Here is a 115,343-nt window from a genome sequence, read left to right on the forward strand (position 1 = left end):
ATATTTCGCCGCACCTCCAGTCCTCTGCTTGAATCTTGGCATAATGAATACCAGGATGCGGGCAGCGCATGCATAAAAATGATCGGCGCGTTCGGGAGGGTTTTTATGACGGACATGGTGCAGTCAACAGCGGCCCCAAGTGCCGCGCGCGTCAGCGATGCTTATCGCTGGGCGCAATTGGCCATCGGCGTAGGCGCGATGGTGATGATCGCCAACTATCAATACGGCTGGACGTTCTTCGTCCCCGACATCCAGAAGAAGTTCGGCTGGGATCGCGCCTCGATCCAATGGGCCTTCACCCTGTTCGTTTTGTTCGAGACCTGGCTCGTGCCGGTCGAAGGCTGGTTCGTCGATAAATACGGCCCGCGTATCGTGGTGCTGGTCGGCGGCCTGCTCTGTGCCATCGGCTGGGCGATCAACGCGCAGGCGACAACGCTCAACGGCTACTATCTCGGCATGATCATCGCGGGCATCGGCGCCGGCGGCGTCTACGGCACCTGCGTCGGCAACGCGCTGAAGTGGTTTCCGGACAAGCGCGGTCTTGCCGCGGGCATCACGGCCGCAGGCTTCGGTGCAGGCTCTGCGCTGACCGTCGCGCCGATCCAGGCCATGATCAAGGACAGTGGCTTCCAGACCACCTTCCTCTATTTCGGCCTCGGGCAAGGCATCATCATCTGCCTGCTCGCCTTCTTCCTGCTGGCGCCGAAATCGGGCCAGGTGCCGAACGTCGTGGTCAATGCCGCGCTGCTCCAGTCTCGGCGCAACTACCAGCCGACCGAGGTGCTGCGCCAGCCGATCTTCTGGCTGATGTACTTCATGTTCGTGATCGTCGGCGCCGGCGGCCTCATGGTGACGGCGAACCTGAAGCCGATCGCGGCCGACTGGAAGGTCGACAACGTGCCGGTCACGCTGATGGCGGTGACGATGACGGCGGTGACGTTCGCGGCGACAATCGACCGCGTGCTCAACGGCCTGACGCGTCCGTTCTTCGGCTGGATCTCCGACATGATCGGCCGCGAGAACACGATGTTCATCGCCTTCGGCATGGAAGGGATCGGCATCTGGTTTCTCTACCTCTGGGGCCACGATCCGATCTGGTTCGTGCTGCTCTCGGGCTTCGTGTTCTTCGCCTGGGGTGAGATCTACTCGCTGTTCCCCTCGACCTGCACCGACACGTTCGGCGCCAAGTTCGCGACCACCAATGCCGGCCTGCTCTACACCGCGAAGGGCACCGCCGCGCTGCTGGTGCCGATCGCCAACTACATGCAGCAGTCGTCGGGCACCTGGGACAGCGTGTTCATCATCGCGGCAGGCGCCAACATCCTGGCTTCGCTGCTGGCGATCGTGCTGCTCAAGCCCTGGCGCAAGGTCGTGGTCGCGAAATCGACCGTCTGACCCGCTCCACCACAGTTCACTGAGCATGACGCCCGGCCTCACGGCCGGGCGTTTTCGTTTGATGCGAAGACACTGCGATGCCGTGGAGAGCGGCTGGAACCCGCGCATTTTGTTGGACGGGGAGCCAAGATAAGGCTTGCAATCTGGAATATGGTATACCAAGCTCCGCGCCGCGCTTGCGACGATAAGCCACAACATTTGCGACACTGGGTCATCTTGCAATCCCACGTCGCAGTTAATCAGCGCGTTGGGAGGTTCTTGATGATTTCCAGCTTGGACGGCGCCGTCACGGCCGCGCCTCTTCGCACCGGTTTCCGCTGGCTCCAGCTCGTGATGGGCATCGTCTGCATGGCGATGATCGCCAATCTGCAATACGGCTGGACGCTCTTCGTCGATCCGATCGATGCGGCCCATCATTGGGGACGCGCCGCGATCCAGCTCGCTTTCACCATCTTCGTCGTCACCGAGACCTGGCTGGTGCCGGTCGAAGCCTGGTTCGTCGACAAATACGGCCCGCGCATCGTGGTCATGTTCGGCGGCGCGATGATCGCGCTCTCGTGGATTCTCAACTCCTACGCCGATAGCCTCACCCTGCTCTACGCCGCCGCGATCATTGGCGGCATGGGCGCGGGCGCGGTGTACGGCACCTGCGTCGGCAACGCGCTGAAATGGTTTCCCGACCGCCGCGGCCTCGCAGCGGGCGCGACCGCCGCCGGCTTCGGCGCCGGCGCCGCGCTCACCATCGTGCCGATCGCGAGCATGATCGTTTCGAGCGGCTATCAGCACGCGTTCCTCACCTTCGGCATCGGCCAGGGCCTGATCGTGTTCGTGCTCGCCTTCTTCATCCAGCCGCCGCGGATCTCGATTCCGCCGAAGAAGAAGCAGCTCAATTTGCCGCAGACCAAGATCGACTTCACCCCGCCACAGGTGCTGCGGACCCCTATTTTCTGGGTGATGTATCTCGTTTTCGTCATGGTCGCTTCCGGTGGCCTGATGACCGCGGCGCAGATCGCCCCGATCGCGCACGACTTCAAGATCGCCGACACGCCGGTCACCCTCGCCGGCTTCCAGATGGCGGCACTGACCTTCGCGATCTCGCTCGACCGCATCTTCGACGGTTTCGGACGTCCCTTCTTCGGCTGGGTCTCCGACACGATCGGCCGCGAGCCCACCATGTTCATCGCCTTCGGCACGGCGGCGGTGATGCTGCTGGCGCTGTCGGCCTATGGCCACGTGCCCGTCGTCTTCGTACTCGCTACCGCGATCTATTTCGGCGTGTTCGGCGAGATCTACTCGCTATTCCCCGCGACCTGCGGCGACACCTTCGGCTCGAAGTTCGCGACCACCAACAACGGCATGCTCTACACCGCCAAGGGCACAGCATCCCTGCTCGTTCCGCTCGCCAGCGTGATCTCGACCGCCTATGGCTGGAAGGCCGTGTTCGTAGTCGCAGTGGCGCTGAACGCGACGGCGGCGCTGATGGCGTTGTTCGTGATCAAGCCGCTGCGCCGCTCCTTCATCCTCGGCAAGGAAGCCGAGAGCGCTGACACCGCAACCGGCAACGCCAAGACCGAGACGGCGTAAGCCACCAACGCGTTTTGCAGGGCTTGAGAAGGGGCGCAGCGATGCGCCCCTTTCTTTTTTGCACGCGGCAAACGTCAGCATTGCTGCCGCAAGATTTTTCGGATCAGCCAAATCCAGCGCTTGACGATTGGCATTATGTATACCACACTTGCCCCTGTCATTCACCCAGGGAGGTTGCAATGCTGGTCGGAGACATTCTGCGCAAGAAGACGCCGCGCGTTGTCACGGTGCGAATGAACGAAACGGTGGGTATCGCCGCCAAGCTGATGCGCGCCAACAACATCAGCGCGCTGGTCGTGAAGGACGTGGTCCGCTCCGAAGGCAACACCGCGGTCGGCATGTTCACCGAGCGTGACGTGGTGCGCGCCGTCGCCGAGCACGGCGCGGCCGCCGTCAACGTCAAAGTCTCGCAGCTGGTCTCGGTGCAGCAGCTCGTGTCCTGCACCTCCTCGGACACGATCGAGCATGTCCGGCACCTGATGAACCGTCATCACATCCGCCATTTGCCCGTGATCGACGATTACAGCCTCGTCTCGGTCATCAGCATGCGCGACATCGCCGCTGCCGTTGACGAGGCCACCAACTCGACGCCGCAAGCAGCCTAAAGCGGCAAGCCTTCCCCTGCGACTACCGGCCCCGGCTCGGATCCTTCCGAGCCGGACCGGATCTTTCGTCCCAAATTCCGGCTTCTGCTCCTTCGAGGACTTCATGAAGATCTGCATCTACGGCGCCGGCGCGATCGGCGGTTATCTCGGGGTTCAGCTCGCGCGCGCGGGCGCCGATATCAGTCTGGTCGCACGCGGCGCTCACCTTGCCGCGATGCGCGAGCGCGGCCTCTCGCTGCTCGCAGGCGAGGAGAAGCACATCGTGCATCCGCGCTGCACCGACGATCCCGCCGAGCTCGGCGTGCAGGATTACATCATCATCACGCTGAAGGCGCATTCGATCACCGGCGTGATCGAGAAGATGCAGCCGCTGCTCGGGCCTCACACCCGCATCGTCACCGCGGTCAACGGCATCCCCTATTGGTACTTCTACAAGCACGGCGGCCAATACGAGAATTCGACGCTGGAGAGCATCGATCCCGGCGGCCGGCAGTGGCGCGAAATCGGCGCCGAGCGCGCCATCGGCTGCATCGTCTATCCCGCCACCGAGATCGAGGCGCCCGGCGTGATCCGCCACGTCTACGGCAACAATTTTCCGCTCGGCGAGCCCTCGGGCGAGATCACGCCGGACGTACAGCGCCTCGCCGATCTCTTCGTCGCAGCCGGGCTGAAAGCCCCGGTGCTCGACCGCATCCGCGACGAGATCTGGCTGAAGCTGTGGGGCAATGTCTGCTTCAATCCGATCAGCGCGCTGACCCATGCAACGCTCGACGTGATCTGCACCGATCCGGCGACGCGCGCGCTGTCGCGCGCGATCATGGTGGAGACGCAAGCCATCGCCGAAACGTTTGGCGTCAAATTCCGCGTCGATGTCGAGCGCCGCATCGAGGGCGCCCGCAAGGTCGGCGCACACAAGACCTCGATGCTGCAGGATCTCGAGCGCGGCCGCCCGATGGAGATCGACCCGCTCGTCACAGTGGTGCAGGAGATGGGCCGTCTCACCGGCATCGCCACGCCCGCGCTCGACTCGGTGCTCGCGATGGTGACCCAGCGCGCCCGCATCGCCGGCCTCTATGACGGCGTCTCGACACCATCAGATCCTCGCGCACTGGCGGTGGCGTGATGGCGGGCGAGATGAAACAGTGGCTGCGCTTCCGCCACGCCGGTGCGACCGGCTTCGGCATGCTGACGTCGTCAGGCATCAGCGTGCACGAGGGCGAGATGTTCGGCCACCATGCGGCCACCGGCAAGGCTCTGGCGCTGTCGGACGTCGAGCTGCTCGCGCCTTGCGTACCCAGCAAGATCGTCGCTCTCTGGAATAATTTCCACGCGCTCGCCGCCAAGCTGAACCAGCCCGAGCCGCCGGAGCCGCTCTATCTGCTGAAAGCCACCACCAGCATCACGACGCCCGGCGCGGTGATCCGCCGCCCCTCTTATTACGACGGCAAGACCACTTACGAGGGCGAGCTCGGCATCGTCATCAGCAGGACCTGCGCCCGCGTCTCCCCTGGTGAAGCGGACAGCTTCATCTTCGGCTACACCTGCGTCAACGACATCACCGCCAACAACATCCTGACCAGCGACCCCACCTTCCCGCAATGGGCCCGCGCCAAGGGCATCGACGATTACGGCCCGTTCGGACCCGTTATCGCCACCGGCCTCGATCCGGCCAAGCTCGTGGTCCGCACCATCCTCAATGGCGCGGAGCGGCAGAACTATCCGATCTCGGATATGATCTTCAGCGCGCAGGAGCTGGTCAGCAGAATCTCCCATGACATGACCCTGCTCCCCGGCGACCTCATCGCCGTCGGCACCTCGGTCGGCGTCGGCGTGATGAAGGAGCCGGTGAACATCGTGACCGTCGCGATCGACGGCATCGGCGAGCTGACCAACGAGTTTCGGCTATAGCGGCAGGCACCGTCCCGTAGCGTAGCCGGATGAGTGAAGCGCCATCCGGGATCACGCTCTTCCGCGAACGTTTCCCGCATATCGCTTCGCTCATGCGGGCTACAAATAAAGGGGCGGGCGTAAGATGGGTAGAGCATAGCGAAACCCATCATCTCTCCTCAGCGAAGCGGCTGATGGGTTTCGCTTCGCTCTACTACGGGCTACGGACAGCCATCACGCAGCTCCGAAACATCCGTACACATCACATCTCCGCGCGCCCGACATATGCCGCCAACATGTCCCGCGCTCGCCGCAACTTGGACGCATTCGGCCGCCCTTCTGTGAGGCGTGTCTGGGGGCACGGCATCGCCGTGTTTGGACCAAACCTGCTAGGGGTATGACTGTGAAGAAGATTGTAATTGCTCTGGGTGCCACGCTTGCTCTGGTGACGGCTGCGAACGCTGCGGATCTGCCGCGCCGCCAGCCCGTGCCGGTCTATCCGGCTGAGCAGGCTCCGATTGGCAAGATGCCGATTGGCAAGAGCCCGGTTGGAAAGGCCCCGATCGGCAAGGCGCCCGGCCCGGTCGCAGCGCGTTACTGACGCGCAATACGATACGCATCTCGCGTAAAGCGGCTGAGAGTCGAGGGGCAACAGCGTGACGTACAAACCTGATCGATCCGGATCCTGCATCCTCGCGGGCTTCGCGCTCGCGGCCATGATCGCATGCACGATGCCCTCGGCCTCGGCCCATGAAGCGAACAAGCGCGTTGCCGATGCGAACGCGCTTGCTACGAACGACACCGCATCACGACCGGCGCCGCAAGCGACGCGGCGTCCCGTCGCGCGTGCGGAGAAAGGTCCGTACTACGTCGACTTCCGGGCACGAACCGCCGCAAGCTGGGGCCACGCCTTCGTCTGGTACGGCAAGACCAGCGAGCGTGCCGTCGAGGTCGCGGGCCTCACGCCCGCGGGCGACACGCTTGCTTACGTGCTCGGCCACATCACCTTTGTGCCCTCCGAGACCGGCGCGAGCTACGGCGATCTCGATCCGGAATATCTGACCGCGAGCTATCGCGTGTACCTCAACGAAGCCGACGCCAAGCGCGTATTCGCCTATATCAAGAAATTGCAGGCGAACTCGCCGGTGTGGAACGCCGAGACCGCCAACTGCACCGGCTTCATCGGCGACATCGCCGAATTCATGGGATTGCAGGTCCCCAACCGCTGGCAGCGCCCGGAAAACTTCGTCAACCGCCTCAAGGAAATGAACGGCGGCCGCCAGATGGTGCGGCTGTCGGCGGAGTAGTTCTTCGGTCCATACTCGGTGTCATTGCCCGCGAAGGCGGGCAATCCAGTATTCCAGAGGCTGCGAAGCTAGAGCCGAAACGCCGCGGCGTACTGGATGCCCCGGTCAAGCCGGGGCATGACGACGGCGTATGAGGAAGGAGCTTGCGCCGTCAGGTAGCGACGCAATCCAATTATCCGCCCCGCGGAATCCCCCTCGTCCCCGCATGATCGCCCCACCCCAATCGCACGCCCCGCTGATAGACTTTTGCCGGCCCGGGCGGCATCCTGACGCCAACACGCGATAACGGAGCGCCACACCGGCGGGGAAACAGAGCATGTTGCAGACACGGTTCACCAAACTCGTCGGCGTCGAGCATCCGATCGTCCAGGGCGGCATGCAATGGGTCGGGCGGGCCGAGCTGGTCGCCGCGGTCGCGAACGCAGGGGCGCTCGGCTTCATCACCGCGCTGACCCAGCCGACGCCGGGGGATCTGACCAGGGAGATCGCGCGCTGCCGCGACCTCACCGACAAGCCCTTTGGCGTCAATCTCACCATCCTGCCCGCGATCAAGCCGCCGCCTTATGCCGAATACCGCGCCGCCATCATCGAGAGCGGGATCAAGGTGGTCGAGACCGCCGGCAACAAGCCGCAGGAGCATGTCGACGAGTTCAAAAGGCACGGCGTCAAGGTCGTGCACAAATGCACCAGCGTGCGGCACGCGCTCTCGGCCGAACGCATGGGCGTCGACGCCATCTCGATCGACGGCTTCGAATGCGCCGGCCACCCCGGCGAGGACGACACCCCCGGCCTGATCCTGATCCCGGCCGCCGCCAACAAGGTCAAGATCCCGATGATCGCCTCCGGCGGCTTTGCCGACGCCCGGGGCCTCGTCGCCGCGCTGGCGCTCGGTGCCGACGGCATCAACATGGGCACGCGCTTCATGGCCACCAAGGAAAGCCCGATCCACCAGCTCATCAAGGAGAAGATCGTCGCCAATGACGAGCGCGAGACCGAGCTGATCTTCCGCACCATGCGCAACACCTCGCGCGTCGCGAAAAACGAGATCTCGACCAAGGTCGTCGCGATGGAGAAGGAAGGCGCCAAGTTCGAGGACATCCGCGAGCTCGTTGCCGGTGCCCGCGGCAAGATGGTCTACGCGACGGGGAATTCGGACGAAGGGATCTGGTCGGCCGGCCAAGTGCAGGGCCTGATCCAGGACATCCCGAGCTGCGCCGAGCTGGTCTCCCGCATCGTGCGCGAGGCAGAGGCGATCATCCGCGGCCGGCTGGAGGGAATGATTGCGGGCGCAGCGGCGCAAGCGGCAGAGTGATCGCTGATGTGATTTGAACACGGCGCCCGCCACCGCGAAGGTATGCTCCCTCGCCCCGCTGCGGGGAGAGGCGAAGAGCACCGCCTCCGGTTAAACCGGTTCGTCAAATGCCAGAAAGCAACTTATGAAGGCTTACGTCTACGGCCCTGATGGCGCTACGATTTCCGACGTCGCTCAACCAAAACCTAAGGGCACGCAGGTGCTGGTCCGCGTCCGCGCCTGCGCCCTCAACCGCGCCGACACCGGCATGCGCAAGGGGCACGCCCACGGCGCGGCCGGCGGCGTCGGCACCGTGCTCGGCATGGAATGGGCCGGCGAAGTCGCCGAGCTCGGGCCGGATGCGAAGGGCGTGAGGGTCGGCGATCGCATCATGGGCTCGGGCAGCGCAGCGTTTGCCGAATATACGCTGGCCGATCACGGCCGGCTGTTTCACGCGCCCTCGAACATGAATTTCGAGGAGGCGGCCACCCTGCCCGTCGCGCTCGCGACCATGCACAACGCCGTCGTCACCGTCGGCGGCGTGCAGGCGGGCCAAACCGTGCTGATCCAGGGCGCGAGCTCCGGCGTCGGGTTGATGGCGATGCAGATCGCCAGGCTCAAGGGCGCAAAGCTCGTGATCGGCTCGTCGACCGACGCCACCCGCCGCGGCCGGCTGAAGGAGTACGGCGCCGATCTCGCCGTCGATAGCTCCGATCCGAAATGGGTCGACAACGTCCTGAAGGCAACGGACGGCGAAGGCGTCGATCTCATCGTCGACCAGGTCTCGGGCAAGGTCGCCAACCAGAACCTCGCTGCAGCGAAGGTCAAGGGCCGCATCGTCAATGTCGGCCGGCTCGGCGGCACCCATGCCGACTTCAATTTCGACCTGCACGCCGCCCGCCGCATCGACTATGTCGGCGTCACCTTCCGCACCCGCACCATCGAGGAAGTCCGCGAGATTTTTGAGGAGGTTCGGAAGGATATCTGGAGTGCGGTGGAAGCGCGAAAGCTGCAGTTGCCGATCGACAAGGTGTTCGCGTTCGACGACATCGACAAGGCGTTCGAGCACATGGAGGCGAACAAGCATTTGGGGAAGATCGTCGTGACGGTGTGAGGGTGTGCTGACCGAAGTAGAGCGACCGCCCCGCACTCTCCGCTCGTCATGGCCGGGCTTGACCCGGCCATCCACGTCTTTGCCACTCGGCACGAAGAACGTGGATGCCCGGGACAAGCCCGGGCATGACGGAGAGAGGTTGACTTCGCTCCTGCAACTCACTTGCGACTACAGCTGTGGATCGTGGCTTGATGTTCACCCACGCCCTGCTAAATCCCCGCCATGACCTCCCAGCCCAACAAGACCACGGTCGCCGCGATCTCGATCTTCGCCAGCGGCGGCATGGCGGCGGCCAAGTTCGTGGTCGGGATCGCGATCGGCTCGCTGGCGCTGATCTCCGAAGCCCTGCATTCCTCGATCGACCTGGTCGCGACCATCATCACCTGGGCGGTCGTGCGGGTGTCCGACAAGCCGGCGGACGAGGAGCACCATTATGGCCATGGCAAGCTGGAGAGCATCTCCGCGCTCGGCGTCACCGCCCTGCTCTACGTGCTCGCCGGCGGCATCCTGGTCGAGGCCTATAGCCGGCTGCGCGAGGGAACCCCGCCGCCGACCATTTCGGCCGTGCCCTTTGTCGTGCTGGTGATCGACATCGCCGTCAATCTCTGGCGCGCCCGCGCGCTGCACCGCGCCGCGCAGGAGACCAGGAGCCAGGCGCTGGCCGCCGACGCGCTGCATTTCGCCTCCGATGTCATGGGCTCGTCTGCCGTGATCGTGGGCCTGGTCCTCGCCGGGCTCGGCTTCTGGTGGGGCGACGCGGCCGCGGCCGCCGCCGTCGCCGTGCTGATCGCGGCTCTCGGCCTGCGCATGGCGGGCTCGACGGTGCAGACGCTGGTCGACCGCGCGCCGGAGGGCGCCCAGGAGAAGGCCACGGCCGCGATCCGCAGCGTGCCCGGCGTGATCGATGTCGAGCGGCTGCGCCTGCGCATGGTCGGGGCGACCATGTTCATCGACACCATCGCAAAGGTGCCGCGGACCTATCCGATCGACCGCGTCGAGGACATCAAGCACAACGCGCAGGCCGCCGTCACAAGAGCGTTCGGCGACGCCGACCTCACCTTCACCGCCGTCCCCGTCGCACGCAACAACGAGACCGTGCGCGACCGCATCATGGTGATCGCGCGCAATTCCGGCCTCGCCGTCCACCACGTCACGGTGCACGACCTCGGCACCAAGCTGATCGTCGGCATCGACGTCGAGGTCGACGGCGAGATGCAGCTCGAGGCCGCCCATGAGGTCGCCAACACGCTGGAACGCAACATCCAGGAGGAATTCGGCGAGGACGTCGAGGTCGACGTCCATATCGAGCCGCTGGAACCGGAGTTGCCGTTCGGCGTCGACGCCTCGCCGGAACGGGTGCAGACAATTGCCGCCGCGCTGGCCGAGTTTGCCGGCGAGGGCGAGATCCACGACATCCACAATGTGCGCGTCCGCAACACCGACGCCGGCGAGATCGTCAACTTCCACTGCCGCGCCGCGCCGTCGATGAGCGTGATCAGGGTGCACGAGCATGTCGACGCGATCGAGCGCGCATTGCGGCGCGCGTTCCCGAGCGTGAAGCGCGTCATCAGCCACGCCGAGCCGCCGCGCGCGTGACTTAGTGCGCCAGGAGTCACACGTTCTCGTTTCGGACTCCTCACGCACGTGAGTTTGCGGACTCTCGATGCGCAAACTGCGCGTTGGATAAGAATAATTTCGCGTTAACAATTCGTTGACTCTCGACAGCCCGCGAAAACTGGATTCAAATCGGTGTGATTCGAAAGCGACGTGGGGCTGCTTTCGAGCCTAGTTGCAAGCAGGTTTTCAGGGGGCCGAAGGCATGTCGCGTGCAGACGCCGCGAACGCGTGCGTCCAATCCGATTCGATCAAGGGATTGGCGCAATCGATCGCGAAACCTGCCTATCACCGGCTACTGATCGCGGAGCCAGCGCTGCGCCGCGCCGTGCCGACGCTCATCATCGCCTTCCTGATCACGATCTGCCTCGGCGCGTTCGTGCAGGTCGTCGACCAGACGCGCCAGAAGCGGCTGGTGATCCGTCACGACATCTCGGCGCTCGCCGATTTGCTCGCCGAACGCATCGACCGCCTCACCTCCGTGCGGCAGGAGCGGCTCAAGAACATCGAGAGCCTGCCGACGCTGCTGCCTGACCTCATTCCGTCCTGGGGCACGGCCTCGGGCCGCCATGTCATCGTCACCTCGGCCGGCATCGACCGCCGTATCCTCGCCCGCATCCCGATCGAGAGCGATCCCTCCGGCAACGACCGCCTGCTCGATGCGATCACGACGGCGCAACTTATCGCGGCGCCGCCGCGCGACGGCAACATCGCCGACATGACACTGCCGAACGGCAACGCCGCGATGGCGACCTCGCGGCAGATCAAGTCGCTGCCCGGCTTCGTCACCGTGATCCAGGAACGCAACGAGCCGATCTGGGGCTCGGACGCCGCGCTCTCGGTGACGCTGTCGGCGACCACCGGCTTCGTGGTCCTGATCCTCGGCTTTGCCTTCCACTGGCAGTCGACCCGCGCCCGCGAAGGCGACCTCATCAACGACGCCGTGCGCGGCCGCATCGACACCGCGCTCAACCGCGGCCGCTGCGGCCTGTGGGACTGGGACCTGTCGCGCGGCCGGATCTTCTGGTCGCAGTCGATGTTCTCGATGCTCGGCCTCGACGGCCGCAACGAGCTCCTCACCTTCGGCGAGGTCAACGCGCTGGTGAAGTCCGACGACATCGATCTGTTCGAGATCGCCGATCGGCTCATCTCCGAGAAGATCGACCACATCGACCAGACCTTCCGCATGCAGCATGTCGACGGCCACTGGATCTGGCTCCGCGTCCGCTGCGAAAAGACGCGCGGGGCGACCGATTCCAGCGTCCACCTAATCGGGATCGCCGTCGACATCACCGAGCAGAAGAGCCTCGCCGAGAAGACTGTGGAAGCCGATCTTCGCCTGCGCGACGCGATCGAGACCATTCCGGAAGCCTTCGTGCTGTGGGACGCGAGCAACCGCCTGGTGCTCTGCAATTCGCACTTCCAGCGCTTGCACAAGCTGCCCGACACCGCCGTGATCCCCGGCACCTCCTACGAGACCGTGCTCGAGGTCGGTCGCATGCCGGAGGTGCGCACCCGCCACAACGAGACCGCGGCCCAAGGCCCGGGCGCGCGTACCTTCGAGGCGCAGCTCGACGACGGCAGCTGGCTGCACATCAGCGAGCGCCGCACCAAGGACGGCGGCTATGTCTCGGTCGGCACCGACATCACCCGCATCAAGGAGCACGAGCAGAAGCTGGTCGACAACGATTTGCGCCTGCGCGCCACCGTCATCGACCTCAAGCGCTCGCAGGCCGCGCTCGAACGCCAGGCGGTCGAGCTCGCCGATCTCGCCGAAAAGTACCAGCGCGAGAAGACCCGCGCCGAGGAAGCCAACCAGACCAAGTCGAAATTCCTCGCCAATATGAGCCACGAGCTGCGCACGCCGCTCAACGCCATCATTGGCTTCTCCGAGATCATGGGCTCGGGCATGTTCGGTGAGCTCGGTTCGGAGAAGTACCAGGAATACTGCGAGGACATCCTGACCAGCGGCCACTATCTGCTCGAGGTCATCAACGACATTCTCGACATGTCCAAGATCGAGGCCGGCCGCATGAAGCTCGACATGGAAGAGCTGGACCTGTCGCGAACGCTGGCGGAATCCCTGCGGGTCGTCACCGGCCGGGCGCAGGACAAGCACCTGACGCTCGACGCCGACATCGCCAAATCCATCTCCGTCGTCGCCGACCGCCGCGCCACCAAGCAGATCATCGTCAACCTGCTGTCCAATGCGGTGAAGTTCACACCCGACGGCGGACGTGTCGTGGTGCGCAGCCGGCAGCTCGACGACCGGATCGTGCTGATGATCGCCGACACCGGCATCGGGATCGCGCCGCATTCGCTGGCGCGACTCGGCCGCCCGTTCGAGCAGGTCGAGAGCCAGCTCACCAAGACCTATCACGGCTCGGGACTGGGCCTCGCCATCGCCCGCTCGCTGGCGCAGCTCCACGGCGGCTCGATGCGGCTGCGCTCCAAGATCGATGTCGGCACGGTGGTGCGCGTGACGCTGCCGCGCGACGCGATCAAGGCCTCCGGGATATCGGCGGCGGCTTAGAGCTTCATGTAGATCCGGCTGGCTTTAGGTTGAATCGATTGCCGCGGCTCGTTCACCTCTCCCGCTTGCGGGAGAGGTCGGCGCGAAGCGCCGGGTGAGGGCTGTCTTCTCTAGGGGATTGTCCCATTGCGGAGACACCCTCTCCCCACCCCTCTCCCGCAAGCGGGAGAGGGAGTGCACCTCCGTTGTGGCAATCAAACGTGATCTCATTGCGCTCGAGATATCTACAATTGCAGCGTCGGCGCCACTTCGCGTGCGACATTGACCAATGCCGCGATCAGCGGCGTCATCGGATCGCGCTGCGGGATCACCATGCCGATGCTGTAATTGACGTCGGGATCGACGATCGGGATCGAGCGCACCGTGTCGGACAGGCCGAGCGTCTCGGCGAGCTTGGCCGGCATCACGCTCGCCCAGCGTCCCGTCTTGACGTGCGTGAACAGCACCAGCAGCGAGTTCGACGTCAGCGTCGGTGTCGCCTCGGCACCGACCGAGCGCAGCGCGCGGTCGATGATGCGGCGGTTCTGCATGTCGGGCGTGAGCAGGCATAGCGGCACCTGCCCGACCTCGGTCCAAGTCACCGTCTCGCGGTCACCGAACATCGCATCGGGCGCGGTCAACAGGCGATAGCTCTCGTTGTAGAGCGGAATGGTCCGCACCTTGCCGATCGGCTCATTCTCGATATAGGTCAGCCCCGCATCGACCTCGAGATTTTCGAGCAGTCCCAGCACCTCGGATGACGTGGTGGACTGGATGCGGAAGCGCACCTCGGGATGCTTGGCGCGGAACGGCGTCGTCAGCGCGGCGACCATGCCGAGCACGGTCGGGATAGCCGCGATGCGGATCTCGCCGGAGAGCTGATGTTTCAGCCCGTTGATCTCGTCGCGCATCGCGCGGGCATCGCCCACGATCCGCCGCGCCCAGTCCAACGCCCGCTCGCCTTCCGGCGTAAAGCCCTGGAAGCGCGACCCGCGCTGGACCAGCATCACGCCGAGGATCTCCTCGAGCTGCTTGAGCCCGGTCGACATCGTCGGTTGCGTCACGCCGCAGACCTCCGCCGCGCGTCCGAAATGCCGCTCCTTCGCCAGCGCCAGCAATAGTTCAAGCTTGTCGATCAACCGGTCGTCCCCTCGAGTTCTGTCGTGGCATGCAAGCTAGCACGCTCGCCCCCTCCCAACACGCAAAAACCGCCGGGCGGAACGGCTTTGATTGCAACCTCAAATCGATCGATAGCATCCGTCAATCGATCGGAATTCGCAATCGCAGCACGGGACAGCTTTATTGATCTTCGAATGATTCCAAATAGTTTGGGAGGAAGAAACGCTCTGGTTGAGAATGAAGAATGACAGCGGTTTATGATTGGGACGAGACGCGCGGCGCCGAGATCATCGCCGAACACGCTCAGCAGGAAGGCGCGACGCTCGTCATCCTGCATGCTCTTCAAGAGGCGTTCGGCTACGTGCCGGAGGCCGCCATCCCCATGGTGGCGCAGGCGCTGAACCTGTCACGCGCCGAAGTGCACGGCGTGTTCACGTTCTATCATGATTTCCGGCACAAGCCGGCCGGTCGCCATGTGCTGAAGCTCTGCCGCGCTGAAGCCTGCCAGGCCGCCGGCGGCGATGCGCTGGCGGCGCGCGCCGAGGCGAAGCTCGGCGTGGCGCTCGGCAACACCACGGCCGACGATCGCGTCACGCTGGAGCCGATCTACTGTCTCGGCCTGTGCGCGACCGCCCCGTCTGCGATGCTCGACGGCCGCCTCATTGGCCGGCTCGACCAGAAGCGCCTTGATGCGCTGGTTGCGGAGGCACAGCGATGAGCATGCGTCTCTACGTTTCACGTGATGCCGGTGCGGTTGCTGTCGGCGCTGACGAAGTCGCGCTGGCGCTGGAGCAGGCTGCAGCCAAGCGTGGCATTGCAATCGAGATTATCAGGACCGGCTCGCGCGGCCTGTACTGGCTGGAGCCGCTGGTCGAGGTCGCGACACCGCAGGGCCGCATCGCCTTCGGCCCGGTCAGCGAGACCGACGTGCCCTCCCTGCTCGATGCGCTGGCCAGCAACACGCCGCATCTGCTGCGGCTGGGGGCGACCGACGAGATCCCCTGGCTGAAGCGCCAGACCCGCCTTACCTTCGCCCGCTGCGGCGTGATCGATCCGCGCTCGCTCGACGACTACCGCGCCCATGGCGGCTACAAGGGCCTGGAGCACGCGCTGTCGCTCGGCACGGATGCTATCCTGAATGAAGTGACTGCGTCCGGCCTGCGCGGCCGCGGCGGCGCGGGCTTTCCGACCGGCATCAAATGGAAGACGGTGGCGCAGGCCAAGGCCGACCGCAAATTCATCGTCGGCAACGCCGACGAAGGCGACAGCGGCACCTTCGCCGACCGCATGATCATGGAAGGCGATCCGTTCCTGGTGATCGAGGGCATGACGATCGCCGGCATCACCGTCGGCGCGACCAAGGGCTACATCTACATCCGCAGCGAATATCCGCACGCGGTCGAGGCGATGAATGCCGCCATCGCGGCGGCGAAGCGCGGCGGCTATCTCGGCGCGAACATCGGCGGCTCGAAGCAAGCCTTCGATCTCGAGGTGCGTGTCGGCGCTGGCGCTTACGTTTGCGGCGAGGAGACCTCGCTGCTGGAAAGCCTCGAAGGCCGCCGCGGCATCGTGCGCGCCAAGCCGCCGCTGCCGGCGCATCACGGCCTGTTCGGCAAACCGACCGTCATCAACAACGTGCTGTCGTTCGCCGCCATCCCCTTCATCCTCGCCGAAGGCGCCAAGGCCTATGCGGATTTCGGCATGGGCCGCTCCCGCGGCACGATGCCGATCCAGCTCGCCGGCAACATCCGCTACGGCGGGCTGTTCGAGACCGCCTTCGGCGTGACGCTCGGCGAGCTCGTCGACGATATCGGCGGCGGCACGTTCACCGGACGGCCGGTGCGCGCGGTCCAGGTCGGCGGCCCGCTCGGCGCCTATTTTCCCCGCGCCCTATTCGACACGCCGTTCGACTACGAGGCCTTCGCCGCGCGCGACGGCCTGATCGGCCATGGCGGCATCGTCGTGTTCGACGACAGCATCGACATGCGCAGGCAGGCGCGCTTCGCCATGGAGTTCTGCGCCGTCGAATCCTGCGGCAAGTGCACGCCGTGCCGGATCGGCTCGACCCGGGGCGTCGAGACCATCGAGAAGATCATCAACGGCGAGCGCGTGAGCGAGAACCTCGCCCTCGTCGAAGACCTCTGCAACACCATGAAATTCGGCTCGCTCTGCGCGCTCGGCGGCTTCACGCCCTACCCCGTGCTCAGCGCATTGAAGCACTTCCGGGAGGACTTCGTCCCGGCGCCGACCACGCTTCAGGCCGCGGAATAGGAGAACGACAATGTCTCTGATCGAAGAAATCGACTTCGGCACGCCGCGCTCGAAATCGGAAACGATGGTGACGCTGACCATCGACGGCAACCAAGTCACGGTGCCCGAGGGCACTTCGATCATGCGCGCCGCGATGGACGCGGGCCACCAGATTCCCAAACTCTGCGCCACCGACATGGTCGACGCGTTTGGCTCCTGCCGTCTCTGCCTGGTCGAGATCGAGGGGCGCGCCGGCACGCCGGCCTCCTGCACCACCCCCGTGATGAACGGCCTCGTCGTGCACACCCAGACCGAGCGGCTGAAGCAGCTGCGCAAGGGCGTGATGGAGCTCTACATCTCCGACCATCCGCTCGACTGCCTCACCTGCGGCGCCAACGGCGATTGCGAATTGCAGGACATGGCCGGCGCGGTGGGCCTGCGCGACGTGCGCTACGGCTATGAGGGCGAGAACCACGTCTTCGCGAAGACGGATGGCTGCACCAACGACCACTGGATGCCGAAGGACGAGTCCAATCCCTACTTCACCTACGATCCCTCCAAGTGCATCGTCTGCTCGCGCTGCGTCCGCGCCTGCGAGGAGGTGCAAGGCACCTTCGCGCTGACGATCTCGGGGCGCGGCTTCGACAGCCGCGTCTCGCCGGGCATGAGCGAGAGCTTCCTCGGTTCCGAATGCGTCTCCTGCGGCGCCTGCGTGCAGGCCTGCCCGACCGCGACGCTGACCGAGAAGTCGGTGATCGAGATCGGCCAGCCCGAGCACTCCGTCGTCACCACCTGCGCCTATTGCGGCGTCGGCTGCGCCTTCAAGGCCGAGATGCGCGGCGAGGAAGTGGTGCGCATGGTGCCTTACAAGGACGGCAAGGCCAATCGCGGCCATTCCTGCGTCAAGGGCCGCTTCGCCTGGGGCTACACCAACCACAAGGAGCGCATCCTTAAACCGATGATCCGCGAACGGATCGAGGATCCCTGGCGCGAAGTGTCGTGGGACGAGGCGTTCTCGTTCGCCGCCACGAAGATGCGCGGCATCCAGAAGAAATACGGCCGCGACGCCATCGGCGGCATCACCTCGTCGCGCTGCACCAACGAGGAAACCTACCTGGTGCAGAAGCTGATCCGCGCCGGCTTCGGCAACAACAATGTCGACACCTGCGCCCGCGTCTGTCACTCCCCGACCGGCTACGGCCTCGCCACCACCTTCGGCACCTCCGCCGGCACGCAAGATTTCGACTCCGTGGAAGACACCGATGTCGTGCTCATCATCGGCGCCAACCCCGCCTCGGCGCACCCGGTGTTCGCCTCGCGGCTGAAGAAGCGGCTGCGCCAGGGCGCCAAGCTGATCGTGATCGATCCGCGCCGCACCGAGATGGTGGAGTCGCCGCATGTGAAGGCGCTGCACCTGCCCTTGATGCCCGGCACCAACGTCGCCGTCATGACCGCGCTGGCGCATGTCATCGTTACCGAAGGCCTCGTCAACGAAGCCTTCGTGCGCGAGCGCTGCGACTGGAGCGAGTTCGAGGAATGGGCCGCCTTCGTCGCGCAGCCCAAGAACAGCCCGGAAGCCACCGCGATCCTCACCGGTGTCGATCCCAAGACGCTGCGCGAGGCGGCCCGCATCTACGCCACCGGCGGCAACGGCGCGATCTATTACGGCCTCGGCGTCACCGAGCACAGCCAGGGCTCGACCACCGTGATCGCGATCGCCAACCTCGCGATGGCAACAGGCAATATCGGCCGCCCCGGCGTCGGCGTGAACCCGCTGCGCGGCCAGAACAACGTGCAGGGCTCCTGCGACATGGGCTCGTTCCCGCACGAGCTGCCCGGCTACCGCCACATCTCGGGCGATGCCGTGCGCGACCAGTTCGAGGCGCTGTGGAACGTCAAGCTCAACCCGGAGCCGGGCCTGCGCATCCCCAACATGTTCGATGCCGCGGTCGAAGGCACGTTCATGGGAATCTACGTGCAGGGCGAGGACATCCTGCAGTCCGATCCCAACACCTCGCACGTGGTGGCGGCGCTGTCGGCGATGGAATGCGTCATCGTCCACGATCTTTTCCTCAACGAGACCGCGAACTACGCCCACGTCTTCCTGCCCGGCTCGAGCTTCCTCGAGAAGGACGGCACCTTCACCAACGCCGAACGCCGCATCCAGCGCGTGCGCAAGGTGATAACGCCGAAGAACGGCATTGCCGATTGGGAGGTCACTATCGGCCTCGCCAAGGCCATGGGCTTCGAGATGAACTACAGCCATCCCTCCGAGATCATGGACGAGATCGCGGCGCTGACCCCGACCTTCGCCGGCGTCTCCTATGCCAAGCTCGACGAGCTCGGCTCAGTGCAGTGGCCGTGCAACGAGAAGGCGCCGGAGGGCACGCCGGTGATGCATATTGATGGCTTCGTCCGCGGCAAGGGCAAGTTCGTCGTCACCGAATATGTCGCGACCGACGAGCGCACCGGCCCGCGCTATCCGCTACTGCTCACCACGGGCCGTATCCTCAGCCAGTACAATGTCGGCGCCCAGACCCGGCGCACCGACAACGTGGTCTGGCATGCCGAGGACCGGCTGGAGATCCATCCGCACGATGCCGAGCAGCGCGGCGTGCGTGACGGCGACTGGGTACGCCTAAAAAGCCGCGCCGGCGAGACCACGTTGCGCGCGGAGATCACCGACCGCGTCGCGCCCGGTGTCGTCTACACCACGTTCCACCACCCGGACACGCAGGCCAACGTCATCACCACCGACTATTCGGACTGGGCCACCAACTGCCCTGAATACAAGGTCACGGCGGTGCAGGTCTCGCCCTCGAACGGCCCGTCGGACTGGCAGAAGGCTTATGACGCGCAGGCGCGGCAGTCCCGCCGCATCGTGCCGGCCGAGGCTGCGGAGTAACCGCATGCACGTTCCGGTTCAGGCCATCGACCGCGAGATCTGGCGCGACGGTGCGGCCTCAGAGGGCGCGCGGCTGATCCCGGAGGAGACGCCGCTGGCGCTGACCTACAACGGCGGCACCTACGCCGTCATGATGGGGACACCGCAGAATCTGGAAGATTTTGCCGTCGGCTTCAGCGTGAGCGAAGGCATCGTCGGATCGGTCGACGACATCCGGTCGCTCGAAGTGGTCCGCCTCGACGACGGCATCGAGCTGCGCATGTGGCTGGCATCGGAAGACGCCGCGCGCATCAGCGAGCGTCGGCGCCACATCGCAGGTCCAACAGGCTGCGGCATCTGCGGCATCGAGTCCATTGCCGAGGCGGTACGGCCGGCGGCCGTGGTGCCGCAGGGGCAGAGCTTCGTGCCGGATGAAATCATGGCGGCGATGCAGGCCATCGCGCCGTTGCAATCGATCAATCTGCAAACCCGTGCCGTTCACGCCGCCGCGTTCTGGTCCCCCGCCGGGGGCATCATCGCGCTGCGCGAGGATGTCGGCCGCCACAACGCGCTGGACAAGCTCGCCGGGGCGCTAGCGCGCAGCCGCACGGATGCGCGCGGCGGCATGGTGCTGCTGACGAGCCGCGTCTCGGTGGAGATGGTGCAGAAGACGGCCGCGATCGGCGCCCCCGTGATGGTCGCCGTGTCCGCGCCGACCGCGCTCGCGGTACGCACGGCGGAAGCCGCCGGCATCACACTGATTGCCATTGCCCGCCAGGACGGGTTCGAAGTGTTTTCGCATGGTGACCGGGTCGTCGCCCGCCATGCCACGGAGGTTGCCGATGTCGCCTGACCGCCTGATCTACATGGCCAACCAGATCGGCAAGTTCTTCCAGAGCCAGGGCCATGACAAGGCCGTGCCTGGCATTGCCGAACACATCAAGAAGTTCTGGGATCCCCGCATGAAGCGCGCGATCTTCGTCCATCTCGATGCGGGTGGAGTGGGGCTCGAGCCAAACGTGCGCGAGGCCCTCACCTCGCTGAAGCAAACTACAACCCTTCCAGCAGCGCCCTGAACACGCGCCGCACCTCGCTCTGCGTTTCCTTCACACGCGCCTCCAGCGACGAGAAGTCCGGCGCATCGCCAGCGCGCGCCATCACCCGCAGGAGGTCGGTGCCGGCGGTTTCCGGCTTGAAGCGCTCGCTGACGCAAAGCCGCAAGATCTGCGTCAGGTCGTGATAGAGCCGCGCTGCGGCACGCAATATCTCGGTCTCCGATTGCGCGAGCACGCCAAGCCTGCATGCATTTTCCAGCACCTGCAGGGTGCTGACGTCGAGGATCTCCGGCTTGTCGTGGGCATGCACGAGCTGGAGGTATTGTGCAATGAAATCGATATCGACCATGCCGCCAGCAGCATGTTTGAGATCCCAGCAATCGGCCTCGCCCTTCTCCTGAGCGATCGCGCGCCGCATGTCGGCAACATCGTGGGTGGTGATTGCGGGATCGCGGCGGCGGGTCAGAACATCGCGGATGACGCGCTCGATCCGTTCGCGGAATTCAGGCGACGCCGAGACCACGCGGGCGCGCGTCAGCGCCATGTGCTCCCAGGTCCAGGCCTCGTTGGCCTGGTAGTCCGCGAACGAAGTGAGGCTCGAGGCCACGGGACCGGCGCGTCCCGACGGACGCAGCCGCATGTCGATCTCGTAGAGCACGCCGTAATTGGTGCGGGTCGTGAAGGCGCTGATCAGGCGCTGAGTGAAGCGGGCAAAGTAATGCGCACCCTGCAGCGATTTCGCACCGTCGGAATCCGGATTGTCGCTGTCGAAATCGTAGAGCAGGATCAGATCGAGATCGGACGAGGCGGTCATCTCGCGGCTGCCGAGCCGACCCATCGCGATGATCGCGGTCTGCTGATCCCTGATGCGGCCGTGCTGGGCGGCAAAGCGATCGGCGACGAGGCCATGCACGGTGTGGACGATGCCTTCGGCGACGTCGGCAAAAGCGGTGCTCGCCTGCTGCGCCGAGACCGTGCCGGACAGGATGCGCGTGCCGATCAGGAACAGGCTCTCCTGCCCGAACAGGCGCAGGCGATCGAGAAACTCCTCGTATGAGCCCGCGTCCTGCACGGTCGTCGCGAGCCGTCCCGACAATTCCTGCCTGTCGGGCATGGCGCCGAAGAAGCGCGGATCGATCAGACCGTCCATGAGCTGCGGCTGCCGCGCCAGCATCTCGCCGAGCCGGGGCGCCGCGCCCAGCACCAGCGCCACCAGCGCGACGAGCTCACGGTTCTGGCCGAGCAGCGTGATCAGCCGGCCGCCGCGCTGGAGCGCCCCCAGGAACTGATCGAACGCCACCACCGCGCGATCCGGTTCCTCGGCATGGGCAAGACCGTCGATCAGGGCCGGCACGAACTCGATGAAGGCGCTGCGCGTCGCCTCATTGCGAAACACGCGATAATCGCCGGTGATCCAGTCGCGCACCGTCTGCGCGACGGCAGCCGGCTTCTTGAAGCCGAGCGTCACCAGGTGCTGAAGCAGGCGCGGATCGTCGGGACCGGCACTGTAGTCGAGCGTCGGCAGCAGTTTGTCTGTCCCGGTCGGATCGTCGCCCTCGAACAGTTTTTCGTAGTGTCCCTGAACGATTTCGAGCTGCCGCAACAGGTCGCGTGCAAAGGCCTCCCGATCCGGATAGCCGAAGAACCAGGCGAAGCGCTCGACGGCTTCCTTGTCCTCGGGCAGCGTATGGGTCTGCTCGTCGGCGATCATCTGCAGACGGTGCTCGACCCGGCGCAGGAATTCGTAGGCCGTGGTGAGCTCGTCGCGCGCCGCAAAGGTGATCCAGTTGCTGGAGGCGAGCACGTCGAGCGCTTTGAGCGTCGGCCGCACGCGCAATTCCGGATGGCGGCCGCCCGCGATCAATTGCTGGGTCTGGGCGAAAAACTCGATCTCGCGGATGCCGCCGCGCCCGACCTTGACGTTGTGTCCCTCGACGGCGACCTCGCTCTGGCCGCGATAGGTCTGCATCTGCCGCTTCATGTCGTGCACGTCGGCGAGCGCCGCGAAGTCGAGATGCTTGCGCCAGACGAAGGGCGCGATCTCCGCCAGAAGCGCTTCACCCGCGTTGGCATCGCCGGCGCAGGCGCGCGCCTTGATCATCGCAGCCCGCTCCCAGGTGCGCCCTTCCCGCTCGTAATAGTTCAGCGCGGCGTCGCGGGAGATCGCCACCTGGGTCGACGACGGATCGGGTCGCAAGCGCAGATCGACACGGAAGACATAGCCGTCATAGGTGCGCTGCTGGAGGATGCGCGCCATCCCCTGCGTCACGCGGACGAAGAACGGCTGCGGCTCGATATCTGGCGCGAGCGTCGTCGCATCGGGATCGAAGAACACGATGAGATCAATGTCGCTGGAATAGTTCAGCTCGCCCGCGCCCATCTTGCCCATCGCGAGTACGATCAGCCCGCAGCCTTGTTCGGGCGCCTCGGGATCGGCCGGTGAGAGCTTGCCGCGTGCGGCTTCCTGTCGCAGCAGGTACTGGAGCGCCGCCTGGACCGAGAACACCGCGACATCAGTCAGCGCCGCCGTCACCCGCATCACCGGCCAGACGCCGCCGATATCGCATAGCGCGGTCAGCAGCGCTGCCTCCGCCTTCATGCGGCGAAGCAGGCGCATCACCTTGGGCTCATCCGGCGCCGCGAGCACCGCGCCCCTTGCCTCCGCCATCAGCGCCGCCAGATGCACATCCGGATCGCATTCGAGCAACCGGATCAGGCGCAGGGGATCGGCGCGCACCAGATCGAACAGATAGGGCGAGAATTCCGCGATGCCGGTCAAAATATCCCGGGCGAAGGGTTGAACCAGCAGGGATTCGAGACGGGCCGATTGCGCCGGCTCGAGCTCGGCCAGCCAATTCCCAAAACGTCTTTCGTCGGTTGTGGAAGCGGCAACATAGGGAGCCTCCACGAAGCGTGCCGCGAGGCTCTCACCATGCTTGTCCGCGTTTCCCGGCGCGGAGTGGTTCATGCCACCTTCTGTGGCACATCCTGTATTGGCGGAGCAACCCTGTCGCCGGCGCCCGCGCGCGCCGGCAGCACCAGCGTGGCGACGAGACCGGGATGGGCATCGCCCAAGCGCAATTCGCCGCCGTGCAGTGTCGCAACCGCCGAGGCGAGGCTGAGGCCGAGGCCGGAGCCCGGCAGCGTGCGGCTGGCCTCCAGCCGCACGAATCGCTCGACGACGTGCTTGCGATCCGCTTCGGGGATCCCCGGACCACGGTCGGTGACGCTGAGCAGCACCTGGTCGCCATCGCGCCTCGCCTCGATCGTGATTTGCCTGGCATCCATGCTGACCACGGTTCCTGCAACCTGAGCCGCCGGCTTGCCGTATTTGATCGCGTTCTCGACGAGATTGGCGAGCGCCTGGCTGATCAGTTCGCGGTTGGCGTGAACCGGCGTCGGCTCGGCCTTGACCTTCAGGGTCATGCCGTCATCTTCGGCAAGCGGCTCATAGAGCTCATGGATGCCACCCGCGACCTCGGCGGCGTCGAAATCGTCCATGTTGCCGCGCGCCTGCCCGGACTCGGCACGCGCGATCATCAAGAGCGCGTTGAAGGTGCGGATCAGCCCGTTCGAACTCCTCGATGGTGCGCTCCAGCGCGGCGCGGTAATCCGCCTCGCAGCCCGATTTCGCCAGGGCTTCCTCAGCGCGGTTGCGCAAGCGCGTCAGCGGCGTCTTGAGGTCGTGTGCGATATTGTCGGAGACTTCCTTCAGTCCCGCCATCAGCGCCTCGATCCGCTCCAGCATGGCGTTGAGGTTTTCGGCGAGGCGGTCGAGCTCGTCGCCGCTGCGCCCTACCGGCAGGCGCTCACTGAGATCGCCGATCATGATGCGATGCGCCGTACCGCTCATCGCGTCGATGCGCGTCAAGACACGTCGCGCCACGAAGATGCCGCCGCCGAGGCCGAGCACCACGACGATCAGGATCGACCATTGTGCGGCCTTGGCGACGATGCCGAACAGGCGACGCCTCTCGTCGAGGTCGCGGCCGATCAGGAGACGGAAGCCGTTCTCCAATTCGGTGACGCGAACGAGCGCGCGATGGTCGCGCTCATCGGCATCCTCGATCCGCCGATAGGCGGTCTCCGACCAGCCGCGCGTCGCCATCACGCCGGGCGCGAGCGAGCCGACATTGCCGGCGATCGCCTGCCCGGTCGGCGTCGTCACGAGGTAGAGGTTGGCGCCCGGGCGCAGCGCCCGATATTCGATCGTCCGCACCAGGCGAAACATGCCGCCACGGCCGTAGATCTCGTTGATCTCCGAGGTCTCGGCATTCACCGTCTGCGTGATCTCCTCGGTGATCAGTCGCCGCGTATTCCAGGCGAAATAGCCGAGCAGCGAGGCCGCGAACATCGCGAACAGCAGCAGATAGACCAGCGTCAGCCGGAACGCCGTGGTGCGGACGAGTTTACCGAATGCCGTCACGGATCATGTACCCCGCGCCCCGGATCGTGTGCAGCAGCGGGCGCTCGAAACCCTTGTCGATCTTGGAGCGGAGCCGCGAAATGTGCACGTCGATCACGTTGGTCTGCGGATCGAAATGATAGTCCCAGACGTTCTCGAGCAGCATGGTGCGCGTCACCACCTGGCCGGCGTGCTTCATGAGGTATTCGAGCAGGCGGAATTCGCGCGGCTGGAGCGTCAGCTCGTCCTTGCCACGGGCGACGCGGTGGGACAGCCGATCAAGTTCGAGATCGCCGACGCGGTAGAGCGTGTCCTCGGCCGGGCCGCCGCGGCGGCGCGACAGCACCTCGACGCGGGCCAGCAGTTCGGCGAAGGAATAGGGCTTTGGCAGATAATCGTCGCCGCCGGCGCGCAGGCCCTTGATGCGGTCGTCGACCTGCCCCAGCGCGGAGAGAATCAGCACCGGCGTGGTGGTGCCCTTCTCGCGCAGCCCACCGATCAGCGACAGGCCGTCGCGCTTGGGCAGCATGCGGTCGACCACCAGCACGTCGTAATCGCCGTTCTCGGCCATGGCGAGGCCTTCGTCGCCGTCGGCGGCGTGATCGGCAATGTGTCCGACTTCGCGAAACGCCTTCACGAGATAGTCGGCGGATTCGCGGTCGTCTTCGATGATGAGGAGGCGCATCGTGCGTTCGGCGGCGGTCAAGGGAGTGAACCTTCTCTAAACATGGCGCGAGCGGCAATCGCATGCAAGCCGAGCGGAACGATCTCGGATCGGGAAAAAGGCGGGCGGTGAAGCTGGGGGGACTTCACCGCCCTAGGCCTTCCGACGGAGGGGGGCGTAATTCCACCGGAAGGTAGATGAGGGAAGCAAACGTTGCGCTGCTCCCCCGAAGGGCGCCGGCGGCGGGGGCGACTGATGCCGGCGACACCCTTCATCTCGTAGACCTCCTGAGGCTTCAGCCCTTGTTAGCCCTTGGCGATGGGCACGGCGACGAAGCGCGACTGGCCGCCGCTCTTCACGCGCATCAGGACGCTGTTCTTGTTGTCGGTCCGCGCCGTGTTGATGGCGTCGCGGACTTCGCCGGCGGTGCTCACGCTCTTGCCGCCAACTTCGAGAATCACGTCGCCTTCCTTGAAGCCGCGTTCGGCCGCGGCGCTCTTCGGATCGACTTCGGTTACCACGACGCCTTCCTTGCCGGCACCGGCCACGGAATTGGCGGGCGCAACCGTCATGCCGAGCTTGGGAACGTCGGTGCCGCGGCTCGCACCCTTGCCCTTGTCATTGTCGTTGTCGGCCTTGGCCTCGATCGTGTTCGGCAGCTGGCCGAGGGTGAGGTTCACCACCTTGTCCTGGCCCTTGTGCAGCACGTTGAGCTTCACGGTCGCGCCGGGTGCCATGCCGCCGATGGTGCGGGCGAGCTCGCGGGCGTCCTTGACGGATTCGCCGTTGACCGAGGTGATCACGTCGCCGGACTCGATACCGGCCTTCGCCGCCGGACCGTTCGCCTGCGGCTCCGCCACCAGCGCGCCTTCGGCCTTCTTCATGCCGAGGCTGTCGGCGATGTCAGACGTCACCGGCTGGATCTGCACGCCGATCCAACCGCGGCTGACCGAGCCCTTGTCCTTGAGCTGGGCCACCACGCTCTTGACGGTGTTGGCGGGAATCGAGAACGCGATGCCGACGCTGCCGCCCGAGGGCGAGTAGATCGCGGTGTTGACGCCCATCACCTCGCCGTTGGTGTCGAAAGCCGGACCGCCCGAATTGCCCTTGTTCACGGGCGCATCGATCTGGATGAAATCATCATAGGGACCGTTGCCGATGTCGCGGCCGCTGGCCGAGACGATGCCCGCAGTCACGGTGCCGCCGAGACCGAAGGGGTTGCCGACCGCGAGTACCCAGTCCCCGATCCGCGGCTTGCTATCCGCAAGCTTGGCGAACGGGAAGTTCGAGCTGCCCTCGACCTTGATCAGGGCGAGGTCGGTACGCTGGTCGGTGCCGATCACCTTGGCAGTGTAGGTCTTGCCGTCGTCGGTGGTGACCTCGACCTTGTCGGCGCCGTCGACCACGTGGTTGTTGGTCACGGCATAGCCGTCGGGCGAGATGAAGAAGCCGGAGCCCTGGCCCTGCACGACGCGGCCACGGCCGCCCTTGAGGCCCGGGAAACCATCGGGACCGCCGAAGCGGCGGAAGAAGCGCTCCATCGGCGAGCCCGGCTGGAACGGCGAGGAGGAATCATCGCCGTCATCGTTGCTCGCGGTCTTCTCCTTGATGTTGACCTTCACCGAGATCACCGACGGCTTCACGCGCTCGACGATGTCGGCGAAGCCGATTGGACGCTCGACCTTCCGAACCTCTTGGTTGACCTGCGCATGCGCCGGGCTGGAGAACAGGTCTGCCGGCGAGGTCGACGGGCTGAAGCCATAGACGGCCGCGCCGAGACCGGCGACGACCGAGGCCATCAGCGCGATCTTGCGCGCGGAGAACACCGACCGGCGCGGCTGCCGGTAGGACGGAAGATTCGAGAGGTCGGGACGGTCGGTCATGCAGAGATCTCCAGGGCCTTGAAATTCATTTGGCGCCGGATAGCGGCACCTTACGGTTCTGAAGATGGGGGCTCCCGCCTTACCGTGCGCTGGCGGCGGGGTTAAACTTTCGTAATGAAGCAGCGGCGCGGATGCGGCAGTTTAGCGCAGCCCGAAAATCGTGGTTCTACAGGAACTTAATCGAGTTCCCGCGATGAGCGTGGAACCCTGCTCGGACGATTTTAGCTTGCCCTGACACTGACGATGAACTCGTCGACCTCGCGTTTCAAGGTCTCGGCCTGCCGCGACAGATCGACCGCAGAATCACGCGCCTCGGCGGCCATGCGCCCGGTCTCGGCCGAGGTCGAGGTGATCTGGACGATGTGGTTGGAGACGTCGAGCGTGCCGTGCGCGGCATCCTGGGCGCTGCGCGTGATCTCCTGCGTGGCATTGCGCTGCTGGGCGGTGTCGATCTCGATGCCGGACATGATCGACGAGATCTCCGACAGCGTCTTGGAGATGCCGTCGATCGCGCCGCGCGTCTGTGCGGTGATGCCCTGGATGCTGGCGACATGCGAGGTGATCTCCTCCGTCGCCTTGCTGGTCTGGTGCGCCAAACTCTTCACCTCGGACGCGACCACCGCAAATCCCTTGCCGGCCTCCCCCGCCCGCGCCGCCTCGATGGTGGCATTGAGCGCCAGCAAATTGGTCTGCGAGGCGATTGCCTGCACGAGCTGCACGACCTCGCCGATCTTGTCGGCCGCATCGGACAGCGTGTGGATGGTGTCGCGGCTCTTCTCGGCCTGGGACGCTGCGCCCTCGGCGCGCTGGGTCGCGTCGGTGACGCGGCGGCTGATCGTGCCGATCGAATTGGTCATCTCCTCGGCCGAGCCCGCAACGGTCTGGACGCTGGCGCTGGCCTGGCTCGCGGCGCTTGCCACCGCATTGGCCTTGGTGCTGGTGTCGTTGGCGGTCCGCGACAGCGTCTCGGCGTTGCTCTTCAGGTGCACGGCAGAGGACGCCACGCTGTCGACGACGCTGGCGACGAGATCGTTGAAGCGCTTGATCCGTGCGTCCAAAAATGTCGACCGCTCGGCCTGGTGCTGCGCCTCATGCAACTGCCGCTCGGTGAGGCGGCGCCGCTCGAGGCCATTGGTCTTGAAGACCTCCAGCGCACCGGCGAGCAGGCCGATCTCGTTGGTGCAGCCGAGTCCCGGAACCGGCGTCTCGAATTTCTGATCGGCGACCTCGCGCATGGCATGCACGATCGCTGCCAAGGGATTGAGGATGCCGTTGCGCACCGCAAACCAGGTGGTGAGGCAGATCGCGACGGCGACGACCGCGATCACGCCGCAGGCGACCAGGAAATAGGAGAACGCGGTCTGCGCCTGCTGGTAGATCTGCATCGCATGGTCGCGCGCCGGACCGCTCAGCGCGGCGAAGTCCGACGATAGGCTGGTGATCTCGTTGTTGAGGTAGAGCACCGCGACGAATCCGGTGCCGCCGCCGATGCCAAGCAAGAACAATAATGCAGCGACGACGGCGCCGACCAGGAAGCGGATCGTCAGATTGCTATTCGCGAACATTGGGGACTCAGAGTTTGGAATCGAATCTCGCGACAAGTTTCCAGACAAAGGTCAACATAGCATGAAACACGGAGAGACCGGCGGCCTGCGCATCATGGCGCAGCCAGGACGCTAGGACGATTTGGCATCATCCGACATCAACGCGGCGAGCCGCGCCTCCTCGTCGGGCGAGAGCGGCGGTGCCGGTAGATCTGCACCGCTTCGCGCGCGGCGTCGAATTTGCAGCCAGAGCGCCAGGCCGCCGCCAACCAGCAGAAGCGGCGCGAGCAGCCATAGCAGCATGGTCTGCCGCTCGAAGCGCGGCTTCAGCAGCACGAACTCGCCATAGCGCGCGACCAGGAAGTCGAGCACCTGCGAATTGCTGTCTCCGGCGGCGATGCGCTCACGCACCAGCAGTCGCAAATCGCGCGCGAGCGGCGCGTCGGAATCATCGATCGACTGGTTCTGGCAGACCATGCAGCGCAGCTCGCGCGACAAGTCGCGCGCGCGCGCCTCCTTGGCGGGATCCGACATGATCTCGTCAGGCTGCACCGCGTGCGCCGCCGGCCAGGCCAGCAACATCAGCGCGACGATCACGAACCACATCCGGCGCATCGGATCACTCCGCCGGCTGGAGGCGCTGCTTGGCCCGCGCCGGCTTCGGCGCACCGACCCGCAAGCGGCGGTCGGACAGCGACAGCACGCCGCCGAATGCCATCAGCACCGGCCCCCACCAGATCAGCAGCACCAGCGGCTTGTGATAGATGCGCACCGCGATGGCGCCCTCGGCAGTGGCGTCACCGAGCGAGATGTAGAGCTGGCTCGCGCCGCGGGTCAGCAGCGCCGCCTCGGTGGTCGACGAGCCGCGGGTGGTGAAGCTGCGCTTGGACGGCGTCATGATGCTGAGCGTCTCGCCGTCGCGGCTGACGTTGAACTCGGCGATCATCTCGCGGTAGTTCGGGCCCTGGCGCTGAAACAGCCCGTCGAGCTTCACGTCATAGCCGGCGACGTGAGCGACCTCGTTCTGCTTCATCGTCGCGATATATTCACTGTTCCAGGTGGTCTCGCAGACGATCCCGATCAGCGCGACACCGAGGCCGGCATGCGCGAGCGCGGTGCCCCAGGCCGAGCGTGGCAGGCCGCGCGCCCGGTGCAGCACCGTTGCGAATGGCAGGCGAACCAGGCCCGTGCGCTCGACGATGTCGGTGACCGCGCCGGCGACGACGAAGACACCAAGCCCGATCGCGAGCGGCGCCAGCGCGCTGCCGCCCCGCGCCCAGGCCCAGGTGATGGCGATGACGACGAGGCTGGCAACGCCCGCCACGAGCAGGCGCTGCGTCACGCCGAGCAGATCACCACGCTTCCACGCCAGCATCGGGCCGAACGGCACGGCGAGCAGCAACAGGGCAAACAGCGGAGCGAAGGTGAGATTGTAGAAGGGCGCGCCGACCGACATCTTGAAGTCGGCGAGCATCTCCATCGCCAGCGGATAGAGCGTGCCGAACAGCACGACTGCGCAGGCGACCGTGAGCAGGAGGTTGTTCAGCACCAAGGCGCCCTCGCGCGAGATCGGCGCGAACAGGCCGCCCTGCTTCAACGAAGTGGCGCGGCCTGCGAACAGCGACAGGCTGCCGCCGATGAACAGGCAGAGGATCAGCAGGATGAACACGCCGCGGGTCGGATCGGTGGCGAAGGCGTGCACCGAGGTGATGACGCCCGAGCGCACCAGGAAGGTGCCGAGCAGCGACAGCGAGAAGGTCAGGATCGACAGCAGGACGGTCCAGACCTTCAGCGCGTTGCGCTTCTCCATCACCAGCGCCGAATGCAGCAGCGCGGTGCCGGCGAGCCACGGCATCAGCGAGGCGTTCTCGACCGGATCCCAGAACCACCAGCCGCCCCAGCCGAGCTCGTAATAGGCCCAGTACGAGCCCATGGCGATGCCGAGCGTCAGGAAGATCCAGGCGACCAGCGTCCACGGCCGCACCCAACGCGCCCAGGCCGCGTCGATCCGCCCCTCCATCAGCGCCGCGATGGCGAAGGAGAACGAGATCGAGAAGCCGACATAGCCGAGATAGAGCATCGGCGGATGCACGGCGAGACCGATGTCCTGGAGCACCGGATTGAGATCGCGCCCCTCGATCGGCGGATTGGCGATGCGCAGGAACGGGTTCGAAGTCACCAGGATGAAGAGATAGAAGGCGCTGGCGATCCAGGCCTGCACGGCCAGCACATGCGCACGCAGCGACAGCGGCAGATTGTTGCCGAAAGCCGCGACCAGCCCACCGAACAGCGCGAGAATCGACACCCACAGCAGCATCGAGCCTTCATGGTTTCCCCACACACCGGTGATCTTGTAGAGCAGCGGCTTCATCGAATGGGAATTCTCGTAGACGTTGGCGACGGAGAAATCCGAGTTCACGTGCAGCATCACCAGCGCCGTGAACGAGGCGCCGACGAACAGCAGCTGCGCCAGCGCGGTGGAGCGCGCTACGTTCATCAATGCAACGTCGCGCAGGCGGGCGCCGATCAACGGCACGACGGACTGGATCAATGCAAGCCCGAGCGCCAGCACCAGCGCGTAGTGTCCGGATTCTGCGATCACCGCACCGCTCCCTGCGGATTACCCTGCGCGGTCGTGGCCGCAGGTTTGCTGCCGCCCGAAGCCTTGCCGTCGTAATCGTCCTTCCAGTGCCCCTGCTTCTTCAGGGCATCGGCGACGTCCTTGGGCATGTAGGTTTCGTCGTGCTTGGCAAGCACGGTGTCGGCCTTGAATACGCCGTTGGCATCGAGCGCGCCTTCGGCGACGACGCCCTGCCCTTCACGGAACAGGTCGGGCAGGATGCCCTTGTAGGCGACCGGCAGCTTGGCGTTGCCGTCGGCGACCTCGAAGGTCACCGCGAGATTGTCGCCGCGCTGGAGCGAGCCGGGCTGCACCAGCCCGCCGAGGCGAAACCGCTTGCCGGGCCCGACGTGCTTCTCGGCGACCATGGTCGGGGTCGAGAAGAACACGATGGAGTCGCGCAACGCGTTGAGCACCAGCGCGGCCGCGAGGGCGAGCACGGCGAGCGAGCCGCCGATGATGGTCATACGTCGCTGCTTGCGCGTCATGGCGTATCCGTTCTCCGCTCGTCTCGTCTTAGAATCGTCATCCGTCGAGCCCGAGAGTCCTGAGCCCTTCGTTGAGCTGGCGCAGCCGCTCGGCGTCGCCGGCGACGGCCTGCCGGGCATCGGCCGATGCCCCCACCGCCTTGCCACGGTCGCCCATCACGAGATAGGCACGCACCAGGCGCAGCCACCCCTCGACGTCATCGCCGTTCTGTTTGAGGCGCGTGGCGAGGCGTTCGACCATGCCGCGCACCATCGCGTTGCGATCGCCCTCGGCCATATCCTTGGAAGCTGCGATCGTCTCATCCGACAGCGCCGGCATCGTGCCGCCGCCGACCCGCGCCAGCGAAGACTGCACCAAAGGACGCCACGGCGCATCCGCCGGCGCCTTCGCAAGCAGCGTGCGCCAGATATTGGCGGCATCGTCCTTGCGGCCGTCCTGCTCGGCGGCGAGCCCCAGGAAGTAGTTCGCCTTGGGATCGTCGGCGTTGAGCGCGCGCGCATGCTCGAATTCCGCCTTGGCCTCGGCGGTCACGACGCCGCCGGCAGCGGCCGAGAGCGCCTCGCCGAGATCGGACCGGCGCTCGGCGCTCTCGCCATTGTAGGTGAGCGAGTTGCGATAGGCGCGCACCGCATCGTCGAAGCGGCCGAGCCGCTCCAGCACCGGCGCGAGCACGTTCCAGCCGCGACCGTCGGTCGGATTCTTTTCCAGATGTTGCTCGACCTGCACGACGAGGTTCTCGAGCGATTGCGCCATGCCGGACCCGGATCCGCGCTCGCGCTGCGCCAAGGGAAAGTCCTGAAGCTTGGGCGAACCGAGCGGCATGTAGACGCCGATCGCAACCAGCGGCAGACCGGCGAGCGCCAGCACGGCGGCGGCGCGGCGCCATTTGAGGCTCGATTTCGGCGCCGTTGCGGGTTCGCTGGCGGCCGCGGCGAGCAGCCTGCGGCTGATCTCGACGCGGGCAGCCTCGGCTTCAGGAGCGGCGATCAGTTCCGCGCCGAGATCACGCTCGATCTCGGCCAACTGGTCCTTGTAGACCGCGACCTCGCTGCCTTGATTTTGCGCGCGTCCGCTGCGCCCGAGCGGCAGAAGCACGGCGAAAATCGCCGCGACCGTCATCAGCGCGAACACGAACCATAGCGTCATCTGGCAAGCTTCCGGCGGCGCACGATCCGCGCCCACAGGTGGCTTTACACCACGGCCGGACGAGGCGGCAATTGACAATTGTCAATTCGGCGCGACCGCGCGCGGCCCGAAACGATGAAACTCCAACGGCTTAGCCGATCTCGAAGTCCGCACTTTGTGCGGCATCCTCGCCGTGCCCGTTGAAGGCCTTCAGGAAGTATGTTCCGGGCCGGATTGCAGCGGGCATTCTGATGCGCAACGCCCCCACCGGAACCGGCGAGGCGACCCTGGTGACTGTCTCCGGCAGTTGCCGACCGCTTGCCTTCTCGACCAGCACCACCTTCGCGCCGACCATCAGTCGTTGATATTTGGCAGTGATGACGCGGTTCTCGATTTCGATGGAGCTGATAATGGGTTTCATGCGCCCACAAATAGAAATTCCCCGGACTTGCACGGGACCGTAGGGCTCGCCACCGGTAGCGTCAACCTCAAATTGTGATCACAAAAATATGCGCTTATATCAGCTTGCGCGCGACGATTTGCGCTCGCCCGTGAGCGCGTTTTCTGCCGCACGACTCATCAGCGAGGCGTAATCGTCGCCGAACAGCACCTGGCAGAAGCGGATCGCGGCCTGTACCTGCTGCTGCCGATAGGTGCGGACCTTGTGATCGGCGGCGCGCAGCGACTGCACCAGCTGTTCGGTCGAGCGTTCGACATATTGCTGGAGGTCGGAATAGGTGCGCAGCGTCACCTCGTTGATCGCAAGCTCGCTCGCATAGTTGCGGCAGGTCGCGACGAAATCGATCAGCGCCACGGTTTCCTCGACCTCGGTGCTGTCGATTCGCGCCCCCGGCGGAATGTCCTTCTCGGCGCGCTGGCGCAGGATGCGGCGAACGCGGCCGGGAACGCTGTCGATCTCGGATTGCAGCGCATTGGAGATGTCGGCCCGGATCGAGACCAACTGCTTGCCCCAGGCGGAATCGTTGCGCAGGTCGAGCTCGGTGCGCAGGCCGCGCACTCCGTCGTGCAGCGCCTTGAGGTTGCCGGCGACATTGTCGAAATGGCCGCGCTTGATGTCCATGCGCAGGATCGCAGCAACGCAGGACAAATCGTGCAGGGCGATCGTGACGGCGACACCGTAGGGCGTTGCGGCGACGCGGATCTCGTCATCCGACGCCGCAATCTTGATGGCGAGGCGGATGATCTGCCACGGCGCGGTCATGCGCTGCACCACCATCGACAGCGCGAAGGGCAGCATCTGCGGGGTCTGGAGAACGGGAATGTTGAGCGCTGACGTCACAGAAGCGATCTGCGAATCGCCGAAGGCGCGCAGGAAGCGCGGCAGCTTCTCGTTCAAGGCGGCGATGGCTTCCCGGACCTGGAGCACCGCGCCGATCGAACAGAGATCATCGATCACATTGGGCGGGCCGACACGGGCCAGCGCGCGCGACTTGTCGCCGCCGCCGGGCCCCGTCAGCGCGAAGATCGCGTCCGCAGCCACCGCCTGGAGCTTTGAGGCCAGCGCCTCGACCTGTCCGGCACTGTCTGCCGGCATGCGGGCCAGCGCCGCCTCGAATTCATTCACCTTGTCCGGGGCGCCGTCACGGCCGAGCCATTGCCAAATCGGATGCAGCGAGGAGCGGCGGATTTGTCCGACCCGGATCGGGGCGCCCGCCTCGACCAGGAACGGTTCCAACACTTGGAACAACAAGCGCGACAGATCGTCCGTACGCGGCGGCGGGGCCTCGTCGGCTTTGCTCTTGCGGACGATCTTGCGCAACTGCTCGAGCACGAGGGTCGCGACAGCCGTGTCCTGGCCACGCTCCAGCGCGCGCTCGAACTCCCGCATCAGCAGCGCCTGCGACTGCGGCGGGAGCTGCGCGAGATATTCCCTCAGCCGCTCGATCGATGTCTGGCTCATGCGCCCGGGTCATGCACGGTAAAATGGCGGACATGGGATGCGTCCGGGCGCGATCTTAAGAGGTCCCCACTTAAGAAGCCGTTTAGGAAGTCGCCTCGAATGCCTCCGGTTTTCTCCTGCAGCGGCATCGGCCGCAACGAAAAATCCAGTGAGAACAATGGACTATACCCCGGGAAGGACCAGTTCGGCCCGCAGGCCCCCGATCGGCGCCCCGCCGAGCGAGAGGCTGCCGCCATAAAGCGCGGCGAGATCGGTCACGATCGACAGCCCCAGCCCCGAGCCGGGCTTGGATTCGTCGAGCCGCTGGCCGCGCCGGGAGACCTTGGCGCGCTCGGTCTCCGACAGGCCGCGGCCGTCGTCATCGACGATGATCCGCAGACGCGGGCCGGCGCCGGTCTGGTGCGGCGTCTCGACCAGAACCTCGATGAAGACGCGCGAGGCCGCCCATTTGCAGGCATTGTCGACGAGATTGCCGACCATCTCCTCCAGATCCTGCCGCTCGCCCCGGAACTTCACAGACGGATCGGCCTTGGCCTCGACCACGATGCCACGATCGCGATGGATCTTCTCCATGGTCCGCCGCAGCGCCTCGATGGCGGGCGCCACCTCCGTCACGGTTGCGACCACCGAGACCCGCGCCGCAATGCGGGCGCGCTCGAGATGATGGGCGACTTGGTCGCGCATCACGTCCGCCTGCTCCATCACCTTGGACGCGAACGGATCGGCCGCGTGGGCGCCGGCCTCGTTGACGATGACCGACAGCGGCGTCTTGATGGCATGGGCGAGATTGCCGACATGGGTGCGCGCCCGTTCGACGATCTCGCGATTGGCGTCGATCAGCGCATTGGTCTCGCGCGCCAAAGGCGCGATCTCGACGGGAAATTCGCCCTCGAGCCGCTCTGCCCGCCCAGAGCGGATGTCGGCGATCGATTCCGAGATGCGCTTGAGCGGCGCCAGGCCAAAGCGGACCTGGAACACGGTGGTCAGCAGCAGCACGATGCCGAGCGCCGTAAACGTGCCGCCGAGATAATAGTCGAAGCTCCGCGTCTCGTCGAAAATCTCGGTGTCGTCGCCGGCGACGCTGACGAGAAATTTGCCGTCGGCGCCGAGATCGACCGGCCGCTCCACCATGCGCAGGTTCTGCCCTTCGGGACCGTCGACATAAGCGAGCCGGATGCCGGCGGCGGTGAGCTCGGCCCCCTGCTCTTCCAGCTTCGGCAGTTTCTTGTCCCAGAGCGAGCGCGAGGAGCGCACCTCCGGCTTCTCGGTGTCGGTCCGCGTGATCTGCCAGTACCAGCCGGACAGCGGCAGCTCGAACAAGGGCTCGCCGAGCGACTGGAACTGGCGGTCGGGCGGCTCGTCGGGGGTCGCGACCTCGGCGATCAGCGTGCGGAGATAGAGATTGAGCCGACGGTCGAAGGCGCGTTCGGTGGCGTTCTTGTAGACCGACGACAGCACCACGCCGGTGATGGCCAGGATCACCACGAGCCAGGCGGTTGCCGACAGGAACAGGCGGTTCGCAAGCGAGCTAGCGGGCATCGGAATGAACCCGGGAGGCGCAGGATGGCAGGGCGTCGGTCATGACCGGACCAAGGCCCCTGTCGAGCCGTCCGTCAAGGCGCTTCAAGCGCCGGGGGATGGCGGGGTCAGAAGATAGCCGAGGCCACGGACGGTCTGGATGATGTCGACGTCGAGCTTCTTGCGGATGCGGCCGACGAAGACCTCGATGGTGTTGGAGTCGCGGTCAAAATCCTGGTCGTAGAGATGCTCGACCAGCTCGGTGCGGGAGACCACGCGCCCGGAATGGTGCATCAGATAGGCCAGAAGCCGATATTCGTGCGAGGTCATCTTCACGGGATTGCCTGACACGCTGACCCGGCCGGTCCTGGTATCGAGCGTGACCGGGCCGCAGCTGAGTTCGCTCTGTGCATGGCCGGTCGAGCGGCGCAGCAGCGCGCGAATGCGCGCCAGCACCTCCTCCAGATGGAACGGCTTTGCGACATAGTCGTCGGCGCCGGCGTCGAACCCCTGCACCTTGTCGCTCCAGCGATCACGCGCGGTGAGGATCAGGACCGGCATAGTGCGGCCGTTGCGGCGCCAGGCCTCCAGCACCGAGATGCCGTCCTTCTTCGGCAGGCCGATGTCGAGCACCACGGCGTCATAAGGCTCGTTGTCGCCGAGATAGTGCCCCTCCTCCCCGTCGAAAGCGCGGTCGACGACGTAACCAGCGTCGGTCAGCGCCTTGGTGAGCTGGCGATTGAGATCGGGGTCGTCCTCAACAACGAGCAGGCGCACGCTTCTCTCCAAAGATTGGCTGCAAGAACAGGCTGCATGACCACGGCCAGAGATGAGCAATTCCGGCGTGAACTGAATATGAACGCGGGGAACCGGCACGTTACTTTTTGGTCATATACGACCTCCCACGCGCCGACGCGACTGCGCCCGCCAGGCAACCGGGCGAGCCGGCGGGATGGCGGGCGCAATGTGCCGCGTCACGCGGCGAATAGGAAGGTCCGAGGCGTTCGGATCTGCCGGTCAGGTCCGGAAGAACACGAACCAGATGACGGCGAGGATCAGGATCGCAAGGCCGGTCGAGATGGCAAGCAGCGCCGCCACCGACGGCCCGGGCTCGCCCTGACGGGCCTCGGTCGGAGTTTCCACGATCTGATGCCGCTCTCGCGTGGTTGCCATGATGCCCTCAATCTTTGGATGTCGCTTCAGATAGCCACGACCTCCTCGCAGCCGATATTTGAAGCCAACGCGTGATTGGATATGATGTTCCGGCCTTTGCCCGCGGATCGGGCAGCAACCGCGGACCCAGTGGCCGGTTAACGTAGTTGCAAGATTGAGCAACCCGTCTTGCTATGATTTGTTGTTCCCCGATGGTATCCTTATCATCCGTCCCCGTTGCGTTTGGAGTAGCCCATGGCCCCCCGCGCCAATTGGAAGGGTTTTTTGCGTCTGTCGCTCGTGACCTGTCCGGTCGCGCTCTATCCGGCCACTTCGGATACCGAGAAGGTTTCCTTCAATCAGATCAACCGCAAGACCGGCCACAGGATCAAGTACCTCAAGGTCGACGCCGAGACCGGTGACGAGGTCACGTCCGAGGACATCGTCAAGGGCTACAAGGTCGACACCGACACCTATATCGAGGTCACCAAAGACGAGCTCGACGACATCGCGCTGGACTCCACGCACACGATCGAGATCGACGAGTTCGTGCCGAAGGCCGATATCGACAACCGCTATCTGATCCGTCCCTATTACCTCGTGCCCGACGGCAAGGTCGGCCACGACGCCTATGCGGTGATCCGCGAGACCATCCGCAGCATGGACAAGGTCGCAATCGGCCGCGTGGTGCTGACCAACCGCGAGCACATCATCGCGCTTGAGCCGCTCGAGAGCGGGTTGATGGGCACCCTGCTGCGCTATCCCTACGAAGTGCGGAGCGAAACCGAGTATTTCGACGACATCCAGGACGTGAAGCTGACCAAGGACATGCTCGACCTCGCAAAACACATCGTCGAGAAGAAGTCCGGCGCGTTCGAGCCCGAGCTGTTCGAGGATCATTACGAAACCGCGCTGATCGATCTCATCAACAAGAAGCGCAGCGGCATACCGATCACCGCCAAGGCAGCGCCGAAGACCGGCGGCAATGTCATCAACCTGATGGACGCGCTGAAGAAGAGTCTCGCGAGCGAGAAGGAGGCGGTGCCCGCGGCAAAGGCCGTCAAGGAGACCGTCAAGGGCAAGAAGCCGAAGAAGCGCGTCGAGGGCCAGCGCGAAATGCTGCCGCCGATCGCCGGCAAGGGCGGCAAAGACGCCGCGGCGAAGACTGCGCCCAAGGAGGCTCCGAAGAAGGCCGACAAGCCGGTGCGCGCGCCGGCGCGGGCGAAGAAGGCCAGCTAGACGCATCGCACCTAACAATCGCACCGTGATGTCCCCCCTCGCCGGTCGGCCGGACTGACATGCCCTGGTCGGCGGAGTTCGACGATCCGGTTCGCGTGAGCAACAAACGCAAGCTGCTCACGCTTCAAGAGGCGGCGGACTACGTCATGCAGCTGCCCGAGGACGCCCAGCACGAGGCGCACTGGCAGACCGCGATCGAGACCTTGATCAATGCGGCCGAGACCGGCGGGGGCTGGATGATGTTCGCCCGCATCGCCATGTTGCGGGCGCTCAATGCGGACGGACGGCGCGAATGAGGGCGATAGTCGGCCCCTTCGAGCAGCATGCTTGCCGAGCCGTTGACGAACAGGCTCAATAATCCGTTAAGCGCGACCGTCGTTTGCCGATACGGCGGAGCTCTGCGCATGAACCAGGGTATTCCTACGGGAGACAAAATTAAGCACCGGTTGTCCTTGCGCACAGCATGATGCCAGCCCCAATCGAGCCAAGAGTACGCGTGCCGTGCAGCAGCAGGACGTCAGAAAGAGCTACATCAGCATCGTGAACGACGCACGCGAGAGCGAGCGGACCGCGGGCACGGGGGCGCGCTCGCAGCGGGGCGCGGTAAAGGACTTCGTTGGCCGCCTCACGGCCATATTGAAACGCCGCCTCCCCGGCGCCGCGATCACGTCCTAGCGGACCTGCGGCTGTCGCAGAGAGCGCGCCGATTTGCATCCATTTGGATGGGATGAGGGAACCTTAATTTAATGAATGTCACCGTATGAAACAGAGGCGCGTTCGCCCGGATTTAATTCTTTTGGCGCGCAGAAAATCTATTCGATCGATTTACGAGTTCGAAAACGACGCGGCCATACGTTGGTTCGGATGAAGAGGAGTTGGCAATGAGTTTGCTTAGGTCTTTCCTTGCCGATGAGACTGGCGCCACCGCCATCGAATACGGCCTGATTGCCGCCGGCATTGCACTGGCCATCGTAACCGTCGTGAACAACACGGGCAGCCAGCTCCTCAACAACAAGTTCAACTCGATCAGTTCGTCGCTGAAGTAACGGCCACCCTGGCCCGAGGCGACGTCTCCATGCGCTGACTTCAGCATGGCTCGCGGCGGCCTTGCCGGAGCATGCAGCCTCCTCAATTCCGTCATTGAGAGCCACCGGGTCCACGCGAAGCGCGGGCCCGGCGGCTCGCAATGACAGAGTGTGGAGCGACGCCGCGGTTCCATTGACTCGAATGTCTGCTTACGGGATTCTCGCTCTGCAACCGCGGCGCGGCTCGACGAGCCATGCTGTCTATCGATGAACCAGAGCTGCTTGAAGGATGCAGATGAGAAGCGTGACGCTGTTGGCGCTCAGCCTCATGTTTGTCGGCGTCTGGTCGGGCGACGGCGCGAGAGGACAGACCTCGGCCGCGCCGCCGGTTTCGCTTGCTCCCCCCAATGCGCCGCCACCACGCGGGAACGCCATAAATTCAAGAATTCCGCCGGCGGCATCCGGCAGAGAGGCTTCGCCACCTGTGGTCGGCGGGCTTCCGCAGGCGCCGAATCCGGCCGCCGACTACGATGGATTCAGCGTAGGCACCGACGACAATGACACCCCAAGTCAGGTGACGCCGCCCGTGAGGTCACGCGCAGCAAAGGGCTCCAGGTCCAATCCGGATACAAACGGCCTCGCCGGACAGTCATCGATCGATCAGGAAGACGAGGCGTTGCAACGAAAGCTGACGATTTGCAAGAACTGCAAATAGCAGGTTTGTCAGCCGTTGGTGAAACCGACCTTCGGCTGTGCGGCTGGCAAGCTCGTGGCCCGCACGGAGCGCCAGCGAAATCCGGGCTACGGGGCTGAGGCAGGCCAGCGATGACGCAACGGGTATTTCGATAGCTCCAGCAACACCAGGGACACAAGCGCTGCCGCCACCGTAACGGCGAGATCGTCGGAATGCAGCGGGCCAAAGCGGAACAGGTCGGCGGCGGCCGGCCACGCAAGGCTTAGGGAGAGCACGGTGGTCACGAACACGACAATGATGACCAGTGTCCGGTTCGGCCGGGTAAAGGCTTCGATAAGCGACGTCGAGAACGAGCGGTTGACGAAGATCAGGCTCACGATCACCAAGACCAGCGAGAAGAACGTCAGGGCACGCACCTCGTTCGCCGGCATGCCGTAGGCATTCGCCGTCACCATCACGCCCCCGGTCAGGGCCAGCGCGAGCGCACCCTGCAGCGCCGACCAGGCCAGCAGGGGCCTTGGCGGCAGCGGCTCGTCCGGCGAGCGCGGCGGCCTCCGCATCACGTCGCGCTCTTCGGTCTCTGCCTCGAAAACCAGGGAGCAGACGGGATCGATGATCATTTCGAGGAACGCGATGTGGACTGGCCCGAACAGGAGCGGCAGCCCGGTCACCAACGGCAGCAGCGCAAGCCCGGCAATCGGAACGTGGACCGCGAGGATGAAGCTCATCGCCTTGCGAAGATTGTCATAGATCCGGCGGCCGAGGCGGATCGCCTTCACGATGGAGCCGAAATCGTCGTCAAGCAGAACGATCGAGGACGCCTCGCGCGCCACGTCGGTGCCGCGCCCGCCCATGGCGATGCCAATATGGGCAGCCTTCAGCGAGGGCGCGTCGTTGACGCCGTCGCCCGTCATAGCAACGATTTCGCCGGCGCCCTTGAGCGCATTGACGATGCGTAGCTTCTGGGCCGGCGCAATTCGCGCGAAGACGGCTTGTCCCCGCGCCGCCTGGGCCAGTTCGGCCTCGGCCATGCCTTCGGCGTCCGCCCCCGTCAGAATGCGTTCGGGATCGAGGCCCGCTCGCGTCGCGATCGCAGATGCGGTCGCGGGATAGTCGCCAGTGATCATGACCACGCGGATGCCAGCGGAACGGCATTCGGCGACGGCGCCCTTCACTTGGGGCCGCAGCGGATCGGCAAAGCCGGTCAGGCCGCAGAATCGGAAGGAGAAACCGCGTTGCGTCTCGGGCGGATCCGTCGCCGCACAAGTCGCGCGCGCAACGCCGAGCACGCGAAGCCCGTCTCGCGCGAGGACGTCCACACCTGCCCGCAATTCAGCCAGCTCTTCCGCGCTCATACCGCAAAGCATGCCGATCGTCTCGGGCGCGCCCTTTGTCGCGACGACGCATTCGTCACCGCTTCCACGCCACACGTTTGACATGGCGAGCAGGTCGGGACGCAAGCCGTAGCTCTGCGCAAGCCGCCGGCCGGTGCCGGTCCCCGGGCCGAGCGAATGCAACGCCTTCTCCATGGGATCGAACGGCTCCGGGACGCAGGCCAGGATGCCAGTCTCAATCAATGAATGGAATGCATGCTCCGCGCGCGCCGCGATGTCAGGCGTGCATTGTGAACCATCGGGCAGCACCAGACGCGCAACAGTCATGCGGTTTTCGGTCAGCGTGCCCGTCTTGTCCGTGCAGAGCACGGTTGCCGCCCCCAGTGATTCGATGGCGGAGGCCCGCCGGGTTAGCACGCGAGCCTGCGAGATGCGCCAAGCCCCCATGGCGAGAAACACCGTCAGAACGACCGGAAACTCCTCGGGAAGCATCGACATGCCGAGCGCAATGCCGGCAAGCACGCCCTCGAGCCAGCCGCCGCGATAGAGTCCATACAGGAGCACGGTCAACGCGATCACGAAGGCGCTGGCGATCGCAAACATTGCCACCAGGTGCGTCGTTTGCTGTTTCAGGCGGGGCGCCTCCGTCGACAGTGAATGCAGCGATTGTCCGATCTTGCCGATCTCGCTTCGGACTCCGGTCGACGTGACTTCAGCCACGCCGCTTCCGCGCACCACCAGCGTCCCGGAGAACACGAATGGATGGTCATCGCCACCGGCAGGCGGCGCCTCTGGCTGCTCGAGCGCGGCCAGCTTGCGGACCGGGACGGACTCCCCCGTCAGCAGCGATTCATCCAGCAGGAGATCGTCGCACTGAAGGACCGTAGCGTCGGCTGCCACTCGGTCTCCCTCGGAGAGCATGATCAGGTCGCCGCGAACGACCTCGCGGCCTGGAATGCGGATGTGTTCGCCGCCGCGGATTACGAGTGCGCGGGGGCTGGTCAGATCGCGCAACGAGTCGAGCACGCGCTCGGTGCGTGCCTCCTGCACGATGGTGATGACAATCGAGATCGATGCAAACACGAGGAGCAACAGCGCTTCGCCGAGATCGCCCAGGACGAAGTAGATCAGCCCGCCCGCCAGCAGCAACAGCAGCATGGGCTCGCGCAGCACCTCAAGGATGAGTTGCACGATCGTTCGCCGCTCCGTGCGAGGCAGCTCATTGAAGCCTTCGGCCTTCAGCCGTGCCTGCGCTTCGGACGCGGTCAGCCCCCTGCAGCCCCGGCCATCGGTGTTGGAAGGGCACGGCGGCTTATCATTGTGTTTCTCGTTGGCGAACGTGCTGTCAGGATAGCGCGCGAGGCTCAAGTCCACGGGTCCCTAGGAGCAATTGAACGATGAGGGCCGTCATCTCGCCCTCAACGCCATCATGGCATGCCGCAACCGGCTGCCGGCTTGACCTGGGTCAAGCGTCTGCGCTCCCACGGGGCCTTGCTGGGGCTGGCGAACGCGTCAGTTCGGACAGGGTTGTCCGGCGGCGCCCCACAGGGCCATGTCCTTGACGTGATCTTCGAAGGTGCCCGGCGGCGTCGCGCGGCCGGCTCCGGGGGCCCAGCCCCGCGGAATGAAGCCGCTCAGCGACGCATCGTGCCGCAAGTGCTCGACGAGACCGGCAGCGTCACGACCGCCATTGCGCTTGGGATCCTTCATCTGCGCGCAAATCTCGGCGCCGCTCTTGCCGAACCAGATGAAATCGACCGGAGCGAGCTGCCAATCGATGCCGGCGCGCGGCGGCGATGGTGCCGGCTCGTTGGCCTGGGTGGAGGTCATGTGACAGGTCGAGCACGGGATCGCCTCCGCGCCGATGCGGCTCTCGCCGCCGTGGATGTTCATGCCATGCGCGCGCGGTTTGGTTTCGCCGGCCGGCGTCCAGATCGGAATTGCCTTGGCATCGACATGGCAATTGGCACAACGTGGATGTGTCACCACCGCTTCAATCCGCTTCCAGGCCTCCAGCCCCTCGGCGCGGCTGACGCTGCCCGGTGCCAGCACGTTCTTGGCGGCCTCGTCCTTGGCCGCGACAATCCCCGTGAGAGCGGCCATTGCCGCGCCGGCGAGGACGAGCGCAATCAGAGATCCCTTCATGGCCTGCCTCACACAAAATCGATAAACTTGTTGAAGGGCATTTCGCGGATGCGCAGTCCGGTCGCCGCGAAGATCGCGTTGGCGAGCGCGGGGGCGGCCGGCGGAACAGGCGGCTCTCCGACGCCTCTCACTTTGGGATCATTCTCGAGCCCACGAACTTCGATGACCGGGCACTGGTAGATCCGCATGGCCTCGTGGTGGTTGTAATTGGTCTGCTGCACCGCGCCGTTTGCGTAAGTGAGCTCGCAGTTGATGGCGTGGCCGAGTTCCCAGATGACGCCGCCCTGCACCTGGTTCTCGAAGTTGACGGGATCGACGACCTTGCCGACGTCGACCGCGACCCAGACCTTATCGATCCTGATGCCGCTGTCGGTCTTCGTGACCTCGACGACTTCGGCTGTCGGTGTCCCAAAGGCTTCGACGAATGCGACGCCTCGTCCTCGGCCGTTCCCGAGCGGTCCCTTCCAATCCGACATTTCAGCGAGCGTCTCGAGCAGCTTGCGGTAGGTCGGAACGGCGCACATCTCGATGCGCGCCTTCATCGGATCGAGGCCCGCCGCATGGATCAGCTCGTCGATGAAGCTCTCGGTGAAGAAGCCGGCCGTCGAGGCGCCGACCGACCGCCACGTGGTGCTCGGCGACAGGCCCTGCGCCTCATAGGTCGTAGCCCGGAAATTGGGGATGTCGTAATAGACGTTCCACAGACCGGCGGCCAATTGACCATCGGGATCCTTCGAGGGGATACCCGAACGCTCAAGCAGCCCCTTCAGCGGAGCCGTCGAGGCCAGTTGCAAATCGGCCGCGACGATCTTGCCTTTCTCGACGCTTCCCCTATGCCGGGCGATCGCAATCTGTCGCGGAATGTCCTGGAGGAAATCTTCCTCGCGCGAGAACACCAGCTTGATCGGCGTTCCGCGCATCTGGTTTGCGATCTCGGCGAGCACCCGCACGTTCTCGTATTCGAGACGGTGGCCAAAACTTCCGCCACTCCACTGATTGTGGAAGGTGACCTGTTCCGGCTTCAGGCCGATCGCCGTCGCGGCGACATGCTGCACGAATTGGGGGCTCTGGTGGCCGACCCAGATCTCCATCCCCTTGTCGGTGACGAGGCCGATCCCGTTGAGCGGCTCGAGCGGCTGATGCGCCACATAGGGCGCGCGATACTCGGCCTCGACGCGCGTGCCCGTGTTCAGGCCGGCTTCGACATCGCCGATCTTCCGCCACTCCTTGCCCAGGAATTCCGGCTTGAACGAGGATTCCAGAACTTTCCAATGGTCGGCCTGCTCAGCGGGATATACTGACGGCGCCCACTCGCAAGCGATCGCGTCGGCCGCCTTGATCGCGTACCAGCTGTTCGTGGCGATCACCGCAACGCCATTCTTGATTTCGAGGATCTTCTTGACCCCTGGCATCGACCGCGCCTTGCTGGCGTCGTACGATTTCAGCGGTTGTCCCTTGTTGGGGTTCAGCTTGACGGAGGCGTACAGCATGCCGTCCATCTTCTGGTCGATGCCGAACTTCAACTCGCCCATGACCTTTGCGCGAACGTCGAGGCGCGTCATCGGCTTGCCCAGAATGCGCCATTTGGACGGGTCGCGCGGCTTGGCATCGAGCACCGGCGGAATTTTCGCGGCCTCCGCCGCGAGCTCGACATAGGCGATCTTGGTTCCGCCCGGCAGGATCACATGGCCGGATTGGGTGCGGAGGTCGGCCACAGCGATGCCTGAACGCTTGGCCGCAGCCGCCTTCAGCGTCTCGCGCGCGACGGCGCCGGCAACGCGCAGCTTTTCATAGGTGTCCGGGATCGTGCTCGACCCGCCCGTCATTTGCAGGCCGGACTTTCGGAGATTTTCGAGCACCGCCGCACGTGCCTCCTCGGCGGCTGGACTTTGGTCAGCGGCCAGGAATGGCGCGAACTCATCTGCAAAACCCGTGTTGAAGTAGGCCGGGCTAGGCCCTGCAAACCGGATTTCGAACTGACCGGGATCGAGGTCCATCTCTTCGGCGATCATGATCGGCTGCACCGATCCAACGCCCTGGCCGATGTCGGCATGCTGCGCGATCAGCGTGATTTTTTCCGGACTGATCTCGACCCAGGGATTGAAGGTCACAGAGTCCGGCCCGAGGCCGGCAGCCAACGGATTGCCATTAGCGCTCGGCGTTGCGGCCTCGGCATTGCCGTAGGCGCCGAAGGCGATGCCGCCGGCGACGGCGGCGGAGCCGAAAACGAAAGCCCGACGCGAAAGGCTCTGCATGTGGCCCATCTCACTTCTCCGCCATCTTCTTGGCCGCCGCGTGGATTGCCGCGCGAATGCGGGGATAGGTGCCGCAGCGGCAGAGATTGCCGGACATCACCTGATCGATCTGCTCGTCCGTCGGCTGGGAGATCAGCTCAAGAAGCGAGATGGCCTGCATGATCTGGCCGGTCTGGCAGTAGCCGCACTGCGGGACCTGATGCGCGATCCAGGCCTGAAGGACCGGGTGCTGCTCTCTTTTGTCCAAGCCTTCGATCGTGACGACGGACTTACCCGCGACCTCGCCGATATGCGACTGACAGGATCGGACCGCCATTCCGTCGATCTGGACGGTGCAGGCGCCACATTGCGCGACCCCGCAGCCATATTTGGGACTGGTGATGCCGAGCTCGTCGCGCAGCACCCAGAGCAGAGGCATCTCGGGAACGACGTCGACCCTGTGCTTGATCCCATTGACGGTGAGCTCGATCATGTCGACGTGTCCCTTCGCAACGTTGGAACTAAGCGTGCCTACGAAGCTTCAACACTGTCAAACCGAATCCCCACCGCATCTGCGCTTACTTTCAAATTCGCACGACAACTGCGGGCGAGTTTGAATTCGGCGGCAAGCTGGATGCGGTGAGCTGCCCAATTCGACAGCAGCGCATCGCGTGAGTGCGCCTTCTCGTCGCGCGATAGCTTGATCGATTTTGCGAGCACACTGCGAACCGCAGAGCAGCGATGACGGTGCGTCCTGCGTATACCTCCTGCATGGCAGACCTACCTGCAGGCGCGATCAACTGCGCTTTACGCCTCTCCAATTTCCTGATCCTCTCTCCTCAATCGCCGGACCAACCGGCCTGCCCAGGGAGAGAGACGCCATGAAGCTCGGCACCGCCATTGCAGAAATCATGCGGCGTGAGGGGATCGAGATCCTCTGCGGCTATCCTGTCAACCATCTGATCGAGCATGCGGCGAAAGCCGAGATCCGACCCGTGATGGTGCGCCAGGAGCGTGTCGGCATCCATATGGCGGATGCGATCTCGCGGGTGACGTCGGGCCGCAGCATCGGCGCGTTCTGCATGCAGCATGGGCCGGGCGCGGAGAACGCGATGGGCGGCGTTGCGCAGTGCTTTGGCGAATCCGTTCCCGTGCTGGTGCTGCCGATGGGTTATCAGCGCCGGCTGTCGCATATCGAGCCGAACTTCAATTCCAGCGAGGCGATGAAGCCGTTCGCGAAATCCTCCGAGCCAATCATTCTTGCGGCTGAAGTCGCCAACATCTTTCGCCGCGCCTTCACCAAGCTGAAGAACGGCCGCGGCGGGCCTGTGATCGTCGAGATCCCCTCCGATATGTGGAACGAGGAGGTGCCGGAGCCGCTGAACTACACGCCGGTGCTGCGCACGCGCTACGGCGCCGACCCTGTTCACGTAAAGGAAGCAGCCAACCTGCTCGTGAATGCAAAACGGCCGGTGATCTATGCCGGCCAGGGCGTGCATTACGCGCAGGCGTGGCCACAATTGAAAAGGCTGGCCGAACGGCTGGCGATCCCCGTCACCACCAGCCTTGGCGGCAAGTCGTCGTTTCCGGAAACACATCCGCTCTCGCTCGGCTCGGGCGGGCTCGCGGTGCCGCGCGCGGTGCCGAAGTTTCTCTCCGAGGCCGACGTCATCTTCGGCATCGGCTGCTCCTTCACCGAGACCAATTTCGGCATCGCGATGCCGAAGGGCAAGACCATCATCCACTCCACGTTCGACCCGAACCATCTCAACAAGGATGTGGAAGCCAAGATCGGCCTCGTCGGCGATGCCGGTCTTGTACTCGATGCACTGCTGGAGGAAATCGGCAAGTCGGTTGCATCCGATCGCGACGCCTCGGCGGTCGCGGCCGAGATTGCGGCCTCGCACAAGGAGTGGCTGGCGAAATGGATGCCGAAACTCACCAGCAATGACGCGCCGCTCAGCCCCTATCGCGTGCTGTGGGATCTTCAGCACACCGTCGACATCCACAACACCATCATCACGCATGACGCCGGCAGCCCGCGCGACCAGCTCTCGCCGTTCTGGAAAGCGGTCGAGCCCCTCACCTATCTCGGCTGGGGCAAGACGACGCAACTCGGCTATGGCCTTGGGCTCGCGATGGGTGCCAAGCTCGCAAAGCCCGACAAGCTCTGCATCAATGTCTGGGGCGATGCGGCCATTGGCTTTACCGGCATGGATTTCGAGACCGCAGTGCGCGAGCGCATCCCGATCATGTCGATCCTGCTCAACAACTTCTCGATGGCGATCGAACTGAAGGTGATGCCGGTCTCGACCGAGAAATATCGCTCGACCGACATCTCCGGCGACTATGCCGCGATGGCGCGCGCCTTCGGCGGTCATGGCGAGCGGGTGACGAGGCCGGAAGACATCGTGCCCGCGATCAAGCGCGGCATCCAGAAGACGCAGGAAGGCGTGCCGGTGCTGCTGGAGTTCATCACCAGCAAGGAGACCGAGGTGTCGCGGCCCGGCACGTGAGCCGGGACGGGCTTCAGCGGCGAGGTCTCAGGCGCTGGCTCCGGCCGCACAAGATGTGATAATCCGGCGCGGTGCTACGCAAGCCGTGGCATCAAGCCGGATTAGGAATGACCACCCCTTCCAACGAAATCGAGGAACTCGAGCGCCGATTGCAATCGGCTGCAGCCGAGAATGCACGGCTGCGCGGCGAGCTTGCGGTTGCGCGTGATCGCCAGAGCGCCAGCGCCGAGATCTTGCGCACCATCGCGGCCTCGCCCTCCGACGCCCGGCCGGTCTTCGCGGCGATCGCGTCCAGCTCAAAGCGCCTGCTCGGCGGCTTCTCCGCCACCGTGCTTCAGTTCATTGACGATGAGCTGCACCTCGTGGCGTTCACGCCGACCAGCCCGGAGGCGGACGAAGGACTCAAGGCGTCGTTCCCGCGCAAGATCGCGGACTTCCCGACTTTTGCGCTCGTGCGCGACGGCGAGACGATCCAGTTTCCCGACAGCGAGGCCGCCGACGTCCCGGAGCTGAACCGGGAGCTGGCGCGACTGCGCGGCTTCCGCAGCGTGCTGTTCATGCCGCTGATGAACCGGGGCGCGCCGGTCGGCATGATCAGCGTTACGCGCGCCGAGCCCGGCGCGTTCGCGCCCGACCTCGTGCAGCTGCTCCAGACCTTTGCCGACCAGGCCGTGATCGCGATCGAGAATGCGAACCTGTTCAACGAGACGCGCGAGGCGCTGGAGCGCCAGACCGCAACCGCCGACATCCTCAAGGTGATGGCCGCCTCGCCTTCGGACGTGCAGCCGGTGTTCGCAGCCATCGCCGGCAACGCCAATCGCCTGATCGGCGGCTTCTCCACCGCGGTGCTGCGTTATGTCGACGGCGCCGCGCATCTTGCGGCATTCACGCCGACCGATCCCGCGGGTGATCGCGTGCTGCAGACCTCGTTTCCAGTGCCGTTTGCGCAATTCCCGCCTTACCAGCTCGTGGCCAATGGTGCGGCGGCGCAATTGCCCGACACCGAGCTCGAGCCGGCCGCGCGCGACATCGCCCGCGCCCGCGGCTATCGCAGCATGCTGTTCACGCCGTTGATGAGCGAGGGCGAAGCCATCGGCATCATCATCGCCACACGCCGCGCGACCGGCCGCTTCGCCGAGCATCACGTGCGGCTGCTGCAGACCTTCGCCGACCAAGCAGTGATCGCGATCAAGAATGTCAGCCTGTTCAACGCCACCAGGGAAGCGCTGGAACGTCAGACCGCGACCGCCGACATTCTCAAGGTGATCGCAGCTTCGCCTGCCGACGTCACGCCGGTGTTCCAAGCCATCTCCGACAGCGCCAAGGCGCTGATCGGCGGGCACTCCTCCACCGTCACCCGCGTCATCGACGGCATGCTGCATCTGGCGGCCTTCACCACCGACAACGAGGCCGGCAACGCAGACCTGCTCAGCTCGTTCCCGACGCCGCTGTCGGCGTCAGGCATTCACAGCCGGGTGGCAAGAAGCGGACAATATGCCTTCCGCAGCGACATGCAGAGCGAACCGGATCTCACCGAGGCCATGAAGGAGCTGGCGCGGACGCGAGGCTATCGCAGCATCCTCGTCGTGCCGATGCTGCGCGACGGCGTTGCGATCGGCACCATTGCCGTCACGCGGCCGGAGCCCGGTCATTTCCCCGACAAGGCGATCAACCTGCTCAAGACCTTTGCCGACCAGGCCGTGATCGCGGTCGAGAACACGCGCCTGTTCAACGAGGTGCAGGACCGCACCAGCGAGCTCGCCAAATCGCTCGATGATCTGCGCGCCGCGCAGGACCGGCTGATCCAGACCGAGAAGCTGGCCTCGCTCGGCCAGCTCACCGCCGGCATCGCGCATGAGATCAAGAACCCGCTCAACTTCGTGAATAATTTTGCCTCGCTCTCCGCTGAGCTCACCGACGAGCTGAACGAGGTGCTCGCCCCGGTTAGGCTCGCAGACGACGTCCGCGCGGAGGTCAACGAGCTGACGGGGCTTCTGAAGGACAATCTGCAGAAGGTCGTGCAGCACGGACGGCGCGCCGATTCCATCGTCAAGAACATGCTGCTGCATTCGCGCGAAGGCGGCGGCGAGCATGGACTGAGCGACATCAACGCGCTGGTGGAAGAGAGCCTCAACCTCGCCTATCACGGCGCGCGCGCCGAGAAGCCGGGGTTCGACGTGACGCTGAAGCGCGAGCTCGATCCCGCGGCCGGGCAAGCCGAAGTGTTTCCGCAGGAGATCACTCGGGTGCTATTGAACCTGATCTCGAACGGCTTCCACGCGGTCACCAAGCGCAAGGCGGAGGGCGCCGCCGATTACGAGCCGGTGGTGGTCGCCGCGACGCGCGACCGCGGCGACAGCATCGAGATCCGCATCCGCGACAACGGCACCGGCATTGCGGACGAGGTCAGGGAGAAGATGTTCAATCCGTTCTTCACCACCAAGCCGGCCGGCGAAGGCACCGGCCTCGGGCTATCGATGAGTCACGATATTGTGGTGAAACAGCACGGCGGCACGATCGACGTCGCGACCGAACCCGGCGCGTTCACGGAGTTCACGATCCGGCTGCCGCGGAAGAGCAGTTTTGCGGATGCAGGCGGCGGCTAAGCCCTACTCCGCCATCTCGACGGGTTGCTTCGCCGAGGGACCGGCCAGCGGCCGCTCCTCCATTGCGATCAGACAGAGTGCAGCACCGGTCATCAGCGCCGTGGCGGCGCCGAAGACGTAGCGGAACGCATGCCGCATGTCGTCGGCGGGAATCGTGCTGACGGCGGCGTGATGCTCGCCGAGCGGAATGTCGGCACCGAGCGCGATCAGCAGGATGGCCGCGAACGCCGCGACCGTGAAGGACGACATCAGCGAGCGGAAGAAGTTCAACGCACCGGTGATAGTACCGATCTGCGGCCGCGCGACCGAATTCTGCACCGAGACCACGCAGACCGGAAAGGTGGTGCCGAGGCCGAGCGCAAACGCGGCCATCAGCGTCAGCAGGCCCCATAGCGGCAGCGTCGTCAACGTGAGCCCGAGGCCGCACAGCGCGGCCCAGGAGGTGCCGATGATGGCGACGCGCTTGTAGTGCTTGGCCCGCGCCATCGTCCGACCGGCGATGGCCGCACCGCAGGTCGAAACGGCTGCGAGCGGAATCAGCGCAAGGCCCGCCTCGCTGGCGCTGAGGTGATAGACGGATTCGTAATAAAGCGGGAGCTGGACCGTGAGGCCCGTGATCGCGCCGAGCGCACAACCGCCGGCCATCAGCCCAAACGGTACGACACTTCCGCCGAGCAGCGGCAGCGGCAGGAACGGCTCGTCCGCCCGCCGCGCGTGCCAGACGAAGCTGACGACGAGTGCGACCGCGCCGCCCACCATCGCAAGCACAGTCGGCGACAGCCAGGGATAGCGCGTGCCACCCCAGGTCAGCACCAGCATGAACACGACGGCGGAAGCCATCAACAACACGCCGCCGAGCCAGTCGACCTTGCGCTTGCGGTGGAACACCGGGATTTTCTTCATCCTCGGCAGCAGCAGCGCGATCGCGGCGGCCGCGAGCGGCAGGTTGATCCAGAAAATCATCGACCAGTGCAGATGCTCGGCAAACACGCCGCCGATGACCGGGCCGAGGATGCCGCCGACCATCCAGACACTGGAGAAATAGGCCTGGTACTGGCCGCGCTCGCGTGGGCTCACGACGTCCGAGATCACCGTCTGCACCACCGGCATGATGCCGCCGCCGCCGAGCCCCTGAAGACCCCGCGCGAGAATCAGCATCGGCATGTTCGGCGCAATCGCGCACAGCACCGAGCCCGCGACGAACAGGCTGAGCGAGGTGATGATCATGGCCTTGCGGCCGTAGATGTCGCTGAGCGTGCCGAACACCGGCGCGACCGCAGTCGAGGCGAGCAGATAGGCCGTGATCACCCAGGACAGGCTGGAAACGTCCTGGAACTGGCGCCCGATGGTCGGCAGCGCAGTCGCCACGATGGTCTGGTCGAGCGCTGCCAGGAACATCGTCAGCATCAGGCTGATGACGATGGTGCGGACCTCATCCTGTGACAGCGGCACCGGCGGCGCGATGGACGGCGCGTCATCGACGCTGATGACCTCGCTCGGAAGGCGGGACAGCTCTTCGGCAATGTCGTCAGGCAACGGCTGGATGTCGGCAGAACTGCTCTGCCGGTCGAACTTGTTCATCTCGATCGGACGTCGTGGGGCGGCACAACGCCGCGAAGGATTCGTTCTATGCAGTCCAATGTAGACAGCAAAATCCTTCCCGGGCAGACACCGCGGCGCATGGGTGCATCCCACCGCAGGGTCATCCCGAACACGTGATCCGAGGCGCGCGGCGGATCAGTCCTTCGGACGTCGCTTCAGACGGGCTCGTTTCGGCAGCACGGCCGGCCATTGCACGATGTGATCCTCGAGATCCTCGTCGGGGATCTCCTCCTCGCTGCCCTCGACCCGGCCGCGCACGGAGACGCCGGCCTCATGCACGGTATTGGGATCGCCCGACACCAGCGGGTGCCACCAATAGAGGTCGCGGCCTTCGGCGACGAGCTTGTAGCCGCAGCTCGGCGGCAGCCAGTTCAGGGTGCGGACATTGGCCGGGGTCAGGCGGACGCAGTCCGGAACCTTGTCGGAACGATTCGGGTAGTCCTTGCAGGCGCAGCTTGCCCCATCCAGCAGCTTGCAGCCGATATGGGTGAAATAGATCTGCCCGGTGTCCTCGTCCTCGAGCTTGTTCAGGCAGCAGCGACCGCAGCCGTCGCACAGGCTTTCCCATTCGGCCGCCGACAGCTGCTCCAACGTCTTGGTTTTCCAGAAGAATCCTTCCTGGCCTGAAGGTCGTTTGGGAGCTGCGGTCATGCGCCTCAACAAAGGTTCGAAAGAGCTACGGCGAAGTCATCTAGAGCGAGCGGCCGTGACGGTGCAAGCAACGCCCTCGGAAGGCCCGTAATGTCCCGGGGTCAATTAGGCCTGTTGTTCAAAATCGCGAGCGTGGCCATTGGTTTATGGGCCCTGCTCGGCTAGAAGGAACAGCAAGTCCCCGAAGGACGCGAACCGGGCGCCTTGGGTTTGCCGCAACATTCCCGCAAGACGTTCCGATGCCGCCCCCGGCCGGGTGCTTGAACGCTTTCGAAGCAAGCCGCAAGGTTCTAGGTGCGCCAGATCATACCACCGCATTGGAAGCAGAGGATCCGGAATTTCTTCCTGGATCTCGATGCACGCATCGATTCCTCGCTGTTCTCCTCGGCCAAGGGCATCCGCGAGCTCTACGAGCGCTACTCCACCTTCATGGACCGGTTCTATGTCGGGCGGTGGAAGCGCTGGGTGTTCATCGAGCCGCTGTCGGAGGCCGCGACCCTCGGCCTCGGCGGCCTGGTCGTGATGCTGACGCTCGCCATCCCCGCCTTCCGCGAGACCGCGGACGAGGACTGGCTCAAGAAGTCCGACCTCGCGGTGACCTTCCTCGACCGCTACGGCAACCCGATCGGCAGCCGCGGTATCAAGCACAACGACTCGATCCCGCTGGAAGATTTCCCGGACGTGCTGATCAAGGCGACGCTGGCGACCGAGGACCGCCGCTTCTACGACCATTTCGGCATCGACATCGCCGGCACCGCGCGTGCCCTCGTCACCAACGCCCAGGCCGGCGGCGTCCGCCAGGGCGGCTCCTCGATCACCCAGCAGCTCGCCAAGAATCTGTTCTTGAGCAACGAGCGCACCATCGAGCGCAAGGTCAACGAAGCCTTCCTCGCGGTCTGGCTGGAATGGCGCCTGACCAAGAACGAGATCCTCAAGCTCTATCTCGACCGCGCCTATATGGGCGGCGGCACCTTCGGCGTCGATGGCGCTGCGCATTTCTACTTCAACAAATCGGCGCGCGACGTGACGCTGGCGGAAGCAGCGATGCTCGCCGGCCTGTTCAAGGCGCCGACGAAATACGCCCCGCACATCAACCTGCCGGCCGCCCGCGCGCGCGCCAACGTCGTGCTCGACAACCTCGTCGATGCCGGCTTCATGACCGAGGGCCAGGTGTTCGGCGCCCGCCGCAACCCGGCCTTCGCGGTCGACCGCCGCGACGAGGCGTCGCCGAACTATTATCTCGACTACGCCTTCGACGAGATGCGCAAGCTGGTCGACACTTTCCCGAAGTCCTACACCGAACGCGTCTTCGTGGTGCGGCTTGCGATCGACACCAATGTGCAGAAGGCCGCCGAAGACGCGATCGAGAACCAGCTGCGCCAGTTCGGCCGCGATTATCATGCGACGCAAGCGGCGACCGTGGTCGCCGATCTCGACGGCGGCATCCGCGCCATGGTCGGCGGTCGCGACTACGGCGCCAGCCAGTTCAACCGCGCCACCGACGCCTATCGCCAGCCCGGCTCCTCGTTCAAGCCTTACGTCTACACCACTGCGCTCCTGAACGGCTTCACGCCGAACTCGATCGTGGTCGACGGCCCGGTCTGCATCGGCAATTGGTGTCCGCAGAACTATGGTCACTCCTATTCCGGCTCGGTGACGCTGACGCAGGCGATCACGCGCTCGATCAACGTGGTGCCCGTAAAACTGTCGATCGCGATCGGCCAGAAGGAGCAGCCGAAGGCGCCGAACCCGGCCAAGATTGGCCGTGCCAAGATCGTCGAAGTCGCGCGCCGCTTCGGTCTCAAGGCGCCGCTGCCCGACACGCCGTCGCTGCCGATCGGCTCGGACGAAGTCACCGTGCTGGAGCACGCCGTCGCCTACGCGACCTTCCCGAACCGCGGCAAGGCGGTGACGCCGCATTCGGTGCTGGAGGTGCGCACCGGCGCAGGCGACCTCGTCTGGCGCTGGGATCGCGACGGGCCGAAGCCGAAGCAGGCCATTCCGCCGAACATCGCCGCCGACATGGCGGGCATGATGAGTCACGTCGTCAGCGAAGGCACCGCGCGCCGCGCCGCACTGGACGGGATTCCGACCGCGGGCAAGACCGGCACCACCAATGCGTATCGCGACGCCTGGTTCGTCGGCTACACCGGCAATTTCACCTGCGCGGTGTGGTACGGCAACGACGACTACTCGCCGACCAACCGCATGACCGGCGGCTCGCTGCCGGCGCAGACCTGGCACGACATCATGGTCGCGGCGCATCAGGGCGTCGAGGTCCGGGAGATCCCCGGCATCGGCATGGGCCAGAAGCTGCCGCCGCAGCAGATCGCCAACGCGCAAGCCAATGCGGCGCCGAAGGTGCTGGAGACCAAGCCCGGTCCACCGCCGGTGCTGACCAAGCGCGGCGCCGACATCCTGGTGCGCGTCGAGAAGCTGCTGGATGATGCGGCCAAGACGGCGAACAAATCGGCGGCCACCGATACCAAGCCGGCCTCGTCGACGAATGCGCTCGCCTTCCCGCAGAATTATGCGGAAGAGAACGCCAACACCTCCGCCCCGCGCAAGAACTGATCGAAACCCGTGCGGCTGATCCTGATCACATTGACGGCCCTTCTGCTCGCCACCGTCGTCGGCGTCGGCGCGACCTGGATGACGACGACGCGCGGCACCGAGATCGGCGCGCTGACCATCGGCCCCTGGACCGCCCGCCCGCGCACCGGCACCGCCGACGTCGATCCCTATTCGCGCGCCACCATCGTGCGCAACGGCGAGCTGCCGATCGGCACCGGCGATGGCGTCGCCTTCACCGCGACCGCCGATGACAAGAAGAAGGCGCTCGACGGCCGCTGTGATGTCGTTGTCTCCGGCGTGACACCGCCGGCGCGGTTCTGGACGCTGACGCTGTACGACCGCAAGGGCCACCTCGTCGCCAATTCGCTTGCCCGCTACGGCTTCACCAGCCAGGAGATCGTGCGCCAGTCCGACGGCACGTTCGAGATCCGCATCGCCTCGCGCTCGCGCGCCGGCAACTGGCTGCCAACCGGCGGCATCGAGCGCTACGCCTTGATGCTCCGCCTCTACGATACCCCGGTCGGCGTTGCCACCCGCACCCAGCGCGATGCGCCGATGCCCACTATCACGACGGTGGGCTGCTCATGATCCGGCTGCTGTTCACCATCGTTGCCGGCATCGTTCTGGGCCTCGTGGTCCATCTCGTCAGCGTGCTGGCGCTGCCGCGGATCGCGACCCAGGATGCCTATTCGCGGCTGACGCCGATGACGACGGTGAACGCCGTCACCCAGCTTCCCCTCGCCGACCCGCAGACCTCACCGATGCCGTTCATGGACCCGGCCTTTGCGCTCGCGATCTGCCGCTACGATCTGTCGGGCGGTCCTATCAAGCTGGCCGTGCCGGTGAGCCAAGCCTACACCTCGGTGTCGTTCTACACCCGCAACGAGATCGCCTATTACGCCATCAACGACCGCTCGGCGGGCCGCAAGGTGATCGAGCTCGACCTGATGACGGAAGCGCAGCACAACGAGCTGCCCGAGGACGAGGAGGTCACCGCGGCCGACCGGCTGATCATCGATTCCCCTGCGACCACCGGCCTGATCGTGATGAAGGCGCTCGCCCCCGAGCCCGGCCTGATGCAGCAGGCGCAGGCGACGCTTCAGGCTGCGACCTGCGCCCCGCAGACCGAGCCGCCCGCCAAGGCCGAAGCGCCGCGCGGCCGGCGTTGAAGCGGGCCGCTTCGGCGGCGCCAAACAAAAAAGTGCGAAAACAACCCCATGCACAGTAGCGGGGCATTGAAATCGTTGGGCTATCCGACCACCCAAAAAACGACGCGGCCTCGCATCAAGAATTCGGAAATTTGACACGTCGGGCAAAACACCGGCATACTGGCATCATCGAGAGTTCGTCACACCCGCGCGGAGCAGTCCGTCGCGGGTGTTTTCATGTCGGAGCAGAGGTTGAACGAGCCGGACCGGACACCGCTTAGCCATACTCGGCAGGTCTTTTCAGACTGCTGACACCGCGCTCATTCCGATGGCCCATGGCGAGCCGACCGCTCCTGACGCGATCGTCGGCATATGGGAAGCGGACGACGGCACCGTAAAGCTCGACATGGCTGTCAGGCGACAGTAGGACGCAATCGCAAATCGATTGCGCCGTTGAAGCAGCAAGCCTCGAGGGCTATCGATCGGCGATGCCTTCAAAACGGGAGGAACGCATGAGCATCATCACCGGCGGCTGTCACTGCGGTGCAATCCGTTATCAGATGGAAGGCGAGATGATCGTGCACGCGCTGTGCCACTGCCGCGATTGCAGGCTTCACGCCGGCGCCCCAGTGGTCGGCTGGACGATGTACGCGGAGGATGCCGTCAAGGTGACCAAGGGCGAGCCCAAGGTGTACCGGTCTTCGGAACATGTGCGGCGGTACTTCTGCGCTGACTGCGGAACCGGCCTGTTCTATGTCAACGCCAGCATGCAGCCCGGGGTCATCGACGTCCAGAGCGCGACCTATGACGATCCCGATTCCGTCCCGCCGACGATGCAGATCCAGGTCGCCGAGCGGCTTCGCTGGATGGAGCATGCGCACGAACTGCCGACGTTCGACCGCTTTCCCCCTCAGCCGTAGCGGCGAGCAATGACGCGCGCCGACAAGATCTCCCGCATCACAGGAATCCGGTCGAAATCCACGGGATCGCGGCAACCACCAGCGTGCCGATCAGCAAGGCCACGATATAGCCGACAATCGGCTTGATGCCTTCGTCGGGGCTGATGCGGCTGATCGCGCATGCGGCGTAAAAGCCGACCCCGAATGGCGGGGCGAACAGGCCGATGCCCATGGCGAGAACGACGACCATCGCATAGTGCACCTCGTGCACGCCGACCTGGCGGGCGATCGGAAACAACAGCGGCCCGAACAGCACGATGGCCGGAATGCCTTCGAGCACGCTGCCGAGAATGACGAACGCCACGATGGTCACACCGAGGAACACTGGCGTTCCGCCCGGCAGCGCAGTCATGAACTTCGCGAGTGATGCGGAGAAGCCTGATTGCGTCAGGGCCCACGCCATCCCGGTCGCGGCGCCGATGATCAGCAGGATCGCGCCGGACAGCGACGCGGTCTCCACTAGCATCGGATAAAGCCGACGCCAGGAGAACTGGCGATAGATCAGGAGCCCGGTGAGCGCCGCGTAGACGATACCGATCGTCGAAACCTCGGTCGCGGTCGCGACGCCCTCGACCACCGCGGCGCGGATGACGAAGGGCAGCGCCATGGCCGGAATTGCGATGACGAAGGCGCGGCCGATCTCTCTCCCCGTCGCGCGCTTCACATGCGACAGGTCCTCGCCGCGGTATCGCCACCAGACGACGGAGCAGAGACCGATCGCCAGCACGATGCCAGGCAGCAGGCCGCCGGTGAACAGCGCCGCGATCGACACGCCGGTGACCGAGCCGATGGTGATCAGCACCAGCGACGGCGGAATGGTCTCTGTCTGCGCTCCGGTTGCCGCAAGAAGCGCGACGAGATCGCCAGGCTTCGCGCCGCGCTTGGTCATCTCGGGAAACAAGACCGGCGCCACTGCCGCCATGTCGGCCGCCTTCGATCCTGAAATGCCCGACACCAGGTACATCGCCCCGACCAGGACATAATGCAGGCCGCCGCGCACGTGGCCGAGCAGGCTGGCGAGAAAGCCGACCATGGCACGTGCCATGCCGGTCATTTCGATCAGCAGGCCGAGGAACACGAAGAGGGGCACCGCTAGCAGGATCAGATGGCTCATGCCTTCGTCCATCCGTCCGATGATGACCACATCAGGCGTGCTCGTCGTCAACGTCAGATAGCCGACGGTGGCGAGGCCAAAGGCGAACGCGATCGGCACCGCCGCCAGCACCATGGCGCCGACGATGACCACGAAGAAGATGAGCAGGTTCAGATTGCCGAGCGGTTTCAGCATTGGCGCCGCGAGCACAAGTGCAGCGATGACGCCGGCGACGAGCGCCACGGCCGCGAGCAAGCTTCGCAGTCCCGCGATGCGAACGAGCCGCAGAACCGCCGCGACCAGCATCAATCCGATGCCGACGGGCAATGCCGCGGCACGCCAGCTGTTGACGATCTCGAGCGCCGGCGTCGTGACGAACACCTCGTCGGCCGCGAATTCGTAAGCCGGATGGATCACCAGCAGCAGGAACGCCAGTGACGCTGCGGCGGCAACGACATCCAGGAACGCGCGCGCATCGGGGCGGAGCATGCCGATGATGGCCGTCATCCGCATGTGCTCGCCGCGCTGAAAGGCGATCACGGATCCCAGCATGGCGAGCCACAGGAACAGGATGCCGGCCAGCTCGTTGGCCCAGATGATCGGGGCGGCCCAGATGATCGGGGCGTGAAACACGTATCGGCCGACGATGCCGGCCGACAGCACGACGATCTCAGCCAGCACCAGGAGTGCGGCCGGGATCGCAACCACATGGCCAAGTAGCTTGTTGGCCCTGACGGACCACAGCCGCACACCAGATTGAGATGCCGCGACAGCGGCACCTTCGTCGATGTCGGACCTATGGTTGACGGCCGTCATGACAGCTTGCCCGCCGCTTTCTCGAGCTGCGCCCAGGCCTCTTCGCCGAACTTGCCCTTCCAATCGGCGTAGAAGCTCGTCTTGGCGAGCGCCTGCCGGAACGCGCCGCGATCGACCTCGATGAACTGCATGCCCTTGGCGGTCAGATCCGCGCGCAGCGAGTCGCTCAGCTTCGCGATGTCGGCGCGCTCGTCCTTGGCCGAACGATCGAACTCGCGCGTCACGATCGCCTGCACGTCTTTCGGCAATTTCGCGAAGGCGCGCTTGTTGCCGAGGATCCAGTAATTGTCCCAGACATGGCCGGTCAGGGAACAGGTCTTTTGCACCTCGTAGAGACGGGCGGTCGCGATGATTGGCAGCGGGTTTTCCTGCCCGTCGACCACCTTGGTCTGGAGCGCCGAGTACACTTCGTTGAAATTGATCGGCGCAGGTCCTGCACCGAGGGCCTGGAACAGCGAGGTCAGATTGGGAGCCGCCGGCACGCGCAACTTGAAATTCTTCAGGTCCTCAGGCGCCCTGATCTCGCGGCCGGACGAGGTGACGTGGCGGAAGCCGTTGTCCCAGGGGCTCGACACCGCCATGATCGGCGTCTTGGCGATTTGTGCGCGGATATAGGCGCCGAGCTCGCCATCCATCGCCTTCCAGACCGCGTCATAGCTCGTGAAGAGAAAGCCGAGATTGACGATGCCTGCGGCCGGGACCAGCGTCGCGAGAATCAGGGACGACAGGTTGAAGAACTCGACGCCGCCGTTGCGCACCTGCGTCAGGAGATCGGTGTCTGAACCGAGCTGGTTGGCCGGAAACAGGTTGATCTCGAGCCGGCCGCCCGTGGCCTCGCGAATGCGGTCGATCGCCTCTTTTGCGCGAACGTTGACCGGATGGGTCGGATCCTGTCCCGTCGCGAGCTTGTAGGTGAACTCCGCCGCCGACGCCGGGCGTGTGAGAACGGCACATAGCGGCACGGCGGCGCCTGCCATCAGCAATCTGCGACGGCTGAGGGTGGTCGGCTTGCGCAAGGTCATCGTTTCCTCCTGTTGAGCATGGATTGAAGTGCGGCGACGGCTTCCGCCACCAGCTGTTGCTGCTGGCCGGCTCTCGATGCGCCGGCATTGGACAGCAGCTCTCGTTCTCCACAGCATTGCCGCGAAGCATGTCGATCTGGTCAGTTACGAAAGGTGGCCGCGGCGTTAGCGCAGCCACTCCTTGATCTGCCGCGTCACTTCCGCGGTCGAGATGCCGTAGCGATCGTGCAGGGTCGGAAGCGCGCCGGCGGCGAGAAATTCGTCGGGGAGCCCAATCTGCCGGAACGTCGGATGCACGCCCGCGCGCATCAGCAGCGCCGCCACGGCCTCGCCAAGGCCGCCGATGACGGTGTGGTTCTCGGCGACGACGACCAGGCGGCCGGGCTTGCCCGCTTCGCGCAGAATCGTTTCGGTGTCGAGCGGCTTGATCGTCGGCACGTGCAGGACAGCCGCATTGACGCGATCGTCCTGGAGGGACTGGGCCGCCTCCAGTGCACGCATGGTCATGATGCCCGAGGAGCTGATCAGAACGTCGGCGCCATCGCGTAGCAGCGCCGCCTTACCGAGCTCGAAACGGTAATTGTACTCGTCGAGCACCAGCGGCACCTGGCCGCGCAACAGGCGCATATAAACGGGCCCTCGATGCGCGGCGATGGCCGGGACGATCTGCTCGATTTCGTGGGCATCGCAGGGATCGATCACCGTCATGTTGGGCATCGCGCGGAATAGCGCGAGGTCCTCGGCGGCCTGATGGCTCGGCCCGTAACCCGAGGTCAGGCCGGGCAGCGCGCAGGCGATCTTCACGTTGCGGTCTTCTTCCGCGATGGTCTGGTGGATGAAGTCGTAGGCGCGGCGCGAGGCGAACACCGCATAGGTGGTGGCGAACGGCATGAAACCTTCGGCGGCGAGACCCGAGGCTGCGCCGAACAGAAGCTGCTCGGCCATGCCCATCTGATAGTAGCGATCCGGAAAGGCCTGCGCGAAGATGTGCAGATCGGTGTATTTGCCGAGATCGGCTGTCATGCCCAAGACGTCTTCGCGGCTGCGGGCAAGCTCGACCAGCGCGTGCCCGAACGGCGCCGGCTTGGTGCGCTGCCCTTCCGCCGCAATCGAGGCGATCATGGCCGACGTCGTCAGCCGCGGCTTCCCGGACGGTGTCGATCCCACGGACTTCATGGCTGCTCTCCCGCGTTCAGCACCGACAGCGCCAGCTGCCATTCATGCGGCTCGACGCGAATGAAGTGGTTCTTCTCGCGCTGCTCCAGGAAAGGAACGCCCTTGCCCATCAACGTGTCGGCGACGATCATGCGGGGCTTTGGCTCGGGATGCGCCATCGCGGCATCGAAGGCACCCACCACCGCGTCGAGATCGTTGCCGTCGACACGCTGCACGAACCAGCCGAACGCCTCGAGCTTGTCGACCAGAGGCTCAAAGCCCAGCATCTGCTTGGATGGACCATCGGCCTGCTGATTGTTGACGTCGACGATCGCGATCAGATTGTTCGAGCTGGTGGTGAGCCGCCGACATGATGGCCTCCCATTTGGAGCCCTCGTCCAGCTCGCCGTCGGAGAACAGCGTGAAGATGCGCGACGTCGACCGCTTGCGCTTCAGCCCGAGCGCCATGCCGACGGCGATGCCAAGACCAAGGCCGAGCGAGCCGCCCGACATCTCCATGCCCGGCGTATAGGACGCCATGCCGGACATCGGCAGTCGGCTCTCGTCGAAACCGTAGGTTTCGAGTTCGGCCTCGGGAATGATCCCGGCCTCGATCAAGGCTGCATAGAGAGCGATCGCATAGTGCCCGTTCGACAGCAGGAAACGGTCGCGGCCTTCCCAGGCGGGATCTTCGGCGCGAAAACGCATGGCGTGAAAATAGGCCACAGCCAAGACGTCGGCGATGTCGAGCGCTTGGGCGATATACCCCTGGCCCTGGACCTCGCCCATCAGCAAGGCGTTGCGGCGAATGTTGCGGGCGCGCTGTGTGAGTGTCGGCGCGTTTGCGAGCGTTGGTGTTGCCATGATCGTCTCTCCCCTGCTCCGCTCAGTGGATCAGCATGCCGCCGTTGACGTCGATGACGGCGCCGGTCACGTAGGCCGAGAGGTCGGAAGCGAGGAAGGTGTAGATGCCGGCGACATCGGCGGCCTCGCCGAGCCGGCCGAGCGGAATGCCCTCGAGGATCTTCGCCCGCATCTCGTCCGTGAGCTTCCCGGCGGTGATATCGGTGCCGATCAGGCCGGGCGTCACGCAATTGACGCGGATGCCGTCGGGCCCGAACTCGCGCGCCATCGCCTTGGCGAGCCCAAGCACGCCGGCCTTTGCCGCCGAATAATGCGGTCCGCCGAAGATGCCGCCGCCGCGTTGAGCCGAGACCGACGACATGCACGCGATCGAACCGCTCCTGCGCTTCTGCATGTGCGGGATCACGGCCTGCGACAGGAACAGGATGCCCTTGAGGTTGACGTCCTGGATGCGGTCCCAATCTTCCGGCTTGATGTCGAGAAGTTTTACGGGCTGGGTCACGCCGGCATTGTTGATGAGGATGTCGATCTGGCCGAATTTGGCGATCACCGCTTCGACCGCCTTGATGCAGGCCTGCTTGTCGGCGACGTTGCAGGCAAAGCCGAGGTGCGGCTCGCCAGCGACCGGTTCGAGGCCGCGCGCTGCGTCTTCCGCGGCCGCACCGTCGATGTCGAGAATGGCGACCCGGGCTCCCTCGGCCGCAAAGCGGCGGGCGGTTGCAAGGCCAATGCCTCGCGGAGAGGCCGCTCCGGTGATGATGGCTGTCTTGCCGCGTAGCAGCATTGTGGTCCTCCCTGAATTGCTGTTGCCAGGCACCCGACGGCGCCGCCGTTCTTGACCCGTTTGATTATGCGGCAGCGCGCCTTCGGACAAACGCGCTGTTGTCTTGCATGGGTGAATTTGGTTCACTTATCGGATGCTGCTGTCGAGTATCCCGATATCGTCGATCCGCGCCTTCGAGGCGGCCGCCCGCACCGGCTCGTTCCGGGACGCGGCGAACGAGCTTCATCTCACTCCGAGCGCGGTCAGCCACGCCATTCGCAAGCTCGAAAGCGCGATGAGCACCGTCCTGTTCGAGCGCAGCGCCCGGGCGGTGCGGCTGACGCCGGCGGGCGAGAACCTGATGCGTCATGCCGGCGCCGCTTTCGACAATCTGCGCCGGGGCATCGAGGAGGTCGCAGGCCGCGGCCCGCAATTGCTGAGGGTGCATTGCGCACCGAGCTTCGCTGCCCAGTGGCTCGCCCCGCGGCTCGCCCGCTTCATGGCCGCCCAGCCCAAGCTCGAGGTTCGGCTCGCTGCCAACACGGAATACGCCCGGTTCAGCAACGACGATTTCGACATCGACATCGTCTACGGCCAGCCGAGGGCCGAAGGGGTCGAGATCATTCCGCTGGGCGAAGAGACCGTGACGCCGCTCTGCACGCCCGAACTCGCGAAGAAAATCCACAAGCCGAAGGACCTGCTCGACCAGGTGCTGATCCGCTCGGACGTCAAGCAGGTGCAGTGGCATCAATGGTTCACGGCCAACGGCCTCGAAGCGCCGGCCATCCACGGCATGCGCTTCGATCGCAGCTTCCTGGCAATCGCGATGGCGTCGAGCGGACTTGGCGTGACGCTGGAATCAACGCGGCTCGCCGAACGCGAGATTGCGACCAAGCTGTTGGTGGCGCCACTTGCCAGACGTTCCACCGACATTCGCTATGTCGGCCATCATCTGGTCTTTCCCCGCGCTGGCCAGCAGCGTCGGGCGATCCGCGCCTTTACCGAGTGGATCACGCGCGAGCTTGCGGCCGGCCGCTCGGCTTGAGCGATAGGCGCGGCCACGATGGCGGCAGTCGTCACGCGCGGCGAGCGATAATCACCAGCTCGGCTCCGCGTCAGCTTTTCGTGCTGGCGGTCTTGTCCAGCGCAGCACGCAAGCCCTCAGCAAGCTTGACGGCATCGTCGTTTGCCCAGAAATGCATGAAGAAGAGTCGCGGCTGCTCGTCCAGCATGTGACTATGCAGCGCCGTCACCTCGATGCCGTGCGTCCGCAGCGCCACGATGACCGGGTTCACCTCGTCGCTGGTGAGGACGAAGTCACCGGTGATGGCCGCCTTGCCGCCGCCGGTCGGCTGGAAGTTGATGGCGATCGCGACGCCCATCGGGCCGACGGGGGTCAGCAGCATGCCGTCTTCCGTGACGGGGTCGCGCCGCTTGACGTTGAACTGGTAAACGCCGCCATTGCCCTGCCCTTTGACGCCGATGATCTGGTCGAGCTTCGCCGTGTCGAGGTCGATGGCAGGCGGATTGCCCGCCGCCGCGACCGTCAGAGGAGTTTTGCTTTCGGCGAGGGCATCGTGGATTGCGGAGGCCAGCTTGACGGGATCGCCATGTCCGGCGACGTGCATGTAGAAGGTCGCCGGGCTCGCGCGCAGGAGATGATTGTGCACGGCGGTGATCTCGATACCGCTCGCGATCATCTTCGCCATCACAGGATTGATCTCGGTCTCGAGGAGCACAAGGTCACCCATGACCATGGCGCCGCCATGCGCAGGCTTGAACGCGAGCCAGCCGCCAAGCGCGAGCGCCGGCTTGATCGTGACTCCGTCCAAAGTCACGGTGAGATCGGTACGAGGGAAGCCGTAACGATGGACATCGTCCGCAACACTGGGCTTGCGGCCCAGCGTCTCGTCGACCTTCTTCCAGTCAACATCCTGCGCATGAGCGCTCGCGATGAAGCAGGCACTGACGCCGATCAGCGCCGAAATCGTCTTTCGCATTGATCTACTCCTTGAGCTTGGTTTCAGGCTCTCGCACCCCCAAGGGTTCACTTCTGTTCCTTGATCTGTCCGCTACTGTCCACGACGAGCCGCACGTCCTTGCCGTTCTTCACGGCCTTTGCGGTCGTGCCTTCTGCAGTCGACTTGATGTCGCTGACCTGCGAATAGCCGGCGGCCTGGAGTTTGGCGACGAACTCCTCCTGTGTCAGCGCATGTGCGCTCGAGAGCCCGCCTGCAGTCGCCAGAAGCAGGACTGCGTGAAAGATCGCTGGTGTACGCATGATCGTTCTCCTGGTGGTATTCCCCGCCCCAGGTGAAGCCCGCTGTGTGACGTCGCTTCCGGACGAAGGCCACGACGCGCAACAAGGTACCAGCACGCGATGCCCTCGCCTATCGCGCGTCGGCGCGGCGCGCCGATCAGTCGGGACAATTTGTGGAATGGCTTGGAGGTCGAAAATGACATGCTGCGTCCCAGGTGAAGATCAGGACGCGATTCTTCAGCATGTCGCCTCGCGGGGGGATCGCAAACCCCCGTCACCGCAAATAGAAACCGTGATGGCAGAGCTGTCAATCCGAGCTTTACCCTCAAATCGCCAGCGCGTGTCACGAAGAGTTCACCGCCGAACGGAACCGCTAACCACCAGCTCGAAACGACCGGAGGATCTCACATACATTGCCCGCGTTGAGGCGTGTCATTCGAGCGGGCTTGCGCGCTCAGCCCTTCGAGACGACCGCGCGGCCGTAAGGAGGCTGCGCTGCGACCGGCGGGTTGGCGGTCTGGGCGGCGAGCTCGCCGATCAGGCGGTCGGCATCGGCGGCCATGCCGTCGGGCGCCTGGATCACCAGCCGCTCCAGCGCCCAGCGGTAGGACGAGACGCGCTGCTCCAGGCACTGCTGCACCCACTGCACGATCAGCGAGTTCTCCTGCATGCGCGCGACCGCGTCATCCCTCTCTCTTGGCGAGAGCGCGGAGACGCGCGCCATGCTGGCATCGCGCTTCCTGTCGAGATCGATGACGCGGATTGCGCTGGCGAAGAACGGCTCGAACCGGGTGATGTCGTTGCGCACGTCCTCGATCAGCTGCGCATAGCGCGAGGAATGCGAGCGGTGCGGCTCGTCGATCAGCGTGCGTCCATACATGGTGCGGTCGAACACGATCTTCTGCCGCCAGGGCGAGGGCAGCGGCTTGTAGTCGCCGAACACGCTCTTCCAGGCCGGGCGCGACAACGGCGGCTCGATCATGGGATAGGCGAGATCGCGAAGCTGGCGCTCCTCGTCGGTGAGCTGGAATTGCGCGGGCTTCAGGCCAACGCTGGAGGTGACCTCCGCCCCTAACCAGCGATGCATGTCGTCGCTGCGCATGTCGGCGCGGGTGCGGCCGAAATCGCCGCCGCTACAGGCGCCGAGCGCAGCGCCAAGCAGCGTGAGCAGGACGGCCGATACGAAAGGCCGGATCTGGCGGATGGTGTCCGGCATTGCAAAAGCCTGAAGTCAGCGGCGGCGACGACGGCGCCCCGGCGCTGTGCCCTGCTCCGGCCCACGATCGCCTCTGGTTTCGTCCGCCTCGCGCTCGATACGGATCACCGGGAGGATCAGAACCGTTCCCGTTTCCGTGCGCGGTGCGGTATCCCCCGACGAGCCTGCCCGGCGAGCGGCCGGAAATTCGATGATCGTCCCCATATCCAGCTCTCTATCAATTGCCGTGCGACCAAACGCGCTTCATGCAACATGCATTCATTAAGATCAGTTATGGTTAACGGGATGTAAACGCGCTTTCCGGACCGTAACCGCACGGAGCGTGCCGCGCCGTCCCGTTGCGGCACGACTCGCCTTAAATTGCCGGGCCGGCTTCACGCCTCATTTTCCTTAACGAGGCTTTAAAGGAACCTGCGATAGGCTCGCGACAAGGATATCTCCCGAGTTGCGTACGCCTCCATGACCAAGTCGCTGTTTCCCGGATTCGATGGGCTGATGACCCTCTCCCGTCGCGAAGGCGTCGACATCCGCCCGACGCTGCTGCGCGTGCTGACCGATCTCTATGTGCAGACGCGCGTCCATAGCGATGACGAACAGCGGCAGTTCGTCGAGCTCGCCACGCGGCTGATCGACCAGGTCGACGATGCGACGCGCGCGGCCGTCAAGGCGCGGCTTGCGGTCTATCCGACGACGCCCGTCCCGATCCTCCAGAAGCTCGGACTGGTCGCCGCCCAGGAAGGCCGCAGGGTTCCGCTGGCGCGCGAGATTCCCACCTCGCCGCCGACACACGCCCCGGCCCGCACGCCCACCGAGGCCGAGCAGCGGCTGGCCTCGAACATGGCGATGCAGCCGAAGGACGCCGCCGAGATCCACGACATGTTCTTCCGCGCCGGCACCTCCGAGCGCGCGCTGATCCTGCACAATCTGGCGCAGACGCCGCTCAAGGCCGCGCCGCGGATTCCGACCGTGCGCGCCAAGCGCGCGATCCAGATCCTGGAGATGGCGGCGATCGCGGGCGACATCGAGAACTTCACCTTCGAGCTCGGCGACAGTCTGATCCTGCCCTCACGCGTCGCGGCTCAGATCGTCGACGATGCCGGCGGCGAGGCGCTCGCGGTCGCCGCACGCGCTCTCGAGATGCCGAGCCCGGTGTTCCAGCGCATCCTCTTGTTCTTCAAGCCGGAGATCGGGACCTCCGTGAACGACGTGTACCGGCTGTCGCGGCTCTATGACCGCCTCGGCGAGCACTCCGCGCTGGTGATGCTGGCGGCCTGGCGCGGCTCGACGCTCGCGGTCACCCGCGCAAAGTACCAGACCGCGCTACATGACGGCGAACGCCAGCGCGCACGTGCCGGTGCGAGCCAGACCCGGCCGGGCGTGCAGCCGGGCACGAGCCCGACGGTGCGCAGGGGCACCGGCGGATCGTCGGATCGCTAGAAGATTTAGATTGGTTTGTCGCTGAGAAGGCGGTGCGCTCCCTCTCCCGCTTGCGGGAGAGCGTCGGGGTGAGGGTGCCTCAACAGAGGGACTCTCCCAGTGGAGAGAGCCCCCACCCGGCGCTTCGCGCCGACCTCCCCGCAAGCGGGAGAGGTTCAAGAGCCTGCGGCCTGATCGTGGCAAACAACGGCTATCGCGCCCGCATCACGCCCGCGCCAGCTCAAGAAAATGCCGGCCCGCGCGGTCCTCGGTCTCGACGATCCAGGCGTCCGGATCGAAGCGGATTTCCTTGGTCAGCCGTTCCTCGATGGTGTGCTCCGGCAGAGGCTGCGGCGCGACCGGCACGAAGAAGCGATCGACCGGACGGCCGTCGTCATAGACCGTCTGCGGCGCCGGCGTATACAGCATCGCATTGCCGTCGAGCAGCGACACCTTCACGAACACCGCGCCCGCCTCCTCGGCGCCGCGGCGGCGCACGGCGCCGAACACGCCCTCGGTCTGACAGCGGCGCAAATAGGCCGCCACCCATATGTTGGATTTCAAACGCATGAGTTCGAACGATAGGCCAGTGCTGCAATCAGCACCAGCCTCCGTGCGGGCGCCAAAATTATTCGACGGGATGGCCGATCGCGGCCGCGAGCTCGCGCAGCAGGCGGTCTGAGACCTGGCCGGTGACCTGCATCTTGTGCTCGCGCTCGAATTTCTGGATCGCGGACTGGGTCTCGCCGCTCATCGTGCCCGTGATCTTCAAATTCCCGTAGCCATATTCGGACAGCGCGCGCTGCACGCCGGCGATACGTCGCGCGGCCGGGCTCTGCACCGGGATCGGCGCCGGCGGACGCAGGGCCGAGGGCGGCGTCGATGTCGTCGCCTTGACCAGATTGGTCATCGGATCGTTCGAGCGCGTCGAGGCGGTCGCCTCGACCGGCCTTTCGGGCGGCTTCTCGGCGGCGCGCTCGGCAGGTTTGGGCTCAGTGCGAAACTCCGTCGCGCGCGGCTCGAGCGGCGACGTCTCGGCACCGACGGGACGCGGACGCGGCAAGGGGTTCGCCAGCGGCACGGACGACGGCGCGGGTAGATTGATCACCGTGCCGAACATCGGCGCGGGATGCCGGCCGGTCTGCAGGAACAGCGCATTGGCAACGATCGCACCGATCGCAGCGACGGCGACGAGGCCGGCCAGCGTATCCTTGGGGCTGTGCAGCAGCACGCGCATGACGAGGTTGCGCTCGGTCTCGACGTCGATGACCGCGGCCTTGGCACCACGACGGCGCGGAGCGGCTTCGCCCTTTGCAGACTTCTTAGGCACTTTTCTTCACCAGCGCAGGTTGGTCTTGAAATTCTTCGTGAAGTTGGTCGTGAGATTGGTCGTGAGATTGATTGTGAGATTCCTGGCGCAGCACCGGCGTCAGCGTCGCGATCTTGCTCTCCGCCGGCTTGGCCTGCGGCGGCGTGTAGACGAGCGGCAGCTTGACGGTGACGGCGGTGCCCTCGCCTAACCTGCTTTGTACCGTCAATTCGCCGAGATGCAACGCTATGAGGCTCTTCACGATCGAAAGTCCGAGGCCGGTGCCTTCGTGACGGCGCTGATAGGTCTTGCCGGCCTGGAAGAACGGCGCGCCGATGCGTTTGAGATCGTCGGGCGCGATGCCGACGCCGGTGTCGCTGATGCGCAGCGCAAGCTGCGAACCCGACACCGCCGCCGTCACGGTGACCTGACCGCCGCGCTCGGTGAACTTGATCGCATTGGCGACGAGGTTGAGCACGATCTGCTTGAAGGCTCTGGGATCGCCGGTCATGACAGGCAGATCCTGCGGCGCATCGGTGATGAGGTCGATGCCGTTCTCCCGCGCCTTCAGCGCCAGCAAATTGCAGCAATGCATCAGCGAGGCGCGCGGCGCGAACGGCTCCGAGGCAATCTCGAAATTGCCCGATTCCATCTTGGACATGTCCAGGATGCCGTTGACGACCGACAGCAGATGCTGGCCGGAATCGTTGATGAGCTGGGCATATTCCTTGCGCTGGGCCGCTCCCAGCATCAAGGTCTGCTCCTGCGCGATCATCTCGGAGAAGCCGATGATGGCATTCAGCGGCGTGCGCAGTTCGTGGCTCATGGTGGCGAGGAAGCGTGTCTTGGCGGCGTCGGCCGCTTCGGCGGCGCTGCGGGCCTGATCGAGCGCCTGCTCGGAAAGCTTGCGGTCGGTGACGTCGCGCATCACGGCGACGACTTCGGCTTCGCCCGTGACGTCACGAGCCCTGTCCTGGTCGAGCGGGCGACAACGCATCTCGACCCAGATGAAGTCGATCTGGCCGCGCTCGGAGCCGGCAGGTTCCCGCCGCAGCCGGAACTCGACGCTGCACACGTCGCCGCGCGCCGCATCCGATAAAGCCGTGAGATAGGCCGGGCGATCGGCGACGTGCACGCGGTCGAACAGGCCGTGGCCAAGCAGTTGCGTGACGGGCATGCCGAGCATGGTCTCCGCCGCCGGCGAGATGAACTGCACCGCGCCGTTGCGCTGATGCCGCGAGATGACGTCGCTCATGTTGCGCGCGAGCAGGCGATAGCGCTCTTCCTCGCGCGACAGCAGCGCAACGCTGGTGCGCGCGAGCGATTCCGCGCCGAAGGCGAGGCCCGCGGCGTAGAGCGTCGCCGAGGCGACGCCGAGCGCCATCAGCACGCCGCGTTCTGTGGCGCTCGGCAGGTCGATCGGCAGCCAGCCGAGCTGGCTGACGAGGATCAGGATCCCGGCACAGGACAGCGCGAGCAGCGAGGCGAAGGCCGCGACGCGGCGCGAGGCCGACAGCGCGGCTTCGAGCGGAACTACGACCAGCCAGATCGCGGCGAAGGATTCGATGCCGCCGGTGGTGGCCGCCACCGCCATGATCAAGCCGGCAAGCGCCAGCGACGACAGCACATGCGCGCCTTCATAGCGGCCGGTGCGCGACAGGAACCAGGACAACAGGATCGGCGCGATCAGCCAGGCGAACGCGGCCACCTCGATCGCGCTCGGCGCGCCGCGCAGGACGAGATAGATCGGGAATGCGGCGAAGGCAGCCAGACTGCCAAGCAGCCGCGGCGCCATAAAGGCACGATGGCGCGCTCGCGTCAGCGCATCGTAACGCGCGGAGGGATGCAGCAGCGCATCGAGACAATCGCGGATGATACTCAAAACGGTCACGGGTCTCGCGCTTCGGCTCAATCGTCTTTAGAAGACGCGCCGGAACGCCTCCTTATCGTTGAGCCACCGTGTCAGAGCGACCTTAAACGAGTGCTAAGGCGGCGCGGCGTGCGGCCGGACACCGCGTCATCGCGGAGCTTTTTAGACGATTTGGCGACGTCTTCGCTGCGGATGGTGAACACGGAGTTTCACACTCCTCGGCATGGTTTCGAATTGGTGGATGCAGGGGGCCAGCAGAATCACGGGCGCGGGCGTCAATCGAAAATTTACGAGACCGTCGATCCCGAAGATTTTTGCGTAAATTTTCCGCGAATTAAGCTCAAGGCAATCACTTGCGATTTATCGAGGCTTGCTAGGTCCGACATCCGCGGAGATCGCCGCGGCGGGATCGAACGTACAGGTCGCAAGATGCGCTTTCTGATCCGCATCACATTCTGGCTCGGGCTGGTGCTGGTGCTGCTGCCGCGGGACAAGACGCCCGAATCGGAGAAGCTGCCGCAGATCGGCGCCGCCGATGCGGTGCAGGCTGCGACCGCAGCCGTCTCCGACGTGACCCAGTTCTGCAAGCGCCAGCCGACGGCCTGCGAGGTCGGTGGACAGGCCGCGACCATCATCGGCCAGCGTGCCCAGGACGGCGCGCGCAAGATCTACCAGATCATCAACGACAAGAAAGAGCAGATCACCAACGAGAAGAACGACAAGACGGACAAGAAGGCGCCCGACCATACCGGCTCGATCGCGCTGGCTGGCGAAGGCGATGCCGTTGCGAGCGAGGCGCCGCGCGACACCCTGACCCAGGACGACCTCGCGCTGGAATGGCGCGGACCTGCGGTCGCAAATTAGCCCCAAACCCTATCGATTTCACGGCTTCGCGTCCCTATATTGGCCTAAAAGGGAACATGGGCCAGCATGACGACGATCGACGAAATCAGGGACAATTTCGAACTTCTCGACGAGTGGGACGACCGCTACCGGTACGTCATTGAGCTCGGCCGCACCCTGGAACCCATGCCGCAGGCAGAGCATTCTGCCGCGAACAAGGTGCAAGGCTGTGTCAGCCAGGTCTGGCTCCAGAAGCTGGTCGAGCGCGGCAATGGCGCGCCGATCCTGAAGTATCGCGGCGACAGTGATGCGCATATCGTGCGCGGGCTGGTTGCGATCGTGTTCGCGCTCTATTCCGGCCGCACGCCGCAGGAGATCCTCGACACCGACGCGATCGCCGTGTTCAACGAGTTCGGCTTTCGCGATCATCTGACGCCGCAGCGTTCCAATGGCCTGCGCTCGATGGTCGAGCGCATCAAGACCGACGCCGAAGAGGCGCTCGCGGAAGCGTCCTGAGAGCTACTTCCGCTTCCGCTGCTGCTGTCCGAGGCCCATCTGCTTCGCCAGCTGCGAGCGTGCCACCGCGTAGTTCGGCGCGACCATGGGATAGTCGGCCGGCAAGCCCCATTTCTCGCGATATTGCTCCGGCGTCATGTTGTACTGAGTGCGCAGGTGGCGCTTCAGCGACTTGAAGCGCTTGCCGTCTTCCAGGCACACCAGATAATCCGGCGCGATAGACTTCTTCAGCGAGACCGCCGGCTTGGCCGGCTCGAGCGGCGCGGTCTCGGTACGACCCGACGAGACCCGCAGCAGCGCGCCATGCACCTGGCTGATCAGGTTCGGAATCTCCGCCGACGGCGTCGGATTGTTGCTGAGATAGGCCGACACGATGCTTGCCGTCAGCTCGATGAAATTCTTGTTCCCCGCATCCGACATGCGCCCGCCCTTTCTCCGCCATCCTTCTCACGGGATTGACGACGCCAGAGTATTCCCTGTCAACAATACGTTCGGCGGAACCACGACAACTGTCGAGGAAGAGCTGATTACTGGCGAACGGCGGCGCTTTACTTTCTGCGCGGCGGCCTCAACCCCGCTGGTCGAGATGTGCGCGGAGCTCGTCGATCGAGGCAAAGCGCATCATGCCCTCCGGCATCTGTGCTTCGATCGAACCGTCGGAATAGAGCGAATAGGCCATGCCATCGACGACGCCGGACTTGAGCACGGTGACGGGCGCCTGATCGGCCGCAGCCGCCGGCTCAGGCGCAGGCGGCGGTTCAGCTGCAGGCGGCGGCGGAGCGGCGTCCGCAAAGGTCGAGGGCGAGCGCGGCGGAGGCCGGCGCGAGGTGACCGGCGGCTCCGGCGGGCGCATGCGCTCCGGCTTCGGCCAGGCGTCCTCGAAACTGGCAGGCGGAACATCCGGGGCGGCGGGCGCTGCTGGTTCCTCATGAGGCGGCGACGGGCCCTCGGTGGCCTTCGCCTCCGCGCGCTCACGCTCCTTGCGCGAAGTCGAGGCGAACAACAGGTTGCGGCGGCGCGGCGCCTCCGGAGCCGCAGGAGGCGTTGGTGCTTCCGGCGCCTCGACGCGCGGACGTTCGCGCGCGGCGGCTTCGCTCTGCCACGGCGGAGGGGCTGCGGCTGGTGGTGGCGCCGGTTCGATCTTCGCAGGCTGGGCAAGCGCCGGCTCGGGCGCAGGCGCGCCAGGCATCGTCAGACCCGGCAGCACGGGCCTGACCCGAACCTCCGATGCGGCTGCTCCGGTGGCCAGCCGGCGGGCGATGCCCTTCAGCTCGAGCAGCAGGAGATGCAGGCCGACCAGTAACATTCCGGTGCAGACGCCGATAGTTCCGGAGATTATGAGGGTGCTGCCGACACTGAATTCCCTGACTGTGTAACCAAACAGGATCGCAAGGAGGCCCGCCAGAACGGCGAAAATCCCCACAATCAACATTGCCAAGGTCATCGAACTTACCCCCGGCCGCGCACCCACACGCGACACTCGTCAAACCACGATACCGTCATACGGTGTTCCACGCCAACGGCCAATTGTGGGCACTGTTCCTAAAGGGAAAGAAATCAGGGACTTATTCACATTCCCTTCAGCTGCGGCTCGCTACTGCTACAGTGCTCCAAGTTTCTGGTTTTGCTGCGTCGCATCAGGAATTTAGCCATAATGCCCAATTACTTGGTAATGGAACTGCGCTATAGGGATTCCGGGAGCAGGCCCGCGCGCACCAGCAGGGCCGAGAGGGGATTCCGGGTCACCAATAGCCATGACATCCATCACGACTTCGGCGATCGACACGCCTCTGCGGCGCTCGGTCGAACGGACTTGCGACGATCTCGCCATGCTGGTGCTGGCCGCGGTCGCCGTCATTGCAGGATTGACCTTCCGCGACTACGGGCTCGGCTGGGACGATTACACCCACGCTGAATATGCCGACCTGTTGCTGCGCATGTTCGGTTCCGGCTTCAGGGACACGGCGGCGCTCTCCTTCGCCAATCTCTACATGTATGGCGGCGGCTTCGACATGGTCGCCGCTCTCCTGCACAAGATCATTCCGCTCGAACTGTTCGAGACGCGACGTCTGGTCGGCGCCATCGTCGGTGTGATTGGGCTTGCGGTGACGTGGCGGCTCGGTCGCCGCATCGGCGGCCCCCTTGCCGGTCTCGCCTCACTCCTGCTGCTTGCGCTCTGCCCGATCTTCTACGGCCACATGTTCATGAACCCGAAGGATGCGCCCTTCGCGGTGGCCATGATCATCCTGATGCTGGGCCTCGTCCGTCTCGCGGAGGAATATCCGCAGCCGTCGCCGCGCACGGTGCTGATCGTCGGCTTGGGTGCCGGCCTTTCGCTGGGCTGCCGCGTTCTCGGCGGTCTCGCACTGGTCTACGCCGTGCTCGGCTTCATGCCGCTGTTCCTGGAGGAGCTGCGCAGCGAGGGCCTGCGCGAATCGATCCGCCGCTTCGCCCATGTCGTCTACGTGCTGCTGCCCGGCCTCGTGCTCGGCTACCTCGTGATGGGGCTGATCTGGCCGTGGTCGATCATGCAGCCCGGCAATCCCTTCGAGGCGCTGACCTACTTCTCGCACTTCTTCGAGAAGCCCTGGAAGGAGATGTTCGACGGCGCGATCGTGTCCGTGCCCGACATGCCCTGGTCCTATCTGCCGACGCTGTTCGCGCTGCAGCTGCCCGAGGTCATGCTGGTGCTGATGACCGGCGCCGTGATTGGCACTTTCGCACTGCTGCCGCGCCGCGAGGTTCCCGCGCGCCGCAAGACCATCCTCTTGATGCTGACGCTGGCCGCGACCCTGCCGCTCGCGATCGCAATGGTGAAGCGGCCGGCGCTGTACAATGGCATCCGCCATTTCGTCTTCGTGATCCCGCCGATGGCGGTGCTCGGCGGCGTCGCGTTTGCCTGGGCCATGGAGCGCCTGCGCGCCAATCACCGCACCTGGCAGCCGGTCGTGCTCGCCACCTTCTGCTTCGGCCTTGCGCTGTCGCTCGCCGAGATGATCCGGCTGCATCCCTATCAATACACCCACTTCAACCACATCGCCGGCACCGTGCGCGGCGCCGACGACCGCTTCATGCTGGACTATTGGGGCCTGGCGCTGAAGCAGGCTTCCGATGAATTGCGCGAGCAGTTGATCGAGCGCCAGGAAGTGCCGCCGGTCAATCGCAAATGGAAGGTCGCGGTGTGCGGTCCGCAGCGTCCGGCCCAGGTCGCGCTCGGACCGGACTTCACCATCGGCTGGGATTCCAATGCGGCCGATTTCGCGATGACGCTGGGCGAGTTCTACTGCAAGGGCCTCACCGCGCCCGTCATGGTCGAGATCAAGCGCGACGACGTGGTGTTCGCCCGCGTCTACGATATCCGCGGCCGCAGCATTTCCAGCCTGCTGTCGATCCCGGCGCCGTAATCATTTTCTCTCGACCGTAGCCCGGATGGAGCGCAAGCGAAATCCGGGATCAGGCGTCCCGCATTGCGCTTCCGCCTTCGCTCTTCGAGCTACGGCGGAAGCTCCATGCAGGCTACGCGCGACAGCCACGCTCCTTGCGCCTTGCCGTCAACCCGGCGCAAGACTACGCTCTCTCCCCGCAACAACGATGTTCGGAGAGATCAGCCATGTCGCCAGCGGAAGCGCGCCTGAAGGAAGTGCCGTCGAACATGACGGAGGCCGAGTGGCAGCAACGGGTCAATCTCGCCGCCTGCTATCGCCTGGTCGCGCTGTACGGCTGGGACGATCTGGTCGACACCCACATCTCCGCGCGCGTGCCCGGCCCCGACCATCACTTCCTCATCAATCCCTACGGGCTGATGTTCGATGAGATCACGGCGTCGAGCCTCGTCAAGGTCGATTTGCACGGCAATCAGCTCTCCGAGAGCGAATACAGCATCAACCCGGCCGGCTTCACCATCCATTCGGCGATCCACGAGGTGCGCGAGGACGCGATCTGCGTGCTGCATCTCCACACGCTCGACGGCACCGCTGTGTCGAGCAGCGCCGAAGGCCTGTTACCGCTGAACCAGACCGCCCAGCTCGTCACCCACGATCTCGCCTATCACGACTATGAAGGCATCGCGCTCGACCACGACGAGCGGCCGCGGCTCCAGAAGGACCTCGGCGACCACAACCACATGCTCCTGCGCAACCATGGCACGCTGACGGTCGGCCGCTCGGTCGCCTCCGCCTTCGAGCGCATGTATCACCTCGAGCGCGCCTGCTCGATGCAGGTGCGCACGCGCGCGCTGGGCACGCCGGTCTATCCGGTCGACGACGTCGCGATCGACAAGAACACCGAGCTGCTGTCAAACCGCGACCGCGCCGAGCTGCGCGCCACCAACCTCGTGTGGCCGCCGCTGCTGCGCAAGCTCGACCGCGAGCTTCCCGGCTACCGCTCTTGAGATTTTCGTGGTTTCGTGTAGGGTAGACGTCAACTACCTCTGCACGTTTTGGAATGAAACGCCGCTCAATTCCGGGCGGCGTTTTTATTTGGGGCGGCGGTCGCAATCACCATCACCGTCACCCTGAGGTGCTCGCCTCTTCGGCGAGCCTCGAAGGGCGACGGCCCGGCTGCATCGGGGCCGTGCATCCTTCGAGGCTTACCGTGAAGCGCGTTGCGCTCCACGGCTCGCACCTCAGGATGACGGAAGGCGCTCTCGTAGGGTGGGCAAAGGCGCATAGCGCCGTGCCCACCATCTCGCAGTTCGCCTCGGAAGTGGTGGGCACGCTGCGCTTTGCCACCCTACGACACCGCCTTTACTTCACCTCCGCCAGCGCGGCGAGAATCCTGGCCCAGGAACGGATGCCCTTCTGGAAGCTGCGGAGGTCGTACTTCTCGTTCGGCGAATGGATGTTGTCATCGTCGAGGCCGAAGCCGACCAGCAGCGAGTCGAGGCCAAGCGTGCGCTTGAAGTCTGCGACGATCGGGATCGAGGCGCCCGAGCCCATCAGCACGGTCTCCTTGCCCCATTCCTCGGTCAGCGCCTTGCTGGCGGCGGCAAGCGGCTTCATGTTCCAGTCGAGCGCGACCGCAGGCGCGGCGGAATGGTCACCGAACTCGACCTTGCAATCGCCGGGAATGCGCGCCGTCACATAGTCGCGGAAAGCCTTGCGGATCTTTGCGGGATCCTGCCCCTCGACCAGACGGAACGAGACCTTGGCCGAGGCATGCGACGGGATCACCGTCTTTGAGCCCTCGCCGATATAGCCGCCCCAGATGCCGTTGACGTCGCAGGTCGGACGCGAGGAGGCCTGCTCGATCAGCAACCGGCCCTTCTCGCCCGCCGGGATCGACAGGCCGATCGGCTTCAAAAACATCTCCGGCGTGAGATTGAGCTTCTTCCACTGCTCGAGGATATCGGGCGGCAGGTCCTTCACGCCGTCATAGAAGCCGGGGATGGTGATGCGGTTGTCGTCATCGAACAGGCCACCGAGAATTTTGGTCAGCACCCGGATCGGGTTCATCGCGCTGCCGCCGAACACGCCGGAATGCAGGTCGCGATTGGCGGCGGTGATCTTAAGCTCCTCATAGAGCAAGCCGCGCAACGACGTCGTGATCGCCGGCGTGTTGCGGTCCCACATGCCGGTGTCGCAGACCAGCACGTAGTCGGCTTTGAACTCGTCCTTGTTGGCCTCGATGAAGGGCACGAAATTCTTCGAGCCAACCTCCTCCTCGCCTTCGATCAGGAAGGTGATGTCGATCGGCAGCGAGCCCGTCACCTTTTTCCAGGCGCGGCAGGCCTCGACGAAGGTCATGACCTGGCCCTTGTCGTCCTCGGCACCGCGCGCGACGATGATCTTGCGGCCATCGGCATGGTCGGTGACGACAGGCTCGAACGGCGGACGGTGCCAGAGATCGAGCGGATCGACCGGCTGTACGTCGTAATGGCCGTAGAACAGCACGTGCGGTCGTCCGCCTGCCCCGGTCTTGCCGACGATGGCGGGATGGCCGGCGGTCGGCCTCACTTCAGTGGCAACACCGAGGCTCGCGATGTCCTTGGCGAGATGCTCGGCCGCTGCCTTGCAATCGGCGGCGAAGGCCGGATCCGCGGAGATCGACTTGATCCGCAACAACGAGAACAGGCGCTCCAGGCTGTTGTCGAAATCCTTGTCGATGTGGTCGAGCACGGATTGAAGCTGCGCATTGGCCATGGTCGTGATCCTGACTTTCGAGTCTCAAGAAATCGGGGGCTCAAGGTGTCTGCGCTTTTAGCGCCGGCGCGGCCTCGGGGCCAGCCGCAACCGGCGGGTGCCGGATGTGCCATGCGAGGCTGCCGGCAAGGATGGCGGTCGCAACGAGATTATTGCCCAGGCCTGGATGACATTGGGAAACCACGGCAGCGACAGCAGCATGAGGATGCCGGCCGCGGCCAAAGCGAGCCAGGTTCCCAGCCGCACATTCGCCCGCGCGTCGAAGGCAGCCCGATGCATCAGCACCGTCATCGGGAAGAACAACCACATGAAATAGTATTGTCGCGCCAGAGGCGAGGCAATCGTCATCAGGCAGAACAGGATGCCGAGCTCCTCGGCATCGGAGCGCGCCGTGCGCCGCGCTTGCCGAGGCATGATCGCGACGAAGCCGAGCCCGAGCAGTGCCGACAGCGCGAGCACGATCCAGTTCGCCGTCCGGTAGTCGACGTCGATGACGTTCATCGTACGCGGCGGCTTGTTGGGATCTTCCAGATTGTAATTGATCGGCCGGCCCAGGCGATGCGTGACGGCAATGAGGGACTGGTTGACCCACGACCAGTTCTGCTCGTCGCGCTGGCCAAAGCCTTTTTCCGAGCTGCTCCCGACCATGGCCTGGTACCAGGTCGCAAGTTCGGCCGCGTTGCGCTCGAAGCCGCGGATCGGCGCCGGCACGACGTAAAGAAGAATGCCGATGAAGGCGACGGTCGCGACCACGGCCTCCCACTTCCGCCGCCAGACGAGATAAGGCAGCACTGCGATCGGAAACACCTTGATGGCGGTCGCGAGCGCGAACATGAAGCCGGCAAGCCAGTGGTGCTGATTCCAGAAGCCGTAGAGCATCATCGCGAGCAGGACGAGGTTCGGCTGGCCGAGGTCGAACATGTCGAACACGAAGGTGACGGTGACGAAGGCGGGCAGCGCTTCCAGCCACGGACCGGCCCTGCGGTCCGATCCGGCCAACACCTGGGAGAACGTACCGGTGCACCACCACGCCACCGCATTCAGGATCGACAGCACGACATAGAGCGGGATCTTGCCGAACCAGCTCGGGAACGCCAGCAGGACCGCCGGCAGCGGTGGATAGATGAACTCGAAATAGTCGCTGATGTCACCGGGATAGAGCGGCCGCCCCTGCAAGACCTGCTGCCCGGCCCAGTACCACAGCCCGTAATCCTTGGTCTTGCCGTGGCCGAAGATCTCGGGAATGAGCACGTCGGCAGTCAGGAGGAGGCAGCAGAACAGGAAAAGCAGGTCGAGCGGCGCACGCAACGACAGGCGTCTCGGCGCATCGGGTTTGGCTAACGGGGTGGCGGAGATCACGGTGGGGTCCAGTCGGCGGCGGACTACCACGTAGCAGACGGACGGATGTTTGGAGAGTCCCTCACCGGAATTTGTGCCGGTGGTGATGGCTCCCCGATGGCCGCTAAACCTTCCGCAGCGTCATGGCCGGACCTGCTGCCTACCGCCGCAGCAATCCGCCGAGCGCGCCGCGAACCAGGGTGCGGCCGATCGAGCCGCCGAACTGGCCGGCGACCGACTTGCCGATATTTGCGGCCATCCCCCCGATCACCTGGTTAGTCACCGATCGCGTCACGTCGCGCGCAATGACCTGGCCGGTCGACAGCCGGCCACGCTTGACGTTGGTGCCAAAGATGGTGCCGACGATCGAGCCGATCTGGCCGAGGACGCCGCCACCGCTTCCGCCTGCCGAACCGTCGGCCGTTGCCGCCGTGCCGGCGAGGCGCTTCTGAAGGATCTCGTAGGCGGACTCGGAATCGACGGCGGTGTCGTATTTGCCCATGACCGGGCTTGCCGCCATGATCGCCTTGCGCTCCTCCGGCGTGATCGGTCCGATCCGGGCCGATGGCGGCCGTATCATCACCCGCTCCACCATCGAAGGGGTGCCATTGCCTTCGAGGAAGGATACCAGCGCCTCGCCCTTGCCGAGCTCCATGATCACCTTGGCGGTGTCGAGCTTCGGGTTGGGCCGGAAGGTCTGGGCTGCGGCGGTGACCGCCTTCTGGTCGCGCGGGGTGAAGGCGCGCAGCGCATGCTGGACCCGGTTGCCCAGTTGCCCGAGCACGCGGTCGGGCACGTCGACCGGGTTCTGCGTCACGAAGTAGACGCCAACGCCCTTGGAGCGGATCAGACGCACCACCTGCTCGATCTTGTCCATCAGCGCTTTGGGCGCGTCGTTGAACAACAGATGCGCCTCGTCGAAGAAGAACACGAGCTTCGGCTTGGGCAAGTCGCCAGCCTCGGGCAGCTCCTCGAACAGCTCCGACAGCATCCACAACAGGAATGTCGCATAAAGTCGCGGGCTCTGAAGCAGCTTGTCGGCGACCAGGATGTTGACCATGCCGCGGCCGTCGCGGTCGGTCTTCATGAAGTCCTTCAGCGTCAGCGCCGGCTCGCCGAAGAATTTGGTGCCACCCTGGTTCTCCAGCACCAGGAGCTGGCGCTGGATGGTGCCGACAGTCGCCTTGGTGACATTGCCGAAGCCCTGGGCGGCCTTGCGGATGACGGCGAACGGATCCTCCTCCGCGTCCGCTGCCTTTTTCCCGCTATCGGGCACGATGGCGTCGAGCAGCGCGCGAAGGTCCTTCATGTCGATCAAGGCAAGACCGTTGTCGTCGGCGACGCGGAAGGCGACGTTGAGCACGCCTTCCTGCACGTCGTTCAGATCGAGCATGCGCGCGAGCAGAAGCGGCCCCATTTCCGTGACGGTCGCCCGCACCGGGTGGCCCTGCTCGCCGAACACGTCCCAGAACACCGTCGAGAACTGGTCGGGCTGGAAGGTCAGCCCCACCTCGGTGGCGCGTTTGACGATGAAATCTTTGGCTTCGCCGACCTCGGAGATGCCGGAGAGGTCGCCCTTGATGTCTGCGGCGAAGACCGGAACACCGGCGCGCGCAAATCCTTCCGCCATCACTTGCAGCGACACCGTCTTGCCGGTTCCGGTTGCACCGGTGACGAGGCCGTGGCGATTGGCGAGTGCCAGCGTCAGCCAGGCCTGCTCGTCTCCCTTGCCGACGAAAATCTTGGCGTCGGTGTCACCGAGCTTGCTGTCCTGTGCGGTCATAATTCTCACTGATCTCTGCAGGTTTCGCGTATCGAAACTCGAATGCATTAGTTCCGTAGTTTAACGCATGTTGTGCGTCGATTAAAACCATTCAACGCGTCCCAAACATGCGACATTGGCGGAAATATCAGCCGAAAGTCGGAATGGAGCGTTCGCACCGCGGTATTTTTTTGCTGATTCCATCTCCGCTCTTGCACCGCTGCAACACTGCTTACGCGTTCGAAGATGAATCGCGGCGAGGCGTGCGTTCATCGCTTGAATTTCACATCGCACCGGCTCAAGATCATTTTCGAAAGCAATACTCCGGCATGTGAACCGGCTGAGGGGCAGGCCATATGGACGAGCTGATCGGACGGCTGGCGACAAACGCCAGCATAGATAGTGCTGTCGCGGAAAAGACCGTCGGCATTATCCTGGGCTTCCTCCGCAGCGAGGGTCCTTCCGATAGCGTTCAGGCTCTGATTGATCAAATCCCCGGAGCAGAAGCCGCGATCGAGGCGTGCAAGAGCGGCGGCGGACTGTCGCGGCTGATGGGCGGCGGCCTGATGGCCGTCGGCTCGCGCCTGATGGGCCTTGGACTGGGCATGTCGGAGATTCAAAACGTCGCCCGTGAACTTTTCCGCTTCGGCCGAGACAAAATCGGAGCGGATCAGATGGGCAAGATCATCGCGGGGACGCCGGGCCTCAGCCAGTTCGCCTGAAGCCACGCATTTCATATTCGAGTATCATGACATATCCGATCTCCGAGATTGACGGCCTGTCGGCCTTTGCCGCCAACAAATTGAAGGCGCAAGGAATCCGCACCACCGACGCGCTGCTCGAAGCCGCCTCCACCGTGAAGGGCCGCAAGGCACTGTCCGCCAAGACCGGCATCAGCGAGCAGCTGCTGTTGGAATGGGCCAACGTCTCGGACTACATGCGCATCCCCGGCATGGGCCGGGCCAAGGTCGGCCTCGTTCGCGCCGCCGGCGTCACCACCGTACGCGAGCTTGCTTATCGTAATCCGGCAAGGCTCGCCCAGAGCATGCGGGACGCCAACGAGAAGAAGAAGCTCCTCCGCATCCTGCCTTCCGAGAAGTCGGTCGGCGACATCATCGCCAAAGCGAAGAAGCTGCCGCCGAAGATCACGTATTAGGGCGGCGTCTCTCTTAGCATACGGCTAGCCGCGTTAGCTCTCGGCGCCGTTTGCTGACGGGCATCACTGCATCCCCCAAACTCCGTCGTCATACCCCGCGAAGGCGGGGTATCCAGTACGCCGCGGCTGCTCCGTATCACGGGCTCGCCTCTGGAATACTGGATTGCCCGCCTTCGCGGGCAATGACAGCGAGGGTGTTGGCACCCCGCGGGCATGTCGGCCCCCCTTCCGTCTTGACTCCCCCTCCCCGACCGCTAAAGCCACCCGCATGAGTGCCTCGCCCTCTCCATCCGTCCCGCCGGCCGGCTCGGCCAGGGCCGACGTGCTGCGGACGCTGCTGGAACGATCGATTCCGGCGGTGATGGGGGTGCTCAACGTCACCCCGGATTCCTTCTCCGATGGCGGCGAGTTCATCGCGCCCGAGCAGGCCTTCGCGCGAGCCCGGGCGATGATCGCTGATGGCGTCGACATCATCGATATTGGCGCCGAGTCCACCCGGCCCTACAAGGGCGCCCAGCCGGTCACGGCGGAATACGAACTCGCCCGGCTGAAGCCGGTGCTGGCTGGTGTCGTGGCGCTTGGGGCGCCCGTCTCGATCGACAGCATGAAGGCGGAGGTGGTGGCCTTCGCGCTCGACCAGGGCGCGGCCATCGTCGACGATGTCTGGGGTCTGCAACGCGACGCCGCCATGGCACCGCTGGTCGCTGTGAAAGGCGTTCCGGTCATCGTCATGCATAACCGCGACAATGCCGACCCCACCATCGACATCGTCACGGACATGAAGACCTTCTTCCTGCGCTCGCTGGATATTGCGGCCAAGGCCGGCATCGCGCGGGAAAAGATCGTGCTCGATCCCGGCATCGGTTTCGGCAAGACGGCCGAGCAGAGCATGATCGCGCTGGCGCGGCTGCGTGAACTCGACATGTTCGGCCTGCCAATCCTGGTCGGTGCCTCGCGCAAGCGCTTCATCGCTTCGGTGTCGCCGTCGGAGCCGAAAGAGCGGCTCGCCGGCTCGATCGCCGCGCACCTCATCGCCGCGCAGCGCGGCGCCAAGATCATCCGGACCCATGACGTCGCCGAAACCTTGCAGGCCCTGCGGGTGGCGCACGCAATCGAGAGCAAGCCATGACCGATACGATCTTCGTGACCGGCCTGTCGATCCATGCCCGCCACGGCGTCATGGATCACGAAACCGAAGTCGGCCAGCGCTTCGTCATCGATCTCGAACTCTATACCGATCTGTCGGAGCCTTCGCGTAGCGACCGGCTCGCCGACACCGTGTCCTACGCCGAGGTCGTGGCGACCACGACGGCAGCGTTCAAGAACACTAATTACAAGCTCCTGGAGCGCGCGGCCGGCGCGGTCGCCGATGCCATCCTGTCGCATTTCCCGCGCATCCGCGCCGTGAAGATCACCGTGCACAAGCCGCATGCGCCGATCGCCGCGATCTTCGATGACGTCGGCATCATGCTGACGCGCTCGCGGCATCCATAAGATGGCAAGCGTGCTGATCGCACTCGGCGGCAATGTCGGCGATGTCCGCGCGACATTCGGCAAGGCGATCGCCCATATCTGCGGCATGGCGCAAGCCGCGCTGATCGCGCGCTCGTCGGATTATGCGACCCCGCCGTGGGGCGACGAGGACCAGGACCCCTTCATCAATGCCTGCATCGAGATCGAGACCAGCCTCGATCCGCATGCACTGCTGTTCGTGCTGCAGAAGGTCGAGCAGAAATTCGGCCGCACACGCGACAAGGAGCGGCGCTGGGGCCCGCGCACGCTCGATCTCGACATGATCGCCTATGACGATGTGAGCTTGCAGAAACCCGATCTGACCCTGCCGCATCCGCGCCTGTTCGAGCGCGCCTTCGTGCTGGTGCCGCTGGCCGAAATCGCGCCCGACCGCGTGATATCAGGCATTCGTGTGCGTGACGGGCTCGCCAGCGTCTCGACGCAAGGCATTGAGCGGCTTCCGGATACCGGTTAACCAAAAACAACCGTTTGCAGGGACGGTCCGCCGTGGCAATTTCGCCTGCGAATAACAAGATTGTCGGGAGCCCTGGGCCGTATGACCTCCGTGACTGACGACCTGCCGCTGGCGGCGGAATTCCCCAAGGCCACGATCGAAGACTGGCGCAAGCTGGTCGACGGCGTGCTGAAAGGCGCGCCGTTCGAGAAGCTGGTCGGCAAGACCTATGATGGCCTGAAGATCGAACCGCTCTACCCGCGCGCCAAGGGCGTTGCGCCAGTGGCGGGCCGGCCGCTGGCTGCGCCCTGGCAGATCATGCAGCGGGTCGACCATCCCGATGCGGCCGCCGCGAACGCGCAGGCGCTGACCGATCTCGAGAATGGTGCGACGGGGCTCGCGCTGGTGTTCGCCGGCGGCAGCGGCGCCCACGGTTTCGGCCTGGAACCGTCGGCCGATGCAGTCGCAAAAGTCTTGAAGGACATCCATCTCGATGCCGGCATCGGCCTCGAGCTCCAGATCGGGCCGCAATCGCGGATGGCCTCGATCCATGTCGCGGAATATGTGAAGAGCGCTGGCCTCGATCCTGCCGCCTGCAACATCCGCTTCGGGCTCGATCCGCTCGCGGCTAGCGCTGTGTGGGGTCACAGCCCTTATACGTGGGAGGAAATTGTTCCCGCCGTCGCCGGCGCCATCAAGGGCCTGGCGGCGCTCGGCTTCAAGGGGCCGTTCGCGTCGGCCGACGGGCGCGTGATCCACGATGCCGGCGGCTCGGAGGTGCAGGAGCTCGCCTTCGTGCTCGCCTGCGGCGTTGCCTATCTGCGCGCGATCGAAGGCGCCGGCATTGCGCTGGGGCAGGCGCAGGGCATGGTCTATGCGCGGCTTTCCGCCGATGCCGACCAGTTCCTGACCATGGCCAAATTCCGCGCGCTGCGGCTGCTCTGGGCGCGCATCGAGACGGCGTGCGGACTCACGCCAAAACCGCTGTTCATCGCCGCCGATACGGCCTGGCGCATGCTGACGCAGCGCGACCCTTACGTGAACATGCTGCGCGCGACCATCGCGACCTTTGCGGCGGGGCTTGCCGGCGCCAATGCGATCACCGTGCTGCCGCACACGCTGGCGCTCGGGCTACCCGATCCGTTCGCGCGGCGCGTGGCGCGCAACACGCAGCTTTTGCTGCTGGAAGAGAGCAACCTCGCCAAAGTCAGCGATCCCGCCGCCGGCGCCGGCGGCATCGAGACGCTGACGGCGCAGCTCTGCGACGCCGCCTGGGCGCTGTTCCAGGAGAGCGAGAAAGCCGGCAGCGCCTTCGCAGCGCTTCAGCAGGGTCTGTTCCAGGGCAAGGTCGCGGCGGCACGAAAAGCGCGCGACGCCAACATCGCAAAGCGCCGCGACGTGCTGACCGGCGCCAGCGAGTTCCAAACCTGCACGAGAGCGAGACGCTCGTGCTGAAGGCGACGCCGGTCGCGCTTCCGCGTTACGGTGAGCAAAAATACGAATTCGAGTCGCTGCCACCGATCCGGCTTGCGGAACCGTTCGAAGCGTTGCGCGACAAGTCGGATGCCGCGTTGAAGGCACGTGGCGCGCGGCCAAAAGTGTTCCTGGCCAATCTCGGCACGCCCGCCGATTTCACGGCACGGGCGACCTTTGCCAAGAGCTTCTTCGAAGCCGGCGGCATCCAGGCCGTCGACAGCGAGGGCTTTGCCGATCCGGCCAAGCTCGCGGCCGCTTTCAAGGCCTCCGGCGCCGAACTCGCCTGCCTTTGTTCCAGCGACAAGGTCTATGCGGAACATGCCGAAGCCGCTGCACGGGCCCTGCAAACGACCGGCGCGCGGCATATCTATCTGGCAGGCCGCCCGACCAATGCCGAGGCGGCGCTGCGCGCGGCCGGCGTCACCGGTTTCGTCTTCGCCGGCGGCGATGCACTTGCGACGCTGCAAGACGCCTATCGACGGATGGAACAGGCATGACCGAAACCAGCAAACCCGTTCTCACCGGTGGCTGCCAATGCGGCGCCGTGCGCTTTGGAGTCATGACGGCGCCGACCAGGATCTCGATCTGCCACTGCCGGATGTGCCAGAAGGCGGCTGGCGCGCCATTCGCCTCTTTCGCCGACATCAACAAGACGGACTTTGCCTGGACCAAGGGGCAACCCTCATTCTTCCGATCCTCTTCGATCGCCCAGCGCGGCTTTTGCGCCGCCTGCGGCACGCCGCTGAGCTTTGGCCGCATCGACGGCGATCGGATCGAGATCATGACCGGCGCTTTCGACCATCCCGACCGGGTGATACCGACGCGGCAGTTCGGTACCGAGTCCCGTCTCGGCTGGGTGGTCGGCATCGCCAACCTGCCGAGCCAGACCACGCAACAGAATTACGGGCCGGAGAAGATGGCGACCATCGTCAGCCATCAGCATCCGGATCATGATTGAGCGTCTATCATATGGTTGAGACCATGAGCCGCATTCCCAATTTCGCCGATGTCGCCTTCGCGCGCACAACCACCGCCGCGCCGACCGGCAGCGCCGAGCCGTGGCTGACGCCCGAGGGCATTCTGGTGCAGCCCGCTTATGGCGAGGCAGATGTCGCCGGGCTCGATTTCCTCGAGACTTATCCCGGCATCGCGCCCTATCTGCGTGGTCCCTACCCCACCATGTATGTCAACCAGCCCTGGACCGTCAGGCAATATGCCGGCTTCTCCACGGCGGAGGATTCCAACGCGTTCTACCGCCGCAACCTCGCGGCGGGACAGAAAGGCCTCTCGGTCGCCTTCGACCTCGCCACCCATCGCGGCTATGACAGCGACCATCCGCGCGTTGGCGGCGACGTCGGCATGGCCGGTGTTGCCATCGATTCCATCTACGACATGCGCACGCTGTTCGCAGGGATTCCGCTCGACCAGATGAGCGTGTCCATGACCATGAACGGCGCGGTGCTGCCGATCCTCGCGCTCTATGTCGCGGCTGCCGAGGAACAGGGCGTGCCGCCGGAAAAACTCTCAGGGACGATTCAGAACGACATTCTGAAAGAGTTCATGGTGCGCAACACCTACATCTATCCGCCTGCGCCTTCGATGCGGATCATCTCGGACATCTTCGCCTACACCTCCACGAGGATGCCGAAGTACAATTCGATCTCGATCTCCGGCTATCACATGCAGGAGGCCGGTGCGACGCAGGATCTCGAGCTCGCCTATACGCTCGCCGACGGCGTCGAATATCTGCGCGCCGGCCTTGCCGCCGGCCTCGACGTCGACCGTTTCGCGCCGCGCCTGTCGTTCTTCTGGGCGATTGGCATGAACTTCTTCATGGAAGTCGCCAAGCTGCGCGCCGCGCGCCTGCTCTGGGCGAAGCTGCTGAAGCCGTTCAACCCGAAAGACCCGCGCTCGCTGTCGCTGCGCACGCACAGCCAGACCTCGGGCTGGTCGCTGACGGCGCAGGACGTCTTCAACAACGTGATGCGCACCACCGTCGAGGCGATGGCGGCCACCCAAGGCCACACCCAGTCGCTGCACACCAATGCGCTCGACGAGGCCTTGGCGCTGCCGACCGATTTCTCGGCGCGTATCGCCCGCAACACCCAGCTTTTCCTCCAGCAAGAGAGCGGCACCACCCGCATCATCGATCCCTGGGGCGGTTCGTATTATGTCGAGCGGCTGACGCGCGACCTCGCGGCGAAGGCCTGGAGCCATATCCAGGAGGTCGAGGAGCTCGGCGGCATGGCCAAGGCCATCGAGGCCGGCGTGCCCAAGCTGCGCATCGAGGAAGCCTCGGCCAAGACGCAGGCCCGCATCGATGCCGGCAAGCAGGCGGTGATCGGCGTCAACAAGTACAAGCCGACCGACGAAGCTCCCATCGACATCCTCAAGGTCGACAACACCAATGTCCGCCGCTTGCAGATCGACAAGCTGACGCGGCTGAAATCCGAGCGCAATCAGAAGGACGTCGATGCCGCCCTCGCCGCGCTGACGCGCTCGGCCGGCGAAGGCAACGGCAATCTGCTCGCGCTCGCCATCGACGCGGCACGGGCCAAGGCGACCGTCGGCGAGATTTCGGAGGCGATGGAGAAGGTGTTCGGCCGGCACCGCGCCGAGATCAAGTCCATCACCGGCGTCTACAAGCGGGAGGCGTCCAGCATGGGTAACCAGGTCGAGAAGGTTCAGGCGCTGATCGACGCCTTCGAGGAGGCGGAGGGCCGCCGCCCGCGCATCCTGGTCGCCAAGATCGGCCAGGACGGCCACGACCGCGGCCAGAAGGTGATTGCGTCTGCCTTCGCCGACATCGGCTTCGACGTCGACATCGGACCGCTGTTCGCCACGGCGGATGAAGCCGCGCGGCAAGCGGTCGAGAACGACGTCCATATCCTCGGCGTCTCCTCACTCGCCGCCGCCCATCTCACCGCCGTGCCCGCGCTGAAGGCGGCGCTGAAGAAGCAGGGCCGCGACGACATCATGATTATCGTCGGCGGCGTGGTGCCGCCGCAGGATTACGATGCGCTCTATGCCGCCGGCGCCGAAGCCATCTTCCCGCCCGGCACCGTGATCGCGGACGCAGCCGAGGAGCTGATCCGCAAGCTGAACGCCCGGCTCGGGCATAGCGAGGCGGCGGAGTAACCGACGCCGCCGATCTTCCGACAAGAAGGATTTTGCGTGATGTTTCCCGCGCCAACGTTCATGCGCGCGCTGGCTGCGGCCGCGGTTTGCGGCGCGCTGGTCGGTCTGGCAAACGCAGCCGAACCCAATCCCGACGCCGTCATCAAGACCAAGAGCATCGAGGCGCAAATCTTCCTCGACGATAAGGTCAAGGCAGATGCAGCGCTGGCGGCCGATTGCCTTGCTGAAGGCAGGAAATGGCTCGACAAGAACGCGGCCGAAGCTGCCGCCTCGCGCAAGGAGTATCCGCAGTTCTTCAAGGACGGCGGCTGGGATTTCGAGCGCAGATACACGATCCGCTCGGTGATTGCCGATCGCTACGTCAGCGTCCTGCGCAACGACTACATGGACACGCACGGCGCCCATCCGAACTCGGACGTAAACACGATCCTGTGGGACAAGACCGAGAACAAGCGCATCTCGATCCGCCCGTTCTTCGCCGAGACCGTCGACAACGGGGCGACTATGAAAGCGATGGTGAAGGCCGTGCTCGTCTCACTGAGAGCCGAAAAGAAGAAGCGCGACGCCAGCGAGACAGCGACCGACGAGTGGTTCAAGGGCGTCGCGCCGAACCTGCTCAGGATCGGCGCAGTGACGCTCGCGCCCTCAGCCGAAGCGGGCAAGAGCTCCGGCCTCACCTTCCATTACCCGCCCTACGCCGTCGGCCCCTACGCCGAGGGCGAATATGTCGCGTTCGTGCCGTGGGAGGCGCTGAAGCCCTACCTGACCGCGGAAGGCACCCGCATCTTCGGCGGCGCACGGCCGAAGGGCGACGCGGACGCGCAGTGAGCGCTCGCTAACGCGATCGCGGACTGACGCGAGCCAATGTCCGCGCAAGTCGAGTCCGTCCAATCGGGAATCCAGGAGCCAAACAGCGCTTGCCAGCGATCGGCGTCCGCAGGTTCCGTATCGAGGGCGACCGACCATTCGATGAGGGTGCGGTCACCTTCGATGATCGGGCGCAGATGCATGGTGCCCTGGTAGCGCGTCGGCGCTGGCGCTTGGCTCCCCGCTTGGCTCCCGTCATCTTGCGGATACGGCAGCGCTTCGAGACCGGCATAGGTCAGGCTGTGCTGCCGGTCCGAGTGATCGACCAGGCGCTGGCGGATCCAGTTTCCGAGATAGCAGAAGCGCCTGATGGCGCCGACTTCGTCGCCGCGCTTGTCGTCTTCGATCACGCTCTCGCTCACCCCGTCGATGTAAGCGGGATAGTTGTTGAAATCGCGGATGAGCGACCAGACTTCGTCCAGCGGGTGGTCCAGCACGGCGCTGTAATAGGCTTGGGTCATGGCTTGCCTTCTTTCGTTACGCGCTGAGGTTGGCGACTTGCGCGGGCAAAACCCACCCGATTTCCGACTGGCCTTTCCGGTGGGCCTCCAGCTTTCACACAACAGTACGATCCCATTGGTAGCGCTACCTTGCAGCGGCGCCGCAAAGCCGACTAGAATGCCGCCGTTGACAAGAGCGCCCGACGTCACGGGCGCCGCTGGGAGGCATTCAATGTCCAAGATTTCGCGCCGCACCTTTGCGGCTTCATCCGCCGCCGTTGCGGCATCCGCCGCTTTCGGGTTCAAGCCCGCACGCGCGCAAACCTATCCGGCGCGGCCGGTCACCGTGATCGTGCCCTGGGGCGCCGGCGGTGGCACCGACGCGACTGCGCGCATCGTCGCGGCGCTGCTGGAGAAAGATCTCGGCCAGCCCTTCAACGTGGTCAACCGCACCGGTGGCTCCGGCGTCGTCGGCCACAGTGCGATCGCAACCGCGCAGCCCGACGGCTACACCATCGGCATGCTCACGGTCGAAATCTCGATGATGCACTGGCAGGGCCTCACCGACCTGACGCCGAAGAGCTACACGCCGCTGGCGCTGATGAACGAGGATCCGCCCGGCATTCAGGTCTCCTCCTCCTCGCCGTACAAGACGGTCAAGGAGCTCGCCGAGGCGATCAAGGCGGCGCCCCCGGGCAAGTTCAAGGCTTCGGGCACCGGCCAGGGCGGCATCTGGCATCTGGCGCTGGTCGGCTGGATGCAGGCGATGGGCCTACCCGCCAACCAGGTCGCCTGGGTGCCCTCGAACGGCGCGGCGCCAGCCATGCAGGATCTCGCCGCCGGCGGCCTCGACCTCACCACCTGCTCGGTGCCGGAAGCGCGCGCCATTATCGAGGCCGGCAAGGCCAGGAGCCTCGCCATCATGGCACCGGCGCGCAATCCGATCTTCAAGGACGTGCCGACGCTGAAGGAGGCGATGGGCATCGATTACGCGACCGGCGCCTGGCGCGGCATCGGCGCACCCAAGAACCTGCCGCCGGAGATCGCAACGAAGCTCACCGCGGCCCTGAAGAAGGTCTACGACTCCGCCGAGTTCAAGGACTTCATGAGCAATCGCGGCTTTGGCACTGTGTGGGGCGATGGCGCCCATTTCGCCGGCTTCATGGACAAGGGCGATGCCCAGATGGGCGAGGCGATGAAGGCGGCCGGCCTGAGCAAGGCGTGACCTGGTACTGCAACGCTCTGATCGCCTCTCCCCGCCTGCGGGGAGAGGCCGGAATTCGCGCAAGGCGCGGATTCCGGGTGAGGGGGACTCTCCACGAATCCAACTCTCACCGTCCTCGCGGAGAACCCCCTCACCCCAACCCTCTCCCCGCGCGCGGGGAGCGGGAGAACACTCTTTGTCAGGACTTCCCCATGCGTCTTCCCAACTCCGTCACGGGATCGTTTCTCGTCACACTCGGCGCAGCCGCCGCCTATGGCGGTTGGATCTTGCCGCCGGTGCCGGGGCAGCCGGTCGGCCCCAACGTGTTTCCGCTGGTGATCGGGACGGGGCTCGCGCTATGCGGGCTCGCGATCGTGTTCGGCATCGGCCATTCCTTCGAGGAGGAGGAAGAGCTCATCCCGTTCGAGGACGGCCAGGCAGCTAGCCCGCCGCCGCAGGGCAAGCTCTACGGCCTGCGCGCGCTGCTGCCGCCGGCGCTGCTGCTGTTCTACGTCTTTGCCGCCGACCGGCTCGGCTTCATCATCACCGCGGCGATCATGGTCTACGTGACGTCGACCGCGTTAGGGGCGAAGTGGAAGCTGGCGCTGCCGCTCGCGGCGCTCTCGCCGTTCGCCATTCACCTCATCTTCGGCAAGCTGCTCCGCGTGCCGCTGCCTGCCGGCCTGCTGCCAACGCCCTGGTAATCCCATGCTGAAAACCCTGATTGATGCGTTCGCACTGATCTCCACCTGGGAGGTCATCATCGCGATGTTCGCGGCCTCCGTGTACGGGCTCGTGATCGGCTCGCTGCCGGGCTTGTCGGCGACGATGGCGACCGCCCTGCTCGTCCCCGTCACCTTCTACCTGTCGCCGATCGCGGCGATCGCGACCATCGTCGCGGCCTCCTCGATGGCGATCTTCTCCGGTGACATTCCGGGCGCGCTGCTGCGCATTCCCGGCACGCCGGCTTCCGCCGCCTATGCCGACGAAGCCTATGCCATGACCCGCAAGGGCCAGGCCGAGCTTGCGCTCGGAGCCGGCGTCTGGTTCTCCGCGGTCGGCGGCATTGCCGGGGTGCTGTCGTTGATGATCCTGGCGCCGCCGCTGGCCGAGATCGCGCTGTCGTTCTCGACCTTCGAATATTTCTGGCTGGCGCTGCTCGGCCTGATGTGCGCCACCTTGGTCGCGCGCTCCTCGCCGGTGAAGGCGATCGCGGGCATGTTCATCGGCCTCTTGGTCTCCTGTATCGGCATCGAGAACCCCGGCGGCGTGCCGCGCTTCACCTTCGGCATCACCGACCTGTTCGGCGGCATCGAGCCGATCCCGGCGCTGGTCGGCGTGTTCGCAGTGGCGCAGGTGATGCGCGCGATGCTGACGCCCGAGCCGCCACCGCTGCCGCGGCGTAAATTCGGGAGCATCATGGCCGGCCAGTGGAAGCTGACGAAGCTTTATCACTGGCAGATGACGCGCGGGAACATCGTCGGCATCATCATCGGCGTGCTGCCCGGCGCCGGCGCCGACATGGCCGCCTGGGTCTCCTACGCGATGTCGAAGCGGTTCTCCAAGGAGCCGGAAAAGTTCGGCACCGGTCATGTCGAAGGCCTGGTCGAGGCCGGCGCCAGCAACAATGCCAGCATCGCCTCCGGCTGGGTGCCTTCGCTGCTGTTCGGCATCCCCGGCGACACCATCGCCGCGATCGCGATCGGCGTGCTCTACATGAAGGGCCTCGATCCGGGCCCGACGCTGTTCACCGAGAAGGCGTCCAGCATGTATGCGATCTATCTGATGTTCATCATCGCGAACATTTTGATGATCCCGCTCGGCATCGCCATGATCCGCGTTGCCGCCTACATCCTGCTGGCGCCGCGCTCCACAGTGATGCCGATCATCATGCTGTGCTGCGCGGTCGGCTCGTTCGCGATCGGCAATAACATGTTCGGCGTCGTCACCGTCGCCGCCTTCGGCGTGATCGGCTATGTGATGGAGGCCAACGGCTACCCCGTCGCAGCCATGGTGCTCGGCATCGTCATGGGCACCATGGTCGAGCAGGCTTTCGTCACGTCGTTGATCAAGTCGGACGGAAGCATCCTGCCGTTCTTCGAGCGCCCGGTCGCGGCGATCCTTGCCGCGATGGCGATCGGCGCCCTGCTGTGGCCCGTGATGGTGTGGATCTGGCGCAAGATGAAACCGCTCCAGACGGCCGCGGCAACATCCCGGTGATTCCAGGCGAGCGGCGCCCTCGTCTGCCCATCGAGACGCCCCTAAGTCCGGCGCTGGGCCGCTTGGCGGCTTTGTGCTAGTATCCAGCCATGATCGAGGTCGCCGACATTCCGCTTCAGACAATTATTCTGAAGCTCAAGGAGATCGCTCCCGCCTTGAGGGCTGCGGGCGTGAAACGGCTATACATCTTCGGATCACGTGCCCGCGGTGATGCGCGGCCCGACAGCGACCTGGATGTTCTCGTCGAAACGACCTCGCGCGAGGAACCACCACGGTTCGATTTCTTCAAAGTCCTGCATCTGATAGAAGATGAGGTGGGCCTCACGACGCAAATTTCATTGCGAAACCTGCTGAAGCCCCGCATCGCCGAGCGGATCGCGGATGACCTGGTCGAGGTATTCTAGATGCCGCCGACCGCGGAAGACCGGTTGCGAGACATTCTCGAAGCCATCGTCGAGATCGAGGCATTGCTGGCAGGCTACAACCTCGACCTCTTCACTGCAGACAAGACGCGCCGCATGGCGACAGAACGCTATCTCGAAGTCATATGTGAAGCTGCCCGGCGCTTGACTGACGATATCAAGAAAGACGCGCCAGAGATCGACTGGCAGAGAATGGTCGATTTCGGCAACCACTTGCGCCACGCGTACCATGCAACAGACGTAGGGATTGTGTGGGACATCGTTCAAGATCATCTTCCGCCGTTGAAATCTTTCGTTGAACGGTGCATTCGGGCATCCAGCTGATGATGCATCCACCCGCTCGCCTGCAACGATGACCAGCCCCAAGACGTTCGACATCAAATCCCTCGCCCGCGACCTCCGCGCCGGCAGCCGCGCGGCGCTGGCGCGGGCCATCACGCTGGTGGAGAGCCGGCGCGGTGACCATCAGGCGCTGGCGCGCCAGCTGGTGCAGATGCTGCTGCCCGACACCGGCAAGGCATTTCGCGTCGGCATCACCGGCTCGCCCGGCGTCGGCAAATCAACCACGATCGACGTGCTCGGGACGTATCTGATCGAACAGGGCCACAAGGTCGCCGTGCTCGCGGTCGATCCGTCCTCGGCGCGCAGCGGCGGCTCGATCCTCGGCGACAAGACGCGGATGGCGCGGCTGGCGGCCTCCACTGATGCCTTCATCCGCCCCTCGCCGTCCTCGGGCACGCTCGGTGGCGTTGCGGCCAAGACGCGCGAGGCGATGCTGCTCTGCGAAGCCGCCGGCTTCGACGTCGTGCTGGTCGAGACCGTCGGCATCGGCCAGTCCGAGACCGCGGTCTGCGACATGACCGACTTCTTCCTCGCCCTGATGCTGCCGGGCGGCGGCGACGAGCTACAAGGCATCAAGAAGGGTCTGGTCGAGCTCGCCGACATGATCGCCATCAACAAGGCCGACGGCGACAACCTCAAGCGCGCCAAGATCACCGCGGCCGACTATCGCGGCGCGCTGCATATCCTCAGCCCCCGGTCAGAGCATTGGCACCCACCGGTCGAGACCTATTCGGCGCTCACCGGCACCGGCATCGCCGAGCTCTGGCAGAGGGTTCTGGATCACCGCAAGGCGATGAGCGCATCCGGCGAGTTTGCCGCGCGTCGGCGCGATCAGCAGGTGAAGTGGATGTGGTCGATGCTGGAGCAGCGGATGCTGGCGCGGCTGCGCAGCGAGGCATCGGTGCGGACCAAGGTCCGGAAGATCGAGGCGGAGGTGGCCGACGGCCATCTGACGCCGGCGCTCGCCGCCGAGCAGATCTTGGAGTTGCTGCAATGAGCGAAAAGCTCCGCGTTCTCCTGACCGGCTTCGGGCCGTTTCCCGGCGCGCCCTATAATCCGACCCAGCCACTGGTGGCGCGACTGGCGCAGCTGCGCCGCCCGGCACTCGACAATGTCGCGATTGCCAGTCACATTTTCCCGGTCACCTATGCTGCGGTCGACCGGCAATTGCCTGACGTGCTCACGAAGGTGAAGCCGGATGCGCTTCTGATGTTCGGCCTCGCCGCACGCACGCCTTACTTGCGCATCGAGACCCGCGCCCGCAATGCCGTCACCATGCTCTGGCCGGATGCCGCCAACACCCGCTCGAGCAAGCGCGGCATCGCCGGCCATGCGGACGCGATGATGTTCGGTCCGCACACCGCAAGGCTGCTGCGCGCCGCACGTCTCACCGGCATCGATGCGCGCTCTTCGCGCGATGCCGGCGCCTATCTCTGCAACTATCTGAGCTGGCGCGCGATCGAGAATGTGAGAGCGGGCGGGCCAAGGCTTGCGGCGTTCATCCACATTCCCCTGCTCGCGCGTAGCGGCGCCGTGCGCCGCAAGGGCGCAGCCCGGATCACATTGGACGAGCTGGTGGATGCTGGCGAAGCCATGCTGATGGAGATGGTGCGGTTGGCAAGGAAGGAGCGGAACACACCGGTTTCGTAGGGTGGGCAAAGGCGCACTTGCGCCGTGCCCACCATGCATCTGCATCCGAGGTGCCAATGGTGGGCACGCTTCCGCCTTCGCTCTCCGAGCTACGGCGGACAGGTCGTTTGCCCACCCTACCGCACCTCGCTTGCGTAAACATTTAACCCTACCGCGAACAATCCTCACGCCACCGGCCGCCCCTGCGCTACCTCAGTCGGCGCGGACACCTCCCGCGTCCGCCGGAGGACGCGTCATGGACCTCAATCGCCGTCATCTCATCGGAGCTTCGACCGCCGGCATCGCCGGCGCGCTCGCCATGCCGGCTGACGCTGCGCGCGCGGCGCCGCTGACTTCCCTGCTCGGCCGCGACGCCACGCAATTCGGCGTGCGGCCCGGCAGCAGCGAGGACCAGACGCGAGCGCTTCAGCGTGCGATCGATGAGAGCGCGCGGGCGCAGATGCCCCTCGCCTTGCCGCCCGGCACCTACCGGACCGGCCTGTTGCGGCTCCCGAACGGCGCACAACTGATTGGAGTGCGCGGTGCGACGAAACTCGTTTTCACCGCCGGAGCCTCGGCGATCCAGAGCGACGGCGCGGACTCGATAGGCCTCACCGGGATCACCTTCGACGGCGGCAACATTCCGCTGCCGACGCGGCGCGGCCTGATCCACGTCCTCGGCGGCCGCGACATCCGCATCACCGATTGCGCGATCACCGGCTCCGGCGGCAGCGGGGTCTGGCTCGAACAGGTGTCCGGCGACATTTCCGGCAATATGTTCACCAATATCGCGGTGACGGCGGTGGTCTCGTTCGATGCCAGGGGCCTCAGCGTTTCCCGCAACACAATCACCGGCACCAATGACAACGGCATCGAGATCCTGCGCACCGCGATCGGCGATGACGGCACGCTGGTCGCTGACAACCGCATCGAGGACATCAAGGCCGGCCCCGGCGGCTCCGGCCAGTACGGCAACGCCATCAACGCCTTTCGCGCCGGCAATGTGATCGTGCGCGGCAACCGCATCAGGAATTGCGACTACTCCGCGGTGCGCGGCAACTCCGCCTCCAACATCCACATCACCGGCAACAGTGTCAGCGACGTGCGCGAAGTCGCGCTCTATTCCGAGTTCGCGTTCGAAGCCGCGGTGATCGCCAACAACACCGTCGACGGCGCCGCCGTTGGCGTCTCCGTCTGCAATTTCAACGAGGGCGGCCGCATCGCCGTTGTCCAGGGCAACATCATCCGCAATCTGCTCCCGAAGCGTCCGATCGGCACCGTACCCGACGACGATGCCGGCGTCGGCATCTACATCGAAGCGGATTCATCGGTGACCGGCAACGTGATCGAGAACGCGCCATCCTACGGCATCGTCGCCGGCTGGGGCAAATATCTGCGCGACGTCGCGATCACGGGGAACGTGATCCGCAAGGCCCTGGCCGGCGTCGGCGTCTCCGTGGTGCCGGGAGCCGGCACTGCGCTCGTCAACAACAACATGATCTCCGAGACCCCGCGCGGCGCCGTGGTCGGGCTGGATCATGCGCGTGCGGTGACGTCGGACCTGTCGGCCGACGGTGCGCAGCGGTTCGCGCAGGTGGTGGTCGGCGGGAATGCAGTGCGGCGTTAACTGTGCGGCTGGCAGACGGGCCGAGCATCCTTCGAGGCTCCCCACGCGGCGCGTTGCGCCACGTGTCTCGCACCTCAGGATGACGGGACGAGCGAGCGAACTCGACTTCGCGAAGAGCTATTCGGCACCACACTCAAAGGCTGTTAAGTCTGATATTGACAACAAGCACGCTGCCGTCATCCTGAGGTGCGAGCCGTGCGGTGCGGAGCACCGCGCGGGGAGCCTCGAAGGATGATTTGTGGGCATCTTTGTCTACATGCTGCGGTGCGCGGATGGCTCGTTCTATATCGGGAGCGCCACTGGAGAGGACGTGTCCAAGCGCGTCGATGAGCACAATGCCGGCGCTTATCCCGGATATACCTATTCGAGGCGTCCGGTCGTCTTGGTGTGGTCCGAGCATTTCGAACGGATCACCGACGGCATTGCGGCCGAACGGCAGCTCAAGGGATGGAGCCGCGCCAAGAAGGAAGCGCTTGTTCGCTCGGATTGGAAGGCAGTAAGCCTGCTTGCGCGCCGACGTGCGGGAGCGCCGAGGTCCAAGAAGTGAGCGGCGACGCGGCTGGCAGACGGGCCGCACATCCTTCGAGGCTCGCCCTTGCGGTGCTCTTACCGCAAGGCTCACGCCTCAGGATGACGGGGTTGGAGAAGTTCGGCTGCCCTCTTGAACATCCCTTAGAACGCGTTCCGCAGCAGCGGGTATTTTGCCTGCAGGCCGTCGAGGCTGAAGGTGAATTCGACGACGCGCTCGGGGGCTGCGACGATTTCGGCGGCGGGCGGGGAGAACTGCGGCAGAAGCGTTGCCATCGTGGCCGGCGCCGTCGGCGGTGCCATCACGGCAGGTGCCGTGATCGGTGCCATCGCGGGCGGCGCGGAGAGCGGTGCGATCGGGGCGTCGGTGATGTCGGCGAGAGCGTCCGGCTTGGGATCGAGCCTGACCGGTACGGCGGTCTCGGGCGCGATGTGGACGGCCTTCGGCTGCACGGTCTGCGCCTGTTGCTCACGCGGAAACACGCGCGGCATCGTCGCCGGCGACCAGCCGAAGGCGGGCGTCACGCTCGCGGCTGCCGCGGCGACGTCCGCGCCCGTTGCAAGCGCGCGCCAGGTCTGGACCGCACGCTTGGCCTCCTGGATGTTTTCGAGGAATGCGATCTCGGAGTGGTAGCGGCGCCAGCGTCCGGTCTCGAACATTTCAGAGAGATGTTGCAGCCGCTGCTCGGCGAGAACGCACCAGCGTGCCGCAAGGTCGCGGCTAACAGCCACGTCGCGAATAGTCTCTTGGCGATGTGTCATGAACCAGCCCGTCAGGAGAAAACACGGACGCGGGGACGCAACGCACACGAATCAATTTAGACGCGACATGAATATTTTGTGGAAAAGTTTTGACTTGTCCAGCAACGACGCCGCGCCTGTCGTCAAAGACCGTAGTCGTGCGGAGATTTCCTGTGTTTTCGAGTCAAGCTTCGCACAAGCATGACGGGCTTGCGGCGTGCCGAGTCGACGATCGGCACGAACGCGGGCGCGATCCTTCAACCGGAAGCTGAACGAGCGCCAGGCTTCGAAAGATCAGATGCCTAAAAAGAAAAGACCCGTCCGGGGGGACAACCGGACGGGTCGAGCCATATGGGCGCTTGGGGTGGATGGGCGCTCGCGCCTGATATGACTGATGGGGAGGGATGACCGCTCCCACATAATTTGGTCGTGGCAGCTGGCTGAACGTTCAACGCGGGGTTTGCTTTTTTGACCTTCGCCGTGCGCGCATCTTTGTCGCAGCGGCTATCGCGGCGCCGGCCTATCCGCCTGAGAAATCGCGGATTTCTCTTCTGCGCTTGACAGCGAGGGTTGCTCGATCGCGCGGCTGCCCGGCTCATCGCGACGCTTGCCGGCGTCTTCACGTTTTGTTGTACCGGATGCCGCCGCAACCGGCGTCGCGCTGTCGGCGGGAACGGCCATGACCGCGGCAAACGCATCGGCCTCGCCGTCGCCGAACAGATCATCACGGCCGGGTGAACCGAGGTCGCGCGCGGTCTTCGCGAGCGCCATGCGCAGCTCTTCCGGCTTCAAGGCATGGTTGCGCTCGAACAGCAGCGCCGCGATGCCGGAAACATAGGCCGCCGAGAACGACGTGCCCGACGTCATCTGATATTTGCCGTCGGGCGCCGGCAGGAAGATGTCGACGCCGGGGGCTGCGACCGCGATGTAGTTGCCACGGTTGGAGGCGGTGAACAGCCGGTCCTGCTGATCGGTGGCGCTGACCGCGATCACGTTGGGATTGGCGGCGGGATAGAGCGGCGGCGATTTCGCGCCGGCATTGCCGGCGGCCGCAATCAGCACCAGCCCGCGCACAGCGGTCGCCGCGATGGCCCGCTCGATCACCGCGTCCTTCGGACCGGCGAAGCTCATGTTGACGATCTGCGCGCCGTGCTCGGCGGCATGGTTCAGCGAGCGCAGGATGATGTAGGACGAGCTCTCGGCGCCACCGGCGGTGCCGCCGAAGGCGCGGATCGCGATGATGCGCGCCTCGGGCGCGCTGCCCATCAACCGCGCATGCGCCACGATGGCGCCGGCGATGCCGGTGCCGTGAACGTGCGGCCCCTCGGCGCTGCCGAGCGCATCGAAATTGTCGGCAATGGAATTGGCGAGTTCGGGATGGCTGGCGTCGATGCCGGAGTCGATCACGGCAATCGTGACGTTGGCGCCGTGCGCCAGCGTATGCGCCTGCGGCAGGCGGAGCTTTGTCAGTGCATATTGCGCAGGATCGCCCTCGGTCGACCCCGACGATGTCTGGTCCTGGAGCACATAGCGGAAGTTCGGCTGAATCGAGCGCACACTTCCGTCGGCCGCGAATTCGCGCCGCACCGTCTCGTACGGCCGGCCGTCGCTGATGCGGAACAGGCCGAAAGTTGCGCCGATCAGCGGAAAATTCTCGGAGGCGACGCGCGTCAGGCCATGGCGGCGCGCAAGCTCATCGGCCTCGGCCGGCGCCAGCGCGCCGTCGATCTCGGCGACGAATTCGTTGGCGAAGCTGCGCAGGTTCACCGCGGCCGGCGTGCTGTTGCCACGCCCCTTGCCGGCGCTCTTCTTGCCTGATTTTCCACCGCCCTCGCCGCCCGCGTTCGGCTGCGCCAGGCATTCGCCGCCGGCATCGCGATAGGGTGCGGTGCAGGCCGGATAGAGGTTCGGCGAATAGCGCGCATAGGGCAGCACCGGCGTCGTCCGCATGCGCAACGGTGTGGTGCGGGGAATGGCCGCGATCGTCCGCGGGCCGCGGCCGACGCTGACCGCGCGCGCGGCAACACCGGGGCTGACACGCGGGGTAATGCTCGGAGAGATGGTCGGCGTGCGCGAGGGAACGCTGATCGTTGGCGTACGCATGATCGCCTGCGCCTGCGCCTCGGCGCCGAGACAGGCTGTGAGCAGCAGCGCGGCTCCAACCGACGAAACGTAGGCCCCGGCGCGTACCCTGCTCTCGGACTTGCGCATCATCGGTTCAGCGGCGCGTTCACGGCGTCGCGACGGCAAGATTGACGAACTTCTCGCGCTGCATCTTGCCGAGCAGCGAGGCGAGCTCATCCTGGCTCATCGCCTTGTTGAATTGGAGGCGGAACATGCCGCCCTTGGCTCCGTCGATGATCGACGCCTGATAGCTGTCGAGCAGCGCGGTGATGTCGGCGATGCGCGCCTCGGGGGTGAAGCGCACCAGCGCACGCGCCGGCGCGACCGTGCCACCAAGTTCGCGTGTGATCGGCGCACTGGTCGAGAGCGAAGCCGTCTGGAAGGTCGCCGGCTGGTTCTTCATCAGCACGGCGCCGATAATTCCGGCTTGCAGCACGAGCGCGACGGCGCCGAGGCTCGCCGACCAGGCCAGCGTCCGCGGCGACAGGCTCGCGAAGAAGGTCGCGATGCGTGCCGACAGCGGCAGCGAACCGGTCGCCCGCGCCGGCTCGGCATCGATCGCGGCAAACAGCTTCTGCATCGCGCGCGCCGACGGAGCGCCCAGGCTCTCGTTCAGATGAATGGTCTCTTCGTACTCGCCGCGGATCGCGGCATATTGCTTCGCAAGCTCCGGATCGCGCGCCAGCGCTTCCTCGACGCGGCGGGCATCGCGCGCGTTCAGCGTGCCGGCGGCGTGCCAGGGCAGCAGCAGTTCAATTTCACTGGGCTCTTGCTCCAGCATCTTCTTGCTCAAAGCCATCATGGCCAGCCTCGCTCAACGCCGGCTGCCTTCAGCAGTTCGGCCAGTTTCTTGCGCGCATAGAACAAGCGCGTCTTCACAGTGTTCTCCGGTATCCCGACGATTTCGGCCACCTCTTCCACGGACTTCTCGTGGTAGTAGACGAGATCGACGATTTCCCGGTGCTCCGGCGAAAGGCCCGTCAGACACTCCCGCAACGCCTCACTGGTATCCTTCTTCTGCACCACCGTTTCCGGATCGTCGGACGTATCCTCGATCGCGTTGGCGGCCTCTTCGTCCAACTCGAAATCCTTCCTGCGCCGAAGCGCAGACAGGGCCTTGAATCGGGTGATGGCCAGCAGCCAGGTGGAAACGGCGGATCGGCCCTCGAATTTGCCGGCTTGACGCCAGACGTCGAGAAACACCTCGCTGATGAGGTCCTCCGCCGCCTGCTCGTCCCGCACGACCCTGAGTCCGAACCTGTAAACCCTGACATGGTGCCGCCCGTACAGCACCTGCATGGCGAGCCGGTCGCCTTGAGCGATCCTGGCGATCAGGACCTCGTCCGAAGCCGCCTGTGTTGCGCTCAAAGGCCGTCTCGCAAAGTTGGTCGGGTCGGTGCGGCGGACGGTTCGACGGGGGGTACAAAATTATTCAAGTTACCGCACACATACGGGGGCCTATGTGATCTACCCCACATACGCGCTTTTTTCTCGTTCCATCGGCGGCGACCCGCCTCGATCCAGATCGGTAACATAATACTGAAATATTTCCCTGCGGAAGGACTGTCCGGCACAGGCAGCCCGGTCAAGTCTGGATCCATAGCAGCCCTGCACGGTGTATGTCTCACGAACCCCTGCTTTGGCTCGACCGCATCGCAAACCGATGCTTAACCGCCAGCAAATTTCGCTGCCGGGCCGACATTCCCCTGTTCCGCGCTGCACGGTTCGGATTCGATTTCGAAGGATACCAAACCTAAAGGCTTGCCACGTAGATTTTTGAGCTGACATCCACCATTGGCGGGACAATGAACACGGCCGCGACGTCGCTTCCCGAGAGGAATGCCGCTGAAGTCGCGGATCTCGTCCTCGCGCCCGCGACGGCGGCTCCGGAAGTCCTGGCTCGTCGGGCCCGGCAGCGCCGCCAGATGTATATCGGCCAGGTCGCGAGCTACTCGCTCGGCGCCTCCGTCCTGCTGCTGTACGCCTATGACGGTGCGATCTCCATGGGTGTGCCGTCGCTGTTCTGGCTCGGCGGCCTCCTGATCATCGGCACGTTCACCGTGCTGTCGGAAGCCGGCTTCGGCGATCGGTTCGAAGATCATTACCTCACCGTCTTCCAGATCTCGGCGCATATGGCGCTGCAACTGGTGTTCCTGCTGGCGGTGCCGACGGTCGGGGTCGCGTTCCTCGCCGTGCTGTTTCTAATCTTCGCATTTGGTACGCTGCGGATGACGTCGAGCCAGGCGATGCTCACCTGGGGTCTTGCCACCTGCGGGCTCGCCTTTGTCTTCCTTGGCTCGGATCTGCCGATCGGCCTGCCGGTTACGACCCGGTTGCAGCGGACCGGCTCCATGCTGTGCTTCGTGCTGGTGATCGGCCAGTGCGCTTTCCTCGGCCTGTTCGGCGCCACGCTGCGCAAGATCCTGTACCGGCGCAGCATCGAGCTGAAGGCCGCCTATCAGCGCATCGAGGAACTGGCCGAGCTCGACGAGCTCACCGGCTCCTACAATCGCCGCTGCATCATGCGGCTTCTCGATGCCGCGATCGACAGGTCGCGGCAGGCGTCAACGCCTTGCGCGATCGCGCTGATCGATCTCGATTGGTTCAAGCGCGTCAACGACGCCCACGGCCATCCCATCGGCGACGAGGTGCTGCGCACCTTCGCGATCACCATTTTCGCCAACATCCGCCAAGCCGACTGCTTCGGCCGCTACGGCGGCGAGGAATTTCTGCTGCTGCTGCCCGGAACCGATGGCGAGGCGGCATCGCGCATGCTCGAGCGCTTGCGCCAAATCATCGCCGATCTCGACTGGAGCGCATTTGCCCCCGGCCTGCGCGTGACCATTTCCGCGGGCGTCGTGACGCTGCGCGACAACGATACTGCCGACACGTTCTAGCACGCGCCGACCACGCGCTCTATTCCGCCAAGGCGCAAGGGCGCAATCGCATTGCAACGGGCTGACCAATTCATTTTTTCCGACGCGTGAGAAGACGCCGCCGGACCAAACGCTCCAGGACAGGGCAATGAGATCGAAATCCGCAACACCATCCGAGAACCTGCTCGAGGAATTGCAGGCCGCGCTCTCCCACGGCACCGTGGCTCGCCGGGTCGAGACGCTGCGCCGCGTCACCGATCTCTTCGTGGGCAACGCGGTGGATTATTCCGACGACCACGTCCGCGTGTTCGACGACGTGTTCCAGTGCCTGGTCGAGCAGATCGAGATTTCGGCCAGGGCGCTGCTCGCCGAGCGCCTTGCACCGGTCGCGTCCGCGCCGCCGAAGATCATCCGCACGCTCGCGCTCGACGAGGTGATCGAGGTCTCCGGCCCGGTGCTGTCGAAATCGGAACGGCTGGACGAGGCGACCCTGATCGAGATCGCGCGCACCAGAGGCCAGGCGCATCTTAAGGCGATCTCGCTGCGGCGGGTGCTATCGGAGGCATTGACCGATTTGCTGGTGACGCGCGGCAACGAGGACGTGGTGCAGTCGACCCTCAGCAATCCGGGCGCGCGCCTCTCCGAGGGAAGTCTCACCGACCTCGTCAGCCGCGCCGAACGCGACGACGACCTCGCCACCTGCATCGGCCTGCGGCCCGACCTGCCGCGTCATCATTATTTGAAGCTGGTCGCGAAGGCCTCGTTGAGCGTGCGCAGGAAGTTAGAGGCCGCACATCCCGAGCTCGCGGACGAAGTGTCCAGCGTGGTCCAGGAAGCGACTCAGCGGGTCCGCGCCGCCGCCACGACCCGGCAGACCGAGATGGCGCGTGCGCTGGTGAAGTCGCTGCACGCGGACGGTCGCCTCAACGAATTCCAGGTCAGCACCTTCGCCGAGCAGGACAAGTTCGACGAGACCAATGCGGGGCTGGCCGCGCTCGCAGGCGTCGCGGTCGAGACCGCCGAGACCATGATGATCGACAGCCGGACCGAGGGTGTGATGATCCTCGCCAAGGTCGCGGGGATGTCGTGGTCGAGCGTGCGCGCGATCATCGCCATGCGCGAGAAGCTCTCCGGCGGCTCGCAGACCGATATGCTGGCGCTGCGAGACACCTACGAAGCCCTGCGCTCTTCGACCGCGCAGCAGGTGCTGCGCTTCCACCGCATGCAGCAGGGCACTACGCCGGCGGCGTGAAGCTGGCTCCTTAATACCGCAGGACTTTCGAGCCCACCGCCGCGCCGATCGCGGTCACGACCGCGGTCGCGATCGTGTACCAGGTCGCGACGAACAGCGGGGAATCGTCGGTGCAGTGCGAGGCGTAGAGCGTCGCGGCCAATCCCGCCGAGACCAGGCCGGCGAGCGCGCCGGCAAGCGCGGGACGCGAGGGCGCGCCGTGGCGCAGGCCGAACAGCGCCCCCGCAAGCAGCGGCAGCGACATCGCGGGGATCGCAAGCAGGCACACCCTGGAGTTCTTGCCCATCAAGCGCATTGTCATCGGCATGGCCGGCGCCATCATCGCCTCACTGCCGATCGCCACGGCAAGCAGTCCAACGGGAAGCAGCAAGAGCCAGCCCCAGCCGCGCAGCAGGGCTTCGGGGCGCGACAAATGCAGGCTGACGATGATCGCGGGGATCGCGAGCGACAGCGTCACCGCGAACTTCATGTCGAAAAACGGGTTGCGCATCGCGCTCATGACGTCCGGGCGCACGCCTAGGAACGTCGCGAAGATCAGGATCGAGAGCGGCGCGGCCACCAGCAGCGCCATGGTCAGCACGGCGCCGACGCGCGGCGCGCGAAGGACGTTGTCGGCCGCGAGCGAGCGAATCAGTTGATCGGTATCCATGCCTAGTGGTTCCGCAGTTTGGCAGTCAGCGCAGCAAGTCCGCGATGCAGCGCGACCCGCACCGCACCTTCGCTCATCGCAAACTTTGCTGCCGTATCCTTGATCGAGGCGGCCTCGACCGCGATCGACTGCAACACGTCGCGCTGGCGCTGCGGCAGAGTGCTCAGCTGCGCGGCGACCTCGCCCGCCGAAGCCGTCTCCTGCGGTGCCTCGCCCGGCAGCGTCTCGGCGAAATCATCGATGTTGACGAAGACGCGCCTGCCGCGCCGCCGCAGCGTATCGATCAGCTTGTTGCGGGCGATCGCGAACAGCCAGGGCGCGAAGGAGCTTCGCTGTCCCAGGTGTGTCGCTTCAGATGCACCGCCAACAAGATCTCCTGCACGATATCCTCGGCCTGGTCGGGAGACTGGCCGGCCCGCGCCAGCCCACGCCTCGCAGCAGCGCGCAGCACCGGCGCGACCGCCTTCAACAGGCGATGATACGCGGCGTCGTCGCCAGCCATGGCCGACCGCATCAGGCCGGTCCATTCATCCTCACGTCCGCGCACGCGCGCCCCTCACCATGCAATTCGGCCGCTCTTTCAATTTGTTACCCCGGCACTGAGAGATCACGAACTCGTGATCAATGCCGCCTCCGTGTCCGGTGCGGCCGTAACAGCCCGCGCCGGCTCATAACACCGATCAGTCCGGCCCGCATCCGGCGGCCAGCCGCGAGGGGCGGTTTGCCCCGCTTTTGCCCGGTGTAGCCAGAAGATTCCCATTTTCTGCCCCGCTGTGGTCACGCCCCAGGGTCTCTGTTCGTTCCCGGGACGGGCGGAATTGGGGAGATCGTCAACATGATCAAAGCCATCGGGCGCGCGGCCCTGATCGTTCTGGCCGGACTTTTCTTGCTGTTTGGGGGCATTGCACAGGCGGCGCCGAGTTCAGCCGCAAGCAGCAACTCCGACAGCGCGGGCAAGCAGGCCGACGCGGCCAAGCCGAGCAAGCACCGGCGCCATGAGTCGCGCCGTACCAGCAGCAAGACGGCGCAGAAATCCGACGACAAGGCCGACAAGAACGATGCTGCGGCAAATACCGCCGAGGCCAAGGCCGACAATAACGCGCCGGCCTCGAGCCAGATGCCGCCGGAAGTCGCCAACGCCAATGCGCAGGTCGCCGCCGATACGCCGACCGCGGCTGCGGCCTCCGCGATGACGGGCCGTGCCAACGACAACGTCCAGGCGGCGGCCGATGATACCGCCAATAACACCGCACCGAACGCCGACACCCAAGTGGTGGCCCCCGATCAGCTCAACGACATCGACCGCGCGCTGCAACAGGACAGCCCGCCGACGCAGAAGGCTGTGATCGCCGCAACCGAAGCACAGCCGCGCCCCTCACCGGTGATGGCAAGCACCCAGCAGAGTTCGGCCTGGGACCAGAGCTCCCTGATCGGCAAGATCTTCATCGGCGTCGGCACGCTGCTGACGCTGGCCTCGGCCGCGCGCATGTTCATGGCCTGACCGTCAGTTCCGCCAGGACGCGACCCCCGCGTCCCGCGTCCGGCCCTCTTGAAGCCCACCGCGCCAGCGGGCACATTGCCCGCCCAATCAAAAGCGTGGGTGGAACATGAGCACGTTCGAACACATCATCGTCGAGAGCAAAGGCGCGGTCGGCATCATCAAGCTGAACCGGCCGAAAATGCTCAACGCGCTCTCCTTCGGCGTCTTCCGCGAGATTGCGGCCGCCGTCGACGATCTCGAGGCCGATGAGGCCATCGGCTGCATCGTCGTGACCGGCAGCGAGAAAGCCTTTGCCGCCGGCGCCGACATCAAGGAGATGCAGCCGAAAGGCTTCATCGACATGTTCTCCGAGGATTTTGCCGCGATCGGCGGCGACCGCATCGCACGCTGCCGCAAGCCGACCATCGCCGCGGTCGCGGGTTACGCCCTCGGCGGCGGCTGCGAACTCGCCATGATGTGCGACGTCATCATCGCAGCCGACACCGCAAAGTTCGGCCAGCCCGAGATCACGCTCGGCACCATTCCGGGCATCGGCGGCACCCAGCGCCTGACGCGCGCGATCGGCAAGTCGAAGGCGATGGACCTCTGCCTCACCGGCCGCATGATGGATGCGGCGGAGGCCGAGCGCAGCGGCCTCGTCAGCCGCATCGTGCCCGCCGACAAGCTCATGGACGAGGTGATGGCGGCAGCCGAGAAGATCGCCGCGATGTCGCGCCCTGCCGCCGCGATGGCCAAGGAAGCGGTGAACCGCGCGTTCGAGACCACGCTCGCCGAAGGCATGAGCGTCGAGCGCAACCTATTCCACTCGACCTTCGCGCTGGAAGACCGCTCCGAGGGCATGGCGGCGTTCATCGAGAAGCGCAAGCCGGTGAACAAGAACCGGTAAAGCCAAGCCGCGGCAAGGCTGGTGCAAGGCTGGTGTAAGGCTCTCTCGCTCCCCTGAGGCCCCCCTGTGACGAAGCTGCAACAAGCACGCATTTCATGGGGGTTTTCCCCGCGGCAGTTTGCCTGCGGGACCTGCGCTGGTTAAACAGTTAAGAGGGCCGCCGTCGGCGGGGGCGGACAGCCAGGGTTTGCGGGATTACATGATTGGGCGTGCCGCCAGAGCTGGTCGCGTGATGACGCGGCATCGATCGGGCGTGGCTCCTGTGCTTGCGACATGGACCACGCTGGCGCTCTCTTGCGCCCTGCCCTCGGCCGCGTCGGCGGAAGCCCTGCCCGAGGCGCTGGCCAAGGCCTACCAGACCAATCCCCAGCTCAATGCCGAGCGCGCGCGGCAGCGCGCGACCGACGAGAACGTGCCGCAGGCGCTTGCCGGCTACCGGCCGCAGGTCGTGGCCAGCCTCAGCGCCGGCCTGCAATCGGTGCGCAATCTGCTGCCCGACAACACCATCCAGACCGCCAATCTGAAACCCTGGATCATCGGCGTCACCGTGACGCAGACCCTGTTCAACGGCTTCCGCACCGCCAACAGCGTGCGGGCCGCCGAACTCCAGGTGCAGTCGGGCCGCGAGGCGCTGCGCAATGTCGGTCAGGGTGTGCTGCTCGATGCGGTCACCGCCTACACCAACGTGCTCGCCAACCAGTCGCTGGTCGAAGCGCAGCGCTCCAACGTCGCCTTCCTGCGCGAAACACTCGCCGTCACCCAGCGCCGCCTCAACGCCGGCGATGTCACGCCGACCGACACCGCCCAGGCCGAGGCGCGCCTCAACCGCGGTCTTGCCGATCTCAACGCCGCCGAAGTCGCGCTCGCCGTCAGCCAGGCCACCTATGCGCAGGTGATCGGCAATGCGCCGTCGCAGCTTCGGCCCGCCGAGGTCGTCGACCGCTATCTGCCGAAGAGCCGCGAGGACGCGATGACGATGGCGATCCGCCAGCATCCGGCGGTGATGGCCGCAAGCTTCGACGTCGACGTCGCCTCCACCAACATCCGCATCGCCGAAGGCACGCTTTTGCCGAGCGCCAGCATCCAGGGCAGCGCCAGCAAGAGCCGCAACAACGACCCGACGCTCGGCACCTTCGCCGAGGACCAGGCCTCGATCGTCGCCAACGTCACCGCACCGATTTACGACGGCGGCCAGGCCGCGGCGCAGACCCGGCAGGCCAAGGAGATCACGGCGCAGAGCCGGCTCGTGCTCGACCAGGTGCGCAACCAGGCGCGCACGGCGGCGGTCAGCGCCTGGGTTGCCAACGAAGGCGCCAAGATCACGGTTTCGGCCTCGGAATCCGAGGTGAAGGCGGCGACCGTCGCGCTCCAGGGTGTGCAACGCGAGGCCGCCGGCGGACAACGCACGACGGTCGACGTGCTGAACTCGCAGGCCGACCTGATTCAGGCCAAGGCCCGCCTGATCGGCGCATTGCGCGATCGCGTCATCGCCTCCTACACGCTGCTCAGCGCCGTCGGCCATCTCGACGTCAAGACCTTGAGCCTGAACACGCCGGACTACCTGCCCGAGGTGCATTACCAGCAGGTCCGCGACGCCTGGCACGGCCTGCGCACGCCGTCGGGGCAGTAGTTTCAAGTCTCTTGGCGGAGTACCGATGAAAAGCCGCCGCATCCATCTGATGGGAGCTTCGGGTTCCGGCGTGACGACGCTCGGTCGCGCGCTCGCCGATCGGCTTGCGCTGCCGCATCACGACAGCGACGACTATTTCTGGCTGCCGACGGTGCCGCCCTATCAGACGACGCGCCCCGCCTCCGAACGTCTGCGCTTGATGCGCGAGATGTTTCTGCCGCGTATAGACTGGGTGCTGAGCGGATCTGTCACTGGCTGGGGCGAGGAGCTCGTTCCGTACTTCGACCTCGTCGTTTTCGTGACCGCGCCGCGCGAAATGCGCCTGGAGCGATTGCGCGCTCGCGAGACCGCCCATTTCGGCGCAGATGCCGTCGCGCCCGGCGACTGGCGTCATGATGAGACCGAAGACTTCGTCGAATGGGCTTCCCATTATGAAGCCGGTGATCGCGAAGGCCGCAATCTTGCAAAGCATGAAATGTGGCTCGCGAGCTTGTCCTGTCCCGTCGTGCGTGTTGACGGCTCACGCCCGCTTGCCGATCTTGTCGAGCAGGTATGCAGCGAAGCGGAGCGGTTGCCGGGCTGATGTGATATTCTCTCGGAGCTTGCCTCTAAAGAATAAACAGGGAGAGAAACCGTGCTCAACCGACGCAGTGTCCTGCTTGCCTCCCTTGCCGCCGGAGTAGCCATGACCAGCAAAGCCCACGCCCGTGCGGCGCAGCCTGCGACTCCGATCAATTTCGATGTCCCGGCGCATGCCTGTGACTGCCACACCCACATCCATGGCGACGTCGAAAAATTTCCGTTCTTCGCGGGACGCGTCTATACACCGGAGCCGGCGAGTCCCGAAGAAATGGCCGCGCTGCACAAGGCGCTGCATATCGAGCGCGTGGTGATCGTGACGCCGAGCGTCTACGGTACCGACAATTCATCGACCCTGTTCGGCATGAAAGCACGCGGCGCGAATGCCCGCGGCGTCGCGGTGATCGACGACAAAACGCCGGAGAGCGCGCTCGACGCGATGCATCAGGACGGCTTCCGTGGCATCCGCCTCAATCTGGCGACCGGCGGCGTCAATGATCCCAATGTCGGCCGACCGCGCTTCACTGCCGCAGTCGAGCGCATGAAGGCGCGCGGCTGGCACGTGCAACTCTACACCACGCTTGCCATGATCTCGGCGATCAAGGACCTCGTCGAGACGGCGCCGGTGCCCGTCGTGTTCGACCATTTTGGCGGCCTTGAAGCCTCGCGGGGCCTGGAGCAGCCGGGCTTCTCCGATCTCGTCGCGCTGGTGAAATCCGGCAAGGCCTATGTCAAGATTTCGGGTGCCTACCGGTCATCAAAGCTCGCTCCCGACTATCAGGACATGGTGCCGTTCGCGAAGGCGCTGATAGCGGCAAACCCGGACCGCATCGTCTGGGGCACGGACTGGCCGCATCCGGATTCCAGCCGCGTCGAGGGACGCAAGCCCACCGACATCGCGCCGCTCTATCAGATCGACGACGGCCGGCTGCTCAATCAGCTTCCGGTGTGGGCGCCGGATGCGGACGTGCGCAAGAAGATCCTGGTCGACAATCCGGCGCGGCTCTACGGGTTCTGACTGTCAGCGCGCGCGGCGTGAGAAGAAGGAGATCAGAACCGGCAAGGTCACGAGGATCACCACGGGCGCCAGCATCATGCCGGTGACGACGACGACCGCGAGCGGCTTCTGCACCTGCGAGCCGATGCCCTCCGACAGCGCCGCCGGCAGCAGGCCGACGCCCGCGACGACGCAGGTCATCAGCACCGGACGAAGCTGCAATTCACCGGTGCGCACCACCGCGCTCATGCGGTCCATGCCTTCCTCGATGAGCTGGTTGAACTGCGACAGGATAATGATGCCGTCCATCACGGCGATGCCGAACAGCGCGATGAATCCGATCGCCGCGGAGACGCTGAACGCCGTGCCGGAAATCAAGAGGCCCAGCACCCCGCCGAAGATCGCCATCGGGATCACGCTCATCGCGAGCAGCGTATCGGTCATCGAGCCGAAATTGAACCAGAGCAGAACACCGATCAGCGCCAGCGAGATCGGCACCACGATCGACAGCCGCCGGATCGCGTCCTGGAGATTGCCGAACTCGCCGACCCAGTCCATGTGCGAACCCGGCGGCAGCTGCACCTGCTCGGCGATCTTCTGCTGCGCCTCGCGGATCGCGCTGCCGAGATCGCGCTCGCGCACCGAGAACTTGATCGGCAGATAGCGCTCCTGCTGCTCGCGATAGATGTAGGCGGCGCCGGAGACGAGGCTGATATTGGCGACCTCGCTCAGGGGGATTTGCGTGACGGTGCCGTTCGGCCCGGGCGCACCGATCCGCAAATTCTGGATCGCCTCCGCGCTTCTGCGGTATTCCGGCGCGAGGCGGACGATGATCGGGAAGTGGCGGTCGCTGCCCGGCTCATAGAGATCGCCCGCAGTGTCGCCGCCGATCGCGACCTTGATCGTGGCGTTGATGTCGCCGGGGGCGAGGCCATAGCGCGCGGCCTTGGCACGGTCGATGTCGATCTGGATGGTCGGCTGGCCGAGCGAAGTGAACACCGCAAGGTCGGTGACGCCCTGCACGGTGGCCAGCACCGATTTGATCTTGTTGGCGGTGTCGGTCAGCGCCTGGAGATCGCTGCCGAACAGCTTGATCGAGTTCTCGCCCTTCACGCCGGAGACGGCTTCGGAGACGTTGTCCTGGAGATATTGCGAGAAGTTGAACTCGACACCGGGGAAGCGGTCGTCGAGCTGCTTGAGCAGCTCGGCGGTCAGCTCCTCCTTGTCGCGCGTGCCGGGCCATTGGCTCGCAGGCTTGAGCGGCGCGAAGAACTCGGCGTTGAAGAAGCCGGCCGCGTCGGTGCCGTCGTCGGGACGGCCGTGCTGCGACACCACGGACTCGACCTCCGGCCGGGCGCGGATGACCTTGCGCATCTCGTTGACGTAGGTGTTGCCTTCCTGGAGCGAGATGGTCGGCGGCAGCGTGGCGCGGATCCAGAGATTGCCCTCTTCCAGCTTGGGCAGAAATTCGAGACCGAGCAGCCGGCCGAGCGCCACCGTCATCAGCACGAGCCCGACGGCGCCGCCGAGCACGATGTTTCGATTGGCGACCGCCCAATGCAGCAGCGGCGAATACAACCGATGCAGGATCAGCATCACCTTCGTCTCGGTCTCCTCGACATGCGCGGGCAGGATGATCGCGGATAGCGCCGGGGTGACGGTGAAGGTCGCAAGCAGCCCGCCGGCCAGCGCATAGGCGTAGGTGCGCGCCATCGGCCCGAAGATGTTGCCCTCGACGCCTGATAGCGTGAACAGCGGCAGGAAGGCCGCGATGATGATTGCCGCTGCAAAGAAGATTGAGCGCGAAACGTCCGCCGCGGCGCTGAGGATGGCATGGCTCTTCATGCCGAACAGCGTCTCATTCGACATTTGCTCGGTTTCCGACATCGGCGTCGTCTGGGTCAGGCGGCGGAAGATCGCCTCCACCATGATGACGGTGGCATCGACGATCAAGCCAAAATCGATGGCGCCGACCGACAGCAGGTTCGCCGATTCTCCGCGGAGCACCAGGATGATAACGGCGAAGAACAGCGCAAATGGAATGG

At 65.1% G+C, this 115,343-nt stretch carries 99 protein-coding genes and 6 pseudogenes (1 of these 105 cut by a window edge); 58 read left to right on the plus strand and 47 right to left on the minus strand.

Annotated elements, in window-relative coordinates; all coding sequences use genetic code 11:
- The first annotated feature begins 105 nt into the window (after positions 1-105).
- The 11 genes from oxlT (ACSKB8_RS38760) to ACSKB8_RS38810 all read left to right on the plus strand — a co-directional run bounded on the left by oxlT (ACSKB8_RS38760) (position 106) and on the right by ACSKB8_RS38810 (position 13,330).
- Positions 106-1,395, plus strand: a complete 1,290-nt coding sequence (gene oxlT / locus ACSKB8_RS38760) for an oxalate/formate MFS antiporter (RefSeq protein WP_438109705.1) — start codon at positions 106-108, stop codon at positions 1,393-1,395.
- Positions 1,396-1,656: 261 nt separating this feature from the next.
- Entirely contained in the window at positions 1,657-2,979 is a 1,323-nt protein-coding gene (gene oxlT, locus ACSKB8_RS38765) for an oxalate/formate MFS antiporter (RefSeq protein WP_370990844.1), read from the plus strand.
- Between the two features lie 179 nt (positions 2,980-3,158).
- Positions 3,159-3,584: a CBS domain-containing protein gene (locus ACSKB8_RS38770; RefSeq protein ID WP_091892232.1), complete on the plus strand. Its 426-nt coding sequence runs from the start codon at positions 3,159-3,161 to the stop codon at positions 3,582-3,584.
- A gap of 103 nt (positions 3,585-3,687) precedes the next feature.
- Positions 3,688-4,707 (plus strand): 2-dehydropantoate 2-reductase, encoded by a 1,020-nt coding sequence (locus ACSKB8_RS38775; protein ID WP_438109708.1) that lies wholly within the window; start codon positions 3,688-3,690, stop codon positions 4,705-4,707.
- An 11-nt stretch (positions 4,708-4,718) separates the two neighbouring features.
- The gene (locus tag ACSKB8_RS38780) at positions 4,719-5,492 is read left to right on the plus strand and encodes a fumarylacetoacetate hydrolase family protein (protein WP_438109710.1); all 774 of its coding nucleotides are present in this window, start codon (positions 4,719-4,721) and stop codon (positions 5,490-5,492) included.
- Between the two features lie 376 nt (positions 5,493-5,868).
- Positions 5,869-6,072, plus strand: a complete 204-nt coding sequence (locus ACSKB8_RS38785) for a hypothetical protein (protein WP_061020029.1) — start codon at positions 5,869-5,871, stop codon at positions 6,070-6,072.
- Positions 6,073-6,127: 55 nt separating this feature from the next.
- Positions 6,128-6,778 carry a hypothetical protein gene (locus tag ACSKB8_RS38790; protein WP_370990840.1) on the plus strand — a complete coding sequence of 217 codons (651 nt, stop codon included), beginning with the start codon at positions 6,128-6,130 and terminating at the stop codon, positions 6,776-6,778.
- Between the two features lie 316 nt (positions 6,779-7,094).
- Complete coding sequence (locus ACSKB8_RS38795; RefSeq protein WP_438109713.1) at positions 7,095-8,090, plus strand: NAD(P)H-dependent flavin oxidoreductase; 996 nt, start codon at positions 7,095-7,097, stop codon at positions 8,088-8,090.
- Positions 8,091-8,214: 124 nt separating this feature from the next.
- Positions 8,215-9,183: a zinc-binding dehydrogenase gene (locus ACSKB8_RS38800; protein WP_438109715.1), complete on the plus strand. Its 969-nt coding sequence runs from the start codon at positions 8,215-8,217 to the stop codon at positions 9,181-9,183.
- Positions 9,184-9,405: 222 nt separating this feature from the next.
- The gene (locus ACSKB8_RS38805; protein ID WP_438109717.1) at positions 9,406-10,779 is read left to right on the plus strand and encodes a cation-efflux pump; all 1,374 of its coding nucleotides are present in this window, start codon (positions 9,406-9,408) and stop codon (positions 10,777-10,779) included.
- 223 nt (positions 10,780-11,002) lie between these two features.
- Positions 11,003-13,330 (plus strand): PAS domain-containing sensor histidine kinase, encoded by a 2,328-nt coding sequence (locus ACSKB8_RS38810; RefSeq protein WP_438109719.1) that lies wholly within the window; start codon positions 11,003-11,005, stop codon positions 13,328-13,330.
- A gap of 224 nt (positions 13,331-13,554) precedes the next feature.
- Here ACSKB8_RS38810 and ACSKB8_RS38815 read toward each other — a convergent pair whose 3' ends face one another.
- Positions 13,555-14,448 carry a LysR family transcriptional regulator gene (locus ACSKB8_RS38815; protein WP_128934918.1) on the minus strand — a complete coding sequence of 298 codons (894 nt, stop codon included), beginning with the start codon at positions 14,446-14,448 and terminating at the stop codon, positions 13,555-13,557.
- 224 nt (positions 14,449-14,672) lie between these two features.
- Between ACSKB8_RS38815 and ACSKB8_RS38820 the strand changes: the two genes are divergently transcribed.
- The 5 genes from ACSKB8_RS38820 to ACSKB8_RS38840 are packed head-to-tail and all read left to right on the plus strand — an operon-like array spanning position 14,673 to position 20,638.
- Positions 14,673-15,146, plus strand: a complete 474-nt coding sequence (locus tag ACSKB8_RS38820) for a formate dehydrogenase subunit gamma (RefSeq protein WP_128934919.1) — start codon at positions 14,673-14,675, stop codon at positions 15,144-15,146.
- Entirely contained in the window at positions 15,143-16,699 is a 1,557-nt protein-coding gene (locus ACSKB8_RS38825) for a formate dehydrogenase beta subunit (RefSeq protein ID WP_438109722.1), read from the plus strand. The genes ACSKB8_RS38820 and ACSKB8_RS38825 overlap by 4 nt, the downstream gene beginning before the upstream one ends.
- A gap of 10 nt (positions 16,700-16,709) precedes the next feature.
- Complete coding sequence (gene fdhF, locus ACSKB8_RS38830) at positions 16,710-19,583, plus strand: formate dehydrogenase subunit alpha (RefSeq protein ID WP_438109724.1); 2,874 nt, start codon at positions 16,710-16,712, stop codon at positions 19,581-19,583.
- A 4-nt stretch (positions 19,584-19,587) separates the two neighbouring features.
- Positions 19,588-20,415 carry a formate dehydrogenase accessory sulfurtransferase FdhD gene (gene fdhD / locus ACSKB8_RS38835; RefSeq protein ID WP_438109726.1) on the plus strand — a complete coding sequence of 276 codons (828 nt, stop codon included), beginning with the start codon at positions 19,588-19,590 and terminating at the stop codon, positions 20,413-20,415.
- Positions 20,405-20,638, plus strand: a complete 234-nt coding sequence (locus ACSKB8_RS38840; protein ID WP_164934545.1) for a formate dehydrogenase subunit delta — start codon at positions 20,405-20,407, stop codon at positions 20,636-20,638. The genes fdhD and ACSKB8_RS38840 overlap by 11 nt, the downstream gene beginning before the upstream one ends.
- On the opposite strand, the gene ACSKB8_RS38845 is transcribed toward ACSKB8_RS38840, so the two are convergent.
- The 14 genes and pseudogenes from ACSKB8_RS38845 to ACSKB8_RS38910 form a co-directional block, all read right to left on the minus strand.
- The gene (locus ACSKB8_RS38845) at positions 20,613-23,585 is read right to left on the minus strand and encodes a bifunctional [glutamine synthetase] adenylyltransferase/[glutamine synthetase]-adenylyl-L-tyrosine phosphorylase (protein ID WP_438109728.1); all 2,973 of its coding nucleotides are present in this window, start codon (positions 23,583-23,585) and stop codon (positions 20,613-20,615) included. The genes ACSKB8_RS38840 and ACSKB8_RS38845 overlap by 26 nt on opposite strands.
- Positions 23,582-25,043, minus strand: a pseudogene (locus ACSKB8_RS38850) (ATP-binding protein). The gene ACSKB8_RS38845 and the pseudogene ACSKB8_RS38850 overlap by 4 nt, the downstream one beginning before the upstream one ends.
- Positions 25,027-25,707, minus strand: a complete 681-nt coding sequence (locus ACSKB8_RS38855) for a response regulator transcription factor (RefSeq protein ID WP_438110845.1) — start codon at positions 25,705-25,707, stop codon at positions 25,027-25,029. Before ACSKB8_RS38855 ends, ACSKB8_RS38850 begins: the two are co-directional and overlap by 17 nt.
- Positions 25,708-25,991: 284 nt before the next feature.
- Entirely contained in the window at positions 25,992-27,569 is a 1,578-nt protein-coding gene (locus ACSKB8_RS38860; RefSeq protein WP_438109729.1) for a Do family serine endopeptidase, read from the minus strand.
- A 221-nt stretch (positions 27,570-27,790) separates the two neighbouring features.
- Entirely contained in the window at positions 27,791-29,134 is a 1,344-nt protein-coding gene (locus ACSKB8_RS38865) for a methyl-accepting chemotaxis protein (RefSeq protein ID WP_438109731.1), read from the minus strand.
- Positions 29,135-29,245: 111 nt separating this feature from the next.
- Positions 29,246-29,728, minus strand: coding sequence for a cytochrome c-type biogenesis protein (locus ACSKB8_RS38870; RefSeq protein ID WP_091890976.1), 483 nt, complete (start codon positions 29,726-29,728; stop codon positions 29,246-29,248).
- Between the two features lie 4 nt (positions 29,729-29,732).
- Positions 29,733-31,715: a heme lyase CcmF/NrfE family subunit gene (locus tag ACSKB8_RS38875; protein ID WP_438109733.1), complete on the minus strand. Its 1,983-nt coding sequence runs from the start codon at positions 31,713-31,715 to the stop codon at positions 29,733-29,735.
- Positions 31,712-32,221: a cytochrome c maturation protein CcmE gene (gene ccmE, locus ACSKB8_RS38880; RefSeq protein ID WP_438109735.1), complete on the minus strand. Its 510-nt coding sequence runs from the start codon at positions 32,219-32,221 to the stop codon at positions 31,712-31,714. The genes ACSKB8_RS38875 and ccmE overlap by 4 nt, the downstream gene beginning before the upstream one ends.
- 37 nt (positions 32,222-32,258) lie before the next feature.
- On the minus strand, positions 32,259-33,368 hold the full coding sequence (gene ccmI / locus ACSKB8_RS38885) for a c-type cytochrome biogenesis protein CcmI (protein ID WP_438109737.1): 1,110 nt from the start codon (positions 33,366-33,368) through the stop codon (positions 32,259-32,261).
- 130 nt (positions 33,369-33,498) lie between these two features.
- Positions 33,499-33,768: a hypothetical protein gene (locus tag ACSKB8_RS38890; protein WP_091890965.1), complete on the minus strand. Its 270-nt coding sequence runs from the start codon at positions 33,766-33,768 to the stop codon at positions 33,499-33,501.
- Positions 33,769-33,867: 99 nt separating this feature from the next.
- Positions 33,868-35,268, minus strand: a complete 1,401-nt coding sequence (locus ACSKB8_RS38895; protein ID WP_438109739.1) for a hypothetical protein — start codon at positions 35,266-35,268, stop codon at positions 33,868-33,870.
- A gap of 162 nt (positions 35,269-35,430) precedes the next feature.
- On the minus strand, positions 35,431-36,807 hold the full coding sequence (locus ACSKB8_RS38900) for an ATP-binding protein (RefSeq protein ID WP_438109741.1): 1,377 nt from the start codon (positions 36,805-36,807) through the stop codon (positions 35,431-35,433).
- 84 nt (positions 36,808-36,891) lie between these two features.
- Complete coding sequence (locus tag ACSKB8_RS38905; protein ID WP_128934932.1) at positions 36,892-37,563, minus strand: response regulator transcription factor; 672 nt, start codon at positions 37,561-37,563, stop codon at positions 36,892-36,894.
- 240 nt (positions 37,564-37,803) lie between these two features.
- Complete coding sequence (locus tag ACSKB8_RS38910) at positions 37,804-37,959, minus strand: hypothetical protein (RefSeq protein ID WP_164934544.1); 156 nt, start codon at positions 37,957-37,959, stop codon at positions 37,804-37,806.
- A 234-nt stretch (positions 37,960-38,193) separates the two neighbouring features.
- Between ACSKB8_RS38910 and ACSKB8_RS38915 the strand changes: the two genes are divergently transcribed.
- The 5 genes from ACSKB8_RS38915 (at position 38,194) to ACSKB8_RS38935 (ending at position 40,917) form a co-directional block, all read left to right on the plus strand.
- Positions 38,194-39,177, plus strand: coding sequence for a Ku protein (locus ACSKB8_RS38915; protein WP_438109743.1), 984 nt, complete (start codon positions 38,194-38,196; stop codon positions 39,175-39,177).
- A gap of 59 nt (positions 39,178-39,236) precedes the next feature.
- Positions 39,237-39,473: a hypothetical protein gene (locus tag ACSKB8_RS38920; protein ID WP_091890952.1), complete on the plus strand. Its 237-nt coding sequence runs from the start codon at positions 39,237-39,239 to the stop codon at positions 39,471-39,473.
- Between the two features lie 205 nt (positions 39,474-39,678).
- Positions 39,679-39,852 carry a hypothetical protein gene (locus tag ACSKB8_RS38925; RefSeq protein WP_438109745.1) on the plus strand — a complete coding sequence of 58 codons (174 nt, stop codon included), beginning with the start codon at positions 39,679-39,681 and terminating at the stop codon, positions 39,850-39,852.
- Between the two features lie 206 nt (positions 39,853-40,058).
- On the plus strand, positions 40,059-40,223 hold the full coding sequence (locus ACSKB8_RS38930; protein WP_091890949.1) for a Flp family type IVb pilin: 165 nt from the start codon (positions 40,059-40,061) through the stop codon (positions 40,221-40,223).
- A 274-nt stretch (positions 40,224-40,497) separates the two neighbouring features.
- The gene (locus ACSKB8_RS38935) at positions 40,498-40,917 is read left to right on the plus strand and encodes a hypothetical protein (RefSeq protein ID WP_438109747.1); all 420 of its coding nucleotides are present in this window, start codon (positions 40,498-40,500) and stop codon (positions 40,915-40,917) included.
- 86 nt (positions 40,918-41,003) lie between these two features.
- Here ACSKB8_RS38935 and ACSKB8_RS38940 read toward each other — a convergent pair whose 3' ends face one another.
- From ACSKB8_RS38940 to ACSKB8_RS38960, 5 genes are all read right to left on the minus strand, one after another.
- Entirely contained in the window at positions 41,004-43,499 is a 2,496-nt protein-coding gene (locus tag ACSKB8_RS38940; protein WP_438110847.1) for a cation-translocating P-type ATPase, read from the minus strand.
- Between the two features lie 243 nt (positions 43,500-43,742).
- Positions 43,743-44,375, minus strand: a complete 633-nt coding sequence (locus tag ACSKB8_RS38945) for a hypothetical protein (protein WP_438109749.1) — start codon at positions 44,373-44,375, stop codon at positions 43,743-43,745.
- An 8-nt stretch (positions 44,376-44,383) separates the two neighbouring features.
- A complete protein-coding gene (locus ACSKB8_RS38950) occupies positions 44,384-46,639 on the minus strand; it encodes a xanthine dehydrogenase family protein molybdopterin-binding subunit (RefSeq protein WP_438109751.1) in 2,256 nt (751 codons plus the stop codon).
- A gap of 1 nt (position 46,640) precedes the next feature.
- Positions 46,641-47,102 carry a (2Fe-2S)-binding protein gene (locus ACSKB8_RS38955; protein WP_438109753.1) on the minus strand — a complete coding sequence of 154 codons (462 nt, stop codon included), beginning with the start codon at positions 47,100-47,102 and terminating at the stop codon, positions 46,641-46,643.
- Positions 47,103-47,140: 38 nt separating this feature from the next.
- Positions 47,141-47,329, minus strand: coding sequence for a hypothetical protein (locus ACSKB8_RS38960; protein ID WP_438109755.1), 189 nt, complete (start codon positions 47,327-47,329; stop codon positions 47,141-47,143).
- A gap of 140 nt (positions 47,330-47,469) precedes the next feature.
- Here ACSKB8_RS38960 and ACSKB8_RS38965 point away from each other — a divergent pair, with 140 nt between their 5' ends.
- Positions 47,470-49,125, plus strand: coding sequence for a thiamine pyrophosphate-requiring protein (locus ACSKB8_RS38965; protein ID WP_438110849.1), 1,656 nt, complete (start codon positions 47,470-47,472; stop codon positions 49,123-49,125).
- A 107-nt stretch (positions 49,126-49,232) separates the two neighbouring features.
- Entirely contained in the window at positions 49,233-51,731 is a 2,499-nt protein-coding gene (locus tag ACSKB8_RS38970) for a GAF domain-containing protein (protein ID WP_438109757.1), read from the plus strand.
- 3 nt (positions 51,732-51,734) lie between these two features.
- Here the strand turns inward: ACSKB8_RS38970 and ACSKB8_RS38975 are convergent, their stop codons facing one another.
- The gene (locus ACSKB8_RS38975) at positions 51,735-53,312 is read right to left on the minus strand and encodes an MDR family MFS transporter (RefSeq protein WP_249760594.1); all 1,578 of its coding nucleotides are present in this window, start codon (positions 53,310-53,312) and stop codon (positions 51,735-51,737) included.
- Positions 53,313-53,468: 156 nt separating this feature from the next.
- Positions 53,469-53,984 (minus strand): YcgN family cysteine cluster protein, encoded by a 516-nt coding sequence (locus tag ACSKB8_RS38980; protein ID WP_128934941.1) that lies wholly within the window; start codon positions 53,982-53,984, stop codon positions 53,469-53,471.
- Positions 53,985-54,278: 294 nt separating this feature from the next.
- Here ACSKB8_RS38980 and ACSKB8_RS38985 point away from each other — a divergent pair, with 294 nt between their 5' ends.
- From ACSKB8_RS38985 to ACSKB8_RS39000, 4 genes are all read left to right on the plus strand, one after another.
- Positions 54,279-56,558 (plus strand): transglycosylase domain-containing protein, encoded by a 2,280-nt coding sequence (locus ACSKB8_RS38985; protein ID WP_438109759.1) that lies wholly within the window; start codon positions 54,279-54,281, stop codon positions 56,556-56,558.
- Positions 56,559-56,567: 9 nt separating this feature from the next.
- Positions 56,568-57,146, plus strand: coding sequence for a DUF1214 domain-containing protein (locus ACSKB8_RS38990; RefSeq protein ID WP_091890931.1), 579 nt, complete (start codon positions 56,568-56,570; stop codon positions 57,144-57,146).
- Entirely contained in the window at positions 57,143-57,727 is a 585-nt protein-coding gene (locus tag ACSKB8_RS38995; RefSeq protein ID WP_091890927.1) for a DUF1254 domain-containing protein, read from the plus strand. Before ACSKB8_RS38990 ends, ACSKB8_RS38995 begins: the two co-directional genes overlap by 4 nt.
- Before the next feature lie 491 nt (positions 57,728-58,218).
- Positions 58,219-58,626 (plus strand): GFA family protein, encoded by a 408-nt coding sequence (locus ACSKB8_RS39000; RefSeq protein ID WP_438109761.1) that lies wholly within the window; start codon positions 58,219-58,221, stop codon positions 58,624-58,626.
- A 37-nt stretch (positions 58,627-58,663) separates the two neighbouring features.
- Here the strand turns inward: ACSKB8_RS39000 and ACSKB8_RS39005 are convergent, their stop codons facing one another.
- The 5 genes and pseudogenes from ACSKB8_RS39005 to ACSKB8_RS39025 form a co-directional block, all read right to left on the minus strand.
- Positions 58,664-60,574, minus strand: coding sequence for a TRAP transporter large permease (locus ACSKB8_RS39005; protein WP_438109762.1), 1,911 nt, complete (start codon positions 60,572-60,574; stop codon positions 58,664-58,666).
- Entirely contained in the window at positions 60,571-61,596 is a 1,026-nt protein-coding gene (locus tag ACSKB8_RS39010) for a TRAP transporter substrate-binding protein (protein ID WP_128939066.1), read from the minus strand. The genes ACSKB8_RS39005 and ACSKB8_RS39010 overlap by 4 nt, the downstream gene beginning before the upstream one ends.
- A 165-nt stretch (positions 61,597-61,761) precedes the next feature.
- Positions 61,762-62,772: a transketolase family protein gene (locus ACSKB8_RS39015; RefSeq protein WP_438109764.1), complete on the minus strand. Its 1,011-nt coding sequence runs from the start codon at positions 62,770-62,772 to the stop codon at positions 61,762-61,764.
- Positions 62,769-63,615: pseudogene (locus ACSKB8_RS39020) on the minus strand (transketolase). Before ACSKB8_RS39020 ends, ACSKB8_RS39015 begins: the two are co-directional and overlap by 4 nt.
- 22 nt (positions 63,616-63,637) lie before the next feature.
- Positions 63,638-64,399 (minus strand): SDR family NAD(P)-dependent oxidoreductase, encoded by a 762-nt coding sequence (locus ACSKB8_RS39025; RefSeq protein WP_438109766.1) that lies wholly within the window; start codon positions 64,397-64,399, stop codon positions 63,638-63,640.
- 136 nt (positions 64,400-64,535) lie between these two features.
- Here ACSKB8_RS39025 and ACSKB8_RS39030 point away from each other — a divergent pair, with 136 nt between their 5' ends.
- Positions 64,536-65,423, plus strand: a complete 888-nt coding sequence (locus ACSKB8_RS39030; RefSeq protein ID WP_438110851.1) for a LysR substrate-binding domain-containing protein — start codon at positions 64,536-64,538, stop codon at positions 65,421-65,423.
- Positions 65,424-65,493: 70 nt separating this feature from the next.
- Here ACSKB8_RS39030 and ACSKB8_RS39035 read toward each other — a convergent pair whose 3' ends face one another.
- From ACSKB8_RS39035 to ACSKB8_RS39050, 4 genes are all read right to left on the minus strand, one after another.
- Positions 65,494-66,378 carry a DUF1259 domain-containing protein gene (locus ACSKB8_RS39035; RefSeq protein WP_438109768.1) on the minus strand — a complete coding sequence of 295 codons (885 nt, stop codon included), beginning with the start codon at positions 66,376-66,378 and terminating at the stop codon, positions 65,494-65,496.
- Between the two features lie 47 nt (positions 66,379-66,425).
- Positions 66,426-66,659 carry a hypothetical protein gene (locus ACSKB8_RS39040; protein ID WP_370985269.1) on the minus strand — a complete coding sequence of 78 codons (234 nt, stop codon included), beginning with the start codon at positions 66,657-66,659 and terminating at the stop codon, positions 66,426-66,428.
- A gap of 433 nt (positions 66,660-67,092) precedes the next feature.
- On the minus strand, positions 67,093-67,854 hold the full coding sequence (locus ACSKB8_RS39045; RefSeq protein WP_438109770.1) for a hypothetical protein: 762 nt from the start codon (positions 67,852-67,854) through the stop codon (positions 67,093-67,095).
- Positions 67,855-67,869: 15 nt separating this feature from the next.
- Complete coding sequence (locus ACSKB8_RS39050; protein ID WP_438109772.1) at positions 67,870-68,058, minus strand: hypothetical protein; 189 nt, start codon at positions 68,056-68,058, stop codon at positions 67,870-67,872.
- A 255-nt stretch (positions 68,059-68,313) separates the two neighbouring features.
- Between ACSKB8_RS39050 and ACSKB8_RS39055 the strand changes: the two genes are divergently transcribed.
- Positions 68,314-69,291, plus strand: coding sequence for a DUF2336 domain-containing protein (locus ACSKB8_RS39055; protein WP_438109774.1), 978 nt, complete (start codon positions 68,314-68,316; stop codon positions 69,289-69,291).
- 204 nt (positions 69,292-69,495) lie between these two features.
- On the opposite strand, the gene ACSKB8_RS39060 is transcribed toward ACSKB8_RS39055, so the two are convergent.
- The 3 genes from ACSKB8_RS39060 to ACSKB8_RS39070 are packed head-to-tail and all read right to left on the minus strand — an operon-like array spanning position 69,496 to position 72,470.
- Positions 69,496-69,840, minus strand: a complete 345-nt coding sequence (locus tag ACSKB8_RS39060; protein ID WP_091890887.1) for a DUF1491 family protein — start codon at positions 69,838-69,840, stop codon at positions 69,496-69,498.
- 58 nt (positions 69,841-69,898) lie between these two features.
- Positions 69,899-70,600, minus strand: a complete 702-nt coding sequence (locus tag ACSKB8_RS39065) for a peptidoglycan-binding domain-containing protein (RefSeq protein ID WP_130221062.1) — start codon at positions 70,598-70,600, stop codon at positions 69,899-69,901.
- Complete coding sequence (locus ACSKB8_RS39070; protein ID WP_438109776.1) at positions 70,593-72,470, minus strand: ATP-binding protein; 1,878 nt, start codon at positions 72,468-72,470, stop codon at positions 70,593-70,595. The genes ACSKB8_RS39065 and ACSKB8_RS39070 overlap by 8 nt, the downstream gene beginning before the upstream one ends.
- A 408-nt stretch (positions 72,471-72,878) precedes the next feature.
- Here ACSKB8_RS39070 and ACSKB8_RS39075 point away from each other — a divergent pair, with 408 nt between their 5' ends.
- Together ACSKB8_RS39075 and ACSKB8_RS39080 are read left to right on the plus strand one after the other, a co-directional pair.
- The gene (locus tag ACSKB8_RS39075) at positions 72,879-73,313 is read left to right on the plus strand and encodes a DUF5330 domain-containing protein (RefSeq protein WP_438109778.1); all 435 of its coding nucleotides are present in this window, start codon (positions 72,879-72,881) and stop codon (positions 73,311-73,313) included.
- Between the two features lie 66 nt (positions 73,314-73,379).
- Entirely contained in the window at positions 73,380-73,808 is a 429-nt protein-coding gene (locus ACSKB8_RS39080; RefSeq protein WP_438109780.1) for a SufE family protein, read from the plus strand.
- Positions 73,809-73,811: 3 nt separating this feature from the next.
- On the opposite strand, the gene ACSKB8_RS39085 is transcribed toward ACSKB8_RS39080, so the two are convergent.
- Entirely contained in the window at positions 73,812-74,228 is a 417-nt protein-coding gene (locus tag ACSKB8_RS39085; protein ID WP_091890880.1) for a MucR family transcriptional regulator, read from the minus strand.
- Between the two features lie 148 nt (positions 74,229-74,376).
- A complete protein-coding gene (locus ACSKB8_RS39090; RefSeq protein ID WP_438109782.1) occupies positions 74,377-75,252 on the minus strand; it encodes a DUF308 domain-containing protein in 876 nt (291 codons plus the stop codon).
- A 310-nt stretch (positions 75,253-75,562) separates the two neighbouring features.
- On the opposite strand from ACSKB8_RS39090, the gene ACSKB8_RS39095 reads away from it, so the two are divergent.
- Positions 75,563-77,212 (plus strand): ArnT family glycosyltransferase, encoded by a 1,650-nt coding sequence (locus ACSKB8_RS39095; protein ID WP_438109784.1) that lies wholly within the window; start codon positions 75,563-75,565, stop codon positions 77,210-77,212.
- A 206-nt stretch (positions 77,213-77,418) separates the two neighbouring features.
- The gene (locus tag ACSKB8_RS39100; protein ID WP_438109786.1) at positions 77,419-78,198 is read left to right on the plus strand and encodes a class II aldolase/adducin family protein; all 780 of its coding nucleotides are present in this window, start codon (positions 77,419-77,421) and stop codon (positions 78,196-78,198) included.
- 355 nt (positions 78,199-78,553) lie between these two features.
- Here ACSKB8_RS39100 and ACSKB8_RS39105 read toward each other — a convergent pair whose 3' ends face one another.
- From ACSKB8_RS39105 to ACSKB8_RS39115, 3 genes and pseudogenes are all read right to left on the minus strand, one after another.
- Positions 78,554-79,948, minus strand: coding sequence for a M20/M25/M40 family metallo-hydrolase (locus ACSKB8_RS39105; protein ID WP_438109788.1), 1,395 nt, complete (start codon positions 79,946-79,948; stop codon positions 78,554-78,556).
- 40 nt (positions 79,949-79,988) lie between these two features.
- Positions 79,989-81,262: pseudogene (locus ACSKB8_RS39110) on the minus strand (glycosyltransferase family 87 protein).
- 184 nt (positions 81,263-81,446) lie between these two features.
- Positions 81,447-83,069: a helicase HerA-like domain-containing protein gene (locus tag ACSKB8_RS39115; protein ID WP_438109789.1), complete on the minus strand. Its 1,623-nt coding sequence runs from the start codon at positions 83,067-83,069 to the stop codon at positions 81,447-81,449.
- Positions 83,070-83,404: 335 nt separating this feature from the next.
- On the opposite strand from ACSKB8_RS39115, the gene ACSKB8_RS39120 reads away from it, so the two are divergent.
- The 9 genes and pseudogenes from ACSKB8_RS39120 to ACSKB8_RS39160 all read left to right on the plus strand — a co-directional run bounded on the left by ACSKB8_RS39120 (position 83,405) and on the right by ACSKB8_RS39160 (position 91,612).
- Positions 83,405-83,770 carry a hypothetical protein gene (locus ACSKB8_RS39120; protein WP_091890866.1) on the plus strand — a complete coding sequence of 122 codons (366 nt, stop codon included), beginning with the start codon at positions 83,405-83,407 and terminating at the stop codon, positions 83,768-83,770.
- A gap of 26 nt (positions 83,771-83,796) precedes the next feature.
- On the plus strand, positions 83,797-84,204 hold the full coding sequence (locus ACSKB8_RS39125) for a DUF4332 domain-containing protein (RefSeq protein ID WP_128934964.1): 408 nt from the start codon (positions 83,797-83,799) through the stop codon (positions 84,202-84,204).
- A 268-nt stretch (positions 84,205-84,472) separates the two neighbouring features.
- Complete coding sequence (gene folP, locus ACSKB8_RS39130; protein ID WP_438110852.1) at positions 84,473-85,333, plus strand: dihydropteroate synthase; 861 nt, start codon at positions 84,473-84,475, stop codon at positions 85,331-85,333.
- Entirely contained in the window at positions 85,330-85,698 is a 369-nt protein-coding gene (folB, locus tag ACSKB8_RS39135; protein WP_008553485.1) for a dihydroneopterin aldolase, read from the plus strand. Before folP ends, folB begins: the two co-directional genes overlap by 4 nt.
- A gap of 1 nt (position 85,699) precedes the next feature.
- Positions 85,700-86,191 carry a 2-amino-4-hydroxy-6-hydroxymethyldihydropteridine diphosphokinase gene (folK, locus tag ACSKB8_RS39140; protein ID WP_438109792.1) on the plus strand — a complete coding sequence of 164 codons (492 nt, stop codon included), beginning with the start codon at positions 85,700-85,702 and terminating at the stop codon, positions 86,189-86,191.
- An 81-nt stretch (positions 86,192-86,272) separates the two neighbouring features.
- A pseudogene (locus ACSKB8_RS39145) lies at positions 86,273-88,143 on the plus strand (methylmalonyl-CoA mutase family protein).
- Positions 88,140-88,604 carry a GFA family protein gene (locus ACSKB8_RS39150; protein WP_438109794.1) on the plus strand — a complete coding sequence of 155 codons (465 nt, stop codon included), beginning with the start codon at positions 88,140-88,142 and terminating at the stop codon, positions 88,602-88,604. Before ACSKB8_RS39145 ends, ACSKB8_RS39150 begins: the two are co-directional and overlap by 4 nt.
- Before the next feature lie 23 nt (positions 88,605-88,627).
- Positions 88,628-90,784 (plus strand): methylmalonyl-CoA mutase, encoded by a 2,157-nt coding sequence (scpA, locus tag ACSKB8_RS39155; RefSeq protein WP_438110854.1) that lies wholly within the window; start codon positions 88,628-88,630, stop codon positions 90,782-90,784.
- A 39-nt stretch (positions 90,785-90,823) separates the two neighbouring features.
- Positions 90,824-91,612 carry an RsiV family protein gene (locus ACSKB8_RS39160; RefSeq protein ID WP_438109795.1) on the plus strand — a complete coding sequence of 263 codons (789 nt, stop codon included), beginning with the start codon at positions 90,824-90,826 and terminating at the stop codon, positions 91,610-91,612.
- Here the strand turns inward: ACSKB8_RS39160 and ACSKB8_RS39165 are convergent.
- On the minus strand, positions 91,543-92,112 hold the full coding sequence (locus ACSKB8_RS39165; protein WP_438109797.1) for an SRPBCC family protein: 570 nt from the start codon (positions 92,110-92,112) through the stop codon (positions 91,543-91,545). The genes ACSKB8_RS39160 and ACSKB8_RS39165 overlap by 70 nt on opposite strands.
- A gap of 211 nt (positions 92,113-92,323) precedes the next feature.
- Between ACSKB8_RS39165 and ACSKB8_RS39170 the strand changes: the two genes are divergently transcribed.
- The 9 genes from ACSKB8_RS39170 (at position 92,324) to ACSKB8_RS39210 (ending at position 100,082) form a co-directional block, all read left to right on the plus strand.
- Complete coding sequence (locus ACSKB8_RS39170; RefSeq protein ID WP_091890852.1) at positions 92,324-93,316, plus strand: tripartite tricarboxylate transporter substrate binding protein; 993 nt, start codon at positions 92,324-92,326, stop codon at positions 93,314-93,316.
- Positions 93,317-93,507: 191 nt separating this feature from the next.
- On the plus strand, positions 93,508-93,999 hold the full coding sequence (locus ACSKB8_RS39175) for a tripartite tricarboxylate transporter TctB family protein (RefSeq protein WP_438109799.1): 492 nt from the start codon (positions 93,508-93,510) through the stop codon (positions 93,997-93,999).
- 4 nt (positions 94,000-94,003) lie between these two features.
- On the plus strand, positions 94,004-95,515 hold the full coding sequence (locus ACSKB8_RS39180; protein WP_438109801.1) for a tripartite tricarboxylate transporter permease: 1,512 nt from the start codon (positions 94,004-94,006) through the stop codon (positions 95,513-95,515).
- Positions 95,516-95,604: 89 nt separating this feature from the next.
- Positions 95,605-95,919, plus strand: a complete 315-nt coding sequence (locus ACSKB8_RS39185; protein WP_438109803.1) for a nucleotidyltransferase family protein — start codon at positions 95,605-95,607, stop codon at positions 95,917-95,919.
- On the plus strand, positions 95,920-96,261 hold the full coding sequence (locus ACSKB8_RS39190) for a HepT-like ribonuclease domain-containing protein (RefSeq protein WP_438109804.1): 342 nt from the start codon (positions 95,920-95,922) through the stop codon (positions 96,259-96,261).
- A gap of 28 nt (positions 96,262-96,289) precedes the next feature.
- Positions 96,290-97,276 (plus strand): methylmalonyl Co-A mutase-associated GTPase MeaB, encoded by a 987-nt coding sequence (gene meaB / locus ACSKB8_RS39195; protein ID WP_438109806.1) that lies wholly within the window; start codon positions 96,290-96,292, stop codon positions 97,274-97,276.
- Entirely contained in the window at positions 97,273-97,929 is a 657-nt protein-coding gene (locus ACSKB8_RS39200) for a pyroglutamyl-peptidase I (RefSeq protein ID WP_438109808.1), read from the plus strand. The genes meaB and ACSKB8_RS39200 overlap by 4 nt, the downstream gene beginning before the upstream one ends.
- A gap of 235 nt (positions 97,930-98,164) precedes the next feature.
- The gene (locus ACSKB8_RS39205) at positions 98,165-99,535 is read left to right on the plus strand and encodes a TIGR03808 family TAT-translocated repetitive protein (RefSeq protein WP_438109809.1); all 1,371 of its coding nucleotides are present in this window, start codon (positions 98,165-98,167) and stop codon (positions 99,533-99,535) included.
- A gap of 238 nt (positions 99,536-99,773) precedes the next feature.
- Positions 99,774-100,082: a GIY-YIG nuclease family protein gene (locus tag ACSKB8_RS39210; protein WP_091890828.1), complete on the plus strand. Its 309-nt coding sequence runs from the start codon at positions 99,774-99,776 to the stop codon at positions 100,080-100,082.
- Positions 100,083-100,207: 125 nt separating this feature from the next.
- Here ACSKB8_RS39210 and ACSKB8_RS39215 read toward each other — a convergent pair whose 3' ends face one another.
- The 4 genes from ACSKB8_RS39215 to ACSKB8_RS39230 all read right to left on the minus strand — a co-directional run bounded on the left by ACSKB8_RS39215 (position 100,208) and on the right by ACSKB8_RS39230 (position 104,296).
- On the minus strand, positions 100,208-100,795 hold the full coding sequence (locus ACSKB8_RS39215; RefSeq protein WP_438109811.1) for a TIGR03809 family protein: 588 nt from the start codon (positions 100,793-100,795) through the stop codon (positions 100,208-100,210).
- 513 nt (positions 100,796-101,308) lie between these two features.
- Complete coding sequence (locus ACSKB8_RS39220; RefSeq protein ID WP_438109812.1) at positions 101,309-103,018, minus strand: S8 family serine peptidase; 1,710 nt, start codon at positions 103,016-103,018, stop codon at positions 101,309-101,311.
- A gap of 16 nt (positions 103,019-103,034) precedes the next feature.
- Positions 103,035-103,730, minus strand: coding sequence for a hypothetical protein (locus tag ACSKB8_RS39225; protein WP_091890819.1), 696 nt, complete (start codon positions 103,728-103,730; stop codon positions 103,035-103,037).
- The gene (locus tag ACSKB8_RS39230; protein WP_091890816.1) at positions 103,727-104,296 is read right to left on the minus strand and encodes a sigma-70 family RNA polymerase sigma factor; all 570 of its coding nucleotides are present in this window, start codon (positions 104,294-104,296) and stop codon (positions 103,727-103,729) included. The genes ACSKB8_RS39225 and ACSKB8_RS39230 overlap by 4 nt, the downstream gene beginning before the upstream one ends.
- Positions 104,297-104,733: 437 nt before the next feature.
- Here ACSKB8_RS39230 and ACSKB8_RS39235 point away from each other — a divergent pair.
- Both ACSKB8_RS39235 and ACSKB8_RS39240 read left to right on the plus strand, forming a co-directional pair.
- Positions 104,734-105,890, plus strand: a pseudogene (locus ACSKB8_RS39235) (GGDEF domain-containing protein).
- A gap of 62 nt (positions 105,891-105,952) precedes the next feature.
- Positions 105,953-107,056 carry a DUF2336 domain-containing protein gene (locus ACSKB8_RS39240; protein WP_438109815.1) on the plus strand — a complete coding sequence of 368 codons (1,104 nt, stop codon included), beginning with the start codon at positions 105,953-105,955 and terminating at the stop codon, positions 107,054-107,056.
- 10 nt (positions 107,057-107,066) lie between these two features.
- On the opposite strand, the gene ACSKB8_RS39245 is transcribed toward ACSKB8_RS39240, so the two are convergent.
- Both ACSKB8_RS39245 and ACSKB8_RS39250 read right to left on the minus strand, forming a co-directional pair.
- Positions 107,067-107,705, minus strand: a complete 639-nt coding sequence (locus tag ACSKB8_RS39245; RefSeq protein ID WP_438109817.1) for an NrsF family protein — start codon at positions 107,703-107,705, stop codon at positions 107,067-107,069.
- Between the two features lie 2 nt (positions 107,706-107,707).
- Positions 107,708-108,252, minus strand: a pseudogene (locus ACSKB8_RS39250) (sigma-70 family RNA polymerase sigma factor).
- 288 nt (positions 108,253-108,540) lie between these two features.
- Between ACSKB8_RS39250 and ACSKB8_RS39255 the strand changes: the two are divergent.
- From ACSKB8_RS39255 to ACSKB8_RS39275, 5 genes are all read left to right on the plus strand, one after another.
- Complete coding sequence (locus ACSKB8_RS39255; RefSeq protein WP_438109819.1) at positions 108,541-109,206, plus strand: hypothetical protein; 666 nt, start codon at positions 108,541-108,543, stop codon at positions 109,204-109,206.
- A gap of 106 nt (positions 109,207-109,312) precedes the next feature.
- Positions 109,313-110,092, plus strand: a complete 780-nt coding sequence (locus ACSKB8_RS39260) for an enoyl-CoA hydratase (RefSeq protein ID WP_438109820.1) — start codon at positions 109,313-109,315, stop codon at positions 110,090-110,092.
- A gap of 199 nt (positions 110,093-110,291) precedes the next feature.
- Complete coding sequence (locus ACSKB8_RS39265; protein ID WP_438109822.1) at positions 110,292-111,722, plus strand: TolC family outer membrane protein; 1,431 nt, start codon at positions 110,292-110,294, stop codon at positions 111,720-111,722.
- A 25-nt stretch (positions 111,723-111,747) separates the two neighbouring features.
- Entirely contained in the window at positions 111,748-112,305 is a 558-nt protein-coding gene (locus ACSKB8_RS39270; protein WP_438109824.1) for an ATP-binding protein, read from the plus strand.
- A gap of 51 nt (positions 112,306-112,356) precedes the next feature.
- Positions 112,357-113,319: an amidohydrolase family protein gene (locus tag ACSKB8_RS39275; protein WP_438109826.1), complete on the plus strand. Its 963-nt coding sequence runs from the start codon at positions 112,357-112,359 to the stop codon at positions 113,317-113,319.
- A gap of 3 nt (positions 113,320-113,322) precedes the next feature.
- Here ACSKB8_RS39275 and ACSKB8_RS39280 read toward each other — a convergent pair whose 3' ends face one another.
- Positions 113,323-115,343 carry the 3' portion of an efflux RND transporter permease subunit gene (locus ACSKB8_RS39280; protein ID WP_438109828.1) on the minus strand. 1,096 nt of this gene lie beyond the right edge of the window, so the window shows 2,021 of its 3,117 coding nt (coding positions 1,097-3,117); the start codon falls outside the window, past its right edge; it ends in the stop codon at positions 113,323-113,325.

This window comes from Bradyrhizobium sp. BR 1432, assembly GCF_051547705.1.
Classification (GTDB): Bacteria; Pseudomonadota; Alphaproteobacteria; order Rhizobiales; family Xanthobacteraceae; genus Bradyrhizobium; species Bradyrhizobium zhanjiangense.

Excerpts from the sequence above, each read along its gene's own strand:
- oxlT (WP_438109705.1), top strand. The coding sequence starts at position 106 with ATGACGGACATGGTGCAGTCAACAGCGGCCCCAAGTGCCGCGCGCGTC.
- oxlT (WP_370990844.1), top strand. The coding sequence starts at position 1,657 with ATGATTTCCAGCTTGGACGGCGCCGTCACGGCCGCGCCTCTTCGCACC.
- ACSKB8_RS38770 (WP_091892232.1), top strand. The coding sequence starts at position 3,159 with ATGCTGGTCGGAGACATTCTGCGCAAGAAGACGCCGCGCGTTGTCACG.
- ACSKB8_RS38775 (WP_438109708.1), top strand. The coding sequence starts at position 3,688 with ATGAAGATCTGCATCTACGGCGCCGGCGCGATCGGCGGTTATCTCGGG.
- ACSKB8_RS38780 (WP_438109710.1), top strand. The coding sequence starts at position 4,719 with ATGAAACAGTGGCTGCGCTTCCGCCACGCCGGTGCGACCGGCTTCGGC.
- ACSKB8_RS38785 (WP_061020029.1), top strand. The coding sequence starts at position 5,869 with ATGACTGTGAAGAAGATTGTAATTGCTCTGGGTGCCACGCTTGCTCTG.
- ACSKB8_RS38795 (WP_438109713.1), top strand. The coding sequence starts at position 7,095 with ATGTTGCAGACACGGTTCACCAAACTCGTCGGCGTCGAGCATCCGATC.
- ACSKB8_RS38800 (WP_438109715.1), top strand. The coding sequence starts at position 8,215 with ATGAAGGCTTACGTCTACGGCCCTGATGGCGCTACGATTTCCGACGTC.
- ACSKB8_RS38805 (WP_438109717.1), top strand. The coding sequence starts at position 9,406 with ATGACCTCCCAGCCCAACAAGACCACGGTCGCCGCGATCTCGATCTTC.
- ACSKB8_RS38810 (WP_438109719.1), top strand. The coding sequence starts at position 11,003 with ATGTCGCGTGCAGACGCCGCGAACGCGTGCGTCCAATCCGATTCGATC.
- ACSKB8_RS38820 (WP_128934919.1), top strand. The coding sequence starts at position 14,673 with ATGACAGCGGTTTATGATTGGGACGAGACGCGCGGCGCCGAGATCATC.
- ACSKB8_RS38825 (WP_438109722.1), top strand. The coding sequence starts at position 15,143 with ATGAGCATGCGTCTCTACGTTTCACGTGATGCCGGTGCGGTTGCTGTC.
- fdhF (WP_438109724.1), top strand. The coding sequence starts at position 16,710 with ATGTCTCTGATCGAAGAAATCGACTTCGGCACGCCGCGCTCGAAATCG.
- fdhD (WP_438109726.1), top strand. The coding sequence starts at position 19,588 with ATGCACGTTCCGGTTCAGGCCATCGACCGCGAGATCTGGCGCGACGGT.
- ACSKB8_RS38840 (WP_164934545.1), top strand. The coding sequence starts at position 20,405 with ATGTCGCCTGACCGCCTGATCTACATGGCCAACCAGATCGGCAAGTTC.
- ACSKB8_RS38845 (WP_438109728.1), bottom strand. The coding sequence starts at position 23,585 with ATGAACCACTCCGCGCCGGGAAACGCGGACAAGCATGGTGAGAGCCTC.
- ACSKB8_RS38855 (WP_438110845.1), bottom strand. The coding sequence starts at position 25,707 with ATGCGCCTCCTCATCATCGAAGACGACCGCGAATCCGCCGACTATCTC.
- ACSKB8_RS38860 (WP_438109729.1), bottom strand. The coding sequence starts at position 27,569 with ATGACCGACCGTCCCGACCTCTCGAATCTTCCGTCCTACCGGCAGCCG.
- ACSKB8_RS38865 (WP_438109731.1), bottom strand. The coding sequence starts at position 29,134 with ATGTTCGCGAATAGCAATCTGACGATCCGCTTCCTGGTCGGCGCCGTC.
- ACSKB8_RS38870 (WP_091890976.1), bottom strand. The coding sequence starts at position 29,728 with ATGCGCCGGATGTGGTTCGTGATCGTCGCGCTGATGTTGCTGGCCTGG.
- ccmE (WP_438109735.1), bottom strand. The coding sequence starts at position 32,221 with ATGACGCGCAAGCAGCGACGTATGACCATCATCGGCGGCTCGCTCGCC.
- ccmI (WP_438109737.1), bottom strand. The coding sequence starts at position 33,368 with ATGACGCTATGGTTCGTGTTCGCGCTGATGACGGTCGCGGCGATTTTC.
- ACSKB8_RS38890 (WP_091890965.1), bottom strand. The coding sequence starts at position 33,768 with ATGAAACCCATTATCAGCTCCATCGAAATCGAGAACCGCGTCATCACT.
- ACSKB8_RS38895 (WP_438109739.1), bottom strand. The coding sequence starts at position 35,268 with ATGAGCCAGACATCGATCGAGCGGCTGAGGGAATATCTCGCGCAGCTC.
- ACSKB8_RS38900 (WP_438109741.1), bottom strand. The coding sequence starts at position 36,807 with ATGCCCGCTAGCTCGCTTGCGAACCGCCTGTTCCTGTCGGCAACCGCC.
- ACSKB8_RS38910 (WP_164934544.1), bottom strand. The coding sequence starts at position 37,959 with ATGGCAACCACGCGAGAGCGGCATCAGATCGTGGAAACTCCGACCGAG.
- ACSKB8_RS38915 (WP_438109743.1), top strand. The coding sequence starts at position 38,194 with ATGGCCCCCCGCGCCAATTGGAAGGGTTTTTTGCGTCTGTCGCTCGTG.
- ACSKB8_RS38920 (WP_091890952.1), top strand. The coding sequence starts at position 39,237 with ATGCCCTGGTCGGCGGAGTTCGACGATCCGGTTCGCGTGAGCAACAAA.
- ACSKB8_RS38930 (WP_091890949.1), top strand. The coding sequence starts at position 40,059 with ATGAGTTTGCTTAGGTCTTTCCTTGCCGATGAGACTGGCGCCACCGCC.
- ACSKB8_RS38935 (WP_438109747.1), top strand. The coding sequence starts at position 40,498 with ATGAGAAGCGTGACGCTGTTGGCGCTCAGCCTCATGTTTGTCGGCGTC.
- ACSKB8_RS38945 (WP_438109749.1), bottom strand. The coding sequence starts at position 44,375 with ATGAAGGGATCTCTGATTGCGCTCGTCCTCGCCGGCGCGGCAATGGCC.
- ACSKB8_RS38950 (WP_438109751.1), bottom strand. The coding sequence starts at position 46,639 with ATGGGCCACATGCAGAGCCTTTCGCGTCGGGCTTTCGTTTTCGGCTCC.
- ACSKB8_RS38955 (WP_438109753.1), bottom strand. The coding sequence starts at position 47,102 with ATGATCGAGCTCACCGTCAATGGGATCAAGCACAGGGTCGACGTCGTT.
- ACSKB8_RS38970 (WP_438109757.1), top strand. The coding sequence starts at position 49,233 with ATGACCACCCCTTCCAACGAAATCGAGGAACTCGAGCGCCGATTGCAA.
- ACSKB8_RS38975 (WP_249760594.1), bottom strand. The coding sequence starts at position 53,312 with ATGAACAAGTTCGACCGGCAGAGCAGTTCTGCCGACATCCAGCCGTTG.
- ACSKB8_RS38980 (WP_128934941.1), bottom strand. The coding sequence starts at position 53,984 with ATGACCGCAGCTCCCAAACGACCTTCAGGCCAGGAAGGATTCTTCTGG.
- ACSKB8_RS38995 (WP_091890927.1), top strand. The coding sequence starts at position 57,143 with ATGATCCGGCTGCTGTTCACCATCGTTGCCGGCATCGTTCTGGGCCTC.
- ACSKB8_RS39000 (WP_438109761.1), top strand. The coding sequence starts at position 58,219 with ATGAGCATCATCACCGGCGGCTGTCACTGCGGTGCAATCCGTTATCAG.
- ACSKB8_RS39005 (WP_438109762.1), bottom strand. The coding sequence starts at position 60,574 with ATGACGGCCGTCAACCATAGGTCCGACATCGACGAAGGTGCCGCTGTC.
- ACSKB8_RS39010 (WP_128939066.1), bottom strand. The coding sequence starts at position 61,596 with ATGACCTTGCGCAAGCCGACCACCCTCAGCCGTCGCAGATTGCTGATG.
- ACSKB8_RS39015 (WP_438109764.1), bottom strand. The coding sequence starts at position 62,772 with ATGAAGTCCGTGGGATCGACACCGTCCGGGAAGCCGCGGCTGACGACG.
- ACSKB8_RS39025 (WP_438109766.1), bottom strand. The coding sequence starts at position 64,399 with ATGCTGCTACGCGGCAAGACAGCCATCATCACCGGAGCGGCCTCTCCG.
- ACSKB8_RS39035 (WP_438109768.1), bottom strand. The coding sequence starts at position 66,378 with ATGCGAAAGACGATTTCGGCGCTGATCGGCGTCAGTGCCTGCTTCATC.
- ACSKB8_RS39040 (WP_370985269.1), bottom strand. The coding sequence starts at position 66,659 with ATGCGTACACCAGCGATCTTTCACGCAGTCCTGCTTCTGGCGACTGCA.
- ACSKB8_RS39045 (WP_438109770.1), bottom strand. The coding sequence starts at position 67,854 with ATGCCGGACACCATCCGCCAGATCCGGCCTTTCGTATCGGCCGTCCTG.
- ACSKB8_RS39050 (WP_438109772.1), bottom strand. The coding sequence starts at position 68,058 with ATGGGGACGATCATCGAATTTCCGGCCGCTCGCCGGGCAGGCTCGTCG.
- ACSKB8_RS39055 (WP_438109774.1), top strand. The coding sequence starts at position 68,314 with ATGACCAAGTCGCTGTTTCCCGGATTCGATGGGCTGATGACCCTCTCC.
- ACSKB8_RS39060 (WP_091890887.1), bottom strand. The coding sequence starts at position 69,840 with ATGCGTTTGAAATCCAACATATGGGTGGCGGCCTATTTGCGCCGCTGT.
- ACSKB8_RS39075 (WP_438109778.1), top strand. The coding sequence starts at position 72,879 with ATGCGCTTTCTGATCCGCATCACATTCTGGCTCGGGCTGGTGCTGGTG.
- ACSKB8_RS39080 (WP_438109780.1), top strand. The coding sequence starts at position 73,380 with ATGACGACGATCGACGAAATCAGGGACAATTTCGAACTTCTCGACGAG.
- ACSKB8_RS39085 (WP_091890880.1), bottom strand. The coding sequence starts at position 74,228 with ATGTCGGATGCGGGGAACAAGAATTTCATCGAGCTGACGGCAAGCATC.
- ACSKB8_RS39090 (WP_438109782.1), bottom strand. The coding sequence starts at position 75,252 with ATGACCTTGGCAATGTTGATTGTGGGGATTTTCGCCGTTCTGGCGGGC.
- ACSKB8_RS39095 (WP_438109784.1), top strand. The coding sequence starts at position 75,563 with ATGACATCCATCACGACTTCGGCGATCGACACGCCTCTGCGGCGCTCG.
- ACSKB8_RS39100 (WP_438109786.1), top strand. The coding sequence starts at position 77,419 with ATGTCGCCAGCGGAAGCGCGCCTGAAGGAAGTGCCGTCGAACATGACG.
- ACSKB8_RS39105 (WP_438109788.1), bottom strand. The coding sequence starts at position 79,948 with ATGGCCAATGCGCAGCTTCAATCCGTGCTCGACCACATCGACAAGGAT.
- ACSKB8_RS39115 (WP_438109789.1), bottom strand. The coding sequence starts at position 83,069 with ATGACCGCACAGGACAGCAAGCTCGGTGACACCGACGCCAAGATTTTC.
- ACSKB8_RS39120 (WP_091890866.1), top strand. The coding sequence starts at position 83,405 with ATGGACGAGCTGATCGGACGGCTGGCGACAAACGCCAGCATAGATAGT.
- ACSKB8_RS39125 (WP_128934964.1), top strand. The coding sequence starts at position 83,797 with ATGACATATCCGATCTCCGAGATTGACGGCCTGTCGGCCTTTGCCGCC.
- folP (WP_438110852.1), top strand. The coding sequence starts at position 84,473 with ATGAGTGCCTCGCCCTCTCCATCCGTCCCGCCGGCCGGCTCGGCCAGG.
- folB (WP_008553485.1), top strand. The coding sequence starts at position 85,330 with ATGACCGATACGATCTTCGTGACCGGCCTGTCGATCCATGCCCGCCAC.
- folK (WP_438109792.1), top strand. The coding sequence starts at position 85,700 with ATGGCAAGCGTGCTGATCGCACTCGGCGGCAATGTCGGCGATGTCCGC.
- ACSKB8_RS39150 (WP_438109794.1), top strand. The coding sequence starts at position 88,140 with ATGACCGAAACCAGCAAACCCGTTCTCACCGGTGGCTGCCAATGCGGC.
- scpA (WP_438110854.1), top strand. The coding sequence starts at position 88,628 with ATGAGCCGCATTCCCAATTTCGCCGATGTCGCCTTCGCGCGCACAACC.
- ACSKB8_RS39160 (WP_438109795.1), top strand. The coding sequence starts at position 90,824 with ATGTTTCCCGCGCCAACGTTCATGCGCGCGCTGGCTGCGGCCGCGGTT.
- ACSKB8_RS39165 (WP_438109797.1), bottom strand. The coding sequence starts at position 92,112 with ATGACCCAAGCCTATTACAGCGCCGTGCTGGACCACCCGCTGGACGAA.
- ACSKB8_RS39170 (WP_091890852.1), top strand. The coding sequence starts at position 92,324 with ATGTCCAAGATTTCGCGCCGCACCTTTGCGGCTTCATCCGCCGCCGTT.
- ACSKB8_RS39175 (WP_438109799.1), top strand. The coding sequence starts at position 93,508 with ATGCGTCTTCCCAACTCCGTCACGGGATCGTTTCTCGTCACACTCGGC.
- ACSKB8_RS39180 (WP_438109801.1), top strand. The coding sequence starts at position 94,004 with ATGCTGAAAACCCTGATTGATGCGTTCGCACTGATCTCCACCTGGGAG.
- ACSKB8_RS39185 (WP_438109803.1), top strand. The coding sequence starts at position 95,605 with ATGATCGAGGTCGCCGACATTCCGCTTCAGACAATTATTCTGAAGCTC.
- ACSKB8_RS39190 (WP_438109804.1), top strand. The coding sequence starts at position 95,920 with ATGCCGCCGACCGCGGAAGACCGGTTGCGAGACATTCTCGAAGCCATC.
- meaB (WP_438109806.1), top strand. The coding sequence starts at position 96,290 with ATGACCAGCCCCAAGACGTTCGACATCAAATCCCTCGCCCGCGACCTC.
- ACSKB8_RS39200 (WP_438109808.1), top strand. The coding sequence starts at position 97,273 with ATGAGCGAAAAGCTCCGCGTTCTCCTGACCGGCTTCGGGCCGTTTCCC.
- ACSKB8_RS39205 (WP_438109809.1), top strand. The coding sequence starts at position 98,165 with ATGGACCTCAATCGCCGTCATCTCATCGGAGCTTCGACCGCCGGCATC.
- ACSKB8_RS39220 (WP_438109812.1), bottom strand. The coding sequence starts at position 103,018 with ATGATGCGCAAGTCCGAGAGCAGGGTACGCGCCGGGGCCTACGTTTCG.
- ACSKB8_RS39225 (WP_091890819.1), bottom strand. The coding sequence starts at position 103,730 with ATGATGGCTTTGAGCAAGAAGATGCTGGAGCAAGAGCCCAGTGAAATT.
- ACSKB8_RS39240 (WP_438109815.1), top strand. The coding sequence starts at position 105,953 with ATGAGATCGAAATCCGCAACACCATCCGAGAACCTGCTCGAGGAATTG.
- ACSKB8_RS39245 (WP_438109817.1), bottom strand. The coding sequence starts at position 107,705 with ATGGATACCGATCAACTGATTCGCTCGCTCGCGGCCGACAACGTCCTT.
- ACSKB8_RS39255 (WP_438109819.1), top strand. The coding sequence starts at position 108,541 with ATGATCAAAGCCATCGGGCGCGCGGCCCTGATCGTTCTGGCCGGACTT.
- ACSKB8_RS39260 (WP_438109820.1), top strand. The coding sequence starts at position 109,313 with ATGAGCACGTTCGAACACATCATCGTCGAGAGCAAAGGCGCGGTCGGC.
- ACSKB8_RS39265 (WP_438109822.1), top strand. The coding sequence starts at position 110,292 with ATGATTGGGCGTGCCGCCAGAGCTGGTCGCGTGATGACGCGGCATCGA.
- ACSKB8_RS39270 (WP_438109824.1), top strand. The coding sequence starts at position 111,748 with ATGAAAAGCCGCCGCATCCATCTGATGGGAGCTTCGGGTTCCGGCGTG.